The sequence below is a fragment of the Rhodococcus sp. 14-2496-1d genome, assembly GCF_002259365.1.
Taxonomy (GTDB): domain Bacteria; phylum Actinomycetota; class Actinomycetes; order Mycobacteriales; family Mycobacteriaceae; genus Rhodococcoides.
In genome coordinates, this window is record NZ_NPFV01000029.1 from 576,434 (window position 1) to 691,776 (window position 115,343).

Genomic DNA, 115,343 nt, shown 5'->3' on the forward strand with positions numbered 1-115,343 from the left:
ATCGGTCGACGCGACACACGGGCACGGCGCGTGCCGGCGCGGCGGTCTGGCACGATATCGGAGTGCCAACGCCGACCGTCCCCTTCGCGCTCAGTCGCCGCGGGTTGTTCCGACTCGCCGGTGCCGCCGTACTGTCGGCGACCACCGTTTCCACGATGGCGGCCTGCGGCAGAGAAGAGATCTCCGGCCCTGCCCTCGATACCCTGACCGCGCAGTTGCGCGCAGCCCGAGCCGATGCCGCCGATGCGGCCGCGGCCGCGGCCGTGATCGCCGACTACGCGGCCGCACTCGGAATCGTTGCGGCGCAGCGGACCGAACACGCCGATGCGCTCGACACCGAGATCGCCCGCGCCACCGGCACCTCGACCGACACGTCGTCGGTCACGGCTCCCACCACACCGGCTCCCACGACGCCGCCGCCCGACCTGGCCGCCGTACGGGAGATGTTGACTGCGTCCGCTCGCAGCGCAGCGGATGCGGCTCGCAACGAAAGTGGTTACCGGGCAGGGCTTCTCGGATCGATCAGCGCCTCGTGCACCGTCTCGGCCCTGGTGGTTCTGGCATGAGCGATCTCGGTCCGGAACAGCAAGGCCTGGTCGATGCCCTGCACGCGGAGTACGCGGCGGTGTTCGCCTACGGCGTCGTCGCGGCGTTCTCCAACCCGACGCGCGCCGAGCTGGTGGCGTCGAACACTGCCGCTCACCGCGCGCGCCGAGACGCGACCATCGATGCGCTCCAGGCGGCGAGCGTCACTGTGCCACTGCCCGATCCGGCGTACGCGTCCCCGTTCCCGGTGACCGACGCGATCTCGGCTGCGCAGTTGGCCGCGCAGGCGGAGATCGATACGAGCATCGCGTGGCGTTCGTCCATCGAACGCAGCCAGTCGGGAGCGACCCGCGACATGGCAGTGCAGGCACTGACCGACGCCGCGGTTCGCCTCGCGACGTGGCAGCAGATTCTGGGCGTCAGTCCGTCGTCGACGGCATTTCCCGGCCAACCGTGATCGCGCCTGCCGGTCCGGCGGAACGTCCCGGCATGAACAGCGCCGCCACGAGTCCGATCGCCACTGCCCCTGCACCGACCAGCAGTGCCGGTGCCAGGGCGTCGGTGTAACCGGTGGGCGTCAGTGATCCACCCGCTCCGATGAACACCGCAGTCAGCACCGCGATGCCGAGCGCGATACCCACCTCCCGCACGGTGGAGTTCGCGCTGCTCGCGGTGGCGTGATCGTCATCCTTCATATCGCGCAGCACCGCCGTGGCGGACGGAGCGAACGTCAGTCCCATGCCCACTCCGGCCATCAGCAACGCCGGGACCATCGCCGGGTACTCGGTATCGGGTCCCAGAATCAGCGCCATCCACACGAGCGAGACCGACTGCAGCGCCAGGCCGCCGACCAGTAGTCCGCGCAGGCCGACGCGCCCGGCGAGCAGACCGGCGATCGGTGCGACCACCATCGGTGCGGCAGTCCACGGCAGGGTGCGTAGTCCGGCCTGGAACGGCGTGTAGTTCATGACGATCTGCAGGTACTGCGCGAGGAGGAACACCGCGCCGAACATGCCGAGCGAGAACATGATTCCGATGATGTTGGCGATGGTGAAGCTGCGCGAACGGAACAGGGCAAGGGGCAGCACCGAGTATCGGGTGCGCGAGGCACGCAGGACGAAGGCCACGAGCAGTACCGCCGAGCCGATGAAGCCGGCGAGCACCGTCGCCGACGCCCACCCGTCGTCGTTGCCGTGCACCACCGCCCAGATCAGGAGGAAGACTCCGCCGCCCGAGAGGAGCACGCCGAGCAGATCCAGCGGTTGGCTACGCCCTGCGGTTTCCTTCAGCGCGATGTACGCCAGCGGTATTGCGACGAGTGCCACCGGTACGTTGATCCAGAAGATCGCCTGCCATGAGATCCCGTCGACGACGGCTCCGCCGACCACCGGCCCCAGTGCGACGCCGAGGCCGGAGACTCCTCCCCAGATCCCGATTGCCATCGCACGCTTGCCCACCGGCACGACCGCGGCGAGCAGGGCCAGGGACAAGGGCATGATCGCGGCAGCACCGATTCCTTGTACTGCGCGTGCCGCGATGAGCATCGCTGGAGTCGTGGCGAGCGCGCTGGCAACGGAGGCGGCGGTGAAGACGGCGATTCCGCCGAGGAACACCGCGCGTCTGCCCCATCGGTCACCGAGCGTCGCCGCTGTGAGCATGAACGTCGCGAAGCTGAGGGTGTACGCGTTGAGGAACCACTGCAGTTGTCCGACAGAGGCGTTCAGGTCCTGCTGGATGACCGGGAGTGCACTGGTCATCACGAGATTGTCGAGCGTTGCCATGAACATGGGCAGGGATGCTGCGACGATGCCGAGCCACACCGGAACGTTCCGAGTGGCCGGTTGCACTGCAGGCGGAGAGGTTGTGGCGGTCATGGTGGACGTCCCGTCTCGGAGCTTGTAAGCATCGAATGATTACTTAATCCAGACCGTAAGTTATCGACTGATAACCTGTCAACATGTCCGACGCCTCGATCGCCAAGCCCAGAGCCACCCGGATGGACGCGGCCGACCGCCGCGAACTCGTCCTCGACGCCGCGACACAGGCGTTCGCACGCGGGGGTTACGCCGGAACGAGTACCGACGCAGTGGCGAAACTGGCCGGCGTATCGCAGCCGTACGTGGTCCGTATGTTCGGAACCAAGGTCGAACTGTTCCGGCTCGTGTTCCAACGCTCCATCGACGGCATCATGACGGCGTTCGACCGAGTTCTGGCTTCGGGCCCCCTCGACCCGGCCGACGACCGGACCTGGGCCGACCTCGGGGGTGCCTACGCCGACCTGGTGGCCGATCGCGACCTGTTGATGGTCATGATGCACGGGTTCGGCGCAGGTGCGGTACCCGAGATCGGCCGGCAGGCCCGAGAAGGAATGGGCGCGATCTACAGCCAGATCCGCAACGGAACGGGCTGTTCGGAAGATCAGGCACGCGCGTTCATCGCGCACGGAATGCTGCTCAACGTCCTGATGTCGATGCAGGCACCGGAGCATCCCGAGGACAGCGCCGGACTGCACGAGATGACGATGTGCGCGTTCGGGACGAAGCTCGTTCCGACCGATCCCGGAGCGCTGTGACGATCAGGGACGCATCTCGTACCGACCGTCGTACGAGACGACCTCGTTCCAGACCGTCTCGAAACGGCCTTCGTCGACCACCGGCTTGCGAATCGCATCCAGAGCCCACTGCTGTTGCGCAGCAGTCGACGACGGCTTCCCGTACAGCGCGACGGCGTAACCGGAGAAGTCCCTGATCTGGAAATCGAAGATCTGGTCCATCATCTCGGTCGAGATCTCGTCGGCCTGCTCGAGCAGAAGGTGACCGTAGACGACGAGCGAGAACAGGTGGCCGACCACGAGCAGGAAGTCGAGGTCCTTCTGCTGCGCTTCGTCGGGCGCACACTCGGCGAGAAACGACCTGAACGCCTGCGCCTGCTCGTAGAACCGTCCGACATTGGGGATACCGGAGTGCTTCCGGTACATCGGATTCCAGTCGTGGAACCGCACCGAACTCGCACCCCTTGCCGGGCCCTGAGCGAAGAAGAAGCTGTCGTCCACCGGCTCGGTCCGAGTGCCGACATCGGGGTAGTCGGTGGGCGAGAACATGTAGGCAGGCATGAACTTGAGCATCAGGGCGACGTTGACGTGCACGGTGCCCTCGAGTTTGGGAAGTGTTCCGATCAACTGGGCTGCCTCACGGAAGTAGGTGTTCTTCTCGTACCCCTTGGCCGCGATGACGTCGTGCAACAAACGGACGACCGTTTCGCCCTCCGAGGTGACCTTGGCCTTGGTCATCGGATTGAACAGGAGGTAGCGCCGATCCTCGGCTCCCGCGCCGCGGAAGTAGTCCAGCGCCCGAGCACTGAACAGCTTCATGGCGATCAGACGCGAGTAGCCGTCGACGAATGCGCTGCGCACGTGCGGGAAGTCGGTGACGCGATTGCCGTACAGAATTCGGTTGTTCGCGTGCGTGATCGCCTCGTAGAACGCGTGCTCGCAGATGCCGATGGAGCCGGTGCAGAGGTTGAACTTGCCGACGTTGACCGTGTTCAGCGCGGCCGAGAACGCATCGGCACCGGTGTGCAGGATGTCCTGCTGCCGCACGGGGTAGTTCTCGAGCGCGAACGTGCTGACGTACATCTGCCCGTGGACGACGCTCTCGCGAAGCCGATAGGCCGGATGCGAGCTGTCGGCCACGAAGAACACGTACGAATCGGGTCCGTCCACGTCGGTGCGTCGGCCGAACACCGAGACCATGCCCGCAACGTTGCCGTTTCCGATGTAGTACTTCTCCCCCGACGCGGTGAACTCGAGCTCGGAGTCCTCGGACGCGGGCGTCAACAGCATGTCCGTGGAGTAGACATCGGCTCCGTGTGCGCGCTCGGACAGTCCGAACGCCATCACACCGCCGCGGTCCAGCTCGCGTGCGGCGCGGCGTTTGGCGTCGTCGTTGGCACTCATCCAGATGGGGCCCAGACCCAGCACGGTGACCTGCCAGGTGTACCAGTAGGCCAGTCCGTAGAACCCGAGAACCTCGCTCAGGGCAGCGTTGCGTGCAGCGTCCCACCGCGTATTCGGCGATCCCTCCGCGTACGCGGCGGGCGTGGAGAAGGTAGCGAACAGCTTCTTCTCGGCGACGAATTCGAGAAAGTCGGCCGGCCAGACGCTGTCCAGATCGTCGGCCAGGAGTCTGCCCTTGCCTCGACTTTCGAACCACTCGATCAGTGCGCGCAGTTGTCGGCGAGATTCCTCGTCCAGTTCGGCCGGATCGAACGTTGTCGGATCGAACAGCGCATACTGAGCCACGGTGTGACCTCTCCTAGTCGGTGACCCGAAGCTACCAGCGGGTAAACGACCGCGCAGAAAGATCGCGAGACTGTCCTACGGTGTGCGCCGCACGGCCTCGACGATCCCCTCGACCGCCGAGTCGATGTCGAGTTCGCGACTCTCACCGGTGAAGCGATCACGGATCTCGACCTTGCCGTCGGCCCAACCGCGGCCGAGAACGACCACCAGCGGAACACCGATCAGTTCCGAGTCCTTGAACTTCACTCCGGGCGAGGCCTTGCGATCGTCGAACAGCACCTCGATGCCCTGGGAATCGAGTTGTGTCGCAATGGATTCCGCACCCGCTCGCGCAGCGTCGTCCTTGTTCGCGATCACCAGGTGGACATCGGCAGGTGCAACCTCCAGCGGCCACCGCAGACCCTTGTCGTCGTGCATCTGCTCGGCGATCACGGCGACCAGACGCGAGACGCCGACGCCGTAGGAACCCTGAGTCAGGCGAACCGGCTTGCCGGTCTCACCGAGGACGTCGACAGAGAACGCATCGGTGTACTTGTAGCCGAGCTGGAAGATGTGTCCGATCTCGATTCCGCGAGCACTGACGAGCGGTCCACGACCGTCGGGAGACATGTCGCCGTCACGCACCTCGGCTGCTTCGATGGTGCCGTCGGGAACGAAATCGCGACCGGCGACAAGGTTCACCACGTGCTTGCCCTTGACGTCCGCGCCGGTGATCCACGACGTGCCGTCGACCACCCGGGGATCGACGAGGTACCGAACTCCGTTGGCCTGCAAGGCACGAGGCCCGATGTACCCCTTGACGAGGAACGGATTGGCCGCGAAGTCCGCGTCGGTGAGCAGAGCGAATTCGGCAGGCTCGAGTGACGCTTCGAGGCGCTTCTCGTCCACCTCGCGGTCACCGGGCAGGCCGATGGCGAGCAGTTCCCACTCCCCTTCGGCACCCCGCACCTTGAGCAGGATGTTCTTGAGTGTGTCCGCGCCGGTGACGGTGCGTCCGAGATCTGCGGAGTTGGCCCACTCCACCAGGGTCGCGATGGTGGGGGTGTCACCGGTCTCGTGATCGACGGCAGCGGGCTGCCCTTCGATCGGCAGCGGCGCAGGTGCCGGCGTGGTGACGGCCTCGACATTGGCCGCGTATCCCGACTCGATGCAGCGCACGTAGGTGTCCTCACCGATGTCGCTCTCGGCCAGGAATTCCTCGGAGGCGCTGCCTCCCATGGCACCGGACGTCGCGGCGACGATGACGTAGCTGACCCCGAGGCGGGCGAAGATGCGCTGGTACGCCTCACGGTGGGCGGCGTAGGACTTCTTCAGTCCGTCCTCGTCCATGTCGAAGGAGTACGAGTCCTTCATCACGAACTCGCGGCCACGCAGAATGCCGGCGCGGGGACGCTCTTCGTCGCGGTACTTGGTCTGAATCTGGTAGAGCGTGACCGGCAGGTCCTTGTACGAATTGTACTCGGCCTTGACCGTCAGCGCGAACAGTTCCTCGTGCGTGGGACCGAGCAGCATGTCGTTGCCCTTGCGATCCTGCAACCGGAACAGGGCGTCGCCGTATTCGGTCCACCGATTGGTGGTCTCGTACGGCTCGCGCGGCAGCAGTGCGGGCAGGGATATCTCCTGCGCACCGATGGCGTTCATCTCCTCGCGCACGACACGCTCGACCTGCCGAAGCACCCGCAGACCCAGCGGCAACCAGGAGTAGACGCCCGGCGCGATACGGCGGACGTAACCGGCGCGGACCAACAACTTGTGACTGTCGACCTCGGCGTCGGCCGGGTCGTCGCGAAGGGTACGAAGGAACAACTGCGAAAGACGGGTGATCACAGGTTGTCAGACTAGTCGCTCACGCAGTGCCTGTGAGCAGGCGGCCGTGCAGTGAGTAGCCTCGAGCCCGTGCTGATTCTGCTGCCTCCCTCCGAGACGAAGTCCGACGGCGGTTCCGGAGCACCCCTGGATCTGGACCGACTGTCGTTGCCCTCGCTGACGCCGCTTCGTCGAAAGCTCGCCGACGCGCTGGTGGAACTGTCCAGCGACGTCGACGCATCGATCACGGCGCTCGGCCTCGGCCCCACTCAGGTCGACGAGATCGAACGCAACGCCCGGTTGTGGACCTCACCCACCACACCTGCGCTGCAGCGGTACACCGGCGTGCTCTACGACGCCCTCGACGCGGCGTCGTTCACCCGTGCCGGTCGGGCCAGAGCGAACGCGAGGCTGTGGATCGGCTCGGCACTGTTCGGGGCCGTCCGTGCCTCCGATCCGATTCCGTCCTACCGTCTCTCCGGTGGCTCGACCGTTCCGAATTTCGGGACGCTGCGATCACATTGGAAGCCCGAACTCTCCGATGCCATCGACGCCGAGGACGAGGGGATCGTCGTCGACCTGCGATCGGGCACCTATCAGCAACTCGGTCCCGTCCCGGGCGCGATCACCGCAACGGTGCTCACCGAGAAGCCCGACGGCAGCCGATCGGTGGTGAGCCACTTCAACAAGCATCACAAGGGTCTGCTGGCACGCGCATTGACCCTGACCACCGCCGAGCCGAAGGACGTGAAAGCTGTTGCGCGCGTTGCGTCCAAGGCCGGCCTTCGGGTCGAAGTGGCGTCGAGCACCGAATTGATCGTGCTCACCGAATGAACGACATTCCGGGACTGCTCCGCCTCGGTGCCGACGCATCGGTCGGCAAGACCAGGAGCCAGCGCGTCGCCGACGACGTCGCGGATCGGCTGGTGTCGATGGACGCGACCGAACTCGGCTCTCGGGCGCTGACGAACATGATCGAGGCGATGTACGAAAACGGCTGGCAGCCCATGGATCTGGTGCATGTCGTGCGGCGTCAGCACACGGTGGCCGTGGCCGATCTCGCTGCCGCGGTGCTGCTGCATCAGGCCGACCTCACCGACGCCGATGCACGGGCCCCGCAGGACTGGGTGGATCAGATGTCCACGATCTGTGAGCAGTTCCCCAAGGTTGCGGCGCGGGTGGAGGCCACGCCCGATTTCCTGACCGCGTACCTGGCCTCCTCGGGTAAGTCCGATTACATCGCCGCCAGTGATCAGTGGCTCGACGTGCTCACCCTGCTCGGCCGATGGCAGACGCTGCCCCGGTGGCCTCAACTCGGCCCCAAGCCGTCCCAGTGGCCGCGCACTCGTCCCACGGTGACCGGTGTCGCCGGTACCGACTCACCGAACACCAAGATGCTGAGCAAGATTCGCGGACTGCTGGCCAAGGCCGACGCCACGGATTTCGAGGAGGAGGCCGAGACACTGACGGCCAAGGCACAGGAGTTGATGACGCGCTACTCCATCGACACCATGCTGCTCTCTCAGGGCCACATCGACATTCACGGCCGACGGGTACATGTCGACGGCCCCCATGCGCCCGCCAAGGCGCAACTGCTGCACGTCGTCGCAACCGCCAACCGCGTCAAGGCGATCTGGGATCCGGAGTTCGCCGTCGCAACCCTGGTCGGGGCTCCGGTGGACGTGGAACAGACCGAGTTGCTGTTCACCTCGCTGCTGGTTCAGGCAACGCGCGCCCTCGGGCATTCACCGCAGGCGAAGAAGCGCAAGAAAGCCGGATCGGCGGCGTTCGGCAAGGCGTTTCTGTACGCCTATGCCGTCCGCATCGGAGACCGCCTCACCGATGCCGACGCTCTCGCACTCGAAGAGGCCAGTCACGAATCAGGTGATCTGCTACCGATTCTCGCCGCGCAGACCGTCGCCGTCGAAGCCGAGTTCGATCGACTGTTCCCGACGGCGAAGCCGATGCGCGGCCCCCGCCTGGACGCCGAGGGCTGGGATTCGGGGCAGGCTGCGGCGGATCGAGCGGACCTCTCGCGCTGAGGTGTTCGAGTCCACCGCTCGTACGCAAGGCAAAATGGTTCCGTGCCCGAAACTCTCGACGACATCATGACCCGTACGTCCGATCTGCTGACCGACCGCGACATGGCCGCCCTGTCCACTCTGATGGCCGAGCTGTCGACCACCGATGCGGTGCGCATGCTCGAGCGGGTCGACTCGTCTCGACGAGCGGTGTTGTTTCGTCTGCTGCCGAAGGACGAAGCGGTCACGGTCTTCGAGCGGTTCGACGCCACCGTTCGCGGCGAGTTGTTCGAGAGTCTTCGCAGTGACGATGTGATCGCTCTGTTCGAGGATCTCGACCCCGACGACCGTGTCGAACTGCTCGACGAACTCCCCTCCAACGTGGCACATCGACTGTTGGTTGGCCTGTCCCCCGACGAGCGCGCGCTCACCGCGCCCATGCTCGGGTACGAGCGCGGGTCGGTCGGTCGCCGCATGAGCCCGGAGTTCGTTCGGCTGCGCAGTGCCGCGACCACTGCCGACGCACTCGATGCCGTGCGACGCACCGGCTCGGACGCCGAGTCGGTGTACCTGTTACCGATCACCGACGATCACCGAACTCTGCTGGGGGTGGTGACCCTCGCCGATCTGGCGACTGCGGCACCGACCACTCCCGTCGGCAAGCTGTATTCGGATCATCCGGTGGTCAAGGCCGATTCGTCGGCGGAGGAAGCTGCCCGGCTGTGCTTCGAGCACCGCAGTCCTGCGGTGGTCGTGGTCGATTCCGAGCAACGGCTGATCGGCATTCTCACCCTCGAGCAGTCGTCACGAATCCTGGAAGAAGCCGAGGACGAGGACGCTGCCCGCGCCGGCGGCTCGGAGCCGCTGCGCAGACCGTATCTGTCGACGCCTGTGCTGTCCATCGTTCGCTCCCGCGTCGTGTGGTTGCTGGTGCTGGCCCTGTCGGCGATCCTCACGGTGCAGGTGCTCGAGATCTTCGAGCACGCGCTCGCCGCCGTCGTCACTCTCGCGCTGTTCATTCCGCTGCTGACCGGAACCGGCGGCAACACCGGCTCGCAGGCCGCCACCACCGTCACGCGGGCACTCGCGCTCGGTGACGTGCGACCGCGAGACATAGCCGCGGTGTTGTTTCGCGAGATTCGGGTCGGAGCGACGATGGGTGCGATGCTCGGCACCCTCGGCTTCGTGATCGCAGGACTCGTCTACGACTGGCACCTCGGGCTCGTCATCGGTACGACGCTGTTGTCGATCTGCACACTCGCAGCCACTGTCGGCGGAGCGATGCCGCTGATCGCCAGGAAGATCGGTGTCGACCCGGCGGTCTTCTCGACACCCTTCATCTCCACCTTCTGCGACGCGACGGGATTGATCGTCTACTTCCTCATCGCCAAGGCCGTCCTCGGCGTGTGATCGGCGCTGCTCGTTACCCCTTCTGGGCGTTTTCCTGAGCGGCCTGGGCCTGTGCGACCTGCTGCGGGGTGAAACGAATGAACACCGCAGCGATTCCCGCGACCACGGCGCAGACGGCGCAGCAGAACAGCGCGAACATGTAGCCCGAGCTCAACGCATCGAGCTGGGTGTCGTTCATCAGCGTCGCCGGTCCGGAAATGCCGCCCAACGACAGGGTGCGGGAGGTCACCAGCGCGCCGATCACGGCCAGCGCCAAGGGCCCGCCGAGGGTCTGAGCAACCAGGGCGATGGCGGTCAAGGGGCCGATCTCGGTGGGGCTCACTCCGGCGATGGCGCACAGCGGGAGCGGCACGACCGTCAGGCCGACGCCGAATCCGATGCCGATGACGGGGAAGAACAGGCCGGGGAAGTACGACGAGTCCGCGTTCATGGTCGCAACCGACACCATCAGCCAACCGACCATGATGACGGCACCGCTCAGAATCAGCCACCGTGGGGCGATGCGCGTCACCAGCTGCGAGGCCAGGAATGCGGCGGCACCGAGCCCGAAGGCGAACGGCACGAACGCCAGGCCCGCGTGCAACGGGCTGTATCCCAGGATGTCCTGAACGAACAGTGCCACGTACGCGGCGAGGCAGAACATCACCCCACCGGCGAAGAAGATGGCCACGAACGTCGCCACGCGGTCTCGGCTGCCGAACAGCGAGAACGGAAGCAGTGGGTTGTCGGCGCGTCGCTCGACCATCAGGAACAACCCGAGGAACAGCAGGCCGGCGAGCAGCGAGACGATGACGATCGGGTTGGTCCAGCCCAGTTCGGTGCCCTCGCTCAGAGCCAACACGACGCCGGTGCAGCCGAGCGTCGCCAGAATCGCTCCCGGCACGTCGAGCGGTAGTCTCGCCCCCACCGTCTCCTGCAGCGACACGACTGCGAGCACCACGATGACGACACCGATGGGCACGTTGATCAGGAAGATCCACCGCCACGACACCTCGGTCAACGCACCGCCGATGATCAGCCCGGCGATGGAGCCGACACCGGTCATGGCCGCGTAGATCGCGATGGCCTGATTTCGAACCGGGCCCGGCGCGAACGTGGTCGCCACCAACGCGAACGCCGTGGGCGACGCCACCGCGGCTCCGACGCCTTGGAGCGCACGAGCCGCTACCAGCGTCGCCTCGTTGACCGCGAGCCCGCACAGCAGGGAGGCGACGGTGAACAGTACGACGCCGGCCAGGAACATCTTCTTGCGGCCGAAGGCGTCGCCGAGTCTGCCGCCCAGGAGCATCAGCCCGCCGAAGGCGAGGGCGTACGAAGTGAGCACCCAGTTGCGTCCGGCATCGGAGAGACCCAGATCGGCCTGCAACGGTGCCAGAGCGAGATTGGCGACGGTGCCGTCGAGCACCACCATCAACTGCAGGCCGCTCAGGACGATGATCGCCAACCCGAACGCGCGGGTCGTCACCGGGTACTTGACCTCGGCGCTGGAGGTATCGGGCATCGATGATTCAGGCACGGGCGTTCACGTTACCGGCGTGTACAGAGAAACCGGCAACGGTTCCGATGACCACGATGGCCGGAGGCCTGATCTCCGCGTCGCGAACAGCATCGGCGACGGTGCTCAGAGTGGCGCGCACTTCGCGCTGGGTGCGCATGGTGCCTTCCTGAACGACGATCACCGGCGTGTCGGACGGCCGACCACCGGCGATGAGAACGTCGGCGAACAGACCGATGCGTTCGACGGCCATCAGCAGCACGATGGTGCCCTTGAGCTTGGCCAGCGCATTCCAGTCCACGAGCGAATCGGGGTGGTCGGGTGCCACGTGGCCGCTGACGACGACGAACTCGTGGGTGACGGCGCGGTGCGTCACCGGTATCCCGGCGGACGAGGGCACCGAGATGGCGCTGGTGATTCCAGGCACCACCGTGACCGGGATTCCCTCGGCGGCGAGCGCTTCGAGTTCTTCGTATCCCCGACCGAACACGTAGGGGTCGCCGCCCTTGAGCCGGACGACGAACTTGCCTGCCTTCGCGCCGTCGATCAGCGCCTGGTTGATGGCCTCCTGCGCCATCGCGCGGCCGTACGGAATCTTCGAGGCATCGATGACCTCCACGTGCGGACCCAATTCAGCGAGCAGCTCGGGCGGTGCGAGCCGATCGGCCACCACGACGTCGGCGTAGGCGAGCAACCTGCGGCCGCGGACGGTGATGAGGTCCGGATCGCCCGGTCCCCCACCCACCAGTGCCACGCCGGTCAACGGCGCATGCGCCGAATCGGCGACCACACCGGACTGCAGAGCGTCGATCACGGCATTGCGCACCGCGGCCGATCGACGGTGCTCACCGCCGGCGAGGACACCGAGGGTCAGCCCGTCCCATTCGGCCGACGCCGGGGTGACGGCGGTGCCGTCCTTGGCGATATCGGCTCTCACGCAGAAGATCCTGGACGCGGTGGCCTCGGCGACGATCGCGATGTTGGTCTCGGCCTCGTCGGTGCAGGCGACGGCGTACCAGGCGTCGGCGAGGTCGCCCTCTCGATAGTCACGCAACTCCATCGTCACCTGTCCGAAGGTCGCCATCGCCTCGACTGCCGGTGTGGCCTCGCGCGTGATGACGTGCACCGCAGCGCCGCAGGAGATGAGCAGTGGCAATCGACGCTGCGCGACGGTGCCGCCACCGACCACGACGACGCGTCGACCTTCCAGATTGAGGCCGACCAGATAGGGAGAGTCAGTCGCGTTCACGAGAGGAAACGCTACCGCGCGCGCTGCACCCGCTTTTCGTCCCATACGGGCTCGTCGGATTCGTAGGCCTGACCGGTGCTGCCGAACACGAGAAATCGGTCGAAGCTGCGGGCGAACCACCGGTCGTGCGTCACGGCGATGACGGTGCCGTCGAACGCGGCGATCGCGTCTTCGAGTGCATCGGCGGACATGAGGTCGAGGTTGTCGGTCGGCTCGTCCAGCAGCAAAAGGGTGGCACCGGACAGTTCGAGCAGCAGAATCTGCACGCGCGCCTGTTGGCCGCCGGAGAGGTTGTCGTAGGACTGCTCGGCGGCTCGGGCCAGACCGTAGCGGTCCAATGCCCGTCCTGCGGCCTCGCGGCCCATACCGTCACGATGTTCGTTGCCCATGTGCAAGATGTCGAGCAGCGTGTTGCCCGCGAGATCCGGACGAGTGTGGGTCTGCGCGAACAGACCGGGCCGGACGCGAGCGCCGAGCACCGCGGTGCCGGTGTGCGGAACCGGATCGAGTGCCAGTTCTTGAACCGGCTCGTGCTCCTTCTCGGGATCGGTGCCACCGTTGGCCAGCAACCTGAGGAAATGCGATTTACCGGAACCGTTGGAGCCCAACACCGCAACGCGGTCGCCGTACCAGATCTCGGCGTCGAAGGGCTTCATCAGTCCGGTCAGTTCCAGCGCCGTACACACCAACGCGCGCTTGGCTGTTCGGCCGCCACGCAGCCGAACGGTGACGTGCTGCTTCAGCGGCACCGCCTCGGGCGGCCCGGCCTCCTCGAACTTGGCCAACCGAGTCTGCGACGCGTGGTAGCGAGCAGCGACACCGTCGTTGAACTTGGCCTTCTCCCGCAGGCGCAGCACCAGCGCCCGAAGTTTCACCAGTTCCTCGTCCCACCGCCGTCGTAGTTCGTCGAGCCGAGCATTCCGGTCCTCACGCGCGGCGTGATAGGTCGCGAACCCGCCGCCGTGCACCCACGAGGTGGCCCCGCTGACGCCCGGTTCCAGCGTCACGATCCGGTTCGCGGCGTTGGCGATGAGTTCCCGGTCGTGGCTGATGAACAGGACGGACTTGTCGGAGTCGCGGATGGTCGCTTCGAGCCAGCGCTTGCCCGGCACATCGAGGTAGTTGTCCGGCTCGTCGAGAAGGAGCAGATTGTCCGAGCCGGCGAACAGAGCCTCGAGCACGAGACGCTTCTGCTCGCCGCCACTGAGGGTCGACGCAGCGCGCCACTTCGCGCGGTCGAACGGCATTCCGAGTGCAGCAGTGGTGACCTTGTCCCAGAACGGTTCGAGGTCGTAACCGCCGACGTCACCCCAATCCGAGAGGGCCTGCGCGTATTTCATCTGGGTCTTCTCGTCGTCGACCTCGATCATCGTGTTCTCGGCGGCGTCGAGGGCCGCAGCGGCCGTCTGCACGGCCGGCGACGCAACCGACAGCAGCAGATCACGCACGGTCGAGTCGTCTCGCAGCTGACCGACGAATTGCCGCATCACCCCGAGCGAGCCCGAACTCGACACCGATCCTTCGTCGGGGGTCTCGTCCCCCGCGATGATCCGCGTCAGTGTCGTCTTGCCGGTTCCGTTGGGACCGATCAACGCCGTCTTGGCACCGTCGCCGACGCGAAACCCGACACCGTTGAGCAGCTGCCGTCCGTCGGGCAGGAAGTAGACGATGTCGTTCAGTTCGAGGTGGGCCACAACGAACCAGCCAACCTCATCGGCCCGGCGATGGCCAATCGTTTACTCGCCCGCTAGGCGAGGGCCAGGACCGACGTCTCGGTGAGCACCTGTTTGCCCGCATCGTCGACGTGCGCGTGGTGCACCCGCAACCGAGCCGAGTCGCCGTGCAGGGTCAGCAACATGACACCGTTGTCGAACCAGGGGCCCGCCTCGGCCTCCCACTCGACACCGGACGGGCCCACGTGTGCCGCCCGCGCCAGCTTCGACAGAATGCGTGCAGCGGGACGTTTGATGGCCAGCTTGTTGACGGCGCGAATCGGCAGATCGAGCGGATTGCGGAACGGCGACATGGTCAGCTGATACGTGGCCGGTACCTCGCGCCCGCCGACCCCGAAGTCCGCGTTCGCCACGTACGAGCAGTGCACGTCGCCCGAGAGCCACATGATCGAGGCGGGTGTGTTCTCGCCGCGAGAGAGCTCACGCGTCAACGCCGCCATGTCGTTGAAGGAATTGGTGAAGGCCGCCCAGTGTTCGAGGTCGAGGCCGATCCGCATCTTCTCGGCAACCTTCGCCGACACCGACCCCCAACTGCCCTGTGCCACGGCCTCGTTCCACTGTTCGAGGTAGTGCAGGGCGGGCAGCATGAGGTAGGGCAACGACGACCCGAACAGCAGATGTCGCGGGGTCTTCTCGAGTGCGCGCTCGCGTACCCACGCCCACTCCTTCTCGTCGACCATCTCTCTGTTGTTCGGATCCAGATTCCGCGAGCACCGCGAGTCGATCATGATCAGCCGCGTGTCGCCGAAATCTCGGTAGAAGCTCCATCGTCCGGTCTCGGGCCTGCGGTCGACACGTAACGCGAAGTCGGCCAACAGCTTCTCCCGCTCGGCGTCGGTGTCGGCAGCCCGAACTGCGGCGTACATCTCGTCCTGCGCCAGCTCCTTGGGCGAGAGGTTGCCCAGGTGCTGGTACACCCAGTACGACGAGTACGCGCCGACCACACGATCGTTCCACCACGGCCGTGTCACGATGTCCCGACGCCAGGAGGCCGACGAGTTCCAGTCGTCGCGCAGATCGTGGTCGTCGAGGATCATGCACGACGGGATGCTCGCCATCAGAGTCCGTACCGGCTCGAGTCCCCACGATTCCCGGTACAGCCAGGAGTACTCCTCGAAATCGCAGATCTCGTTCTCCGCGTCGGTACCGATGGCGCTCTGCGGTCCCTCGCCCGAGCTTCGGCGCGCCTGGAGTCGTTCGACGATCTCCGGGGACGGGTCGTCGGCGTAGACCTGGTCACCGAGGAGCAACAGCGCCTGCGGCCATCGACTCGGATCCTGCTCGATCAGCGCGTTGCCCAGCCCGGCCAAGGCGTCGGCCCCGATCTGCTTCAAGGATTCTTCGCTGTAGTTGTCACCGCGCCGACACGAGCCGAAGGCCAACGTGACGGGTCCCTCGGCGTCGACGGTGTGGATGGCCGCCGTCCGACCTTCCGGGGGCCACACGCGACGCTCGTCGACGAACACCTCGTAGTTCACCGTTGCGTTGGCCGGCAGTCCTTCGAGCGGTACCAGCGCGTAGTGGTGGCCGTGCACTCCCCACGTTCGTTCGGAACCCCGGACGCCGGCGTCGGTGACCACGGAAACCGTCGACGATTCGGCCATCTCGAACCACAGGGTCGCCGTCTCGGTGCCGACGTACCGGACGATCGGGCCGAGCAGGACGATGCTGTCGGAAGTCATTGGATCCACATTGCCTGCGTCGGCCCGCTTTCGCCAGTCGGTGGCGCGGATCGGTCCTCAGGAACGGGCTGCGACCACGACCTTTCCCCGTACGTGTCCGGTCTCGAGCAACCGGTGTGCTTCGCGTAGCTGCTCGGCGTCGATCGGAGAGAGGAGCGTCGTCGCGGTCGTCCGCACCGAACCCGCATCGACGAGTTCGGCCACCCTGGTCAGTAGCTCGTGCTGACGAATCAGATCCGTAGTCTCGTGCATCGGGCGAGCGAACATGAATTCCCAGTGCCAGGAGATCGCCTTCGTCTTCAGCGGGAGAACGTCGAGTGTCTCGGGATCGTCGATCGCCACTATCTGTCCGAACGGCGTCAACAGGTCTGCATAGATCTCGACCTGGCCGGCGGAATGGGCAGTGAACACGTAGTCGATGCCGTCCGGTGCCACTCGGCGTACTTCGTCGCGAAGATCGCGGTGGTGATCGACCACCTCGGCTGCTCCGAGAGAACGAACCCACTCCACCGCGTCCTCACCCGCTGCCGTCGCGATCGCGCGCACACCAGGAACCAGGGTCCGAAGTAGTTGCAGCACAACAGATCCCACACCTCCGGTGGCACCGACCATCAGCAAGGTTCCGGTGGTCTCGGCAGTGATGCGGAGCTTGTCGAACAGTCCTTCCCATGCGGTGATCACGGTCAGCGGTAACGCCGCGGCCTGTGCGAAATCGAGGGTCGTCGGCTTCTTCGCCACGATGCGTTCGTCCACCGCATGGAACTGCGAGTCGGTCCCGGGTCGGCCGATGTCTCCCGCGTAGTAGACCTCGTCCCCCGGCGCGAACATGTTGACGTCGGCGCCGACAGCGCGCACCACACCAGCGGCGTCGAACCCGAGCACCTTCGGCTCGCCCTGCGGATCGTTGCCGGCACGGACCTTGACATCGACCGGGTTCACCGACACGGCTCGCACCTCGACCAGCAGGTCTCGCGGCCGCATGGCGGGCACGTCGACGACCACATCGGTGAGGCTGGCGGGGTCGTCGATCGGAAGCGAGCGGGTGTAGGCAACGGCTGTCATCGTCTCGGTCATACCTACAGGATGGCCCGAACCCCCGGTCCACCGTCAAGGCAGAGCTCGACCACGGCAACGGTGACACCGGCCGAACCGAACCTGGGCACCGTCAACTGCGTCGAACCGCCGGCCAGCAATGCCGCCGCCTCGGCGACGCTGGCACTTCCGACGGCGCGGAGCACCCGAACCGATGTCGTCGGCGTGACGACGGTCGACAGTTCCCTCGCCGAGTAGGTCACTCCCCGAACCCCCATGCTCGACGCCACCGCCGCCACCAGTTCTGCTTTCCGGTCGATCGAGGCGATGGCCTCGACACGCCAGTCCGGTTGCAGCACCGTGGCGATCGCGGCCACGACGGCGGCGGAGCCGACGCCGGCTCGGGCACCGATTCCGACGACCACCCGCATCTCGCGACCTCTCTTACACGCGCGCGTAATCGACGGCGGCCGAGACGAATCGGGTGATCGACTCGGAATTGCCTGCGGCATGGGTGTGCAGATACGACGCGTGGACGCCGCCCTGCACGAAGCCCTCGCGCACTGCAGTTCTGCCGTCGGGGTTCTGCCTGTGCCAGCCCCAGGCGGCCGGCACCGCCTCGCGCACGTCCCTGGATCGGTTCGTTCCTGCAGGCTCCACTCCCACGACGAGCTTCGTGCGATGGAACTCGTGGCCGGTGACGCGGGTACCGGCGTCGAACAGTGTCGACGATTCGAGGGCAACCGCGTCGCGGTATCCCAGAGTGAGGGTGTTCCCGAATTCCGCGTCCACATCGACGACCCCGGCCATGGCATGACCGTCCAATCGCCTTGCCAGATAGAGCAATCCGGCGCATTCGGCGTGGATCGGCAATCCCTGGGCCGCCGCGGCTCGAATGTCGGCGAGCAACACCTCGTTCGCCGACAGTGCGGCTGCGTGTTCCTCCGGGAATCCGCCGGGTAGTACGACTCCTGCTGTGCCGGTGGGCAACCCGTCACGCAGCGGGTCGAAGACGGCCACATCGGCCCCGGCCGCGCGGAGCAGTTCGACGTGTTCGGTGTAGCCGAAGGTGAATGCCGGTCCACCCGCCACCGCTATCACGGGCGATCCCTCGCAGGTGCGTACCTCGTCCTCCGGGGACCACTGCGGCGCGGTCACCGACGATCGAGCCAGTGCGCTCACAGCCTCGATGTCGACGAATCGGGAGACCAGGGCGCTCATCGCGTCCACGGCATCGGTTGCGGCACCACCGTGTTCGACCGCGGTGATCAGCCCCAGGTGCCGTGACGGGACGACCAGTTCGCTCATGCGCGGCAGCGCGCCGAGTACCGGAACACCCACCCGTTCGCACGCTTGACGCAACACGTCCTCGTGCCGCTGACTGCCGACGCGATTGAGAATCACACCCCCGATGCGGACGCTGGCATCGAACGTCGAGAACCCGTGCAGCACCGCGGCGAGCGACTGACTGTGCCCGCGGGCGTCGACCACCAGGATCACCGGCGCACCGAGCATCGCGGCCACCCGTGCGGTCGATCCCTCGGCAGACGCCTCCCCCGGGCCGGTCATGTCGATCTTGCCGTCGAACAGTCCCATGACGCCCTCGACGACCGCGATGTCGCAGCCTCGACTGCCGTGTCGGAACAAGGGGCCGATGCGGTCGGCACCGACCATCACGGCGTCGAGGTTGCGGCCGGGGAGCCCGGCGGCGAGCGAGTGATAACCGGGGTCGATGTAGTCCGGCCCCACCTTGAACGGGGCGACGGTGCGGCCGGCACTGCGCAGCGCACCCATCAGCCCGGTTGCCACCGTCGTCTTCCCGCTGCCCGACGCGGGGGCCGCAATGACCACGGCGGGGCACGACGGAGTCACCATTCGATGCCTCGCTGTCCTTTGCGGCCGGCATCCATCGGGTGCTTGACCTTTGCCATCTCGGTCACGAGATCCGCGGCCTCGATCAGCTCATGGGGCGCATCCCGTCCGGTGATGACGACGTGTTGGTTGCCCGGTCGATGGGTCAGAACCTCGACCACCTCCGCGACGTCGACCCAACCCCATTTGAGCGGGTAGGTGAACTCGTCCAACACGTAGAAGCGGTGTGACTCCTGCTCGATCCGCCGGGCGATCTCCCGCCAACCCTCTGCTGCCGCCTCGGCGTGGTCGACGTCGCTGCCCTTCTTGCGGGTCCACGACCACCCCTCGCCCATCTTGTGCCATTCGACGGCTCCGCCGACCCCGGTGCTCTCGTGCAGGTCGCCGAGTGTGCGAAACGCCGCTTCCTCGCCGACCTTCCACTTGGCGCTCTTGACGAACTGGAACACTCCGACGTCGAATCCTTGATTCCAGGCCCGCAACGCCATCCCGAATGCGGCCGTCGATTTCCCCTTGCCCGGTCCGGTGTGCACCGCGAGCACGGGCAGATTGCGGCGCTGACGCGTCGTGAGGCCGTCCTGCGGAACGGTTCCGGGAGCCGGTACACCCTGAGGCATCGCGTACTCCTACGCCGCTGCGCGAACGACAGCGGCGACCTGCTCGGCCGACAGGTCCGCGAGGGCCACGTAGCCACCGCCGAGGCACGCCGCGAAATCGGAAGCGAGTCCGAGGCGGACCATTCCCGATTCGCAGTCCACCACGACGGAGGCGATCTTGTCCGACGCGATGCGCCGGGCGGCAATGCGGGCCCGGCCGACCGGATCGGTACCGCCGGTGGCCCGTCCGTCGGTGAGCGCGACCAGCAGAGCGCGGCGCAGCGGATCTCGAACACGCTCTCGCAGAACGAGTTCACGCGCCTGCAGAAATCCCTGCGCCAGTGGCGACCTACCGCCGGTCTTCATCTTCCGCAATCGAGTGACGGCCACGTCCACCGACGACGTCGGTGGCAGTACGGTCTCGGCTTGCGTGCCGCGCACCGTGATCACGGCAACCTTGTCGCGGCGCTGATACGCATCGCGCAGCAGCGACAGCACCGCACCGGTCACCGCGGAGAGCCGATCTCGCGCAGCCATCGATCCCGAGGCGTCGACGACGAAGACGATCAGGTTGCCTTCACGCCCCTCCTTGATCGCGCCCCGCAGGTCCGCGGGCTCTAGCTTCAACCGGCCGGCGGTGCGGCCGCGGACGACCTGCTGCTCGGCCGCGGCGAAGAGGGTGCCCACCAGGTGCAGACCTCTGCCTGGCTCGACAGTGGGCCGTACCGACCGTCCGTGCGAGGACCGCGACCGCGACCGTCGGCCGGGCGCGCCCTCGCCCACTCCTGGAACCTCGAGCAACCGCGCTCTGAACTGTGCTCCCGGCGTGCCTGCCTGCTTCTCGCTGCCGGCACCCGAGGACGGCGGTGGTTGCTTCGACTCGTCGCGTGAATCGGAGGACTCGGAGTCGGAGGACTGGGACTGGGACTGGGACCCATCGTCTGGGGCCTCGGGCTCGGGCGCTCCCCCGCCGTCGGGATCGGGCTCCGGGTCGGGATCGGGCTCCGGGTCGGGTTGTTGCTCGGCCTGTTCCGCAGCGTCGCGCATGGCGTCGTCCAACTGCTTGTCGTCGATTCCCGGCTCGTCGAAGGGGTCGCGCCGACGCCGGTGCGGCAGAGCCAGTTCGGCGGCGATTCGCACGTCTTCCTCGGCCACCTCGCTCGCCCCTCGCCAGGCGGCGTGCGCGGACGCGGTACGCGCCAGCACCAGATCGGCGCGCATGCCGTCGACGTCGAAGGAGGCACACAGCGCGGCGATACGACGAAGTTCCTTGTCGCTCAACACCACGTCGTCGAGAATCTTCCGGGCGGCCAGAATCTGCTCGGCCACGGCGATGTCGTCGTTGCGGAACTCTGCGGCGAACGCGTGCGGATCACGCTCGTAGTTCATCCGGCGGCGGACGACGTTCATGCGGACGTCCACGTCCCGCGATGCCGTCACCTCAACTGCCAGACCGAACCGGTCGAGCAGCTGCGGACGTAGCTCGCCCTCCTCGGGATTCATCGTGCCGACGAGCACGAATTGTGCAGGGTGAGAATGAGATACACCGTCCCGCTCGACGTGTACCCGGCCCATCGCGGCCGCGTCGAGCAGCACGTCGACCAGATGATCGTGCAGCAGGTTCACTTCGTCGACGTAGAGCACACCACGGTGCGCGGCCGCGAGGAGACCGGGTTGAAACGCACGTTCGCCGTCGCGCAGAACCTTCTCGAGGTCGATGGACCCCACCACTCGGTCCTCGGTTGCGCCCACCGGAAGTTCGACGAGTTTCGCCGGGCGCGACCCGTCCTCGTCGTCCACGGCGGGCAGTAGGGTCGCGAGCGCGCGCACCACCGTCGATTTCGCGGTGCCCTTTTCTCCTCGAACCAGTACGCCGCCGATACCGGGGTGTACGGCGCACAGAATCAGCGACAACCTCAGCTGATCCTGACCGACGATCGCACTGAACGGATATCCCGGTTCGGGAACACTCCCATTTCGCTGCACAGCCAATTCCCTTCGTGCCCGGAGTTCCGCGCCGGACGTTCGGTCGAGATACACGAAGCCGGGCGGCGATCTGGCTGACAGGGGAATCTTCCGATGAAGAGTCTCCTGAACACAGTGGCGGGACCGCGCCTGATTGACACAGGACTTCTCCGCGACCGACTTCGAACGGAACACTACCGCCGAACGAACGAATGCCACACACGGTGTGGACCGGGTGTGGCATTCGTTCCGGGAGTGGAGCCTGCGGAATGACCCCACTGGTAATCGAGTACTACAGGAGGTCAGGCCTCGCTCCAGGCGGTGCCGCCGCCCCGGCGCATCGGGGTGTGCGGGATGCCGTCCTCGAGAACTTCCTCGCCGTCGGGCAGGAACCCGTGCTTGGCGTACATGTCGACGAGGTAGCTCTGCGCGTTGATCCGGCACGGCGCAGAGCCGACCTCGGCAAGCGCCGCGCGCAGAATTCGCGTGGTGTGGCCCTGTCCCCTGGCGGAGCGTTGCGTGCAGAGCCGGCCGATACGGAACGCCTTCTCGCCGTCGTCGTGCTCCTCGAGCAGGCGAAGGGTGCACACCACTTCGCCGTCCCGTTCGAGCCAGAAGTGTCGTGTCTCGGTCAGTAGGTCACGCCCGTCCAACTCCGGGTAAGCGCATGCCTGCTCGACCACGAACACCTCGACACGCAGCTTCAACAGGTCGTACAACGTGCTGTTGGACAGGTCTAGTGCCCATGATCGTTTGAGAGCTGCTGCTTGCGTATTCATACCTTTTGCTATCACACACCCGAGGGCTGTGCGAGCTCACGAGCATTTTCCAGTTCCAGCGTCTTCGACGTCCAGGCCCAGACCTCGTCGAACAGGGAGCTGTTCTGCGCCAGCTTGACCCCGAGCGAGGGAACCATCTCCTTGAGCTTGGGCTGCCATGCGTCGTACTTGTCGCCGAAGCACCGCTGCAGCACGTCCAGCATGGCCGGAACGGCGGTGGATGCGCCGGGCGATGCACCGAGCAGTCCCGCGATCGTGCCGTCCGCAGCGTTGACCACGGCCGTGCCGAACTCGAGTACGCCGCCGCGGCCCTTCTTGCGGATCACCTGCACGCGCTGACCCGCGGTGACGAGCTCCCAGTTCTCGCCGAGTACCGAGGGTGCGAACTCGCGCAGCGTCTCGACACGATCCGCCTGCGACTGAGCCAGCTCACTGACCAGGTACTTGACGAGTCCGAGTTCGGTCACGCCGACTCCGAGCATCGACATCAGGTTGCCGGGCTTGACCGAGCCGGGCAGGTCGGTGATCTTGCCCTGCTTGAGGAATTTGGGCGACCAACCGGCGTACGGGCCGAACAGCAGACCCTGCTGGCCGTTGATCACGCGGGTGTCGAGGTGCGGCACCGACATCGGCGGAGCGCCGACCGACGCCTTGCCGTACACCTTGGCCGAGTGCTGCTCGATCAGTGCCGGATCGGTGCATCGCAACCACTCGCCGCTGACCGGGAAGCCGCCGAATCCCTTGATCTCCGCGATCCCGGACTTCTGCAGCAGGTGCAGTGCGCCGCCGCCTGCGCCGACGAACACGAACTTGGCGTTGACGGTCTTCTTCGCCCCGGTGCGCTGGTTGGCGACCTTGACGTCCCAGGTGCCGTCGGACTGCTTGGTGATGTTGCGCACATCGTGCCCGAAGTGCACGGTGCCGCCCGCGGACGACAGGTAGTTGAGCAGCTGCTTGGTGAGCGCACCGAAGTCGACGTCGGTGCCTTCCTGGCTCCAGTTCAGCGCCACCGGGTCGGAGAAGTCACGGCCCTTGGCCATCAACGGCAGTCGCGCGGAGAACTCGTCCTTGGAGTCGATGTACTCCATGCCTGCGAACAGTGGGTTGCCCACGAGCGCCTCGTACCGCGCTCGGAGGTACTTCACGTTCTCTTCCCCGTGCACGAAGCTCACGTGCGGAATGGGGTTGATGAAGTTCTTGGCGTCGGAGAGAACACCGGTTTCGATACCGTGTGCCCAGAACTGACGCGACACCTGGAACTGCTCGTTGACGTTGAGCGCCTTGGCGATATCGACGCTGCCGTCCTTGTTCTGCGGCGTGTAGTTCAGCTCGCACAGGGCCGAGTGGCCGGTGCCCGCGTTGTTCCACGCATCGCTGCTCTCGGCTGCGGCCGCGTCGAGCCGCTCGTAGACGTCGATCGACCAGTTCGGCTCGAGCTGACGGAGCAGCGCACCGAGGGTGGCGCTCATGATTCCGGCACCGACCAGAACGACGTCGGTCTTGATCCGCTTACCCTGCTCATCTTTGGACACTGGAGAATCGACTTCCTTGTCTGTCGAGATCTCGGCCGGTGGCGGCATCGACCGAAGAACTCTGTTGTAGAGGGGCTACTCACCCGGTGCGGTCAGGTTACTAGCTGGGCCTACCCCATCGGACACCACGTCAACCCGGTCTCGATTGTGCTCCTCGGACGCCGCTCGCGGCGCCCACTACAGTTGTGATCTGTGACTACCTGGGTGCCCGATGTCCTCGGCGACGGCTACGAACAGACGACCATTCCACTCGGTGACGATCCGGACGGCGAGGGGCAGGTCGAGGCCACTCTCGTGCGGTATCAACCGTCGGGTGCCACGAACGTCGAGCGCGCGGTGATCTACGTCCACGGATTCACCGACTACTTCTTCCAGCGACACATCGCCGAACACTTCGCCGCGATGGGCTACGCCTTCTACGCGCTGGACCTACGCAAGTGCGGACGGTCGCGCCGTGAGGGTCAGACCGCGCACTTCGTGACCGATCTGGCGATGTACGACGCCGAGCTCGACGAGGCTCTCGCCCTGGTCCGCGCCGAACGCGCCGATGCCCCGGTGCTGCTCATGGCGCACTCGACGGGCGGACTCGTACTGCCGCTCTGGCTCAACCGCCTCAACCGCCGAGAAGGCGGGTCGGCCGGCCTCGGCCTGTCGGGCGTCGTGCTCAACAGCCCCTGGTTCGATCTGCAGGGTCCACCGGCGATACGCAGCGTCGGCACCGCAGCGATCGACGTGATCGGACGGTTCCGAGCCAAGGCGCAGGTGCCGGGCAGCGGCCTGGACACCTACGGACTCTCGCTCGCCGCCTCCGAGAACGGCGAATGGGACTACGACCTCGACTGGAAACCGCTCGCGGGCTTCCCCATCACGTTCGGCTGGATCCGCGCTGTCCGCCACGGTCACGCCGAACTGCATCGCGGCCTCGATATCGGCATTCCGTCGCTCATCCTGCGCTCGAAGGTGACGCACTTCTCACGCCGGTACAGCTCCGCGGTCGACGCCGCAGACGCCGTCCTCGATGTCCGCCAGATCGCCCGCTGGGCCGGCTGCCTGGGCGACCGCACCACCATCGTCCCCATCGAGGGAGCCCGCCACGACGTGTTCCTGTCCACCGAGGAGCCGCGCGCGCGGGCCTTCGAGGAAATGGACGAGTGGATCGAGTGGTTGCATCGAAGCGAGGGCACCGACCACGCGTCGGGCAAGGACCACACCGAGAGCGGGCACATCTCATGACCGAGCATTTCGACGTCGCGATCATCGGCTCCGGATCGGGCAACTCCATCGCCGATTCGCGCTTCGAGGACAAGAAGATCGCACTTCTGGAAGAGAACTCGACATTCGGCGGCACCTGCCTCAACGTCGGCTGCATCCCGACGAAGATGTTCGTCTACGCCGCCGAAGTCGCCCGTACGGTGCGTGATTCGTCCAAATACGGTGTCGACGCGCGTGTCGACGCGGTGCGCTGGCCGGACATCGTCGACCGCGTCTTCGGCCGCATCGACCCCATCTCGGAGGGCGGCAAGCGCTACCGCGCCGAAGGCAGCCCCAACGTCACATTGTTCGAGGGCCACGCGAGGTTCGTGGGCCCCCGCACGATCGACACCGGCACCGGCACCGTCATCACGGCAGACCAGGTCGTCATCGCGGCCGGATCCCGGCCGGTGGTGCCGCAGTCCATCGCCGATTCGGGTGTCAGCTATCACACCAACAGCGATGTGATGCGGCTGCCGGAGCTTCCCGAGCATCTGGTGATTCTCGGATCCGGTTACATCGCAGCGGAATTCGCGCACGTGTTCTCCGCGCTCGGCTCGAAGGTGTCGATCGTCGCCCGCAAGGACACCTTGTTGCGCGCACTGGACGCCGACATCTCCAAGCGGTTCACCGAATTGGCCCGCGCCAAGTGGGACGTCCATCTCGACTCCGGCGAGACCCGCGCCGTCACCGAGGGCGCGCTGCACGGCGTCGAATTGGCCGACGGCACCAAGGTTCTCGGGGACGCGTTCCTGGTGGCCGTGGGCCGCGAGCCGAACGGCGATCGGCTGGATCTGGACACGGCGGGCATCGACATGGACGACGAGGGCCGCATCGTGGTGGACGAGTTCGGCCGCACCACCGCCGAGGGCGTGTTCGCGCTCGGCGACGTCTCCTCGCCCTACCAGCTCAAGCATGTGGCCAACCAGGAAGCACGAGTGGTCCAGCACAACCTGCTGCACGACGCATGGAACGGTGACACCGCCGCGCTGCGCACCAACGACCACCGTTTCGTTCCCGCGGCGGTGTTCACCGATCCGCAGATCGCCGAGGTGGGCATGACCGAGGAACAAGCCCGTGACGCCGGCCTGGACATCACCGTCAAGGTCCAGAACTACGGCGACGTCGCCTACGGCTGGGCGATGGAAGACAGCGAAGGTCTGTGCAAGATCATCGCCGAGAAGGGCACCGGGAAGATCCTCGGCGCGCACATCATCGGCGCTCAGGCCCCGACCCTGATTCAGCCCATCATTCAGGCGATGAGCTTCGGCCTGTCCGCCCAGGACATGGCCCGCGGTCAGTACTGGATTCACCCCGGCTTGCCCGAGGTGGTCGAAAACGCTCTGCTGGGACTCGACCTGTAGTTCCGGTCACCACGGGCTGGTGCGGAGCACGATTTCCGTTGCCAGCGCGGCCGGCTCGTCGGCGACGACGTTCACGCTGCCGTCGAGCTGGACCACGCGAAAATCCGAGTAGACGAACCGGCCGCTCGCGTCGGCGGATGCGCGGCCCAGCGAGGACCCGACGACCAGTGTGGTCGGCAACTCGACCGGGGGGCAGTCCGCGGCGCGCACGGTGCCTTGCTCGTCGGCGATCGCGGGGTGGCAACGGTTCACCACGATCAGACTGGCGAAGCGCCCGAAGGTCTTGGCAGCCAGCGTCCAGGCCGACTCCGCACCTGCCCCGCTGCCGACGAGATGCACCCACGACAGCTTCAGCTCGTCGAGAACAGTCAGGATCGCATCGTCGCTGATGCCGTCGATGCTTTCCAGCGCAACGGTTTTCAGATCCGAATTGTGCAGCCGTTCACTGACGGCGTCGTACACATCCACTGGATCGCCTGCATCGGGAAGCAAGAGAACGGCGTGCCTGCTGTCCGGGCCTGCGACCCGAACCGAACATTGCCCACCCGCAGCACTCACATGCGTGAACTCCATGGAGACGACGGTACTGCCTCTTGCGCCGACCACACATCGGTTCTATGGTTAGTTACATGAGTAATGAACCAGCGAGGCGACCAACCTCGACGCATCGGCGGTGGTTCTGATGGACGAGGGCAGGCCCATCTTTCTGCAGATCGCCGAGATCGTAGAGAACTCCATCATCGACGGCTCACTGGCAGAGGAAGAGCAGGTTCCCTCGACCAACGAACTGGCCGCATTCCATCGAATCAACCCGGCCACCGCAGGTAAGGGACTTGCCAAGCTCGTCGCCGACGGCGTCGTCTACAAGAAACGAGGAATCGGAATGTTCGTCACCACCGGGGCTCGCGACGCTCTTCGATTCCGTCGCCGCGACCTCTTCGCTCGCCAGTACATCGACCCGCTCGTCACCGAGGCGCGCAAGCTCGGCATGACCGTCGACGAACTCAAGACAATGCTCGACAACTGGGAGGCAGCGCGATGAGCATCCATGAATTCGATTCGATCGGCGACGATGGCCGCGTGATCGCGAAGGCCACCCACCTCACGAAGAAATTCGGATCGTTCACCGCTGTCGACGACGTGAGCTTCGAGATCGAACAGAACAAGATCTACGGCTTTCTCGGCCGCAACGGCGCAGGCAAGACCACCGTCATGCAGATGATGACCGCGCAGATGCGCCAGAGCGCGGGCGAGGTCTCGATATTCGGGCAACATCCGTGGGAGAACCCGATTGCACTGGGTCACGTGTGCTTCGTCAAGGAGAGCCAGAAGTACCCCGACGATCTGAAGGTCAAGCACGCCGTTGCGCATGCCTCGCAGATTCTTCCCTACTGGGACAATGACTTCGCCGCCGACTTGCTGCGCGATTTCGACCTGCCCCTCGGCCGCAAGATCAAGAAGCTCTCCCGCGGAATGACCTCGGCGCTCGGCATCGTCATCGGACTCGCGTCACGGGCACCACTTACCTTCTTCGACGAGCCCTACTTGGGACTGGACGCGGTATCGCGACACCTGTTCTACGACAGACTGCTTGCCGATTACGCCGAACGCCCCAGGACCGTCGTTCTGTCCACCCACCTCATCGACGAGGTCAGCGATCTGATCGAACACGTGATTCTCATCGACAAGGGCAAGATCCTGCTCGACGCGGACTCGGACGATCTACGCGAGAGCGCCTTCGAGATCACCGGACCGACGCGCGCCGTCGACTCCTTCGCCTCGGGCCATCGCACTCTGCGTCGCACGGCACTCGGCGCCAGCGCTCGGGCCACGATCGACGGCCGACTGACCGACCGGCAGAAATCGGACGGTGCTGCAGTAGGGCTCACCATCGAACCGGTCCCGTTGCAGCAGTTGATCATCGAACGCACCACCGCCGAACCCGAGGAGGCAGTGTCATGAAACGAATACTGAACGTCGCTCGAATCCACAACACGTCCTGGGCAACGACATTCGTGTGGCCGATGGCGGTTCTCGCGATCGCCTTCGTGATCACCTTCGGCATATTTCTGGTCATCCCGACCACAGACTCCGAATACAACTTCACCGGTAGCGTCTTCTCGATCTATGGATTCGCCATGGCGTTCTACATCACCGCGATCACTCAGTGCTTTCCCTATGCCCTGGGTCTGAGCGTCACCCGCCGCGAATTCCTCACCGCCACAGCGTTGGTAGGTGTGTGCCAGTCGATTGCATTCGGCACGATCATCTACGTGCTGTCCTTGATCGAAGCAGCCACGGATGGATTCGGCCTGAAACTGCGAATGTTCGGCATCGCTCGGTACGCGACCGACAATCCGTTGGTGCAGTGGGCCGCACTCGTTACCGTCATGCTGCTCCTCGGCGGCATCGGTGCATTCATCGGCGTCGTGTATCGACGGTTCCGCACGAACGGGTTGTTCACCCTCGGACTCGGAGCGCTCGTAGTCTTCGGCGGCGGATCTGTACTCGTGACCTGGCAACGGTGGTGGCCGAACATCGGCACCTTCTTCACCGACACCCCACGTATTCTTCTTCTGGTCGTGATCCCCTTGATCATCACCGCAGTGCTGTCGGTGGCCAGCTGGTTCGGTCTTCTCAAAGCAACTGCGTGACAATCTTTTTCGTCGCAGGATCGACGCCGTGCTCGATGAGGTCGAGCACGGCATCGACGTCGAGGTTGTCTTCCACCAGATCCGCCAGCAGGTCCAACTGCTGCTCACGCAACGCAGCGACCGATGTAGCGGGCGCCACCACGAAGCCGAAACGGCCCGATTTCCCTGCCACCCAGGTGAGGAACGAACGCCGGAAGTCGTCGGACTCGAGCAGGCCGTGCCAGTGGGTTCCCACGACAGTCCCGCGCACACTGCCCTCCGGGGTGCCCGACGCAGTAGCAAGAAGCGCATCGTCGCCGTTCCGCACAACCCGACCGTGGTGAATTTCGTAGCCCGACGCGCAATTCGAGCCGTACTGTTTCGATCGCCCCGTCACCTGCGCGAGCACTTTGTCGCTCGCGAACTCGACCGAGAGATCGAGCAGACCGAGCCCCTGGACAGAACCGGCTCCGGATTCGACGGTGTCGTCGATCGTCCGACCCAGCATCTGATACCCACCGCAGATCCCCAGAACCGGTAGTCCCGCGGCCCCGCGTGCCGCGATCGCATCGGCAAGACCGCTGCGCCGCAGCCACTCGAGATCCGACACGGTGGACTTGCTGCCCGGAACGACCACCAGATCCACGTCCTCGAGCCGGGACGGCTCGGTGACCCAGTGCACGGACACCCCGGGCTCGCAGGCCAACGCCTCGACATCGGTGGTGTTGGAGATTCTCGGCAGACGCACCGCCGCAACGCGCAACCACTGCGAGCCGTGCGGTGGACGCGGCCGCCCCACCGGAGCATCGGGGACGGTTCCGAGCGAATCCTCGGCGTCCATCCACAAGCCGTCGGCGAACGGGACGACACCGTACGTCGGCCGACCCGTCAACGCGCGCAACTGGTCGAGACCGGGTGCCAGCAGAGCTGGGTCGCCCCGGAACTTGTTGATCACGAACCCGGCGACGAGCGCCTGATCCTGCGGAGACAGTACGGCCACGGTGCCGAACAGATGGGCCAGCACTCCCCCACGATCGATATCCCCCACCACGATCACCGGAAGGGACGCAGCCGTCGCCAACCCCATGTTGGCCAAATCCGTGGCGCGCAGATTGATCTCGGCGGGCGAGCCAGCGCCCTCGCAGATCACCACATCGAAGTCCGAACGCAGAGAGGCCAATTCGTCCGCCACCACCGCGCGCAAAGACTGCCGATGCTCGATGTAGTTGCTTGCACTCACCTGCGCCACGGCCCGCCCCCGCACCACCAACTGCGATGTCCGGTCACTCCCCGGTTTCAGCAACACCGGATTGAAACGCACACTCGGCTCCAGGCCACAGGCCGCCGCCTGCATCGCCTGGGCTCGACCGATCTCGCCGCCGTCGAGCGTGACCACCGAATTGTTGGACATGTTCTGCGCCTTGAACGGAGCCACCCGCACACCCCGACGCGCCAACATTCGGCAGAGCCCGGCGACCAGCACACTCTTGCCCGCGTCGGACGTCGTCCCGGCGACCAACAGAGCGCCTTTCACGGCGCTACCAGATCTCGATTCGCTACGCAGGCTCCGCTCACGGCAGTGTCAGGATCTCGCTACCCGTCTCGGTCACCACGAGCGTGTGCTCGAACTGCGCGGTCCACTTCTTGTCGTGCGTGACCACCGTCCAGCCGTCGTCCCACATCTCGGCGTTGATCGTGCCCAGGTTGATCATCGGTTCGATCGTGAACGTCATTCCCGGTTCGATGACGGTGTCCACCGACGGCTGGTCGTAGTGCAGCACGACCAGACCGTTGTGGAAGGTGGTACCGATACCGTGGCCGGTGAAGTCCTCCACCACGCCGTAGCCGAACCGGTGCGCATACGACTCGATGACGCGGCCGATCACGTTCAGCGCGCGACCGGGCTTGACGGCCTTGATGGCCCGCATGGTGGCCTCGTGGGTGCGTTCGACCAGCAGTCGGGCCTCCTCGGAGACGTTGCCCGCCAGGAAGGTTGCGTTGGTGTCGCCGTGGACGCCGTCGATGTACGCGGTGACGTCGATGTTGACGATGTCGCCGTCCTGGATCACCGTCGAATCCGGGATGCCGTGGCAGATGACCTCGTTGAGTGAGGTGCAGCAGGACTTCGGAAAACCCTTATAGCCCAATGTGGACGGGTATGCGCCGTGATCGATCATGTACTGGTGGGCAATGCGGTCCAGCTCGTCGGTGGTGACGCCCGGTGCCACTGCCCGGCCCGCTTCCTGCAGCGCCCTGGCCGCGATCTTCGACGCCACCCGCATCTTCTCGATGACCTCGGGGGTCTGAACCCAGGGCTCGCTGCCCTCGGCCACGGTCGACTTCCACGCGTATTCGGGGCGCTCGATCGACTTGGGCACCGCGAGGACGGGCGAGACGACGCCTGGTACGAGTGGCTGACGGGGCTTGCTCTCGGCGGTCACAGACATGGACCCAAGAGTAGTCGGCTCGCGCTCGGCCGCGGACCGCAGCGCAGTGCCCGTACCAGTCGAAACAGCACATGCCGGTGCAGATATGATCTGGATCACGTTCGTCGCTCGTGCAGTCGACACGAGAAAGGAAGCCCCGTGGTCCATTCGAATTGGTTGCGGCCCCGCGACGGTGATGCCCTGCGCGCGGAGCTGCGCCAGGTGGCAGCGACGTCCGAGGTACCCGTCGTGTTCGGCGGCGAGGTCTCCTCGGAGACCCTGTACCTGAGTGAATTCCACGGAACCAGAACCCGAGGCCTGGACGGACTCGCCATCCCACCCAGATCCGGCCTCGGCGGTCGAGTCATGGAACAGCGCAGGCCCGCGGCCGTCAGCGATTACGGCGCATCGATGTCGATCACCCACCACTTCGATCGACCCGTGCTCGGCGAGGGCCTCAAATCGATACTGGCGGTACCGGTGGTCGTGGCCGGAGTCGCGCGAATAGTGATGTACGCGGCGCTGCGCGAACGCGGCCCCCTCGGAGATCGTGTCGGCGACATCATGACCACCGCCGCCAGGCGTCTCGGCCAGGAGATCTCCGTGCGGGACGAGGTCGACCGCAGGATCCGTCTGCTGGCGACCATCCGCTCGCCGCTCGACTCGGATGTCTCGCGGACCGCCGAGCTGCGCAGTGTCCACGAGGAACTGTCCGATCTCGCCCGGTCGGTCGGTGACGCAGCGATCCGGCGCAGACTCGACGCAGTGGCAGCTCGCGTGGCCGCGTCGTTCGGACAGAATACGCCCGACGACCCACGAGCCCAGGAGGTGTCGCAGTCGTTGACGCCACGCGAGATCGACGTCATCTCGCAGGTTGCCCTGGGCTGCACCAACGTCGAGGTCGCTGCGCGCCTGTCGATCGGTGCCGAGACGGTCAAGTCGTACCTGCGCAGTGTGATGCGCAAAACCGATTCGTACACCCGATACGAAGCCGTGGTGGCGTGCCGTCGACTCGGCGTTCTGCCTTCCTGATCCGAACGCCGCAGCGTCGTCAGTACCCGGGTGGAAGTTGCTCGAACATCTCTCGGGTCACCGCGACCGCGTTGTCCGAGCTGCCGCCGCGCACCACGAGGGTGGCGAAGGCGATATCGCCGCGGTAACCGACGAACCACGAGTGCGAACCGCCGTCGACCTCTGCTTCGCCGGTCTTTCCGTAGACCTCGCCCTGGTCTGCGATGCGTTCGGCCGTACCGCTGGTGACCACCGACCGCATCATCCCGCGCAATCCGTCGACCATCGCCGGTTCGATCGGCGGATGGTCTCCGGTGATCACGGTGTCGCGTCCGACCAGGAGGTTCGGCACCGGCGTCGAACCGTGAGCCACCGTCGCGGCGGCCAGGGCCATACCGAACGTCGACACGACCACCCTGCCCTGACCGAAGCCGTCCTCGGTGCGCTGAACCAGTTCTTCGGCCGGTGGCACCGAACCGGAGTCGGTCGGCAATCCGACGACGTCGTAATCCGGGCCGACACCGAATTGAGAGGCCGCGACGGTCAGCGCATCGGGTGTCATCTCGCTGGCCAGCTTGGCGAACGAGGTGTTGCACGATCGAGTGAAGGCGGTACTCATCGTCACGTCACCCAGTGAGAACTCGTTGTAGTTGGGCACACTGCGTTCACCGATCACGATGCGCCCCGGACACGGGACGGTGCTGCCCGGAGTCGCGAGTCCGCTCGCGATGGCGGCACCGGCGGTGATGATCTTGAACGTCGATCCGGGTGGATACAGGCCGGCCGACGCCACCGGCCCGTCACGATCGGCAGCCGGGTTCTGTGCCACCGCGAGGATGGCACCGGTGGACGGCTGAATGACCACCGTCATCGCCTGCTCGGTGCGCGCATTCACCGCTCGCTGTGCCGCGACCTGGATGTTGCGATCGAGACTGATCGAGAACGACGGCGAGGGCTCCGGCGGGGTGTCGGTGAGGACATCGATGTCGACGCCGTTGCGGTTCGTGGTCACCACGCTCCACCCCGCCTTGCCGTCGACCTCGTCGATGACGGCCTTCTTGACCTGGCCCACCAGGTCCGGCGCGAACGTGGGGTCGGTCGACACCAGATCCGATTCGTCGGACGCGGTGACTCCGGGGATCTCGGTCAGTGCGGCCGAAATCGGCTGGTAGTCACTGTCTCGAAGCAAAACCACCGGGTAGTCGCCGTCGACCGAGGTGGCGGATTCGACGATCGACTGCGCAGTGATGGACGCATCGAAAGGCGTCAGCAGCGTCGACAGCGCCGTTGCCGAGGCGACCACGTTGTTCGCTTCAGCGGCATCGAATTTGATTCGGTGCACCACCCCTGGCACCAGCACGTCGGTCCCGGAGCGTTCGTTGACCCGAGCCCGCGGAGCCGCCGTGGACCGCAAGGACATCGTCTGAGTGTCGCCGAGCTTGGGATGGATGTCCGACGCCGTCCAGCGCACCACCCACTCACCTTCGCTGCGGCCCATGTTCAGCTGACCGTCGTACGTCCACACGCGATCCCTCGGCAGCTGCCACGTGTAGGTGTAGCCGACCGTGGCCGTGTCGCCGTCGACCTGTACCGACGTCGTCTCGGCGTCGAGCGCCTCGGCCTGGAGGTTGGTCCACGCCTCGGTCAGTGCCGTCGCCGCTGCGTCGGGCTTGTCGGTATCGGCAGCCGCGGCGGCGATGTCGTTGGCCTCGAACGCGGCGAGAAATGCCTGGGCGGCCGGCTCCGGGCCGTCGGGCTTGGGGGTACATCCGGTGAGGGCGGCGGCAACGACGGCTGCAACCATCGACACCGCTCCGACTCGATACCGCACTTCGGTTGCACCACGTGATCTCATTGCGCCCCATCGTAATAGGGCGCTGCCTTCGGCCGCGGCAACGAATCGCGGTTCGCCACGACCCGATCGAGCGACGTCGGAGTCAGTCGAGGAGGACCGTCGTGAAGGTCGCCACCTGGGTCAGGCCGATCTTCGCGTATGCGCGCCGGGCGACGTAGTTGAAACTGTTGACGTACAGGCTCGCGGTGCGGCCCTGGCGGACCACCGAGTTCACCACCGCTGCGGTACCGGACGCGCCGAGGCCGTGCCCGCGCCGATCGGGATGAACCCACACCCCCTGGATCTGACCCACCGTCGCCGACTGCGATCCGATCTCGGCCTTGAACACCACCCGACCGTCCTCGAATCGAGCCCACGCACGCTGCGCGGCAATGAGACTCGAGATCCGTCGCCGGTATCCACGGCCGCCGTCGTTCTGTCTCGGGTCGACGCCCACTTCCTCGATGAACATCGCCACTGCCGCACTCAGATACACGTCCAGTTCCTCGGGACGAACGAGGCGTACGTGCGGATCGGGCGTGATGGACGATCGAACCGACGTGGCCAGCAACGGCTGCTCACCGCGAACCTCACGGGCCGGGCCCCAGTCGGTCTCGAGCATCTCCCACAACGGCAATGTCAGTTCGGCTCGACCGACCAGTGACGAACACAGCCGCGGGCCGCGGCACGCGCGATCGGCGAACGAGCGCAGATCGTCGCCGGATCCGAGCAGAGGAACCAGGTTGGCACCGTAGAAACACAACGACTCGTCCGGTCCACCTCGGCTCCACATCTCACCGTGGAACGACCTCGGATCCAGGCCGGATTCCTGCACCCGAGCGGCAACCATGCAGGTGGCGACCGGGTCGGCGTCGAGCACCCGCAGGACGTGCGCAACATCCCGATTACCGAGAGGCTTCGCACCGAGGAGCTTGAGCACCTACCGACCTCCTGACCACCTACCGCATACACACCGACCGAGCGTGTACCGAATCATTCCAGAGAACCCGTTCCGCCGGTGGCAGAGCGGCAAACCGGACACCGAACCGGTCGAACCCGCTCAGCTGACGGTCACGACCGGTGCGCCACCGTCTGCAGTCTCATCCTTGTCGAATTCCTCGGCGATGCGCATTGCTTCCTCGATCAAGGTCTCGACGATCTGCGCCTCGGGCACGGTCTTGATGACCTTGCCCTTGACGAAGATCTGGCCCTTGCCGTTGCCCGACGCCACGCCGAGGTCGGCATCGCGCGCCTCTCCCGGACCGTTGACGACGCAGCCCATCACGGCGACGCGCAGCGGAATCTCCATGCCCTCCAGGCCTGCGGTGACCTCGTCTGCAAGGGTGTACACGTCCACCTGTGCCCGCCCACACGACGGGCAGGAGACGATTTCGAGCTTGCGAGGACGCAGGTTGAGCGACTGCAGAATCTGGTTGCCCACCTTGATCTCCTCGGCGGGCGGTGCCGACAGGGAGACGCGGATGGTGTCGCCGATTCCCCTGGACAGCAGGGCACCGAACGCCACCGAGGATTTGATGGTGCCCTGGAACGCCGGCCCGGCCTCGGTCACGCCGAGATGCAGCGGGTAGTCACACTGTGCAGCGAGCTGCTCGTAGGCAGCGACCATGACGACAGGGTCGTTGTGCTTGACGGAGATCTTGATGTCCCCGAATCCGTGTTCCTCGAACAGGCCCGCCTCCCACAGCGCGGACTCCACGAGCGCCTCCGGCGTCGCCTTGCCGTACTTCTTCATCAGCCGAGGGTCCAGCGATCCGGCGTTGACGCCGATACGGATCGGAATGTTCGCGTCACCGGCCGCCTTCGCGACCTCCTTGACGCGGCCGTCGAATTCCTTGATGTTTCCCGGGTTGACGCGCACCGCGGCGCAACCGGCGTCGATCGCCGCGAAGATGTACTTGGGCTGGAAGTGGATGTCGGCGATCACCGGGATCTGACTCTTCCGGGCGATGATCGACAGCGCGTCCGCGTCCTCCTGTGTGGGGCATGCCACACGGACGATGTCGCAGCCGGACGCCGTCAGCTCTGCGATCTGCTGCAGCGTGGCGTTGATGTCGTGGGTCTTGGTGGTGCACATCGACTGCACCGAGATGGGGCTGTCGCTTCCCACTCCCACCGACCCGACCTGGAGCTGCCTGGTCTTTCGACGCGGCGCGAGTACTGGAACCGGCGGTGCCGGCATTCCCAATCCGACTGACACGGACACAGTGGCCTTCTTTCCTAGCTACGACTGTCGAGTCTACTTAGAACAATTGAATCGGGTTGACGATGTCCGCCGTGAGTGTCAACAAGGAGAACCCGATGAAAACGACGATCACCACGTAGGTGACCGGCATGAGCTTCATGTAGTCCACCGGCGCACCGTCGGGCAGGCCGCGACGGTTGCGGAAGATGTTGCGGATCCGCTCGTAGACGGTCACCGCGATATGGCCACCGTCGAGCGGAAGCAACGGCACGATGTTGAACGCTCCGAGGAAGAAGTTCAACGACGCGAGCAGTCCGACGAACGTCGCCCAGTTGTTCGTCTCGGCAGCCTGACCGCCGATGACGCTGGCACCGACGACGCTCATCGGAGTGTCCAGTCCACGCTCGCCGCCGAAGATCGACTCCCACAGGGCCTCCACCTTCGTCGGCAGCTGCACGAGAGCCTTACCGGTCTGGACGAAGATCTCTCCGGTGAAGGCGAACGTCTCGGGGACTGCCTCGATCGGGTTGTATCGAATGGGTGGAGGGGCGATCGTGGAGCCACTGACCCCGACCGCGCCGACCGTCGTCGACTCCTTGGCTCCGGTATCCGGGTCGGTGACGTAACGCTGCACCTCGGTCACGGGAATCGTCAGGTCGACCGACGCTCCGTTCCGCTCGACCGTCAGATCGACCGATCCCGACGACGCCTGCACGGCCTCGACGACCTCGGACCAGTACTGCGCCGGTACACCGTTCACCGCGGTGACCACGTCGCCCGTGCGGAGCCCCGCTTGCTGAGCCGGGCTGGCTCCCGAGCACGGCGCGAGTTCCCCGTCCTCGGACTGTGTCGGCGCGATACACACGACGTCACTGACCTGAACGGTCGGCGGCGTCACCCGATCCGGCGTGCCCCATCCGAGTACCAGGGCGTACACCAACACGATGCCGAGCACGAAGTTCATCGCGATACCGCCGACCATCACGACGATGCGCTTCCACGTCTTCTGGCGGTACATCGCCCGCTCGACCTCGTCCGGTGCGAGCTCGTCGATCGCCGTCATTCCGGCGATGTCACAGAATCCGCCGGCGGGGATCGCCTTGAGCCCGTACTCGGTCTCGCCGCGTCGGAAGGAGAAGATCTTGGGGCCGAAGCCGATGTAGTAGCGGCGGACCTTCATGCCGAGCGCTTTCGCGGTCCACATGTGTCCCGCCTCGTGCAGCGCGATCGACACACCGATGCCGACGGCGAACAGCACCACACCCAGAGCGAACAGCATGTGAGTCTAGAGGCCCTTCTGTTTCAGAAGCTCACGCGCGTGTGCGCGAGCCCAGGAATCCGCTGCGAGGACGTCGTCCACGGTAGTCGGCACCGCCGACCAGTCCCCGCCGCCGTCGTTCAGAACCGACCGCACCGTGTGCACGATCTCGGGGAATTCGATGCGACCGGACAGGAATGCGTCGGCGGCGATCTCGTTGGACGCGTTGTACACCGCAGTCATGCACCCGCCCATGATTCCGGCCTCGCGGGCCAGCTGTACGGCGGGGAAGACTCGATCGTCGAGTGGCTCGAAGTCCCAGGAGAACGCTGCAGTGAAATCGAGTGCGCGCGCGACGTCGGGCACTCGATCCGGCCATCCGAGCGCCAACCCGATCGGCAGCTTCATGTCCGGCGGGCTGGCCTGCGCGATGGTGGATCCGTCCACGAACGTGACCATCGAATGGACGATGGATTGCCGATGCACCGTGACGTCGATCTTCTCGTAGGGCACCCCGAACAGCAGATGCGCCTCGATCAGCTCGAGGCCCTTGTTGACGAGAGTTGCCGAGTTCAACGTGTTCATCGGGCCCATCGACCAGGTGGGATGAGCTGCGGCCTGAGCAGGGGTCACCGACTTCAGTTCCGCTTCGCTCCAGCCCCGGAACGGTCCACCCGATGCGGTGAGGATCAGGCGATCCACTTCGCTCCGGTGGCCACTGCGCAGGCACTGCGCCAGCGCCGAATGCTCCGAGTCCACCGGAACGATCTGACCCGGCGCGGCGGCAGCGAGTACGAGTTCGCCGCCTGCCACCAGCGATTCCTTGTTGGCCAACGCCAGCCGAGCGCCGGTCTTCAGCGCCGCCAACGTCGGTTCGAGACCGAGCGAGCCCACCAACGCGTTGAGCACCACGTCGGCCTGCGTCGACTCGACGAGCTCGGTCACCGCACCGGGCCCACTCAGCACCCCGGGGAAGTCGAGCTCGGCGGCAGCGGCGGGGTCGGCCACAGCGACACGTCGAACACCGGTCTCGGCGATCTGACGGCGAAGGAGGGCGATGTTTCCGCCGCCCGCCGCAAGACCGACGACGACGAAACGGTCGGGGTCGGCGGCGATGACGTCGAGCGCTTGGGTTCCGATCGAGCCGGTGCTCCCCAACAGCAACACACGAATCGGCTCGGCACGATCCGAGGAGGTCGTTCGCTCACGATGGTCTGGCACCGGTCCATTGTTGCCTACCGAGGCTGAGAAACCCCTATGCGTCGCCGTAGCTGGCACGCTGGAGGGCATGGACGTCTCGAAGTATCGCGCGGCACCGTTCAACTACGCCGATGTGGGGGCGACGAGCGGCAGGCTCCCGGCCGGCTACCACCACGTCGAGACGTCACGGGTCATCGGATCCGGAGTCGAGGACTTCGTGGCCGCGGCCGACGCGCTGATGCGCTGGGACATGCATCGCGGCACCGGACTGAAGGTTCACTCCAGCGTCGACCACGCCGTCCCCGACGCGGTGGTCGTCCTCGCGCTCGGACCCGTCCGCATCCCGTGCCGGGTCGTCTACGTCATCGACGAAGCCAACCGCCAGGGTTTCGCGTACGGCACACTCGACGGCCATCCCGAATCCGGTGAGGAGCTGTTCCACGTCGACTACTCCCCCGAGGACGGGACGGTCTCCGCGCACATCACCGCGTTCTCGAACCCGGGCCGCTGGTACACCAGGCTCGGCGGACCGGTGGGCAGGCGGGTCCAGGCCCTGTTCACCGACCGCTATCTGAGTGCGTTGGAAACGCAGTGTCGGTCGCCGCACTGACCCGAGACCTCGATCAGGACACGGGTGGGTGTACCGCGCGCCAGTGCTCGGCGATGTCTATTCGTTTTGCGACCCATACTTTCTCGTGGGACTGAACGTGGTCGAGGAAACGTTCGAGGGCGGCGATGCGCGCCGGCCTGCCGACCAGCCTGCAGTGCAGTCCGACCGAGAGCATCTTGGGACTGCCGTTCTCCCCCTCGGCGTAGAGCACGTCGAACGCGTCCCGCAGATGCGCGTAGAACTCGTCCCCGGTCGAGAAGCCGCCCGGCGAGGCGAACCTCATGTCGTTGGTGTCGAGGGTGTACGGCACCACCAGATGATCGACCACGTCCGAGCCGCGAGTCACCTTCTCCCAGTACGGAAGATCGTCGGCGTAGGAATCCGAGTCGTACACGAATCCGCCGTGCTCGACCACGAGCGACCGGGTGTTCGGAGAGTCACGACCGGTGTACCACCCGAGCGGGGCCGATCCGGTGAGGCCCCGGAGGATGGCCATGGCCTCGGCCATGTGCTCGCGCTCGACGTTCGCGTCGATCTGCTGGTAAGACAGCCACCGCAGTCCGTGACAGGCGATCTCGTGGCCCAGTTCGGCCAGGGCGGCAACCACTTCCGGGTTTCGTTCCATGGCCTTCGCAACGGCGAAGACCGTCAGGGGTAGGTCTCTTTTCTCGAACGCCCGCAGCACTCGCCACACGCCTGCCCTCGAGCCGTACTCGTACAGCGATTCCATGCTCATGTGGCGATTCGGAAAGGCTTGTGCCCCGATCATTTCCGACAGGAACGTCTCGGACTTGGTGTCACCGTCGAGGACGTTGTTCTCCGCACCTTCCTCGTAGTTGAGGACGAACTGGACGGCGATGTTGGCCTGACCCGGCCACTGCGCATGCGGCGGCGTGCGGCCGTACCCCACCATGTCTCGTGGGTAGCTCAGCGGAAACTGGGTCAACGGATGCGGAAGGCGCTCGGACGTCACCGCCGCAGTCTCTCACCGAACTCGGCAGTCTCGCCGAGTGAGCGCACAACCCTGATGGCTACGACGGACGGTCGTATGCCAATATTGTCCGAACGCGGCAGGCTCGACGCCTCGTGAAGAGCGACTTCGAGAATTCATGACCCGAGAGGACCGACCGGTGGCAAATACCGAACTGGAATCCGCTTCGTACGACCCGGTCGTCGATACCCGCAACGAGGTGCCGGACGTGCCGTCCGCCGAGTGGGGTTGGAGTGGTGAGTCGAACCGCGCGATGCGCGTGGCCGCCCTCGTCGTCGCCGCGTTCCTGCTGTTCATGATGATCGGAAACCACACCGGCAAGGTCGAGGACCTGTGGCTGATCGGCTTCGCTGCGACGCTGGTAGGGCTCGTCGTGCGAGATGTGATCGTCCGCCGCAAGCCCCGCTAGCAACCGATTCAGTTCTCGGCTGCCAGCTGACCGCACGCCGCGGCGATTTCCTGACCGCGGGTGTCGCGGACGGTGCACGAAACACCCTGGGCAATCACCCGTCGAACGAATTCTCGCTCCACCGGCTTCGGGCTGGCGTCCCACTCGCTGCCCGGAGTCGGATTCAGTGGGATCAGGTTCACGTGGACCCGGGATCCGAGTGCCTTGTGCAGCTTCTTTCCCAGCATGTCGGCCCGCCACGGCTGATCGTTGACGTCCCTGATCATCGCGTACTCGATGGACACCCGTCGTCCCGTCTGGTCGGCGTAATACCGCGCTGCGGACAGCACCTCGGCAACCGACCAACGGTTGTTGACGGGAACCAACGTGTCGCGGAGTTCGTCGTCGGGTGTGTGCAGCGATACCGCCAACGTCACCGACAGCCCTTCGTCGGCCAGCTTCCGAATCGCCGGTGCCAGGCCGACCGTCGACACCGTCACCGAGCGCTGCGAGAGGCCGAGCCCGTCGGGTGCAGGCGAGACGATCTTGCGCACCGCGGCGACGACCCTCTTGTAGTTGGCCAGGGGCTCGCCCATCCCCATGAAGACCACGTTCGACAGACGACCCTCCCCACCGGGGACAACACCGTCGCGCATGTCCGCGGCCGCCGACCGCACCTGGTCCACGATCTCGGCCGTCGACAGGTTCCGGGTCAGACCGGCCTGACCGGTGGCACAGAACGGGCAGGCCATTCCGCAACCGGCCTGGCTCGAGATGCACAGCGTCGCGCGGTCCGGGTAACGCATGAGGACGCTCTCGAGCAGAGTGCCGTCGTTGGCTTTCCACAGGGTCTTGCGGGTGTCACCGTCGTCACACGCCAGATGTTTGATCGCCGTGAGCAAGGTCGGAAAGAGGTCGGCTCCGACCTTCTCTCGCGCCTCGGCGGGAAGATCCGTCATCTTCGTCGTGTCGGCTTCGAGCCGGCCGTAGTAGTGCCGAGCCAATTGATCGGCACGGAACGCAGGCAGGCCGAGTGCCTTCACGGCCTCGCGCAATCCCTCTCTGTCCAGATCGGCGAGGTGGCGCGACGGCATACCGCGACGTGGGGCGGTGAAGACCAAGGGGAGATTCGGCCTCTTCTGCTCGGTCGATGTGTTCGTTGCGTCGGCGGCCTCACTCATACCTCCATTGTCCACCCGTTTGCCTCGCAGTCCTATTCGCGCCGGTTTCCGTCCGTTACCCGATGGGTATCGAGGTCGTGGCCGGATGCGCGTGCATTCGGCCTTCACGTGCGGAAGGATCATCGACATGGCCACCAGAGCTGACGACAGTCACGAGACATCGCTGGACAAATCAGGCGCGGTTCATCCCGGCGACCACAGCGCCTCGGGTGACCTCGCGCCCATCACGACGCCGGATTCGGACGGTCGTTCGGCACCGGATCCGGAGTTCGCCCCGGAGCCCCAGGCAAGCACTTCGACCGACGTCGCTCACACCCGCACCGCTGCGCTGTGGACCGGCCTGGTGGTCGGAGCCGTTGTCCTGGTCGTTCTGCTCGTCTTCATCGTGCAGAATCTCGACTCCGTCACCGTCCAGATCTTCGCCTGGCAGCTCGATCTGCCACTGGGCATCAGCATGCTGCTGGCAGCGATCGCAGGCGCACTGGTGATGGCGATGGTCGGCGGAGCGCGAATCCTTCAGGTCAGACGCGCAGCGAAGAAGAAGTAGCGGCACGGACCGTGAACACTATGCACAGAAGGTGGCGCTGATCGACTGAATCGATCAGGATTTCGGGTGCCCCACTTCACTCGAGGAGCATGACGTGACAACTTTCATGGAGACACCCGTGGCATCCGGCGTTGCCCCCGACCGCGCACGGTCCTGGCTGCTCGTACCGGCCACCAAGCCCGAAACCTTCGGCGACGCCGTCGCGTCGGGAGTCGATGCAGTCATCCTCGACATCGAAGACGCAGTCGCTCCGGCCAAGAAGCCGGCCGCGCGCGAGGCCGTCGTTCGATGGCTCCGTGAAGGTAACTCGGCGTGGGTCCGCATCAACGACGCCACGACCTCGTACTGGGCCGACGATCTCGCCGCATTGTCCGGCCTGCCCGGACTGGTCGGAGTCATGCTCGCGAAGACCGAGAGTGGTGGCCAGGTCGAGGCCACAGCTGCTCGCCTGGCACCCGGCACCCCGATCCTGGCACTGGTGGAGTCGGCGATGGGCCTCGAAGCCGCCACGGAGATCGCCCGCGCGGATTCGACGTTCCGACTCGCATTCGGTAGCGGGGACTTCCGCCGCGACACCGGCATGAGTGACGACCCCCTGGCGATGGCGTACCCGCGTTCGCGCCTGGTCGTCTCCTCACGCGCAGCGCGCATTCCGGGACCGATCGACGGACCGACGCTGACGGCCAACGACAGCATCCTCGGACGCGATGCCGCGCTGACCCTGTCCATGGGCATGACGGGCAAGTTGTGCATGCATTCGGAGCAGGCTGCCATCGTCAACCGCGAGCTCGCCCCGTCACCGACGGATGTGTCGTGGGCCCGTGACGTCATCGATGCCCTCGGTGCCGACGGAGCGCACGTCAAGGACGGAAGCGACCTTCCGCGTCTGGCGAAAGCACTCAAGATCAACGAGTTGGCCGAGATCTTCGGGATCTCCGCCGCTTCCTGACAACGCCCGCGGTCGAGGTGCTTCGGCCGAATCCGACCGGCTCGTTACCGAACCTCGATTCCGGTCGGCTTGTATCGGACGTGCACTCGATACCGCACGTCGAACGAGACACCGTCCACCGACTTCACCGCATCGCGCGCAACGCGTGGCCCGAACTCGATTCCCAGCACGTCGCGCAGTATGCGTCGGTTCGGAAACGTCCACCTCGTGTCGACGCGGGTGAGCGCGAAACCCTGTGCTTCGAAGAACGCCTCGACCGTCGACGGGTCGTAGTGCGGTAGGTCCGCCCGCATCCAGTCCCCGTACGGCGAAGCGGTCGCGTCCAGATCCACCACGACCAGCGCTCCGCCCGGTCGGAGTACTCGCATGGCGTCGACGATTCCCGGCCCACAGCCCGGTCCGAAGAAGTACGCGGTGCGCGCATGGACGACGTCCACGGAGCCGTCGCCGATCGGGAGTGAATCCGCCCGCGCAGTCTTCACCTCGACGTTCGGCAGGCCCGCGACTCGCCTTCTCGCCGCGTCGGCCAGTGGTTCGTTCGGCTCGATGCCCAGCACCCGTTCGGCGTCGGCCGCGAACACCGGAAGATGAAAGCCGCTTCCGCAGCCGACGTCGACGACCGTCCTCGCTGTCCAGTCCGCTACCGACCTGATCGCATCGAACACAGCACCGTCGACGTCCTGAGCGCGGTTCTCCGCCTCGTACAGGTGCGGCCAATTCCAGATGTTCGGGCTGGGAATCACCCCGGTGACATCACTGCGCACGCCGGACAGCAGTCCGCTCAGAGGAGCACGGTGAACACGAGCCATGCCACGAAAGCCGAGGGCAGCAGCGAATCGAGCCTGTCCATGATGCCGCCGTGGCCGGGCAGCAGCGTGCCCATGTCCTTGATGCGAAGATCACGCTTGACCTGCGACTCGATCAGATCGCCCAACGTGCCGGTCACCACGAGCACCACACCGAGAAGGATGCCGATCAGCGAGTTGGCCTCGAGAATGAGCGTGACGGTCAGCAGACATCCGATGATGCAGAAGATGAGAGACCCGACGAGCCCTTCCCAGGACTTCTTCGGGCTGATGGCCGGTGCCATCGGGTGCTTTCCGAACAACACACCGGCGATGTAACCGCCGACATCCGAACAGACGACTCCGATCACGAACACCAGGATGCGTCCTGCGCCGTTGTCCTGCAGCACCATCAGAACGGCGAACGAGGCCAGGAGTGGCAGCCAACAGGCCACCAGGACGGTCACGGAGAGTTCTTCGAGGTAGTTCTTCGGGGCTGTGCCGAATCCTTGGCGCAGCAGCAGCCACACCATGCAGACCACGATGGTGCCGACCGCGGCACTGAGTACGCCGACCGCCCCGAACGGCCAGCCCAGCCAGATCATGGCCTGCCCGCCGAGAATCAGTGGGACGCGCGGAACCAGCACACCGCCCTCACGCAGGCGCTTGGACACCTCGTACGTCGCGACGGCCAACGCAACCGCAACGACCCCGATCCACACCAGCGGGACGAACACGAGCACGAGAATCAACCCGATACCCAAACTGCCGCCGACGCCGATCGCGGCAGGCAGATTACGGCCGGCTTTCCCGGCGGACTTCGCTGCGGCGACACCGGACGAGGCTGCGGGCGTACCGCTGCCCTCCTGCCGATCCGGTCCCACCACTGTCGTCATCTCCTCGAAATTCATCGTCGTCCGTCTCGAAAAAGCAGCTGTCGAGGTCGAGTCAGACCTCCATCAGCTCGCCCTCTTTGCGCTTGACGAGTTCGTCCACGGAGGCGGTGTACTTCGCAGTGGTCTTGTCCAGATCGTTCTCGGCGCGGACGACCTCGTCCTCGCCTGCCTCGCCGTCCTTCTGGATCCGCTTGAGCTCTTCCATCGTCTTTCGGCGGACGTTGCGAATCGACACCTTTGCGTCCTCGCCCTTGCCCTTGGCCTGCTTGACGAATTCGCGGCGACGTTCTTCGGTGAGCTGCGGAACTCCGATCCGAATGAGGTTGCCGTCGTTGGTGGGATTGACGCCGAGGTCGGAGTTGCGAATAGCGGTCTCGATGGGTCCGAGCTGACTGGACTCGTACGGCTTGATGACCACCAGGCGCGCTTCGGGGACGCTGATACTGGCCAGCTGAGTGATCGGCGTCGGAGCACCGTAGTACTCGATGACGATGCGAGAGAACATTCCGGGGTTGGCACGTCCGGTGCGAATCGAGGACAGATCGTCACGCGCAACCGATACGGCCTTTTCCATCTTCTCTTCGGCATCGAAGAGAGCTTCGTCAATCACGATCTGTCCTCCATCGTCTTCGTCTTCGATTCGCTCGCGTCACCGTCGGCAACGATCACGACGTGACCAGCGTGCCGATCTTCTCACCGGACACAGCGCGAGCAATATTTCCCTGAATCAGCAAATTGAACACCAGCATCGGCATCTGATTGTCCATGCACAGACTGAAGGCCGTCGCGTCGGCAACCTTGAGTCCCTGTTCGATGGCCTCGCGATGCGTGATGGTGTCGAACATCGTCGCATCGGGATCGAGGCGCGGATCGGCCGAGTACACGCCGTCGACTGCCTTGGCCATCAACAACACCTCGGCACCGATTTCCAGGGCGCGCTGCGCAGCGGTGGTGTCGGTGGAGAAGTACGGCATGCCCATGCCGGCTCCGAAGATCACCACGCGCCCCTTCTCCAGGTGTCGTCGCGCGCGAAGCGGAAGGTACGGCTCGGCGACCTGACCCATCGTGATCGCCGTCTGTACCCTGGTGGCGACGCCCTGCTTCTCCAGAAAGTCTTGCAGCGCAAGACAATTCATGACGGTGCCGAGCATGCCCATGTAGTCCGAGCGAGACCGGTCCATGCCGCGCTGCTGCAGTTCCGCACCACGGAAGAAATTGCCACCACCGATCACCACGGCGACCTGAACCCCGGTGGCCACCACCTCGGCGATCTGTTCGGCAACGTTGTTCACGACATCCGGATCGAGACCGACCTGGCCGCCTCCGAACATCTCCCCACCCAGTTTGAGCATCACGCGGCGGAACCCGGGACGGTCAGGGGCCGGATCGGTCATAGCTCTCCTCGGTACTCGTCGAACACTACGGTTTCCTCTTGGATCATCCTGCCCTATCGAGGCCCGGGCGATGGACAGGGCTCCTGCATGCACACCCACCTGCCCCGCGCACGAGCGATGCCGCCCACTCGATGGAATCGAATGAACGGCATCGCCTCGACCGAACCGGTACGCAGACTAGCTGGCACCGACCTCGAACCGTGAGAAGCGCGTGATGGTCACGCCGGCCTCGTCGAGAATGGCCTTGACGGTCTTGTTGCCGTCCTGCACCGACTTCTGCTCGGTGAGAACGACGTCCTTGAAGAATCCGTTGACGCGACCTTCGACGATCTTCGGCAGCGCCTGCTCCGGCTTGCCTTCTTCGCGAGCGGTCTCCTCGGCGATGCGACGCTCGGCGGCAACGAGATCCTCGGGGACCTCGTCGCGCGTGACGTACTTGGCCTTGAGGGCCGCGATCTGCATCGCGGCAGCACGCGCAGCATCGCCCGCGGCATCGCCGTCACCGGTGTACTCGACCAGCACGCCGACGGCAGGCGGCAGGTCCGCGCTGCGCTTGTGCAGGTACGTCGCGGTGTTGCCGTCGTAGGACACGACGCGGCGCAGTTCGAGCTTCTCGCCGATCTTGGCCGACAGCTCGTTCAGAGCCGTCTCGACGGTCTTGCCGTTCAGGTCGAGCGCCTTGAGGGCGTCGACGTCGGCAGGCTTGCCTGCTGCAGCCGTCGACGCGACGGACGCGGCGAACGTCTGGAACTCGTCGTTCTTGGCCACGAAGTCGGTTTCGGAGTTGATCTCCACGAGCACTCCACCCTCGGCGACGACGAGGCCTTCGGCGGTGTTGCGCTCGGCGCGCTTGCCGACGTCCTTGGCACCCTTGATACGCAGGTACTCGACGGCCTTGTCGTAGTCGCCGTCGTTCTCGGCGAGCGCGTTCTTGCAGTCCATCATTCCGGAGCCGGTGAGCTCACGGAGCCGCTTGACGTCGGCGGCAGTGTAGTTCGCCATCGTGGGCGAGCCTCCTCAAAAGTCTGGGTACGGGCGTTGACGAAAAATGCTGTTCTCAGGGCGTGATCGACGAGCTCGCAACTGAGCCGGACCGATCACAACCCTGACATACCGAAGCGGCCCCGGCCCACCCCTGAGGGTGAACCGGGACCGAATTCGATCAAGCCTGAGCGGCCGGTGCTTCTTCTGCAGCCGGTGCTTCTTCTGCTGCCGGTGCGTCGGCGGCCGGAGCCTCTGCTGCCGGGGCGTCCGCTGCGGGAGCGTCGGCTGCCGGTGAAGCCTGTGCGAGCTGCTCGAGCTCCCACTCGGCGAGGGGCTCGCCTGCGCCGACCTCGGGCTTGGCGTCGGACGCGGTGTTCTGACCCGCGCGAGCCTGCACACCCTCGGCCACTGCGGATGCAACGACCTTGGTCAGCAGCGCTGCGGAACGAATGGCGTCGTCGTTGCCCGGGATCGGGTAGTCGACCACGTCGGGATCGCAGTTGGTGTCGAGGATCGCGATGACCGGGATCTTCAGCTTGCGCGCCTCGCCGACGGCGATGTGCTCCTTGTTGGTGTCGACGATCCAGATGGCCGAGGGAACCTTGGCCATGTCCCGGATACCACCGAGGGTGCGGTCCAGCTTGGTCATCTCACGCGTGAGCATGAGGATTTCCTTCTTGGTGCGACCCTCGAAGCCACCGGTCTGCTCCATGGCCTCGAGCTCCTTGAGGCGGAGCAGACGCTTGTGGACCGTCTGGAAGTTGGTGAGCATGCCACCGAGCCAGCGCTGGTTCACGTAGGGCATACCCACGCGAGTTGCTTCAGCGGCGATGGACTCCTGCGCCTGCTTCTTGGTACCGACGAACAGAACCGTGCCACCGTGGGCGACGGTCTCCTTGACGAACTCGTAGGCCTTGTCGATGAAGGTCAGAGTCTGCTGCAAGTCGATGATGTAGATGCCGTTGCGGTCGGTGAAGATGAATCGCTTCATCTTCGGGTTCCAGCGACGGGTCTGGTGTCCGAAGTGTGTGCCGCTGTCGAGCAGCTGCTTCATTGTTACTACAGCCATGGCTGAAGAACTCTCTTTCGATGGTGCGGTTGACGCAGAGTGTCGGTGACCTCTGCCCTGGCGGCCGCTGAAGTTGCCGGACCCGACATCACGAAGATCTCGGGACCGCCGACAACCGGTTCTCGTATCGTCGATTCTGCGCAAGGCAGACGATGCGATGGAAGCGGACGCGCGAAGTCGACCCGTGCACGCACAGGCCGCAGTACGAGTGTAGACCTGCCAACGCCCCCGTCATAACCAGGCCCGTCTGTCAAGAGTTTCCGAGACCTGTGGACAAAGAAATCCCTTGTCCACAAATCTCCTCCGCGGTCGTTCGGTCGGCCCGATCCAGGAGATGGTCGACGGGTGAACGTCTGCCTCCCGCGCCGCACTTTCGCGGTGTGCCTCGCGACCGCGGTTGCACTCTCGACGCCGGTCGCATCGGCACAGCAGGGCGCATTCGCCTGGCCGCTGCAGCCGAGGCCGCAGGTCGTCACCCCCTTCGACCGCCCGGAACAGAATTGGCTGCCCGGCCATCGCGGTGTCGACCTCGCCGCACCGGAAGGCCGATCGGTACTGGCCGTCGCCGACGGCACCGTGGTGTTCGCCGGGTCGGTCGCGGGAAAGCCCGTCGTATCGGTGGATCATCCGGGCGGACTGAGATCGACGTACGAACCGGTGGTGGCCTCGGTTGCCGCCGGCGCGCGTGTTCGGCGAGGGACCGTGCTGGGTTCGTTGGCGTCGGGGCACGAGAGCTGTCCGTCGACGTGCCTGCACTGGGGCGTCAGACGTGGCCGCGAGTATCTCGATCCCACGGCGTTGGTGCGCGTGAGTCCGATCAGGTTGAAACCGCTCGACGAGGACGGCAGATGATCGTCAGCGCTGTGGGCCGGAGTGTCTGCCGGACGCCGCGGGAAAGTCGTCGGCCACCATGGCAGCGAGTTCGACGAACGCGCTTCGAGTCTGGGGACGCAACTGGTCCAGATCGACCACGGCTCCCTCTGCGAGGTGTTCGTCGAACGGAACCACCAGCACGGCGCGACAGCGCTCGAGGAAGTGCTGCTGCAACAAGTTCATGTCCACCGCCGACGAACCCGGGCGAACCGAGCTGATCACCACCACGGTGCGCTCGACCAGATGGCCGTAGCCGTGCAGCTCCAGCCAGTCCAGCGTCGCGGCAGCACTGCGAGCACCGTCGACCGCAGGCGAGCTGACCAGAACCAGCGCGTTCGCCAGTTGCAGCACCCCGTTCATCGCCGAGTGCATGATCCCGGTACCGCAATCGGTCAGGATCAGGTTGTAGTACACCTGCAGCATGTCGATGACGGCGCGGTAGTCCTGCTCGCCGAACATCTCCGACGCGGCGGGGTCACGTTCGCCGGCCAACACCTCGAGTCGACTCGGTGCCTGCGAGGTGTGCTCGCGGATGTCGGAGTAGCGACGAATGTGCGGTGCCGCGGCCAGCAGATCTCGCACGGTCGACGACGTCTGACGCGGAACTCGCTCCCCCAGAGTGCCGAAGTCGGGATTTGCGTCGACGGCGATGACGCAATCTCCGCGCAGCGATGCGAAAGTCGAGCCGAGGCCCAGCGTGGTCGTCGTCTTGCCGACACCACCCTTGAGCGAGAGGAACGCGATCCGGTAGTCGCCGAGCACCGGCTGCCGAATGCGTTCGACCTGGTTTCGGTACCGCTCTTCGGCCGTCGATTCTCCGGGGCTGATGACCCCGCCCGTGAGCCGGTGCACCCCGCGCCGCCAGCCCGAGCTCGACGCTCGCTTGGGGCGCTTGAGCAACGAATCCGCGCCCAGCTCCTGACTGTTGGGGCGGTAGGCGTTGGGCGCTCCCGACCACGGTTGCGGCGACCATCGATCGGGCTGCGTTCGCGCATCCTCTGTGTACGGCGGCGCCGGCAGATACCGGTCCGGCTGCACGGCCGGTGGCCCGGGCTCGAGCGGCACGGGAGGGTTGTACCGCGGCGGCAGGGGCTGCCGGTCGCCGGAGTCGGGTGTCTGCCACGGTGGTGGCTGCCGAGGAGTCGAGCGAGGTGCGGACATCGAATCCGACGATACGGGCCTGTCGCCGGTGTCGCGTGCGTCGTCCGACCGACCGTCGGGACTCCGTCGGTCGGCGGAAGAGCCGTTACGGACATGCATGGACCACGTCTCCGAAGTACCTTGCGGTCGGTCGCGGTCCACGGTCCCCCGTATTCGGTGTCGTCAGTCGGACACGACGCTACCAAACGTTGTGCCGCCGACGCTCGGCTCAGGCTCGGGGATGCGCCTGATCGTGCACGGCCCGCAACCGTTCGACCGACACGTGAGTGTAGATCTGGGTGGTCGCCAACGACGCGTGACCGAGCAGCTCCTGCACCACTCTCAGATCGGCTCCTCCCTCGAGGAGGTGAGTTGCCGCGGTGTGACGTAGGCCGTGCGGACCGAGGCTGGGACCACCGGGGACGGTCTCGAGTACCGCGTGCACCGCCGTTCTGGCCTGCCGTTGATCGAGCCGTCCACCTCGACGTCCCAGCAGCAGGGCCGCACCGGATCGATCACAGACCAGTTCGGGTCTGCCGCTGACCAGCCAGTTCTCGATTGCATGTGCCGCCGGCGCACCGTACGGAGCCGAGCGTTCCTTGTTGCCCTTGCCAATGACGCGGATCAGGCGGCGATCGGTGTCCACGTCGTCGACGTCGAGGCCGCACAGCTCCCCCACCCGCACTCCGGTCGCGTACAGCAGTTCCACGATGGCCCTGTCCCGCAGCGCGATGGGATCGAGCTCCGCGGCACCCGATTCGGCAGCGGCCAAGGCCTGCGCCGCCTGGCTGTGGCGAAGAACACCGGGCAATGTGCGATGGCCGGCCGGGCCGGCCAGGCGTTCCGCCGGTGCTGCTGTCACCGCTCCCACCCGCTCGAGCCACTTCCCGAAGGTCCTCGCCGACGAGGTTCGCCTCGCCATCGACGTTCTGGCCGAGCCGGCTGCAGAGTGCGTGGCCAACCACGAACGCACCGCGCGGAGGTCGAGGTCGGCGATGCTCGCATCCGGAGAGGACTCCGCGAAGTGCGCGAGCAAGGAACGCGCATCGGAGACGTATGCCCGGATGGTGTGCTCCGATCGCTCTCGACCGAGTCGCAGGTGCTCGGCGAATTCCTCGACGTGAATCTCGAGGTGCGGCGGCAGCGAATCGGTCATCGACTCAGCTTGAGCGCCCGCAGGCCGGGCGACAACCGGACACGCCGTCGGAGGTGGTTCGTCGTGGGATCAGGCGTCGACTGCGGATTCGGCCTGTGCGAGTTCGCGCTTCCACACTCGGAACGTCTCCTCGGTTCGGCCGCGACGCCAGTAACCCGAGATCGAGGCCCATTCGGCACCGACCCCCCGCTCCTTGCGGATGTAGGGCCGGATGTTGTGCATGACGGCCTGCGCTTCTCCGTGCACGAAGACCTGCGCCTGCCCGGGCAGCCATTCCGTTTCCTTCACCGCTGCGATCAACGGCGCATTGTCTCCGGCCCGGTCGTCTCCGACCTCGTTCGAGGACGCACCTCGGTGGACCCAGGTCACATCCACGACGGCGAGCGTCTCCATGTAGATCTCGTCGTGCCGGTCGGCAACTTCGATGAAAACCTTGGCGACGGCGTCTTCCGGAAGCGCCTCGACGGCAGCCGAGATCGCCGGAATCGCCGATTCGTCGCCGGCGAACAGATGCCAGTCCGCGTCGGGGCGCGGGGCGTACCCACCGGACGGGCCGTAGAACGACATCTCGTCTCCCGGCTTCGCCCGAGTGGCCCACGGCCCGGCGACTCCTTCGTCGCCGTGCACCACGAAATCTATGGCGATCTCCCGCGCGCCGGTGTCGACCGACCGAACGGTGTACGTGCGCATGATCGGTTCGTCGTCGGTCCCGAAGAACAACTTGACGTAGGCGTCGGTCTCGTCGATCGCATCGAAATCGTCGAAGTTGGCCCCACCCAGGTAGACCCGGTGCATGTGCGGGGTGAGCGCTTCGGTGCGCAGGACGGACAGGGTGGTTTTCTTGCGTGGCACTTCGGACCCCTCTTCGAGCGAACGACGCCGATACCCGATGCATCGACTAAGCATTACCTAACACCCTACCGTTCGGGCTCGAGGTCGTGGTGCGCTCATCCACGCACCACGCGGAACCATCCGGTCTCGTCGCTGGCCACGAATCCGTCCATCTCCAGTACCGGCAGGGATGCACGCACCTTGCTCAGCGGCACACCGGAGTGCTCGGACAACTCTCGACTCGACAACGATCCGGTCGCCGGCAACGCGTCGTAGATCAACAGGGCGGTGTCCGAGAGCGCATCGGTCTCGCGAAAGAGCTCGGGCCGAGACTCCTCGGGCGACCCGAGTACGCCCGCCTCGGCGACCACGTCGTGAGAGCTCGACACGAGCACGGCCTCGCCCTCTCGGATCATGCGATGACAACCCGTCGAGGTGGGTGAGGTGACCGGACCGGGTACCGCGAGCACCGGACGGCCCAGTTTGGCTGCCCACGCCGCCGTGTTGCGTGCACCGCTGCGCCACCCGGCCTCGACGACCACCACAGCCGATCCGAGTGCCGCGACGAGCCTGTTGCGAGCGAGGAAGCGATGCTTCGCCGGGGTCGTGCCCGGCGCATACTCGCTGAGAACCAGTCCGTGAGCAGCGATCTGCCGCAACAGCCGCGAATGGCCCGCTGGATACGCACGATCGACGCCACAGGCGAGTACCGCCATCGTCGTTCCCTCGACTCCGAGGGCCGCTCGATGTGCCGCGGCATCGATGCCGAAAGCCGCTCCCGAGATGACGGTCCAGCCGTCGAGCGCCAGATCGGACGATATCTCCGCCGTCACATGATCACCGTAGGGACTCGATGCGCGTGTCCCCACGATGGACACCGATCGCTCGGTGATCGTCGCGACCGGACGAGTTCCCAGCGCCCACAATGCAATCGGTGGACAGGTGTCCACCCCTGCGGTCATACCCGGTCCGTCGAATCCGAGGAAGCGCCACGCCGGCCACTCGTCGTCGTCCGGGGTGATCAATCGGCCTCCGAGCGCAGCGATGTGATCGAGGTCTGCTGCCGCGGTGTCGAGGTGTGCGCGAACCGCGAGCCGCTCCCCCAGCCCACCGGCCCGCACCGCTGCTGCCGTCGATTCGGGACCGTGAGCTGCAGCATGATCGACCACCGGTCGATGCGGGCCCTGCGCCACGCGGGAGAGATACGCCCAGGCCAGTCGTCGCGAGTCGTGTGTCATGCCACTCCCCTGTCCCTGAAGTCCAACGCGGCTCCTACCTCGTCGGCACCGGGGACCGCGCCGCCGGCGAGATCGTTCAGCGTCCACGCCACCCGAATGGCTCGGTCTGCGCCGCGCGCGGTGAGCGATCCGTTGCGCAACGCCCGCTCGACCGGAGCGAGTGTCGAGCGCGCCAATCGAAATCGTTGGCGCAGAGCGGGTCCCGGCACCTCCGCATTGGTCCTCCACCCGAACTCCCGCCACCGCTCCGCAGCGGCGTCCCTGGCCCCGGTCACGCGTGCGCGTATCTCGCTCGTACCCTCCCCCACGTCGTCGACCAGTGCGCCCGTCGCCACACCCATCATCTGAATGCGCAGATCGACACGGTCGAGCAACGGCCCGGACAGCTTGCCGAGATACTTGCGCCGCGCTATTGGCGGGCAGACACAGTCCACTTGTCGCGCCGGCGCACACGGGCACGGATTGGCTGCGAGAACCAACTGAAATCTGGCCGGGTACCTGGCAACACCGTCACGGCGAGCAATGCGAATCTCACCGTCCTCCAACGGAGTACGCAATGCCTCTAGTACTCGAACGCTCATCTCGGCGCACTCGTCCAGGAACAGGACTCCCCGATGTGCTCGGCTGACCGCTCCCGGTTTGGCCATTCCGGTTCCGCCCCCGACCAAGGCACTCACCGAGGTCGAATGATGTGGCGCGATGAACGGCGGCGACGTGATCAGAGGCCGCGCCGTGGTCAACAGACCCGCCACCGAGTGAATGGCGGTCACTTCGAGCGCTTCCGATTCGGTCAGCGGCGGGAGAATTCCCGGAAGCCGTTGCGCGAGCATCGTTTTTCCTATTCCCGGCGGCCCGGTCAGCATGATGTGATGCGCGCCCGCAGCGGCGACTTCCAGGGCCCATCGCGCGTCGGCCTGTCCGGCGACATCACTGAGATCCGGGTAGGCCTGCTCGTGCCATTCGGTCGGTACGGGCGACTCGAGGGCCTGCTTACCACGAAGCCACGCCACCACGTCCCCGAGCGAACCCGCACCCAGCACCTCGATTCCGTCCACCAGACCCGCCTCGGGTAGGCACTGCAGCGGGACGACCACCCGCTGCCACCCCGCACTCTTGACCGCGAGCACCCCGGGGAGGACCCCGCGAACTGCGCGCAGCCTGCCATCGAGTGCCAACTCACCCAGAAATACGGTGTCGGACAGGCATCCGCGCGGAATCGCCTTCGCGGCATCGAGAACCGACAACGCGAGCGCAAGGTCGTACACCGATCCGCCCTTGGGCAACGTCGCGGGTGACAGCGCGAGAATCACCCGACTGTCCGGCCAGGTGCCACCCGAATTCTTCACGGCGGCTTTCACGCGATCACGCGATTCGTTGAGAGCAGTGTCGGGCAACCCGACCAGATGCGTACCGGGCAGGCCCTGCCCGACATCTGCTTCGATTTCCACCAGCACACCATCGACCCCGTTGACCGCCACCGAATGCGCTCTCCCGAGCGGCATCAGAATGCCGACCGAACGTGCGTGATGACCGGTTCGTCGTGCGGACCGACCACTATCGCGATCACGTCGAAGCGGATCTGCACCCACGGTCCCTGCTGCAGAGAAAGCCACCGCAGCGCGAGCCCTCTGATCCGCGTCCGTTTCGCGTACGTCACCGCTTCGGCGGGCGTTCCGTATCCGATTCCCGATCGGGTCTTCACTTCGACGAACACCACTGTCTCGCCCTCGCGCGCAATGATGTCGAGTTCACCGGTTCGATGCCGCCAGTTCCGCTCGACCACATCCAGGCCGATGTCTTCGAGATAGCGCACCGCGAGTTCCTCACCGCGCGCACCGAGTTCCTGGTTGGTTGCCATGTCCGCCATTCCTCCACTCTCCGACCGCGCAATGCGGTCGATTCGGTCGTCTCGACGGTGGCACGACCCGGAAGAGCAATAGCGAAGAAAGCGCAGGTGGACGATTGCCCTGTGGACAACTGTTCGGCTGGGGAACAACGGTCCGATCATCAGCGGCGATTCGCCCACTGTGTCGGACGGCCGTGCTAGGACTCGAGCACGGCCGAGAACAGACCCGACAAGCAAAAAGCTCCGTCCGGATTCGGACGGAGCTGATGCGGTGTATCGGTACGACGGCGAAAGTACCGATACGAAAACGGTGCCGAGACCTCGCGACTCGGTTCGAGAAGAACGGTCAGTGAGCAGCCTCGTAGGCCGCCTGCACATCCTGGCTGATGCGCCCACGGGCACTGACCTCGTGGCCGTTCTCGCGTGCCCACGCTCGAATGTCCTGCAGATCGACCTTGCCGCGAACCGGTGCTGCAGCGCCGCCCTTACGGGTGCGGCGGCCGGAAATCTTCTCGGCATGCTCGATCCAGAATGCCAACTGTTCGTGCAATTCGTTCGCATGCTTGAGATTCAAATCGATGCGGTACTGGTTTCCACCGATGCCGAATTCGATGGATTCACCTTGGCCTTCTTTGATGACCGAACCGTCTACATCGTCGATCATCTGCACAAGTGTCTTGCGTGCCATCTCGTACCTCTTACACGTCTGGGGGATGTGATATTCAAGTTCTACCACCCATTCTCGTTTTCACGCAAAGAACTGCAAGCGTTTCGCGACGTGTCGAATCGACGAATATCGGTGCAGAAATTCGACGGCTTTTCGAGTGAGTAATCGCTGATATCGAATAACCCTGTTGCGCAATCGTTTTCACCTGCACTACCCACCTGCACCGTTCGAAGCAGAACAAATCTTCGGGACATCGAACACAGAAACAGAACATGCGGACCGATTTGGCCGGGTGTCCAGCTTTTCGTCCGGCAATACGATCGGAACTTCGACGACCGATTCGAATCAGGCGGTTCGCAGCCCGTCCCTCCGAGCCGGATGTGCGGCACGTCCACTCGAGCCCGATGTTCGGGCGGCTCGGCCACGCCGCACCGTCGGACGAGGAGAACTATTCCGGCAGGCGAAGATCTGGCTTGTCCAACTCTTCGATGTTGACGTCCTTGAAGGTGATCACGCGGACATGCTTGACGAATCGGGCGGGGCGATACATGTCCCACACCCACGAGTCGGACATTCGCAATTCGAAGTAGATTTCACCGTCGGCGTTGTGCGGAATGAGTTCGACGGAGTTCGCCAGATAGAACCGACGCTCGGTTTCGACGACGTAGTTGAACTGACCCACGATGTCCCGGTACTCGCGATACAGCGAGAGCTCCATCTCGGTTTCGTACTTTTCGAGATCTTCGGCACTCATCGGTTTCTTTCATCCTCCAGTCGGGCGTGAACTGCAATCATCGCGTACCGGCGTCGCCGCAGTCCATTCGCCCCAGGGCGTCGACGGCGTCACGAGAGAGCCCTGCGGCCGCCGCTGCGACGTTCGCGTAGGACATTCGATGTTCGCAGCTCGGGCCGAGGGCGATCATCGCGGCGGAATGTGCGCGCGTGCTGTACCCCTTGTGCACGGCGAATCCGTAGCCGGGAATCGACTCGTCCATCTTCACCATCGATCGATCCCGAGAGACTTTCGCCAGCACGCTCGCCGCGGCGATGCACGCCGCGGTGGCGTCGCCGCCGATCACCGGTAACGACGGAACCGGAAGACCGGGTACTCGAAAGCCGTCGGTGAGTACGTAGCCCGGGGTCATGCCGAGCCCGGCAACCGCGCGTCGCATTCCCTCGATGTTCGCCACGTGGACTCCGATGCGGTCGATCTCGGCCGCATCGATCGACACCACGCTCCATGCCAGTGCCAGCCTCTGGATCTTGGGAAAGAGTTCCTCGCGTCGTCGCTCGGTCAGCTTCTTCGAGTCGTCCAGGTCCGCGAGAGCGGCATGAGCCCGCGCACCGAGAACACACGCCGCAACGGTCAGTGGACCGGCGCATGCTCCTCGTCCCGCCTCGTCCACTCCAGCGACCGGTCCGAGACCGTTGCGCTCGAGCGCGGATTCCATCGTCCGTAGGCCTGCCGCTCGGCGGATGACCGGACGCGGCGGCCACGACGACCGAGTCAGGGTTGCGCGCGCACGCGGCGCACGCCTGGGGGTTGAAGTCATCGACCTTGGATGTCAGGAGAATCCAGGATGCCGGTTCGTGACGGCGGCAGCGCGATGAACACGGCCTTACCGATCACGTTGTCGAGGGGAACGGTGCCGGTGAGCTCGTCGGTGACGTGATACCGGGAATCCCGCGAGTTGCTCCTGTTGTCACCCATGACCCAGATGTTGCCCTCCGGCACGGTGACGGGGTCGAAGCACCGTCCGGACTTCAACTCGGTGTCGCACGTCATCGTCCCCGGGGTGAACGGGAAATCCATCTGGATGTACGGCTCGTCCAACGGCTGTCCGTCGACGAGGACTCGACCCTGGTCGTCGCAGCATTCGACGGTCTGACCGCCGGTGGCGATGACGCGCTTGACCAGATCGTTCTCGTCGGGAGCGACTACGCCGATCAGCGAGCCGACTTCCTGTGCTCCCCGAATCACCGCGTTGTCGGACCGTTGTGACACGAATTCGTCGTTCCACGAATCCGGGCCGCGGAAGACGACGATGTCGCCGGGCTTCGGGTCGCCGAACCGGTATCCGATCTTCTCCACCACGATGCGGTCACCGGTGCAGCCGGTGCAGCCGTGCAGGGTCGGCTCCATCGATTCGGACGGGATCAGATAGACCCGGGCAACGAATGTCTGGAGCAGAAAACTCAGTACCAGCGCTACCAGAATGAGAATGGGAAGCTCACGCCAGAACGATCGGGGCTTGCGTTCCCGACGCTTCTTCCGTGAAGACTCGTCGTCGGGCTCGTCGGTTGGATCCTGTGGGGACTGCGTCACGTGATCAGGTTAGCCGGAACCGTCGCCCGCACGGCCGGACGGTGTGCGCATGGGCGGTTCGCGGCTGTCGATCCGCTCGCCGGCCGGGAGAAACGTGGGACGGCAGCGGGTGGAAAGCACCATGCCGCGTCGCCCTGACGGGCAACGCGGCATGGTGTGAACTGAAGTGTCCGGGCGGAACCGGTCAGCGCTTTTCCTTGATCTTGGCGGCCTTGCCACGCAGATCGCGGAGGTAGTAGAGCTTGGCGCGGCGGACGTCACCACGGGTGAGGACCTCGAACTGCGCGATGTTGGGGCTGTGCACCGGGAAGGTGCGCTCGACGCCGACGCCGAACGAGACCTTGCGGACCGTGAACGTTTCGCGAACGCCACCGCCCTGACGTCGGATGACGACGCCCTTGAAGATCTGAATGCGCTCCTTCGAGCCTTCGATGACCTTGACGTGCACGTTCAGCGTGTCGCCGGGGCGGAAATCGGGGATGTCGCTACGCAGCGACTGATTGTCGAGAAAGTCCAGAGTGTTCATCGGTTGTGCCATCCTTGCGTTCTGCGCATGAGTAGAGGAACCGAGCGGCTCGCTGATGCAACGGCTCGACTGGTTCGTACTCCGAGTGAGGTCCGTGCCTGCTAGAGGCAACCCGACCATTGTGCCAGACCATCAGGCGTTCGACGAAATCGGCGCTTCGCGGCCCGCAACCGTCCCGCTCGCCATCGGCGCAGGTAGAACCGTCCGCGCCAATTCATCCTCGGTGGCCTCACGTGCATGCACGATGCTCGGCTTCCCGGCGATCGCGTCCTGGAGATAGATCTTGGCCCGGATGATCGGTCGTCGCCACCGCTTCTCTCGGCGCAGAGCGCGTTCCATCTTCTTAGGCCTGGTGGTGTAGCGCCACCTCGCCCACGGTGCGCTCGGCCTGCTCAACCGCACTGCGGCCAGAACGAGGATCGGCAGGACGAACAGCCCGAGCAGTCCGGTCCAGATCTTGCCCTTGAGCAGAACGATGACACCGAGCGCGAGATTGGCCAGGGCCAACACCGCCAGGGTGCCACGCACCCACGGGTCGGGATCGGCCCGGAAGTCGGCCGGGCTGAGCAACTCCAGGGGGTGGTAGCCGAGCAGCAGCAGGCCGGTGAACGCCACTGCCGCGAACACGGCGTCGACCGACGTGCGGCCCTGTTCGGACCAGTAGACATCACGGAGATAGAAGATCAACGCGAACTCGTCGAGGACGAGAGCGGCGCCGATGCCGAAGATAGCCGCCAACGCCGCGCCGACCGGCTCGGAACCGTCGACGTACACCGCGATCAAGCCGATCCCCGCCAGCAGCATCAGCACGATTCCGAACACGACGTGGTGGATGTGCTGACCCCCGGGCGTGATGTTTCCCGGCCACCATTTCACGTCTGCGCGAATCATTCTGACGCTGAGGCGGATCAGGAGGAACCCCGCCAACAGCCCCAGCAGGAAACACAGCAGCGGCAGGCGGCCGTGATCGATGACCCCGTGTTGCAACCACCTCACGTGTGCCTCACGTCCTTCCTGCCGAACGACCGGTGATCGCGTTTCACCCTATTCGCGTCCGGGACCACCCAGGGCAGCATCGACCGAGGAACCGTTCGCTATTTTCCGAATCCCGCCTTCCGCAACGCGTCGGCCATGGAACCGGCAGCCGGTGTCGCCGCACCGGCGCCCCCGGCCGTACGACGATCCCGTTGCGGGCGTGCGTCTCGTCCGCGGCCGGCCTGATGCGCGCCCGCGCCCCGCCCCTGGCCTCGCGGACGGTCACCCTGCTGTCCGCGGTTGGCGTCCTTGCCGCCGGACGCGCCGGGTTCGTCGTCCAGCCGCAGACTCAGACCGATGCGCTGACGGGGGATGTCGACCTCCATCACCTTGACGCGAACGACGTCACCGGACTTGACGACCTCACGCGGGTCCTTGACGAAGTTGTGCGACATCGCCGAGACGTGCACGAGCCCGTCCTGATGCACACCGACGTCGACGAACGCCCCGAACGCCGCCACGTTGGTCACGACTCCCTCGAGCGTCATGCCGGGCACCAGGTCGGCGACCTTCTCGATACCGGCGGCGAAGGTCGCGGTCTTGAACTCCGGACGTGGATCGCGGCCCGGCTTCTCGAGTTCGGAGATGATGTCGGTGACGGTGGGCAGACCGAATCGGTCGTCGGCGAATTCGGCGGGGTCGAGCCCGCGCAGCAGTGCTGTGTTGCCGATGACCTCGCGCACCCCGACGCCGGCCTTGCCGACGATGCGCCGCACGACGGGATATGCCTCCGGGTGAACACTCGACCGGTCCAGTGGATCCTCTCCCCCGGAGATGCGGAGGAATCCGGCGCACTGCTCGAAAGCTTTGGGCCCCAAGCGCGGAACGTCTTTGAGTGTGCTGCGGCTGGAGAACGGACCGTTCTGGTCACGGTGTGCCACGATGCTCTCGGCAAGAGAGCCGGCGATACCGGAGACCCGCGAGAGCAACGGTACCGACGCGGTGTTGACGTCGACGCCGACGGCGTTCACCGCGTCCTCGACGACGGCGCCGAGAGATCGGGCCAGCAGAGTTTCGGAGATGTCGTGCTGGTACTGCCCGACGCCGATGGACTTCGGATCGATCTTGACCAGCTCGGCCAGCGGATCCTGCAACCTGCGGGCGATCGAGACGGCACCGCGGATCGACACGTCCAGTTCGGGCAGCTCGCTCGAGGCATACGCGGAGGCGGAGTACACCGACGCTCCGGCCTCGGACACCACCACCTTGGTCAGGTTGGCGGCAGGGAACTTGGCGATCAATTCTGCTGCCAGCGAGTCGGTTTCACGCGATGCGGTGCCGTTGCCGATGGCGATCAGTTCGACCTTGTGCTTGGCGGCGAGTCCGGCGAGGGTGGCCACCGCCTGATCCCACTTGCCCTGCGGTTTGTGCGGGTAGATGGTGTCGTGGTCGACGACCTTTCCGGTGGCGTCGACGATCGCGACCTTGGTGCCGGTACGGAAGCCCGGGTCCAGGCCCATCGTGGTGCGGTTGCCCGCGGGCGCGGCGAGCAGCAGGTCCTTGAGGTTGCTCGCGAACACGTCGACGGCGTCCTTCTCGGCCGATTGGCGCAGTCGCATGCGGGTATCGAGGGAGACGGTCACCAGCATCTTGGTACGCCACGCCCATCGGACGGTATCGAGCAGCCACTTGTCGGCGGGCCGTCCTCGATTCGCGATCCCGAACTTGGTAGCGATCCGACCCTCGTAGACGCTCGGGACGCCGGGGGTCGGTTCGTCTCGCTCGGGCTCGAAGCCGAGCGAGAGTACTTCTTCCTTCTCGCCTCTGAGCGTGGCGAGGATGCGGTGCGAGGGCAGGCTGGTGAACGGTTCCGAGAACTCGAAGTAATCGGAGAACTTGGCACCCTCTTCCTCCTTGCCCTTGCGAACGGACGCGACGAGCTTGCCGGACGTCCACATCAGTTCGCGCAGTTCACCCACCAGATCCGCGTCCTCGGCGAAACGCTCGACGAGAATCGCCCGCGCGCCGTCGAGTTGCTCCTGATCGAACTGGGCCGGGTCGGTGGTGGGGTCGGAGAACAGGGCGTCGGCGACGGGCTCGTGCCCGGCCTCCCGTGCGATCTGAGCCTTGGTTCGGCGCTTGGGCTTGAACGGCAGATAGATGTCCTCGACGCGAGCCTTGGTGTCGGCCAGCATCAACGACTGCTCGAGCGCTTCGTCGAGCTTGCCCTGCGAGCGGATGGACTCGATGACGGCGTCTCTGCGCTCGTCGAGCTCGCGCAGGTACCGCAGCCGCTCGTCGAGCTGACGCAGCTGCGTGTCGTCGAGGGTGCCGGTGACTTCCTTGCGGTAGCGCGCGATGAACGGGACCGTCGACCCGCCGTCGAGCAATTCCACGGCGGCACGAACCTGTTCTTCACGAACGTCGAGTTCTTCGGCTATGCGCTTGTTCACAGATTTCAGAGCAGTGGTCACGGCGATGGACCCTACCGCTACTGTGGGACGAGTCGGTCGGCGGTTCAACGTGTGGGAGAGTTTCGCGGATGGTCAGGTTGTCTCGATTCCTGGCTGCAGCCTGCGCCTCCCTGCTGCTGGTCGGCTGTTCGGTTCCTCCCGACGATCAGGTCGGTGACTCCGCGTCGAAGGAGACCGCCGAGACGTCGGCATCGCCCTTTCCCGATATGGACAAGGTCGACGGCGTCGCCCTCGAAGCTCGTATCCCGATGGCGATCGCGTCGGCCCGGGCCCGTGGCGCCGATGTGGATTTCGCGCTGTTGGATCGTCAGACGGGCTCCTACTACAGCAGCAATGCCGATGTTCAGGTCGAAACCGCGTCGGTGTCCAAGCTCTTCATCGCCGACGAGGTGTTGTTCCGAGCGCAGTCGGAGAACCGCCCGGTCTCCGCCGACGATCTGGCCACCATGACCAGCATGCTCGAGCTGTCCGACGACAACGCCGCGTACACGCTCTGGTACCGCTACGGCTCGTCCGACATCGTGCGCACGGTCGCAGCTCGCTACGGCCTGACGAGTACCACAGCTCCCGGCGACGACCAGTGGTACAACACCGAGACCACGCCCAGTGACCTGGTCGGTTACTACGCGGGGTTGCTGGGCGGCAGCGGCGGTTTGACGACTGCATCGACCGACGTGGTGATCGGAATGCTGCGGCGTTCGGCACCGATTGCCGCGGACGGCTACAAACAGCATTTCGGGATCGTCGACGGTCTTCCCGGAGAGAGCGTGCACGCTGTGAAACAGGGTTGGATGTGCTGCGTGTCCGATCGGTGGGTGCACCTGTCGACAGGCACGATCGGTGTCGACAACCGCTACGTTCTGGCTCTGTCCTCACGCGAGGACATCTTCTACGCGGACGACATGGAAAGCTATCCGGACACCGCCGTCGTCGACGTCAGCGACGACGCCAGCGCACTGCACGCAAGGGAAACTCTCACCGGATTCGTCTCGATGCTCTTTCCCGACGGCACCGTCAGCTGAATTCGTCAGTCCTGCAGCAGGTCCGGACGACGCTCGGCGGTCCTGTCCAATGATTGCTCTCGACGCCACGCTGCGATCTTCGCGTGATCACCCGAGAGCAGCACCGACGGAACGTCGAGATCGCGCCACCGAGCGGGACGCGTGTAGCTCGGCCCTTCGAGCAGACCGTCGGAGAACGAATCCTGCTGATGAGACTGTTGATTGCCCAGAACCCCCGGCATCAGTCGCACCACGGCCTCGGCCATGACGAGGACGGCCGCCTCGCCGCCGATGAGCACGTAATCGCCGATGCTGACTTCCTCGACACGCACGCGACGCGCGGCGTCGTCGAACACGCGTTGGTCGATGCCTTCGTATCGGCCGCAGGCGAATACGAGATGTTGCTCGGAGGACCATCGCTCGGCTGTCCGCTGGGTGAACGGCACGCCGGCCGGGGTCGGGACGACGAGGAGAGCATCGTCTGTGAGCACGTCGTCGAGTGCGTCGCCCCACACTGTCGGCTTCATGACCATTCCGGGCCCGCCGCCGTAGGGCGAATCGTCGACGGCCTTGTGCACATCGTGAGTCCACGACCGCAGATCGTGAACCTCGACCGAGACGAGGCCGCGGTCGATTGCTTTGCCCAGCAACGCAGTTCGGAGCGGCGTGAGGTATTCGGGAAAGATGGTGACGACGTCGAGGCGCACGATCTACTCCGGATCCAGCAGACCCTCGGGCGGATCGATCTCGATCGTCTTGTCGGCCAACGACACCGTCGTCACGATGGCCGCTACGAACGGCACGAGAATTTCGGCGCGGGTGGCTTCGCCGAAGCCCGGACTCGGCGTGATGGAGAGCAGCTCCCCCGCTGCGGAGTGGAGGACCTCGCGGACCGTTCCGACGACGGTGCCGTCGGTCAGGATCACCGTGAGGCCTTCGAGTTCGTGGTCGTAGTACTCGTCCGGATCGTCGGACGGCGGTAGGTCGGTGGATTCGACGACGAACAATATGCCGCGCAGTTGGTCAGCGGCAGTCTTGTCGTCGATACCGTTCAGACGCAGCAGAAGCCGTCCGGAGTGTTCCCGGACGGCTTCCACTGTGTACGAGGCCGGTTCCGCGTTCGATCGGGGCCTGCGGCCCGAGAGAACGGTTCCTTCGGCGAAGCGGTCGTCGGGGTTGTCGGTGCGAACCTCGACGACGACTTCGCCTTTGATGCCGTGCGACTTCGCGACACGGCCGATGACCAGCTCCATGATGGGTACGTGACCTACTGGTCCGTGTCGACCACGTCGACACGGATGCCGCGACCACCGATTCCCGAGACGAGCGTGCGCAGCGCCGTAGCGGTACGACCGCCACGGCCGATGACCTTGCCCAGATCGTCGGGGTGCACGTGGACTTCCACGGTGCGGCCACGACGGCCGGTGATCATCTCGACGCGAACGTCATCGGGATTGGCGACGATGCCGCGAACGAGATGTTCGACGGCATCGGCGACAACGGCACTCACTTCTCAGCAGCCTCGGCGGCCGGCGCGTCTGCCGTCTCGGTTGCTGCAGCGTCGGTGGTCTCCGCGGCGGCGTCGTCGGCCTTCGGAGCCTTCTTCTTCTTGGCGGTGGTGGCCTCGCCCTGCGGCTCGGAGTCGGCCTGCGCCAGCGCTGCGTTGAACAGGTCGAGCTTGGAGGGCTTGGGCTCGGCGACGCGGAGGGTTCCCTCGGCACCGGGGAGGCCCTTGAACTTCTGCCAGTCACCGGTGATCTTGAGCAGTGCCTCGACAGGCTCGGTCGGCTGTGCGCCGACGCCCAACCAGTACTGAGCCCGCTCGGAGTCGATCTCGATGACGCTGGGGTCCTGCTTGGGCTCGTACGTGCCGATGGTCTCGATCGCACGGCCGTTACGACGGGTGCGAGCATCGGAGATGACGACGCGGTAGTGCGGGGTGCGGATCTTGCCGATACGCATGAGCTTGATCTTGACAGCCATGTTCTGGTGGAGCCTTTCGAAAGTTGGTCACGGCGCAATTCAGCGGTTCGCACGGCATGCGAGCCCGGTTTTGCGTTGAGGGTTGTTGTGACCGCCGCGCGGTACGTAACCGGAAGACGGGCGAACAGCTGTTCATTGTGCCAGACGGGCGGCTCGATCGGTGAATCGGGCCTGTGGACTCCTCACCTCACGCGAACAGGACCACCAGGGCGGGGAGGGTGTTGTTCACCGAGTGCGCCGTGGTCGACGCGACGATCGAACCGGAACGCATCCGTGCGATGCCGATCGAGAATCCACCCCACAGCAGCACCACGAAGCGCCACCACTCGCGGTGCCAGATCGCGAACACCACCGCGGTGATCGCCAGGACGACCCATCGATTGCCCAACCAGGCCATGGGCATCGGGCGGGTGCGTTTCTCGAGTGCTCCCCACAGCATGCCGCGGAACATCGTTTCCTCGCAGATCGGTGCACCGAGCCAGATCCACACGGCCAGAGCGATTTTCCAGCCGACGGTCGTGTCGGTGACGTCGCCGAGCGGCATCGGATCGTCCAACTCGATACCGGACAACAGAATCAGCGCCAGCAGGAGGCCACCGACCACCGCGACGCCACCCCACGCCAACCCGGATCGGAGGTGACCGAGGAATTCGGGGGTCGACCTGGGGAGGCCGAAGTCGACGACGGGTCCATTTCCTCGGGTCGTCGAGACGGCCACCGCCACGCCCGCAGCGAGAAGGCTCGGAATCATGATGCCCACCACGAAGACGGCCGAGGCGTCCGACGTCACGACGAGCCCGAGTATCAGAAATCCCGCCAGGTTGAGCCCCAGCACGAGCGCCGCGGCCGGCAGTCCCCACCGTTGACCGCTTCTGCGTTCGAGCGCGGCCTGCTCGGCTCGCCAGTAGGTTTCGGACAACCCCGAACCCTGCTGCTCGATTCGATTCATCGGTGCCATTGCGGCCCAGCTGGGTCGGTTCGGATCGGGCTGTCCTGCATCGCTTCTCGGATCGGTCACCCTCGGCCCACCGGCCCGTTCGTCGTGCGGCCGCGCCGATCGGTCACGCGTCCGCGCAGGATCACCAGCTCCGGATCGGCCAGCACGTCCGGTCCCCCTCGCGGATCGTCGGAGTAGACGACCAGATCCGCGGGCGCGCCGTGCTCGAGTCCCTGCCGACCCAGCCACGACCGGGCGTCCCAGCAGGCAGCACCGAGCGCGTCGGTCGGAGAGAGACCCACGGCGGCCAGCGCGGCTACCTCGTCGGCGATGCGTCCGTGCGCGATCGATCCACCGGCATCGGTACCTGCGTAGATGGGAATGCCTGCGTCATGGGCTCGTCCGACGGTGGCGGCGACGCGTTGGTGGAGCGCCCGCATGTGCCGGGCGTAGACCGGATACCGGGTGGCGGAATCGGCGATGCCGGGGAACGTCTCGATGTTGATCAGCGTCGGTACCAGAGCGGTGCCGTGGTCGACCATCATCTCGACGGTCTCGTCGGTCAGACCGGTGCCGTGCTCGATGCAGTCGATTCCCGCCGCGATCAGACCGGGCAGAGCATCCTCGCCGAACACGTGGGCTGTCACCCGCGCTCCCTCGGCGTGGGCGGCAGCGATGGCGTCGACGAGGATCGAGTCGTTCCACAGTGGCCGGAGATCTCCCACCGAGCGGTCGATCCAGTCGCCGACGAGCTTGACCCAGCCGTCGCCGAACCGGGCCTGCTGAGCCACCGCCTCGGGCAGTTGCGATTCGTCCTCGATGTCGATCGCCAGACCCGGGATGTATCGCTTGGGTGATGCGATGTGGCGGCCCGCTCGGATGATGCGAGGTAGGTCCTCGTACTCGTCCAGGGCGCGTGTGTCGACCGGGGACCCGGCGTCGCGCAGCAGCAGCGCGCCGACGCCTCGCTCGGTCTCGGCCTGTCGGATCGACCCGATCAGGTCGGTGTGTCCCCCGCCGTATTCGATCCCGACATGGCAGTGGGCGTCGACCAGGCCGGGCAGGACCCACCCGCCGTCGTGGACGAAATCCGCATCCGCAATGGGCTCGGTGGACAGAACACCGCCCTCGATCCAGAGGTCGATCTCCGTCCCGTCCGGCAGTCCGCGGCCCCGCACCCGCATGGCCGACACGTGCGCGCGCTTACTTCTTGGGCAGTTTCAGTTGCGAGAGGTCGATGCCTTCCAGCCCTGGCGGCAACTGGTCGAGGCCCTTGGGCATGGACGACAGATCGGGCATTCCCGCCGGCATTCCACCCGGCATGCCGGGGAATCCACCGCGGATCTTCGGCTGCGTCGGACCGCGAGCGCCCTTCTTCCCTTTCTTACCCTTCTTGTTGTTCCGTACCTGCTTGCGCGCGCCCGGCATGCCCATCCGACCGGCCATGGCCGACATCATCTTGCGAGCCTCGAAGAACCGGTCGACCAGCTGGTTGACGTCGGAGACCTTGACGCCCGAACCGTTCGCGATACGCAACCGTCGTGACGCGTTGATGATCTTCGGGTCGGTACGTTCCTGCGGCGTCATGCCGCGGATGATGGCCTGAACCCGGTCGAGTTGCTTCTCGTCGACGTTGGCGAGTTCTTTCATCTGGCCGGCACCGGGCAGCATGCCCAGCAGGTTTCCGATCGGCCCCATCTTGCGGACGGCCATCATCTGCTCGAGGAAGTCGTCGAGCGTGAGTTGCCCCGAGCCGATCTTGTTGGCCGTCGCCTCGGCCTGCTCGGCATCGAAGTGCTGCTCGGCCTGCTCGATGAGGCTCAGCACGTCGCCCATGCCGAGGATGCGGCTCGCCATGCGATCGGGGTGGAAGACGTCGAAATCCTCGAGCTTCTCACCGGTCGACGCGAACATGATCGGCTGGCCGGTGACCTCGCGGACGCTCAGCGCAGCACCGCCCCGGGCATCGCCGTCGAGCTTGGTGAGTACGACACCGGTGAAGCCGACGCCGTCACGGAACGCCTCGGCGGTGCTGACGGCGTCCTGACCGACCATCGCATCGAGAACGAACAGTGTCTCGTCCGGCTCGACCGCGTCGCGAATTCCCGCGGCCTGATTCATCAGCTCGCTGTCGATGCCGAGGCGACCTGCGGTGTCGACGATGACCACGTCGTACTGCTTGCTGCGAGCCTCGGCGATGCCGGCCCTGGCAACCTCGACGGGATCCGCTGCCGAGACTCCGAGTGCATTGTCGCCGCCGCCGATGGACGTGCCGGGGTGCGGCGCGAAGACGGCGGCACCGGCGCGCTCGCCCACGATCTGCAGCTGGCTCACGGCACCGGGACGCTGAAGGTCGCACGCGACGAGCAGTGGGGTGTGGCCCTGGCCCTTGAGCCATTTCGCGAGCTTGCCCGCCAGCGTCGTCTTACCCGAACCCTGCAGACCGGCGAGCATGATCACCGTGGGCGGGTTCTTGGCGAAGACGAGCCTGCGAGTCTCGCCGCCGAGGATGCCGACCAGTTCCTCGTTGACGATCTTGACGACCTGCTGGGCCGGGTTGAGCGCGCCCGAGACCTCGGCACCCTTGGCCCGGACCTTGATGCGGTTGATGAATTCACGTACGACGGGCAGTGCCACGTCCGCTTCGAGCAGGGCCAGACGGATCTCACGGGCCGTGGCGTCGATATCCGCGCCGGACAGTCGACCTTTGCCACGCAGGTCCTTGAGAGTCCCGGTCAACCTGTCGGAAAGGGATTCGAACACCGATTGCACTCCTGAGCTAGCCGATCACCGAAAACGAGCCGAATCCGGCACGGTCACCAGACTAGCGGCAGCACGCCTCGTCGTCGCTGGGGCGTTCGACTGTCGTGTCGAACGTGTCGATGCCGACCGGTCAGGCGTTGCGCGCGGAATCGTTCCACGTCACTGCCACACCCCGGGTGGCGAGCCACTGCGCGGGGTCGACCTTGACGCCGGAGGGATCGTGCACCTCGAAGTGCAGGTGTGGGCCTGTCGACTGGCCACGGTTGCCGACGGTGGCGATCTGCTCACCGGCCGACACACGCTGGCCGGGATGAACGGAGAAGTCGTTGACGTGTCCGTAGACCGTCTCGGTGCCGTCGTCGTGCCGCACCTTGACCCAGAGACCGAAGCCGGATGCCGGTCCTGCGTCGGACACGGTGCCGTCGGCGGCGGCGTAGATGGGCGTTCCGATGGGTGCCGCGATATCGAGGCCACTGTGCTGGGTGCCCCATCGCGAGCCGAAGTTGGAGGTCAACACCCCTGCCACGGGCTGCACTGTGCCCTTCTTCAGCGAGCGTAGGCTCTCGAGGGGTGACTGAACACCGGCTCCCAGCTGCCCCAGGCCGACATCGTCGAGCCATTGCTGGGCGGCAGCGCCGGGATCGGCTCCGAATGCGGCCAGTGGGTCGGAGGTCGGTGCGGGTGCTGGTTCCGCAGCGGGCGCGGTTTCGGCAGGCGCGGCCTCGGGCGGTGCGGGCTGCGACGGCGGAAGCGGGGGCGCGAGCTGTGGGGGTACGAACTGCGGGATCTCGAGCTGGGGTAGCTCGAACTGGGGTAGCTCGAATCCAGCGGGCAGTAGTCCCTCCGGCACGGCGAACGGGAGTCCGGCTGCGGGTGGCTCCGGAATCGGCGCGGCCGCGGCGGTGCCTGCACCCATCGACGTCGCGCCGACGACGATCGCGCCGGTCGCGGCGACGATGGTGGCCGCCCGTCGACCGACGACGGGGCTGTCCGGTACGGCGCGGTGCCTGCCGCCCGTGGGACGCGCTGCGAAGTCGGTCGGTGTGTGGACGGTCGACCGTCGGTGGGATCCCACAGTTCGTGCCTCTCGAATGACCAGGAGTGGAGCCTGCAGGAACGACGTGGTTCCAGCAGTGCGGAGCCTGCAGGAACGACATGGTTCCAGCAGGAACGATGTGGTTCGAGCAGTGTGGAGTGTGCAGGAACGGCTGAGAGTGTCGTTTCTGCGTGGGGACGAATGTAACAAATCGGCATCGGCGGCAGTCCCGTCGGCCGGAAGTTCGTGAGAAGTCACCAGCGCGAGTCGGTCTGCTGTCGCATTCCGACCCGCGGTCAGGTGCCTTCCGGCTTTTCCGGAGGCTTGGGCGGTTCGGGGGCGGGTACGACCGCGAGGATCGCTCGCTCGAGGTCCTCGCGCACCGCCCTGCTGTCTGCTCCCGCCAGGTCGATGCAGAACGAGTCGACCACCGAGCTGCCCAGGGTCGACACGCGTGCCCACCGGATGTCGGATCCCTGCTGTTCGATCGCGCTGGCCAACCGGCAGAGCAGACCGAGCCGGTCCTCAGCTCGTAGCTCGAGTACCACCTGACCTGGTTCGTTGTCGTCGAACCAGAGCACCCGAGGCGGAGCTTGAGCGTAGAGAACCGGGACGGCCGAATCCTCTGCGTCGTCCTCGACGGTGTCGGCTCTTGCGTCGCGTTCCTTGGCGTCGAGCACGGCGACGAGGTCGAGTTCGCCGGCCTGAGCGCGGATGATCTCCTGCCGCAGCAGACCGGCCTGCGGCGGGGAGCCGAAGAGCGGCGCGACGTCGAACGAGTTGATCGCCGATCCCTCGTGACTTCCGAGAGAGGCCGAGAGCACGCGCAGCGAGTGCAGTGCGAGGACTCCCGCGGCATCGGACAGCAGCCCGGGCGTGTCGGGGGCGATGACGGTGACGACGAAGGTGTGCAGCCCGTCGGTCGGCGCGATGTCGACGTGGACGCCTCCCCGCGCGGCGAGTTCGATGTGCGCCGGGTCGAGTGGATCCGGTGAGGGCAGACTCTCCCCCGCCATCACCAATCTGCACCGACGCACGAGCTCACGGATGAGCGAGGCCTTCCAGTCACCCCACACCCCGGGGCCGGTGGCGAGCGAATCCGCTTCTGCCAGTGCGTGAAGCAGCTCGAGCAGAATCGTGTCGGCACCGAGCGCGTCGACGACGGTTTGCACGGTTGCGGGGTCGTCGAGGTCGCGTCTGGTGGCGGTCTCCGGCAGCAGTAGGTGGTATCGCACCATCGCCGTCAGCAATGCCACGTCGGAAGGCCACAGGCCGAGCCTGTTGCCGATCTGGACGGCCAGATCTGCGCCGACGACACTGTGATCGCCGCCGCGTCCCTTGCCGATGTCGTGGATCAGTGCGCCGAGCACCAACAGGTCAGGACGCGCAACGCGGGTGGTCAATGCGCTTGCGTAGGCTGCGGTTTCGACCAGATGTCGATCGACCGTCCACGTGTGCACCGCATCTCGCGGCGGTAGGTCGCGTACCGCGCCCCACTCCGGAATGAGCCTGCCCCAGAGTCCGGTTCGATCCAACGCCTCGATCGCCGCGATCGCCTTGCGACCCGATCCGAGCAACACGAGCAGATCGTTGAGTGCTTCCTTGGGCCAGGGTTCCCGAAGTTCGGGGGCGCTGTCGGACAGCCGGTTCAGGGTCGAGGCGGACATCGGCATTCCGGTCTGGGCCGACGCCGCTGCGACTCGCATGATCAGGCCGGGATCCTTGTTCGGTCGAGCGTCGCGGGCGAGAACGACCTCGCCGCCGTGTTCGACGACTCCCTCGTCCAGCGGGCGTCTGACCGGGACTCGACGCAGTCTCGAAAGACCCCGTCGCGGTAACGAATTGCCTGCGGTTCGCAACCCGACGTCCACCGAATAGCTGATGGTGCGAGCCGAATCGCTCAGCACTCGTGCGAGATCGAAGCGATCCCCGATGCGCAGCGCGGCACCTATCTCGTCGGCGTCCTGCGCGCGCAGTTGATCCCGTGCTCGACCGGCGACGCGGTGCAGTTCGGTGCGCACGTCCAACAGGCGTCCGTGCGCGAACGCCAAACCGCCACCCGGTGATTCGGGTCCGAGCCCGGGCATGCCGTCGGTCAACTGTGCGATGGAGAGGGCGTCGAGCAACTGGACGTCACGCAGTCCCCCGCGGCCGCTCTTGAGATCGGGTTCGGCGCGGTGTGCGATCTCACCGCTGCGCGACCACCGTCCGCGGGTCTGCTCGATCAGCTCGTCGAAACGCCCTCGAATACCGTTGCGCCACTGGCGACGTACGCCGCCGATGAGAAGATTGCTCAATTCGACGTCGCCGGCGATGTGACGCGCCTCGAGCATTCCGAGGGATGCCGTCATGTCGGCTGCAGCGACCTGCAGAGCCTGCGGCACCGTGCGCACACTGTGATCGAGCTTGATGTGCGCGTCCCACAGTGGGTACCACAGCTTGTCGGCGACATCGGAGACGATGCGTGGTTCGAGATCGTCGTGCAGCAGGATCAGGTCCAGATCCGAATAGGGCAGCAGTTCACGACGAGCAAGACCGCCGACAGCGACGATCGCGAAGCCGGAGTCCGGTTTGATCCCGAGCTCGGCACCTTTGGTGGTCAGCCAGAACTCGTGGAGATCGACCAGAGCCTGCCGGAGCGAGGGTGCATCGAGTCGACGATTGCGTGTTCCGCCGTCGAGTAGTTGTTTTCTGGCCCGAGCGAGATCTGCTGCAGCATCGCTCGTGCCCTTCGATGCGGAGCCCGTGGAGACCGAAGGCCCCGATCCTGACGCTTTCGCGCCAGAACCGGGGCCCACGGCCCGAGACCCTTTGGGGTCAGAGTGCATCTGCGCCACGTTCTCCGGTGCGAACTCGGATGACCGAGTCGACCGGGGAAACCCAGACCTTGCCGTCACCGATCTTGCCGGTGCGTGCAGCCTCGACGATGACCTCGACGACCTTCTCCACAGCGGCGTCGTCGACGACTACCTCGACGCGGACCTTCGGGACGAAGTCCACCGAGTACTCGGCACCTCGGTACACCTCGGTGTGGCCCTTCTGGCGGCCGTAACCCTGAACTTCACTGACTGTCATTCCGAGTACGCCGGCCTGCTCCAGCCCCGTCTTGACGTCCTCCAGGGTGAACGGTTTGACGATTGCCGTGATCAGCTTCATTTTTGCTTCCCTTCACAAGACCTCGAGTGCCCGTTGTCGTACGGTGCAGCGTTCACGTCTATCTCTACCTTGTCAGGCGAAATCATATGCAGTCTCGGCGTGCTCGGCCTCGTCGATGCCGTTCGCCTCCTCCTCGTCCGTCACGCGCCAGCCGAGAGGCTTGAGCGCGAACGCGATGACTGCGGTGACGATGGCGGTGAAGATCAGCGCGAACAGTGCGATGACGATCTGCACGACGAGCTGCTTGTAGTCGCCGCCGTAGAACAGGCCGGTCTCGGATCCGAGGAAGCCGATTCCGATGGTTCCCCACAGGCCTGCGACGAGGTGAACGCCCACGACGTCGAGCGAGTCGTCGTAACCGAACTTGAACTTCAGGCCGACGGCCAGTGCGGAGAGCACACCGGCGATGACACCGAGGATCATGGCTCCGACCGGCGTGAGTGCGCCTGCGGCCGGGGTGATCGCGACCAGACCTGCAACGATGCCCGAGGCGGCGCCGAGGCTGGTGGCGTGTCCGTCGCGGATGCGCTCGGTGATGAGCCAGCCCACGATGGCGGCTGCCGTGGCTGCGGTGGTGTTGACCCAGGCCACACCGGCGATTCCGTCGGCCGCGAAGGCGGAACCGGCGTTGAATCCGAACCAGCCGAACCACAGCAGAGCTGCGCCGAGCATCACGAACGGAAGGTTGTGCGGGCGGTAGGCGACCTTGCCGAAGCCGGCGCGCTTGCCGATGATGATCGCCAGAATCAGACCGGCGATACCGGCGTTGATGTGCACGACGGTGCCACCGGCGAAGTCGATCGGAGCGACGTTGGCGACGAGTCCGCCTTCACCGTCGTCGGTGGTGCCGAAGATCATTGCCGCAAGACCGTTCTCGGATCCGGAGAGCAGTCCGCCACCCCAGACCATGTGTGCGAGCGGGAAGTACGCGAGGGTGACCCAGATACCGGCGAAGGCGAGCCAGGTGCCGTACTTGACGCGGCCTGCGATCGAGCCGCTGATCAGTGCGACCGTGATGATGGCGAAGGTGACCTGGAATGCCACGTCGATGACGTTGGCGTAGCCCCATGCTCCGACGATGTAGTTGCCGTCCGCGTCGGTGATCGAATCCTTGAGTCCGAAGAACTCGAACGGGTTGGCGAAGACTCCGCCGATGTCCTGGGTGCCGTAGGACATCGACCAGCCCCACAGGAAGTAGATGATCGAGACGACGGCCATTGCTCCGAACGACATCATCATCATGTTCAACACGGACTTCTGCTGCGACATACCGCCGTAGAAGAACGCCAAGCCCGGCGTCATCAGCAGTACCAGCGATGCTGCCATCAGCATCCACGCGGCGTTGCCGGAGTTGGCCAACATATCCTCGGGACTCACGTACACCCTCCATTCTCCTGCACACCGGTTGGCGCGCCGTTAAGCAAGAAGAGTGGTTTCACGAGGTTTCATCCGTGACACTCGGGTGTTTCGGGCATGTGAACGCATGACCGGATTCTGTTGCAAAAAGGTTTCGTGCTGGCGTTTGTGCTTTTTCCCCGTTTCGCAGGCCACCCTGCGGGGTCGATCAGCCGAGCAGCGCGTCCACGAACGCACCGGGCTCGAACGGTGCCAGATCGTCGGCACCTTCCCCGAGACCGACGAGCTTGACGGGCACTCCGAGCTCACGCTGCACCTGAAAAACGATGCCACCCTTCGCGGTTCCGTCGAGCTTGGTCAGCACGACACCTGTGATGTTCACGATCTCGGCGAAGACACGGGCCTGCGTCAGTCCGTTCTGGCCCACGGTTGCGTCGAGAACGAGCAGAACGTCGTCGACGTGGGCCCTCTTCTCGATGACACGCTTGACCTTGCTCAGTTCGTCCATCAGACCCGATTTGGTGTGCAACCGTCCCGCGGTGTCGATGAGAACCACATCGACGCCGTTCTCGATTCCTTTGCTCACCGCGTCGAAGGCGACCGCAGCCGGATCCGCTGCCTCCTTGCCGCGAACCACCTCGGCACCCACTCGCTCGGCCCAGGTCTGCAGCTGATCGGCCGCAGCAGCGCGGAACGTATCGGCGGCACCGAGTAGCACCCGCCGCCCGTCCGCGACCAGCACCCGAGCCAGTTTGCCCGTGGTGGTGGTCTTGCCGGTGCCGTTGACTCCGACCACCAGCAACACCGCGGGGGCACCGTCGTGTGGCAGAGCACGAATGGACCGGTCGAACTCGGGGTGCAACTGCGCCACGAGAATTTCGCGCAGCAGGGCCCTGGCATCGGCTTCGGTGCGAATACTGCGGGCCGCCATCTGCTCACGCAGCGTCCGCATGATCTCCGCGGTGGTCGCCGAACCGATATCGGCGATCAGCAGGGTGTCCTCGACCTCTTCCCACGAATCCTCGTCCAGGTCGCCGCCGCCGAGCAGTCCCAGCAGGCTCTTGCCCACCGCGGACTGAGATCGTGCGAGCCGTCCACGGAGACGATCGAGCCGGCCCTCGGTCGGGTCGATGGTGTCCAACCGGCGAGGCGCAGGAGCAACGGTGTCTTCCACCGGAGGCTCGGGCGCAACGGGCTCGGCGACGGTGACATCGGTCGCCGGGGCCTCGGGTTCGAGCACTTCCGGCTCGATCCAGACGGTCTCCGATTCGACCGGTTCGGCGGTGGGAACCACCGGCGGCGGCTCCACCGGCTTCGGCTCGGCCGGCTTGGGGGCCTTCGGGATCACGGGTTCGGCTGTCGCCGTTCCCTGACTGAACGAGAAACCGCTGCCCGCGGTGTAGCCACCGGATCTGTCCTTGGTGGCCGCGTCCTCGATTCGCGCCGCCTCGTCCGACTTGAGGGACACTCTCCGACGACGGGAGAGCGCCAGCCCGACGACGAGGACGACGAGCAGGACGGCAGCGATCGCCGCGACGATGATCCACGCTTGGTTACTCACGTGGAACATCCTCTCAGGCCATCGTGGCCGCTCGTCACCGGTGGTGCACCGACCGCGAAAAAGCGCTTCCCGCCCGGGAGTTCGAGTCGATAGCATTCACGGTCATGGAGTGGACCACGGTGCGTGACGCCGCCGAGCTGACCGAGATGTGCGGAACGCCGAGCTTCCGAGCCGCGAACAAGGACCGACGCACGCTGCACCCCCTCGACGTGCAGTGGCTCGCTGCCTCACCGTTCTGCCTCCTCGGAACCTCCGACGCGAGCGGGAGATGCGACGTCTCACCCAAGGGCGATCCGGCCGGCAGTCTGGTGCACGTCCTCGACGACACCACGATCGCCCTCGCCGAGCGGCCGGGCAACCGCCGGATGGACGGCTATCGCAACATTCTCGAGAACCCGTTCGTCGGCCTGAACTTCTTCGTCCCCGGCCGCGGCGACACCCTTCGCATCAACGGTCGCGCGTCCCTGGTCACCGACGCGCCGTTCTTCGACGAGCTTCGGGTCGAGGGTCATCGCCCGATCTTGTGCCTGGTCGTCGACATCGAGGAAGTGTTCCACCACTGTGCGAAGGCGTTCATGCGGTCCAAGTTGTGGCAGCCCGAGACGTGGGACGCCGACGCCATCCCCGATGTCGCCACTCTGACGAAGGCGTTGATTCCGCAGGCTCCCGAGACGGTGGAGGAACTACGCGAGTACTACGGACCGTCCTACGCGGAGCAGCTGTATCCGAAGCAGTAGCTGCGGCGGACGAACCTCAGGAGACGGTGTCGGGTTCGGCGACGACGGATGCCGCCTCCGGCTCGTGGGCGTCCGGTTCCACCGCGTCCGGCTCGTGGGCGTCGGGCTCCACTGCGTCCGGCTCCACTGCGTCCGACTCCACTGCGTCCGACTCGGCCGCGGGCACCGCGACGCGTTCTCGGTTCAACCGCTGCGAGATGACCGTGGTGATGCCGTCGCCGCGCATGCTGACGCCGTACAGCGCGTCGGCCACCTCCATCGTCGGTTTCTGGTGCGTGATCACGATCAGCTGCGATTTCTCGCGAAGCTGCTCGAACAGTCCGATCAGACGACGCAGGTTGGTGTCGTCCAGTGCAGCCTCGACCTCGTCCATGACGTAGAACGGTGACGGTCGGGCGCGGAAGATGGCTACCAGCATGGCCACCGCGGTCAGCGATTTCTCGCCACCGGAGAGCAACGAGAGTCGCTTGACCTTCTTGCCGGGCGGCCGGGCCTCGACCTCGATGCCGGTGGTGAGCATGTCCGACGGGTCGGTCAGGATCAGTCGTCCTTCACCGCCGGGGAAGAGCTTGGCGAACACCCCGGTGAATTCTCGTTCGACGTCGAGCCAGGCCTCGGTGAAGACCTGCAGGATCCGTTCGTCGACGTCGGCGACGACGCCGAGAAGGTCCTTGCGGGCGGACTTGACGTCCTCGAGCTGGGTGGACAGGAAGTTGTAGCGCTCCTCGAGGGCCGCGAACTCCTCGAGGGCGAGCGGGTTCACCTTGCCGAGTGTGGCGAGGTCGCGCTCGGCGCGTTTGGCGCGCTGCTCCTGGGTGGCTCGGTCGAACGGCATCGGGGCAGGTGCCACCACCTGCTCACCCCGCTCCTTGGCCGCCTCGTACTCGGCCATCTCCAGTTCGGTGGGAGGCAGGGCCACATCGGGCCCGTACTCGGCCACCAGATCGTCGAGGCCGATGCCGTGCTGCTCGAGAATCGTCGTCTCGAGTTGTTCGATCCGTAGCGCTGCCTGCGCACGGGCGACCTCGTCCCGGTGCACGGCGTCGGTGATCGACGCCAGCTGACCCTGCAGGGCTCGGACCTGCTCTTTGACCTTGTCGAGCTCGATTGTGCGCGTCGCACGTTCGGCGGACAGCTCGTCGCGCCTACGGGCAGCGGCCGCAACGACCGTGGCCAACCGCGCGGCGACTTCTTCACCCGCTTCCCCGACCGCCGCCGCCACTGCGGCCGCATGCCGACGCGCTGCGCTCTCGCGCTCGGCTCGCGCCCTGGCTTCACGCTCGGCTCGCGCCGCCCGCCGAAGCGAATCCGCCCGGCCTCGTACGGACTGTGCGCGCTCTTCGGCGGTCCGCACGTTCAACCGAGCTTCGACCTCGACGGCACGCACTTCGGTCAATGCCGCTGCCGCCATCTCCCGTTCCATGGTGGTCGCAGCGTCACCGCTCTCGCCGTCTCCCGCGAAACCGGATTGCTCGTCCTCGGCAGTCCGCAGGTTCTCTTCCAGCTCGGCCAGCCGCGCGATCGCTTCTTCTCGACTGGCCTCGGCAGAGCTACGCTGCGTCGTCAATCGCGCCGACTCCGCGTGAGCCGAACGCGCCAGTTGACCCAATCGACCCAACTGTTCGTACACCGCGGCCATCGCGGCGTCGGATTCGTTGAGTGCTGCGAGCGCTTGCTCGGCCGATTCGCGCCGATCCCGTTGTTCTTCCAACGCGCCTGCCAACGCCGCGTCGAGCTCCTCCGCGCGGCGGACCGCCGCGGCCAACTCCACCGTCGACGTGTCGATGGCCGACTGAACCTCGAGGGTGCTCGGACGACGGTCCGAGCCACCGGTGACCCAACCGGCTTCGACGACGTCGCCGTCCTTGGTCACCGCACGCAGCTCACCGGAATCGGAGACCAGACGGTGGGCCGCGTCGAGCGAGTCGACGGCGACCACACCGTCGAGCAGGGCCGCCATGGCCCCGGCCAGCCGGTCCGGATACTCGATCAGGTCCAGCACCCATCGAGCGCCGTTCGGGAGGTCCGGACGTGGAACCGATTGCGCTGCAACGACATTGCCGTGCACGATGGACGCGCGACCACCGTCGGCCGCACGCAGCGCCAGCACGGCATCACGCGCGGCATCGAACGATTCGGCGTGTGCGGCATCGGCGGCCGGACCCATGGCCACTGCCACCGCGATCTCGTATCCCGGCTCGACCGTGAGATGGCCCGCGAGCAGACCCGACAGACCGTCCTGCTGATTCTCCACCAGCCACCCGGCACCGTCCTTGCGTTCGAGGCCCATCGTGAGCGCCTCGATCCTGGCCTCGAACGACGCCACCTTCTTGCCCGCGATGCGTTCTTCTGCCTGCAGCTCCGTCACTCGGGCGTCGGCATGTCGCAGTGCGGCGACGGCTCGCTCGTAGTGCGTGTCGAGGCTCAGTTCGCTCGCGTCGAGGGTGCCGATCTGATCCTGCACACTCTCGAATTCGCGCTGAGCCGATTCGCCGCGCTCGCGGGCCTCGTCGATGGCCACCGACAAACGCGCCACCTCCGCGTCGATCGACTCGACCTTGGTTCGGAAGGTATCGACTCGGCCGGACAGACGCGCGAATCCCTCGCGGCGGTCGGCCACCGCGCGCACGGCAGCGAGGTGGGCACGCTCGGCGGCCGCAGCGGCGGCTTCACGCTCGGCCAGCTGCTCACGTGCCGCCTCGAGGGTTTCGCGTGCCATCTCGACGGCCTCGACGAGTTCCATCTCTTCTTCGGCGACTCGATCGGCCTGCGCTTCGAGCTCGTCCGGGTCCTGTCCCCGACCGGTGGATTGCACGGCGTCGAGATGCCGAGCACGTTCGTGGGCGATTCGAACCGTCGCGTTGACGCGTTCGGCGAGGGCCGACAGACGGAACCACGTCTGCCCGGCGGCCTCGGCGCTGGGGGTCAGCCGGGCGACGGCCTGTTCGTGTTCGCCGAGTGCCACCGAGCCGGCTTCGAGGGCGTCCTGCACCATCGCGTACTGCTCACGCGCCGCTTCCTCGTCCTGGGTCTGGTTCGCGAATTCCTCGCGCCTGGCCACCAGGTCGTCGGCCACCAGTCGCAGCCGGGCGTCGCGCAGGTCGGCCTGGACGGTCTGCGCGCGACGCGCGACCTCGGCCTGCCTCCCGAGAGGCTTGAGTTGGCGGCGCAATTCCGTCGTGAGGTCGGTCAACCGCGCCAGGTTGGCCTGCATCGCGTCGAGCTTGCGAACGGCCTTTTCCTTGCGCTTGCGGTGCTTGAGCACCCCGGCTGCTTCCTCGATGAAGGCTCGACGGTCCTCGGGCCGCGATTCCAGGATCGCGGCGAGCCGGCCCTGCCCGACGATCACGTGCATCTCGCGACCGATACCGGAGTCGCTCAGCAGTTCCTGAACGTCCATCAATCGGCACGAACTGCCGTTGATCTCGTACTCACCCGCGCCGTCACGGAACATACGGCGGGTGATCGAGACCTCGGAGTAGTCGATCGGGAGTGCGCCGTCGGAATTGTCGATCGTCAGAGTGACCTCTGCGCGGCCGAGCGGGGCTCGACCCGACGTGCCCGCGAAGATGACGTCTTCCATCTTCCCGCCGCGCAACGCCTTGGCGCCCTGTTCACCCATCACCCAGGTCAGGGCATCGACGACATTGGATTTGCCGGAGCCGTTGGGGCCGACGACACAGGTGATTCCGGGCTCGAAACGAAGAGTCGTCGCCGAAGCAAAGGACTTGAAGCCCTTCAGCGTCAGACTCTTGAGATACATAGCGTCCGTACTTTACCGGCACGCTGCCCGAAAGTGCGCCGAGCCTCCCGCAACGGACGATCAGCGTTCGACGAATCCCGTCAGATCTCCGCGGGCGGCGTCCCAACTCTCCACAACGAGCGTGACCCTGCCCGGAGTCCGATCACCTCGGAGCAGGGCCAGGAGCGCCTCGAGATGCTCACGTGGGCCCTCCGCTATCACCAGGACTCGTCCGTCCGCGTGATTGGTCGCGTGACCGACGAGTCCGAGTTCGAGTGCGCGCGAGCGAGTCCACCACCGAAACCCGACGCCCTGAACGAGCCCGTGCACCCACGCCGTCAACCGTTCGTCGTTCATGCCTGCCACCCGGGCTCGAGCTTCCTGACAGTTCCATTGAAACTGGTGGCGTACAACGCTTTCTCGTCGAACCCGACCCCGCCGAAGGCGACCGACGAGGTCAGCGGAACGCCGGTCGCTATCACACAGGAGGCGTCGGATTCCGGATCGATACGGACCACCCTGCCGGCGAGATTCTGTGCGAGATAGACCGTTCCGTCGTCGCCGACGGTCAGGTCGTCCGACATCGCCAGTGGTCCGACACCGTCGATGCGAATGCGCGCGGACGGTCCGGACGGATTCTGCTCATCGAGCACGGTGAGCGTGGTCTCGAGATCGAACGTGTTGGCCACGTACATCTTTCCGTTACCGATTCCGATGCCGTTTGCCGATCCCAGATCGGTACGCACCGTCGACACCGAACCGTCGACCGCAACGCTCGTCAGGCCGGAGTGGCCACCCAGGTTGCGGGTGGTGAACAGATCACCGGTCGCCGATCGCGCCAGCCCGTTGGGCATCGTCAGGCCCGACGCGTACGTCGACCGAACCCCCGTGCCGAGATCGATCGTGTCGACGGTGCCGGTTCGGGTATCGAGAAGACCTGCGGCAGCGCTGTTTCCGGTCGTGAAGTACAGCGCGTCGGCGTCGCGGACCAGTCCGCCAGGCGACTGGACGTCGGCGACGAGTGTGCCCCGTGCGCCGTTGGGGGCCACGGTACGCAGCGCGCCGGGTCCGATGAGAGAGGTCTCGGACACGATCATCGAGCCGCGGCCGTCGAACTCGAGGTTCTCGAGCACCCCGAATCCCGCCGCCACCGTGCTCACCGACCACGGAGTGCAACTGCTCGACGCCTCGGCGGTGGGAGCCAGGGCGGTCGCCGTGCCGAGAATCAGACCCGCGACGATTACGGCCGCCCCGGCTCTCATCAGGCGTCCACGTCGATGTCCAAGGTGATCTTCGTACCCGCCTTCAGGGTGCGCCCGACGGTGCACACCTTGTCGATGGCGCGCTCGACGACGGTGAGCAGACGCTCCTGCGCCTCGGGGTCCATCGCGCCGAGGTCGACTCGGAGAATCTCGTTCAGTTCCGGGTACAGCTCGTTTTCGCGATCGGCGGCCCCGGAGACCTCGACGGTGGCGGCGTAGTCGTCGCCCAGTCGCCGCGAGAGCGGTAGGTCCGAGCTCATGCCGGTGCATGCGGCGAGTGCGATCTTGAGCAGCTCGCCGGGGGTGAAGACGCCCTCCACCGATTCCGACCCGATGAGCACTTCGGCTCCTCGGGAGCTGCGGCCGGTGTAGCGACGGGTGCCTGTGCGCTCGACCCAGAGGTTGGTCGGCGTGCTCTGTTCTGCCATGACGGAAATACTAGGCGGGCTGTTCAGGAGTCGAACCCGCGGAATGACCTGGGCGCTGTCAGCTGCGCAGGTGTCGGGGTCGCGGCTGGCAGGTGGGGCAGCTGAACGAGCTGCGGTTCATGAACTTCTCGCGTCTGATCGGGGTTCCGCACCGCGAGCACGGCAGACCCTCCTGACCGTAGGCGTCGAGGGAACGATCGAAGTAGCCGGACTGTCCGTTGACGTTGACGTACAACGCGTCGAACGAGGTTCCACCCTGCGCGAGGGCCTCGCCCATGACGGCGTGCACTGCGGTCAGAAGGCGCCGCAGCGCCGGCCGCGTCAGCGCCTCCGCGATTCGATTGCCGTGGATCTTCGCGCGCCACAGCGCCTCGTCGGCATAGATGTTGCCCACGCCCGAGAGCACCGTCTGATCGAGCAGTGCCCGCTTGATCTCGGTGTGCTTGCCGCGCAACACGTCGACCACCGATTCGGCGTCGAACAGTGGATCGATCGGATCACGGGCGATGTGTGCGACCGGTTCGGGTAACTCCGTGCCGTCCACGGTGACGATCGGGGCGAGCGCCCAGCCGCCGAAGGTGCGTTGATCGACGAAGCGCAGATCGGCGCCGTCGTCGAGTCGTGCCCGGATCCGGAGGTGTTTCTCGTCCGGGGCGGATGGCGGCTGCACCAGCATCTGTCCGCTCATGCCCAGGTGCACGACGGTGGCGAAGTCGCCGGGTTCCATCACCAGCCACAGGTACTTACCGCGCCGCCGAGCCGAGGAGACGCGCTGACCGCGCAGCTGGCCGACCAGATCGAGGCCACCGAGATCGTGACGCCGCACGGCGCGAGGGTGCAGCACTTCCACCGATTGCATCGTCCTGCCGACGACGTGAGATTCCAGACCGAGCCGGACGACCTCGACCTCGGGGAGTTCCGGCATCAGGATTCGTCGGTTGCCGGCTCGCCGGGAATCGCGGTGTCGTTGTTCGACAACGTGTTCCACGCCAGACTGGCGGCCTTCTGTTCGGCTTCCTTCTTCGACCGACCGATACCGACGCCGCGCGGGAATCCGCCGACCAACACGGTCGCGGTGAATTCCTTGTCGTGGTCGGGTCCGGTCGACGAGATCTCGTACGCCGGGACGCCGAGTGCACGTTCGGCGGTCAGTTCCTGCAGGCTCGTCTTCCAGTCCAGCCCGGCACCGAGCTTGGGAGCTCGATCGAGGAGGCCTGCGAACAGCGTCAGGACAACGGTGCGAGCGACGTCGATGCCGTGCTGAAGGTGGATTGCACCCAGCAACGACTCCATGCCGTCGGCAAGGATGCTCGGCTTGTCGCGCCCACCGGTCTGTTCCTCGCCCTTACCCAGCAGCAGATGGCGACCCAGTCCGCCGTCACCGAGACCGCGCGCGACTTCCGCCAAGGCGTGCATGTTGACCACGCTCGCCCTGATCTTGGCCAGCTGACCTTCGGATTTGGTGGGATGCACCGCGTAGAGGTGCTCGGTCACCGCAAGACCGAGGACGGAATCTCCCAGGAACTCGAGCCGCTCGTTGGTGGGCAGACCACCGTGTTCGTACGCGAACGATCGGTGCGTCAGCGCCAACGTCAGCAGAGGTTCCGACAGGGAAACACCGATAGCGGCGAGGAGCGACTCTCGGTCGTCCCCGCCGCCGGCGGCAGTGGAGCTATTCTTCTGTGAACCGCTGTTGTGCCGGTCCACTACTTCGTTTGTCACGTAAGCGGAAATCAGACCGCTGCGACGACCTGGCGGCCCTTGTAGGTGCCGCACGAGGGGCACGCGATGTGGGGCAGAGTCTTCTCGCCGCAACCGCGGTTGGGGCACGTCACGAGGGTGGGCGCAGTGGTTTTCCACTGTGCACGACGCGACCTCGTGTTGGAACGCGACATTTTGCGCTTCGGGACAGCCACTTACTTCTCCTCGGCTTCGTTGTTCACAAGTTCTGTGCTCGGTTCTGGATCCACGCCAAATTTGGCTGCAAGACCAGCCCAGCGAGGATCAATTGTATCGTGACTGTGGCCGGATTCAGCAATCGCCAGGCGAACGCCGCATTCTGGGCACAATCCCTCGCACTCGTCGCTGCACACGGGGTGGAGTGGAAGCTCCAGACCGACCGCGTCGACAATGACGGGTTCGAGATCTATCAGGTCGTCGACGATGCGGTGAATCTCGTCCGCATCGGTTGTCTCCTCGGTGATGCTGTTCGGGTACGCGAACAACTCCGTCAAGTAGACGTCGACGTTGCCACCGACCGGGTCGAGGCAACGAGTGCACTCTCCGGCCGTGGCCGCTCGTACGGAGCCGGTGACGAGAACGCCCTCCGAGACCGCCTGCAACTGCAGATCGAGCGAGACCGGAACACCGGCTTCGATGGCTATGGCATCGAGGCCGATTCGGGAAGGAGCCGGAACCGTCCGCTCGATGGCCTTCGTCGACCCGGGTCGACGACCGAGGTTGAGAATGTCCAGAACGAATCCGTCGTCCAATTCCGGACGGGTCGTTCTCTTGGGCGGGGGCACGTCTGTTCTTCCTTACTGTCGGTATGCCTACTGTCGGTAAGCAACCCCACAACGATACGCATACGTGCATACGAGGGCAAATCGCTGCCGATCAGTGGCGGCTGCGACGCCCCTGCTCCTGGCTCCCGTACGCGGATTCTCCGTACGGCTCACTGCCGTACTCGGGCACGCCCGAGCCGGTTCGCAGCTGCTGACGCCCACGTCCGACCGAACGAATGGTGCCGCTGAGGAACTCCTCGAACTCTGCAAGCTTGGTGTCGACGTAGACGTCGCACTCGCTGCGCATCCGGTCCGATTCGGCGTGAGCGCTGTCGATCACCCGAGCCGACTCGGCGTGGGCCGCCTGAACGACCTCGGTCTCCGACACGAGGCGGTTCTGTTCGGCAGTACCGTCTGCGACGGACCGCTCGTACGACGCCGTCCCGGACTCGATCATCCGATCGGCCTCGGTGCGGGCGCGAACGGTCAGAGCCTCGTACTCGCGCTGGCCTTCGAGCACCGTTCGCTCGGCCTCCGCCTCGGCATCGGCCACGAGCTGGTCGGCATGCGCCGACGCCTCGGACACCATGCGATCTGCCTGCGCCTTGGCGTCGGCGAGAATGCGATCGGCCGAATCCCGAGCGTTCTCGACCGTGTTCTGGGCCTCGGCGTTGGCGGTGCCGACCGTCTTCTCCGCGGTGGCCCTGGCATCGCCGACGAGCTTGTCGCGATGGTCCAGTACGTCCTGGGCGTCGTCCAGCTCGCCGGGGATCGCGTCCCGAACGTCGTCGAGCAGTTCCAGGACATCGCCGCGAGGGACGACGCACCCGGCAGTCATCGGAACGCCGCGCGCCTCCTCGACAATGGCGACGAGCTCGTCGAGCGCCTCGAATACGCGGTACACCGGTTACCCCAATCGTCGAATCTGCCACTGCGCGGTCTTCACTCGCAGTGCTGCGCTGTTCAGTCTGCCCGCCGAGGCGGACGTCTGCGCTATACGGGCTCGGTGTGTCGCTCTTCGAACTACTCTGCGGCCCGCTCGGCGATACGGGCGGTCAGGCGGTCCTGAACGAAGGGCGGCAGCATCCCGGTGACGTCTCCCCCGAAGGTCGCGACTTCCTTGATCAGCGAACTGGACAGAAAGCTGTGCGCTGGATTCGCCGGGAGGAACAGCGTGTCCACTCCGGTGAGGGTTCGATTCATCTGCGCCATCTGCAACTCGTAGTCGAAATCGACCGAACTGCGCAGACCTTTGACGATCGCCGAAAAGCCTTCTTGCCGAGCGTAATCGACCAGCAGTCCGTACCACGAGCCGATCCTGACGTTCGGCAGATGCTCCGTGGCGACCTCGAGCATCTCGATCCGCTCGTCGATGCTGAACATTCCCTTCTTGCTCTTGTTCACCATCACCGTGACCACCACCTCGTCGAAGGCTGCGGCCGCCCGCTCGAAGATGTCGAGGTGACCGTTGGTGACCGGGTCGAAGGATCCAGGGCAGAGTGCGCCAGTCATGCCCGCGAACCTATCAGCCGATCCCGTGCACGCTCGCTACGCACGTGCAGCGATCTCGATTCGACTCTCGCCGTACTTCTTCGACTTCTCCGGGACCAGTCCGGTCGGCCATCGGGTCTCCGGCGAACGCGACGACCGCTCCAGGACGACGACCGCATCGGGTGTGAGCCATCCCCCGACGACGAGCCTGTCCAACAGCCCGGCGACGGCAGTGTCGGTGACGGCGTACGGCGGGTCGGCCAACACCAGGTCGTACTCTGCATCCGCTGCCCCGGCCAGCACGGAGGCCACCGGGGCGCAGCGGACCGAAGCGCCGGGCAATCCCACCGACTCGATGTTCTTTCGCACCACCGCTGCCGCTCGGGCATCGGACTCGACCAACACCGCCGACGACGCTCCACGCGAGAGTGCCTCCAGCCCCAGTGCTCCCGATCCCGCGAACAGATCCAGCACCGCGGCACCGTCGAGTTCCATCCGACTCTCCAGCGAGCTGAACAGCGCTTCGCGAACTCGCTCGGAGGTGGGGCGGGTGCCCTGGCCGGGAACCGACAATCGTCGACCACCCGCGACACCCGCCACGATCCGCGTCATTCGCTGCCGGCCTCTTCGCCCGTCGACCCCCCACCGATGACGACGAGCAGATCGCCGCCTTCCACCTGCTGCACACCGGAGATCGCCAACCGGGTCACGGTGCCGCCGCGGGGAGCGGTGATCGCGGCCTCCATCTTCATCGCCTCGATCGTGGCGACGGTGTCTCCGGCCGAGATCTTCTGTCCCTCCTCGACCGACAGCGTCACCACACCGGCGAACGGTGCCGGAATATGACCGGAGTTGGATCGATCCGCCTTCTCGACCGTGGGGGCCTCGCTCGAGATGGACCGGTCGCGCACCGAGACCGGACGCAACTGTCCGTTCAGAATGCACATGACGGTGCGCATTCCGCGCTCGTCGGGGTCGGAGATCGCCTCGAGCCCGATCAGCAGTTCGACGCCCTTCTCCAGGGCCACCCGATGCTCCTCGCCCTGCCGCAGGCCGTAGAAGAACTGATTGGCCGACAGCCGCGTCGTATCGCCGTACTTCTCGCGGTGAGCGGCGAGTTCGGCTGTGGGACCGGGGAACAACAGACGGTTGAGAGTCTCGCGGCGCTGAGCCGAGGTGCCGTCGAGGTTCTTCTCGTCCTCATCGGTGAGCGGTGTCACCGGCTTGCCCTCGCCACGACCCTCCAGCGCCTTCGTCCGCAACGGTTCCGGCCATCCGCCCGCAGGCGTACCCAGATCGCCGCGCAGGAATCCGATCACCGAATCGGGGATGTCGTAGCGACCGGGATTCTCGGCGAATTCCTCGGCGGACGCGCCTGCACCGACCAGAGCAAGTGCCAGGTCGCCGACGACCTTCGAGCTCGGTGTCACCTTGGTCAGACGGCCCAACATGCGGTCGGCTGCAGCGTAATTGGCCTCGACGGTCTCGAACCGATCACCGAGCCCGAGCGAGATGGCCTGCTGCCGTAGGTTCGAGAGCTGTCCGCCGGGGATCTCGTGGGTGTACACGCGACCCGTCGGTGCCGGCAGACCGGACTCGAACGGCGCGTACACCTTTCGCACGGCTTCCCAGTACGGCTCGAGGTCACAGACAGCCTGCAGATTCAGGCCGGTGTCGCGCTCGGTGTGCGCGGCAGCCGCCACGATCGCCGACAACGCAGGCTGGCTGGTGGTGCCTGCCATCGCGGCGCTGGCACCGTCGACGGCGTCGGCCCCGGCCTCCCATGCGGCGAGGTAGGTCGCGAGCTGACCACCGGGTGTGTCGTGGGTGTGTACGTGAACGGGCAGATCGAAGTTCGAGCGCAGTGCCGTCACCAGAGTCTTGGCTGCGGGTGCGCGCAGCAGTCCTGCCATGTCCTTGATGGCGAGCACGTGCGCGCCTGCGTCGACGATCTGCTCGGCCAACTTCAGGTAGTAGTCGAGGGTGTAGAGGTTCTCGTTCGGGTTCGACAGATCACCCGTGTAGCTCAGTGCCACCTCGGCGAGCGCCGTGCCGGTCTCGCGCACGGCATCGATGGCCGGACGCATCTGATCGACATTGTTGAGCGCGTCGAAGATGCGGAAGATGTCGATGCCGGTGTCGGTGGCCTCGGCGACGAAGCTGCGGGTCACCTTCTCCGGGTACGGGGTGTAGCCGACGGTGTTCCTGCCGCGCAGCAACATCTGAATTGCGATGTTCGGCACGGCCTCTCGCAGGCTCGCCAATCTCTCCCACGGATCCTCGTGCAGGAATCGCAGTGCCACGTCGTAGGTGGCACCGCCCCACCCCTCGATGGAGAGCAGCTGCGGCGTGGTGCGCGCGACGTACGGAGCGACTCCGAGCAGTCCGCTCGTCCTCACGCGCGTGGCCAGCAACGACTGATGCGCGTCGCGGAACGTGGTGTCGGTGACGCCGAGGGCTTTTCGATTGCGCAGATCGCGAGCGAACCCCTCGGGTCCGAGCGCAAGCAGCCGCTGCCTCGAACCGTCCGGGATCGGGGCTGCGAAGTCCACCGGCGGCAGCTTGTCGTGCGGGTACACCGACGACGGACGCTCGCCGTGCGGCTTGTTCACCGTCACGTCGGCCAGGTACGCGAGAATCTTGGTGCCGCGGTCGCCCGAGGAGCGCGAGGTGAGCAGTTCGGGGCGCTCCTCGATGAACGAGGTGGTGACCCGGCCCGCGGTGAAGTCGGGATCGACCAGAACCGCTTGCAGGAACGGGATATTCGTGGCGACACCGCGAATCCTGAACTCCGCCAGGGCTCGTCGGGCACGCGCCACGGCGGTGTCGAAGTCACGGCCTCGGCAGGTGAGCTTGACGAGCATGGAGTCGAAGTAGGCACCGACCTCGGCACCCAGAGTGGTACCACCGTCGAGGCGCACTCCGGCACCGCCCGGCGTCCGGTACGCGGTGATGCGTCCGACATCCGGGCGGAATCCGTTCGCCGGATCCTCGGTGGTGATGCGGCACTGCAGAGCCGCACCACGCAGCACGATGTTCTCCTGCTGCAGACCGAGATCGGCAAGTGTCTCTCCCGAGGCGATCCGCAGCTGGGACTGCACCAGATCCACATCGGTCACCTCTTCGGTGACGGTGTGCTCCACCTGGATTCGAGGGTTCATTTCGATGAAGACGTGATTACCGCGGGTGTCGAGCAGGAACTCGACGGTACCGGCACACGAATAGCCGATCTGCTTCGCGAACGCGACGGCGTCGGCGCAGATCTTCTCCCGCAATCCCTCGGGCAGATTCGGAGCCGGAGCGAGCTCGATGACCTTCTGATGCCGACGCTGTACGCTGCAGTCGCGCTCGAACAGGTGCACCACGTTGCCCTGGCCGTCGGCCAGGATCTGAACCTCGATGTGCCGGGGATCGATCACGGCTTGCTCGAGGAACACGGTCGGATCACCGAAGGCCGATTCCGCCTCGCGCGCAGCAGCTTCGATGGATTCGCGCAGCTGCTCGGGCTCGGCCACTCGGCGCATACCGCGGCCGCCACCGCCCGCGACGGCCTTGACGAACAGCGGGAACGTCATCGACTCGGACTCGGCGACGAGCGCGTCCACATCGGACGACGGTTCCGACGACGCCAGCACCGGAAGTCCAGCCGCCTTGGCTGCCGCGATCGCGCGGGCCTTGTTGCCGGTCAGTTCGAGAACATCGGCGGACGGGCCGACGAAGGTGATGCCTGCTTCGGCGCACGCTGCGGCCAGATCCGGGTTCTCGGAAAGGAATCCGTATCCGGGGTACACCGCGTCCGCACCGCTGCGTTTGGCAGCGGCGACGATCTCGTCGACCGAGAGGTACGCGCGAACGGGATGGCCCTTCTCCCCGATCTGGTACGCCTCGTCGGCCTTCGTCCGATGTACCGAGTTCCTGTCCTCGAACGGGAACACCGCAACGGTCGAGGCCCCGAGTTCGTAGGAGGCGCGGAAGGCACGGATTGCAATTTCACCGCGGTTGGCAACCAAAACTTTGGAGAACATTGGCTCAACTTACCCGGCAGCGTCGGCCACCGAGGCGTACTGATCTCATCATGCGGGACGATGTGCTCGATTTTCTCCACTGAAACGGTGCAGTAGGTAACGACCGACCCCTCGACCGCTCCTGCCCACCCGTCAGGACTTCTGCAGGTAATCGACTCGATCCGATCGCCAAGCCGATCGCATCATCGACGCGATGCCGGGATCGTTCGCCAGCGACGGGTCCTGCGCGAACAGGGACCGGGCGCAGTCCTGCGCGTCCGCGATGATGTCCTCGTCGTCGATGAACGAGAGCAGCCGCAACCCGCTGACCGTGCCCGACTGTGCAGCTCCGAGAACGTCGCCCTCGCGACGAGTGGCCAGATCCAGCTTGGCCAGCTCGAAACCGTCGTTGGTCGCTGCCACCGCCTCGAGCCGGGCGAACGAGCCGCCCGCGGGGCTGAGATAGCTGATCATGATGCACAGGCCCTGATGCCCACCTCGGCCGATTCGGCCTCGCAACTGGTGCAGTTGGCTCACGCCGAATCGGTCCGCATCCATGATGACCATGACCGTCGCGTTGGGAACGTCCACTCCCACTTCGACCACCGTGGTGCAGACCAGGACGTCGATCTCGCCGGAGTTGAACTCGGACATGGTGATGTCCTTGTCGTCTCCCGACAGTCGTCCGTGCAACAGACCCACGCGCAGATCGTGCATCGGTCCGGTGGAGAGGGTCTCGTACAGATCCACCGCAGCCGTGGTCTCGGGGCCGTCCTCCGCGCTCGCACTCTTCTTCTTCGCAGCGCTCTTCTTCCCCGTCTCCGCGTCCTCGTCGTCGCCGATGCGGGAGCACACCACATAGGCCTGGCGACCGGCTGCCACTTCCTCGTGAATACGCTGCCACGCTCGATCCACCCAGCCCGGTTTGCTCCTGGCAGGCACCACGTTGCTGACGATGGGCGATCGGCCGCGGGGCAGTTCGGTGAGCACCGACGTCTCGAGGTCACCCAACGTCGACATCGCGATGGTCCGCGGGATGGGGGTTGCGGTCATCACGAGCAAGTGCGGACTGGTGTTGTCGCGAGCTTTCGCGCGCAACGCATCTCGTTGCTCGACGCCGAACCTGTGCTGTTCGTCGACGACGACCATCGCGAGATCGAGGAATTCGACGCGGTCCTTGATCAGGGCGTGGGTGCCGATCACGATGCCGGCATCACCGGTGACGGCGTCGAGCAGCGCGGATCGCTTGGCCGCAGTGGACATCGAACCGGTCAACAAGGCAACCTTGGTCGCCAGCTCGTGCGATCCGAGTTCGCCGCCGGCCGCGAGGCTCCCGAGCATCGACCGAATCGAGCGCGCGTGTTGGGAGGCGAGAACCTCCGTCGGTGCCAGCAACGCACACTGATGCCCGGCATCGATCACCTGCAGCATCGCCCGCAGTGCAACGATCGTCTTGCCCGAGCCGACCTCACCCTGCAACAGTCGCGACATCGGATGCGGTGCCGACAGATCGTGGGCGATCTCGGCTGCCACCTGGTGCTGGCCGGCCGTCAACTCGAACGGCAGACGCCGATCGAACTCCGCGGCGAGACCGTCGGTGATCGGTGGGCATCGCGGAGCCACGCGGGTGGATGCGTCGCGTCGGCGGTCGGCGAGGACGAGCTGAACGGCGAGCGCCTCGTCGAACTTCAGCCGCTCGCGCGCAGAGTCCTTGTCCTGTGCGGTATCCGGGAAATGGACCGACCGCAGCGCGGTGTCGATGTCGACGAGACCGCGCTGCGCACGAACCGACTCGGGCAACGGATCGACCACGTCGTCGAGTTGGTCGAGCACCTGTCGGACACAGCGCATGAAGGTCCAGCTCTCGACGTCCTTCGCGGCCGGGTAGATGGGCACGAACGCGCGATCGAACACCGACATGTCCACGGCACCGGAGGAATCGACCGAGCCGCGAGCGAGTCCGGCCAGGGTGCCACCGCCGACGATTCGACCTGCAGGCACGACGGCACCGTCGTTACCGTCTCCGCCGAGAATCACGTAGCTGGGGTGCGTGAGATTCCACCGCTTCCCGAAGTACTTGACCTTGCCCGAGAACATTCCTCGACGACCGGGCAGCAGAACGTGCTTGAGCTTGTGCGGACTGAAGAAGGTGGCGTCGATCCGCTGCCCGTCGGCGGCGAGTGTCACGGCGAGGAACTGACCGTTGCGGTTCTTCATCGAACGCAGCGTCGCGGACTCGACCGTTGCGACGATGGTGATGTGCTCGCCCTCGGGCGGCTCCTTCTCCCCCAGCTCCGAACCGTGCGTCATGTAGCGGTGCGGATAGTGCCGCAGCAGGTCCTCGACGGTGTGAATTCCGAAGACGTCGGCCAGCGGCGTCGCCGCCGCGGCTCCCAGGATGTGATCGAGCCGATCCACCAGCGTTGCCATTGTCCGAGATTCCCTATTCCACTCCGAATTGCACGAGATCCCCCGGCTGTCCACCTGTATAGACCACCACGTCGACTCCGGGGTGTGCGCCCGCCACGTACTCGGCCAACCGATCACCGAAGTGATCCGACGCCTGGGCCCCGACGAGCACCGTCACCAGCTCCCCTCCCGTGGCCAGGAGCTGGTCGAGCAACCGACACCCCGCATCGAGCGGACGAGCGGCGACGATCACCACCTCCTGCCCCGCCAGCCCGATGCAGTCGCCCGGCTCGCAGGTGCCGACCCACGTCAGAGATCGCTCCTGTGCGATACGCAGAGAACCCCACCTCGTGCCCGCCGCCGCCTCGGACATCGTGAACGCGTCGTCGACTGCGGCGCGGGCGGCATCGTGCACCGCGAGCGCGGCCAGTCCCTGCACCATCGCCGAACACGGCAACATCACCACGTCCTTGCCGTCCGCTCGGGCAGCGGCGCCGACCGCTACGAGTTCCTGCGCGGACAACGCGCCGTTCGGCAACACCAACACCTCACGATGCTTCATCCCGACGATCGCGCGATGCAGCACCGAGGAGTCGATCGCCTCGTCGCACCGCACCACCGTCGCACCTTCCTGAACGTAGAGGTCTGCGGCACCGTCACCGGCCACCAGCGCCAAAATATCGCGACCGACCGACAGCACCGCTGCGTCGCGGCTTTCGGGGATCGCGACTGCGGCGAACTCGGCCGGACCGAAACACGAGATACGCACTCCGCGAACATCTCCGGCGGCGATGCCGCGGTCGACGGCACCACCGGGGTCGGTGGTGTGTACGTGCGCGGACCAGGCCCCGGAACCGTCACCGGCGACGACGACCGAATCTCCGATGTCGGCCAGTGCTCGGCGAAGTTCCGCCGCCCCCGCGTCGTCCGGCCCGTGCACGACGTAGACCACCTCGTACCCGAGGGAGCGAGACGATCCGTACTCCGACACCGTGACGGGTGCACGGCCGCAGTCCGACGAGAGGTTCGGCGCATCGTCGCCCGTCCGGCGTTCGTGCTCGTGTGGGCGACGGTATCGCCTGCGCGGCGGGGTGCGGCCGATCACCACCTCCACGAACGCGTCGACGATCACCGAGAGACCGAGAGCTCCTGCGTCCACGACACCGGCCTCGCGGAGTTCGGCGAGTTGGTCCGTCGTGCTGTCGACGGCTCTAGCAGTGGCCTCGGCGATGTCGACCACCAGCGTGGAGAGGCTGACATTGGCATCGTGCGCCGAGGCTTCGCGATCGGCTGCGGCCAGAACGGTGAGCATCGTGCCCTCGACGGGAACGCTGACCGCGCCCGCGACCAGGACTCTGGCGCGACGCAGCATCGCCTGCATCGACACCGTGTCCAGCGGGCCGTCCGCTGCGGCCTCGGCGACGGCGCGCAACAGCTGGGACACGATCACTCCCGAGTTCCCCCGCGCCCCCGCGACCGCCCCCACTGCCAGCGCTCGCCCGATGGAGCGGGCGTCCGCGGCGGGCCCGGCTGCGCGCATCGATTCCACCGCGGCGCGGAAGGTGAACATGAGATTGGTGCCGGTGTCCGAGTCGGGGATGGGGAACACGTTGAGTGCATTGATCTCGTCGCACCGTGCGGTGAGGGAATCGACGCAGTGGTAGGCCCACCGGCGCAGGGCCGCGGCATCGATCGATTCGAGAACGTCGACCACCTCGGCCAGCCTCCCCCCGCGTCACGTCCCTCACCTCGTCCGAACTCCCTCGCGGACAGTGCCCGAAGCTTAGTCGGGCATGATCGGTGGCGCGCCGTACGTGAGCCCCGCGGAGCGTCTGCCGTGGCGGTTTGGTTATTGCGTGCGACGCCGCTATTCTTGCAGGGTTGCCTCGAGGCGATCTTCACGCATTGCAATCCTTGCATCTGCTCGTAGTTCGTTTCGATGTCTTCGACCACATGTATCGATCAACATCTATCAAGGAGTTCGCGACTATGGCTGCCGTCTGCGACGTATGCGCCAAGGGGCCCGGCTTCGGTAAGTCGGTCTCGCACTCGCACCGACGGACCAACCGTCGTTGGAACCCGAATATCCAGACCGTTCACGCTCAGGTTGCGCCTGGTAACTCCAAGCGCATGAACGTGTGCACCTCCTGCTTGAAGGCAGGCAAGGTGGTCCGGGGCTGATTTCGGCCTCGCTCTTCGTTTTCCTCCACGGCGTTCCTCGCGTGCGAGAACTGTGCCCCGCCCCCGTATTCGGAGGCGGGGCACAGTCGTCGGTGCACTCGAACACTTGGACGTCCATTAGAATTCCGATCGTGAGTGATTCGGATGACTACGGTCCCAGCAAGGTCAGCATCGAGGACGGCGTGCTGCGCATCGTCGTCGCCACCGAGGCGGGCGGTGCCTCCCTCGACCTCGAAGGCATCGACGCAGGCACGGCGGCACTGCGATCCGTCAACGCCGGTACCACCGCGATCGGAAGTGTGCTCCTCATCGGCCGCGGGCCCAACTTCTGCGCAGGCGGAAACGTACGCGATTTCGCCGGAGCCGACGACCGCGGCGCATTCGTCGGTTCGGTTGCCGACACGTTCCATGCATTCGTCCGCGAACTGGCCGCCGTCACCGTCCCGGTCGTCGCCGGGGTCCACGGCTGGGCGGCCGGGGCAGGCATGAGTCTGGTCTGTCTCACCGATATCGCCATCGGCGGACCTTCGACCAAACTGCGCCCTGCGTACCCTTCCATCGGATTCACCCCGGACGGAGGAATGTCCTGGACACTCCCCCGAATCGTCGGTTCGGGCCGCGCGATGGACATACTTCTGGGTGACTCGATCATCAACGGAGAGGATGCCGTTCGGCTCGGAATCCTCAGCCGGCTGGTGGGCGACGACATCGTCGACAGTGAGGCCGAGCGCCTCGCTCGAACCCTCGCCAACGGCCCGACATCGGCGTACCAGGGCATCAAGAGACTACTCGGAAGCTCCGAATCAGCAACTCTGACAGAACAATTGGACGCCGAAGCCGCCTCGATATCGGTCGCTGCGGCGTCACCGGCCGGACGTGAAGGCGTCGACGCGTTCGTCGAGAAGCGTCGTCCAGACTTCTCCTGAACCGGTCACGGCAACGTCCAGTCGATCGGTTCGTCTCCGCCTTCGACCAACAGTTCGTTGACGCGGCTGAAGGGCTTGGATCCGAAGAAACCGCGTGAGGCGGACAGCGGTGACGGATGAGCGGATTCGATGAAGGGCACCGATCCGAGCATCGGCTTCAGGGTTGCCGCGTCACGTCCCCAGAGAACTGCCACCAGTCCGGGCGCGTCGGGGTTCTCCGCTCGGGCGACCAATGCCCGAATCGCCTGCTCGGTCACCGCTTCCCAGCCCTTCTTGCGGTGTGACGCCGCCTGCGACGGTTCGACGGTGAGCACCCTGTTGAGCAACATCACTCCCTGCTCCGACCAGGGTGTGAGATCGCCGGTGCTCGGCGTGGGCAGACCGAGATCGTCGGAATACTCCTTGAAGATGTTGCTCAGACTCCGCGGTACGGGTCGCACGTCGGGCGCGACAGAAAAGCTCAGGCCCACTGCGTGTCCCGGCGTGGGATACGGATCCTGACCGACGATGAGCACGCGAACCCGATCGAAGGGGTAGCGAAAAGCGCGCAGCACGTTCTCACCCGCGGGCAGGTAGTGCCGTCCGGCGGCGAGTTCGGCTCGCAGGAAGTCGCCCATCGCAGCGACATTCGTCTCGACCGGAGCGAGGGCAGCAGCCCAGCCCGACTCGACGCTCTCGGACAGCGGCCGGGGCGTCACCGGTCGATCCGGCGAAGCGCGTCGCGGTAGTACGCGGCATTGGCGGAGTACATCTGCACGTTGATGTCGACATGCCCGTCGGGAACCTGGTAGCCCTCGCGGATCTTGGCGGGCACGCCGAGCGCCATGGAACGTTCGGGAACGACGAACTCGAACGGCACCACCGCGCCTGCACCGACGATCGAGCCCGCCCCGATCTTCGATCCGTTCAGTACCACCGAGCCCGACGCGATGAGGCAGTTGTCCCCGATGGTCGCACCCTCGACGTGCGCATTGTGGCCCAGTACGCACCCGGAACCGATGACCGTTGCGTCGATCGGAGTGCAGTGAACCACGGTCCCGTCCTGCACGTTGGTGCCCTCGCCGATCGAGATGGTGCCGTAGTCGGCCCGCAGAACCGCAGTGGGCCACACCGACGATCCGGCAGCCAAGGTCACCGCTCCGATGACGACGGCGTCGGGATGAACGTAGGCGTCGGGGTGGATGTCGGGTTCGCGATCACCGAGCGCATAGATAGCCATCTCTGCAACTTAGCCGACTCGACCGACCCGACCCGCGTTCACTCGCCCTCGAAACTCGACCATCCCGAGCTACCCGCGTGGACGCGTCCGCCGACCGTCACTCGACCCGCAGGCGCACCGTCTCCGTGCTCGACGCGGCCGATCACCGTCCATCCCCCGGGAACGGCGGCGGCATCGGGGAAGGTGCCGACGAGCGCGTGATCCTCGCCTCCGGTCAGTACCCACTCCAGCGGATCGTGCCCCATCAGCGTTGCTGCCGAACGCAGTTCGACGGGGATCTCCAGCAGGTCGGGATCGAGGTCGACGAGAACGCCCGATGCGTCGGCGATGTGGCCGAGATCGGCCAGCAGCCCGTCGGAGACGTCGGTGAGCGAGGTCGCACCCGCCTCTGCGGCGTCGATCCCGGCGCGGTACGGCGGGACGGGCACTCGGTGTGCGTCCAACACGGCGTCGTGGCCCGTTCCGTCCCGGTCGCCGAGCAGTAGGGCCAGGCCGGCCGCGGACCAGCCGAGCCGCCCCGCATAGGCGATCACATCACCGGCACACGCCCCCGATCGAAGAACCGGGGCCCGGCCCTGGAGATCGCCGAGCGCGGTGATCGAGATCACCAGCTCCGGCGATTGCACCACATCGCCACCGACGACGGCCGATCCCGCAGCAACCGCCTCGATCCACATGCCCTCGTTGAGACCGTCGGTCACGCTCACCGGAGTGTCGGCCGGGCATCCGAGAGAGACGAGAAAACCCGAGCACTGCGCGCCCATCGCGGCGATGTCCGCGCCGTTCTGCGCGATCGCCTTGCGGCCGATCTGTATCGGACTCGACCAGTCGAGCCGAAAGTGCCTGCCGTGCACCAACATATCGGTCGATGCCGCGATCCGACCGTCGGGCGCGGCGACCACGGCTGCGTCGTCGCCGGGCCCGACGATGGTCGACGACGGCTGCTCGCGGCCTGTGATGGCCCGAGCGATCACGTCGAATTCGCCGACCTGGGCGACGGTGCGCTCGCTGCCGGTGGCCGAGTCGATGACGGTGTCGTCGATGATGTTCCTCCCTGAGAACGCGGTGCGTGCGCGACGGTCTCGCGCGGAGCGAGTGCCGCGCCTGCGGTACCTTTTAGCGGCGGTCGGGACAGTACCGATGCAGCAGGTTACGTGCGAAGAGAACGTAGTCGAACCAACCTACAGTCGAGAAGTCCGGCAGGGGAAAGGGACCACCGATGGTGCAAGCATTCGTTCTCGTTCAGACCGAGGTCGGTCGTGCGACGGCCGTCGCACAGCAGATCGAGGCCGTCGACGGTGTCGTGTCGGCCGAGGCTGTGGTCGGGCCCTACGACGTGATCGCGCGCGCCGACGGTGCCTCCGACGCCCAGATCGCCGAGATCGTCTCTCGCATCCAGAAGGTCGATGCCATCACTCGCACCCTCACCTGCCCCGTGGCCCCTCGGTCGACGACGTCCGTCGGATAGCTCGTGAATTCACCCGACACCGGCAACGACGCCGGCACCGAAGACGGCCCCGCCGAGACCGAGGGCACTCGCGAGCAGCGCCACCCCGCAGTCATCGCCACCGCGATCGCGCTACCGGTCGCGCTCGTCGTCGGAGTTCTGGTTGCCGCCATCGCGGTGAATCGCTCACCCGTCCTCGATCCGGTCGCGCTCGGCCCGGTCGACTCCCCCGATGCCGCGAGTGCGCAGTGCACGTCGCTGCTCGACGCCCTGCCCGAAGACCTCGGCGACTACACGAGAGCCGAACTGGCCGACCCGGCCCCGGTCGGAGTCCGCGCGTGGGTCTCGGCCGAGGAGAACGCCGAGCCGGTCGTGTTGCGCTGCGGTCTGCCCCGGCCGATCGGGTTCGATGTGGCCGCGCCGCTTCAGGTGATCAACGGCGTTCAGTGGTTCGAGGTGTCCGGCGCAGACGACGGGATCGACGCCAGCACGTGGTTCGTCGTCGATCGCGGTGTGTACGTCGCCCTGACGATTCCGGGCGACTCGGGCCCCACCCCGTTGCAGGACGCGTCCTCCGCCGTGTCGGGCGCGCTGCCCCAGCAACCTCTCGACCCGGCTCCGTTGCAGTAGCGCCGGGCCGCAACAGCTCTAACGCAAACCGGTACCGCGGGCGAGAGCGGTGTCGATCAGGGTGGCGATCAGCGTCGGGTAGTCGACGCCCGATTCGGCCCACATCTTGGGGTACATCGAGATCGAGGTGAATCCGGGCATGGTGTTGATCTCGTTGATGACCGGGCCGTTCTCGGTGACGAAGAAATCCACCCGCGCCAGACCCTGGCAGTCCAACGCGCGGAAGGCGGCGACGGCGAGTTCACGAATGCGGTCGCTCGTGGCGTCGTCGAGGGCAGCCGGGATGTCGAACTCACTGACATCGTCGAGATACTTTGTGTCGAAATCGTAGAAGGCATGATCGTCGATGTCCGCGTCGGGAATTCGGATCTCGGCGATGGCGCTCGCGCGCACGGTGCCGTCGGGAAATTCGAGCACTCCGCACTCGACCTCGCGGCCGTGGATCATGCCTTCGACGATGACCTTGGGGTCGTGTTCGCGTGCGACGGCGATCGCGGTGGGGAGTTGGTCCCACGCGGTGATGCGCGAGATTCCGATGGACGATCCGCCTCGGGCCGGCTTGACGAATGCGGGCAGGCCGATTCGGTCACGCTCGCCTGCCGTCAGGTCGTCGACACCGCGTCGGAGTACCACCTGGCGACCGATCGGCAATCCCTCGGCACCGAGCAGCTTCTTGGTGAATTCCTTGTCCATCCCCGCAGCGCTGGCCAGCACGCCCGGCCCGACATACGGAACGCCTGCCAACTCGAGCAGACCCTGCAGGGTGCCGTCCTCGCCGTACGGTCCGTGCAGAACCGGGAACACGACGTCGACGGATGCGAGCACCGTCCCGCCTTCCCCCTCGCCGAGGGCGAGTAGAGCTCCGGCGTGACCCGGGTCCGTACTGAGAGCCAGCGCTGCCCCGGTCTTGTCCACGGTGGGCAGGACGCGGTCGTGAATCGTCAGCGCGTCGATGTCGGAGGAGCCGAGTACCCACGCACCGTCCGGGGTGATTCCCACGGGAACCACCTCGTACCTGGCCGGATCGAGGTTCTGCAGCACGCTACCTGCCGATACACAGGACACAGCGTGCTCGCTGCTGCGGCCCCCGAAGACGACGGCAACTTTGATGCGGGGAGTACTCACGATGAGAAACCGTACCGCCGCGGCTCGTCGAACGCGGATTCGCCCTGTTCGTCGCGAGACCGCGATCACTGCCTCACTCGGGCTTGATGCGACGTCCCAGCAGGTGCCCGACCGCATCCGGTACGGACATGCCGCCGTGACAGACGCGATGCACGGCGTCGGTCAGCGGCATCTCGACGTCGTAACTCTCGGCGAGCGCCCGGACCGAGGTGCACGACTTGACGCCTTCGGCAACCTGCCCGTGCGCTGCTTCCTGCGCACTCTCGAGGGAGCCACCCGAACCCAGTCGTTCTCCGAACGTGCGATTACGCGAGAGGGGGGACGAGCAGGTGGCGACCAGGTCGCCCACGCCGGCCAGGCCCGACAGCGTCGACGGCTTGGCACCGAGTGCTACTCCGAGGCGGATGATCTCGGCCAGGCCCCTGGTCATGATCGACGCGAGGGTGTTCTCGCCGTATCCGACGCCTGCGGCCATCCCGCACGCGAGGGCGATGACGTTCTTGCAGGCACCCCCGATCTCGGCACCGATGACATCGCTGTTGGTGTAGGGCCTGAAATATCCTGTGGCACAAGATTTCTGAATCTCGAGGGCACGCTGGGAGTCGGAGCACGCGATGACCGTCGCGGCGGGCTGGCCCTCGGCGATCGGGCGCGCGAGGTTGGGACCGGACAGGCACGCGACCCGGCTGGGATCCGCACCGGTGACCTGAGAGATCACCTGGCTCATCCGCATGAGCGTTCCGGTCTCGATCCCCTTCGCCAGGGAGAGCAGCGTCGCGTGCGGCGGAATCGAGTCGGTCCACGCCCCCAGATTGGCCCGCAGACTCTGTGAGGGCACGGCCAGCACCACGATGTCGGCTCCGTCGAGTGCACGGACGGGATCACTCGTCGCGCGAATCGAGGACGGCAGCTCGATTCCCGCAAGGTAGTCCTTGTTCTCGTGGTCGTCGGTGATGGATGCGGCGAGTTCCTCACGGCGGGCCCACATGGTGACGTCCGTTCCGGCATCGGCCAACACCTTGGCGAATGCGGTGCCCCACGAACCCGACCCCAATACCGCTGCTCTGCTCATTCCGCCAACCCCTCGCCTACTTCGCCGATGCCCTGTCCACGCGCGCATCACCCTAACTCGCAGACCTGCTCGGGCGGTCGGAGTCGGCACAGATCCATGACGCTGGCAGGATCGAGCACCATGGGTGCATCACGAGACGACGACGGCGACCGCGTCGTCAGGGTTCTCATCGCGGTGAAGGATCTGGCCACGGCGAAGTCGCGCCTGGCGGCGGAGTTCTCGGCACCCGACCGGACACGATTGGTGCTCGCGATGCTCAGCGACACCGTGGCGGCCGCAGACTCGGTGTCGGCGGTCGATTCGGTCACTGTGGTCACCCCGGATCCTCTCGTCGCGGACACCGCCCGCAGAATCGGTGCACGGGTGTTCGACGAACCGGTCCGCGATCCGGCACTGCAACCGGACGAACGCCTCAATCACGCGTTCGCGGCCGCGGCGCACGTACTGCGTCACGGTCACGTCGGCGCGGACGTCGATGGGGACGAAACCGTCAGCGCAGGCCACGTCGACATCATCGCGTTGCAGGCAGACCTTCCGGCGATGCGTTCGACAGAACTCGCCCAGGCCTACGACCGCGCCCGGCGGGGAGGCAGATCACTCGTGGTCGATCATCACGGCACGGGAACCGCTGCTCTGATCCTCAAGGATTCCCCCGACGAGTTGGCACCACTGTTCGGACCGGACTCCGCACGCCGCCATACCGCCTCGGGCGCACGGGAACTCGACGGCGAGTGGCCTGGCCTTCGACTGGACGTGGACACCGCCGACGACGTCCGCAGAGCGCATCGTCTGGGAGTCGGACCGGCGACGGCGGCCGTTCTCCACTCGCTCGGGTGGAATGACGAGGCATCCGCGACGACTGCGTGACGGTAGGGACCGCCACGGCAGCCGGGTGAACACCGACCCGAGTTCGGCCATCGGAGTTTCACCGACGCCGGGTATGGGGGATGATCGTGCGGTGAGCAAAGACGACGTGCAGCCAGCGAACCAGGATCCGCCGATCGAGACAGGAAAGGCCGCAGGCTCGGAGCCGGCGTGGAGCGCGCCGATCGCGTCGACGATGCCGAGCATCCCGTCCGCTCTACCGGCCGCCACACCGGAATCGGTGGACGCTGCGACCGTTCTTCCCGAAAATCGCTATCTCAACCGAGAATTGAGCTGGCTCGATTTCAACTCGCGTGTCCTCGCTCTCGCCGAGGACTCCTCGCTGCCCTTGCTGGAGCGGGCGAAGTTTCTCGCCATCTACGCGTCCAATCTCGACGAGTTCTACATGGTCCGGGTCGCCGGTCTCAAACGTCGCGACGAAACCGGTCTGTCGGTTCGATCGGCCGACGGAATGACTCCTCGCGAACAGCTGGCGGTGATCGGGCAGCGCACCCAGGAACTTGCGCTCAAACACGCGCGAGTGCTGCTGGATTCGATTCTGCCCGAGCTCACCGCCGAGGGCATCGCGATCATCCGGTGGTCCGATCTGGACAGCGACGAGCGTGCGCGACTGTCGGACTACTTCACCGAACAGGTGTTCCCGGTTCTCACACCGCTGGCCGTCGACCCGGCGCACCCGTTCCCCTACATCAGCGGCCTGAGCCTCAATCTCGCTGTGACAGTGAAGGACTACTCCACGACCGGGGAGCACTTCGCCCGCGTCAAGGTCCCCGACAACGTCGATCGCTTCGTGCGCGTCAAGCGCGGCGAGGGCACTCACCGCATCGACGCCTTCCTGTCGATGGAGGAGTTGATCTCCGCTCACCTCCATGTGCTCTTCCCCGGCATGGAGGTCGTCGAGTCCCACGCGTTCCGGATCACGCGCAACGCCGATTTCGAGGTCGAGGAAGACCGCGACGAGGACCTGCTGCAGGCTCTGGAGCGAGAACTCGCTCGGCGGCGCTTCGGCTCGCCGGTCCGTCTCGAGATCGCCGACGACATGACCGAGCACATGCTCGAACTGCTGCTGCGTGAGCTCGACGTCGATCCCGGCGATGTCATCCAGGTTCCCGGACTGCTGGATCTGTCCTGCCTGTGGCAGGTCTACAGCGTCGACCGCCCCAACCTCAAGGACGCACCCTTCGTTCCTGCCACCCACCCCGCGTTCGGTGAACGCGAGACCCCCAAGAGCGTGTTCTCGACTCTGCGCGACGGCGACGTCCTGGTGCACCATCCGTACGATTCCTTCTCCACCAGCGTCCAACGCTTCATCGAGCAAGCAGCGGCCGATCCTCAGGTGCTCGCCATCAAGCAGACGCTCTATCGCACCTCGGGAGATTCGCCGATCGTCAATGCACTCGTCGACGCGGCCGGAGCGGGCAAGCAGGTCGTTGCACTGGTCGAGATCAAGGCGCGTTTCGACGAACAAGCCAACATCGAGTGGGCACGCAAGCTCGAAAAGGCGGGCGTGCACGTGGTCTACGGCCTCGTCGGCCTCAAGACGCACTGCAAGACCTGCCTGGTGGTGCGCCGAGAGGGGTCGGTCATTCGCCGGTACTGCCACATCGGTACCGGCAACTACAACCCCAAGACAGCGCGTATCTACGAGGACGTGGGCCTGCTGACGTCGTCGCCCGAAATCGGGGCCGACCTCACCGATCTGTTCAACTCGCTGACCGGATACTCGCGAAAGTCCAAGTACCGCAACCTTCTGGTCGCTCCGTACGGGGTGCGGCGCGGCATCGTCGAGCGCATCGAAGCGGAGGTCGAACACCTCAAGAGTGGCCGTGCGGCCGGAATTCGCCTCAAGGCCAACGCCTTGGTCGACGAGCAGGTCATCGACGCGCTCTACCGAGCATCGATTGCCGGAGTGCCGGTGAAGGTGGTGGTGCGCGGAATTTGTGCGCTCAAGCCAGGAGTTCCCGGGCTGTCGGAGAACATCGAAGTTCGTTCCATCCTCGGTCGATTCCTCGAACACTCACGGGTTCTGCATTTCCAGGGTGCGGACGAGTTCTGGATCGGCAGCGCAGACATGATGCACCGCAACCTCGATCGCCGAGTGGAGGTGATGGCTCAGGTCAAGGATCCCCGGCTGGCGAACCAGCTCAGCGACATCTTCGATTCCGCCCTCGACCCCACCACTCGATGCTGGGAGTTGGGACCGGACGGCGGCTGGGTCGCGTCACCTGCTCGGGGCGAGAAGGTTCGTGAACATCAGGTCGACCTGATGCGCAGTCGGAGGAATCAGGCGTCCTGATGGGCACTTCCGACGGTTCTCCCCGCGCCAACATCTTTGCGGCCGGCTCGATCCTGTGGCGTCGTTCACCGAGCGGCGACTCCGGCGTCGAGGTCGCCTTGGTGCACAGGCCCAAGTACGACGACTGGTCGTTCCCCAAGGGCAAGCTCGATCCCGGCGAGACAGCTGTCGACGCAGCGGTCCGAGAGGTGAAGGAGGAGACCGGATTCGACTCGCGACTGGGACGGTCGCTGTCCTACGTCACCTACCCGATTCCGGGGCACCGTCGGGTCAAGAAGGTGCTGTACTGGGCGGCCGAGGTCACCGGGGGCGAGTTCGTCCCCAATGTCGAGGTGGACGAACTGCGCTGGGTAGCACCCGAGGACGTCGGCCGCGAACTCTCGTACCCCATGGACCACAAGATCCTTCGCCGGTTCGTGGCCAAGCCTGCCGACACCTCGACGGTTCTGCTGGTTCGTCACGGCAGTGCCGGGTCGCGCTCGCGGTTCAAGGGCAACGATGTCGACCGTCCGCTCGACAGGACCGGACGGCGGCAGGCCCAATCCTTGGTCTCTCTGCTTCGTGCCTTCGGCGGTGATTCCGTGTACGCAGCCGACCGCGCTCGATGCGTCCAGACAGTCGCTCCGTTCGCCGAATCGTTGGGGGTGGACATCACTCCCGAGCATCTGCTGTCCGAGGAAGGCTACGCCGACGACCCTCGCAAGGGGCGACATCGCGCTCGCGACATAGCCGAACTGCCCGGCACCCCTGTTGTCTGCAGCCAGGGAAAGGTGATTCCCGACCTGATGCGATGGTGGGCGGAGAAAGACGGAATCACGTTGCCTGCCAACCGAAATCGTAAGGGTAGTGTTTGGGTGCTCTCGCGCCGTGACGGTCGGCTCATCGCTGCCGACCACATCGCCAGTCCGTTGCCCACCCTCACCGCCGACGGCTGAGCGGCGCAACACCAACGACGGAAGGCCCCCGACTCGATGTTCGAGTCGGGGGCCTTCCGCGGTGTTCACACTGTCATACGTGAAGCAGGCAGGCTCTACTTCTTCGCTGCGCGCTTCGCGGGTGCCTTCTTGGCCGGAGCCTTCTTGGCCGGAGCCTTCTTGGCAACGGTCTTCTTGGCCGCTGTCTTGGCCGGAGCCTTCTTGGCGGGAGCAGCAGTCGTTGCGGCCTTGCGCGCAGTCGTCTTGGCCGGAGCCTTCTTCGCAACGGTCTTGCGTGCGGTGGTCTTCGCGGGAGCTGCCTTCTTGGCGGCGGTCTTCGCGGGAGCCGCTGCCTTACGAGCAGTGGTCTTGGCCGGCGCTGCCTTCTTGGCGGCAGCGGTGGTTGCCTTGCGGGCGGTCGTCTTCACGGCAGCCTTCTTCGCAGCCGTCTTCTTCGCAGCCGCAGTCTTCTTGGCCGGAGCCGCAGCGGCACCGCGCTTGACGGCAGGACCGGTGGCGGGCAGCTTCTGCCCACCGGCGATGACGGCCTTGAACTGCGCACCCGGACGGAATGCCGGAACGTTGGTCGGCTTCACGCGAACGGTCTCGCCGGTGCGGGGGTTACGGGCGACGCGGGCTGCGCGACGACGCTGCTCGAACACGCCGAAGCCCGTGATCGTGACACTCTCGCCGCGGTGCACTGCGCGCACGATGGTGTCGACGATGTTCTCGACAGCCTCTGTGGCGCTCCGCCTATCAGACCCCAACTTCTCGGTCAGGGCGTCAATCAGCTCTGCCTTGTTCATGGATTTCCTCCGCTATATGGTGGCCCATCGTCGGACCGACTACTACAACGGTAAACCCCAAGTCGTCAAGAGTCTATGCGCCACGCCAATTTTCATTCTGGTGTCGCGGAATGATTCACGGCCGCAAAGCGTGTCGGACCGCCGCCGATCAGCTTTCGGCGGGTGTCTCGATCCGCGCCGGAAGGGTCAGGGGTTTGTATGAAGGCCTTGACTTTTCGTACTCCGTAATGGCCTCTACCTGGCGTAATGTCAATCCGATGTCGTCCAGGCCCTCCAGCAGACGCCACCGCGTGTAGTCGTCAATCGCAAAGGGCACCACCAACGTTCCAGCCGTTACGGTCTTGTCGACGAGGTCGACAATTATTTCCAGACCGGGCTGTTCTTCTAAGGCTTTCCACAGCAATTCGACGTCGGATTGATCCACTTCGGCAGCCAGCAGCCCGGCCTTACCCGAGTTTCCGCGGAAGATATCGGCGAAACGGGAGGCGATCACGACCCGAAATCCGAAGTCCGAGAGTGCCCAGACGGCATGCTCGCGTGACGATCCCGTACCGAAGTCGGGCCCGGCAACGAGCACCGAGCCTCGGTCGTAGGGCTCGAGGTTCAACACGAAGTTCGGGTCCGAGCGCCAGGCGGCGAACAACCCGTCCTCGAATCCGGTGCGCGTGACGCGCTTGAGGTAGACCGCGGGGATTATCTGGTCGGTGTCGACGTTGGACCGCCGGAGCGGAACTCCGATACCGGTGTGTCGAGTGAAAGCTTCCATCGAATGTGCTCCTCTGAGTTCGATCGATCCGAGCGAAGACGCGTTTACGCGAGATCCGCCGGAGACGACAGGGTTCCACGGATTGCCGTTGCCGCTGCTACCAACGGTGACACGAGATGGGTGCGCCCACCCTTGCCCTGCCTACCCTCGAAATTGCGGTTGGACGTCGACGCCGATCTCTCGCCCGACGCCAATTGGTCCGGGTTCATTCCCAGGCACATCGAGCAACCGGCCTGACGCCACTCCGCTCCTGCGGCCGTGAAGATCTCACCCAGACCTTCCTCCTCGGCCTGCGCTCGCACCCGCATGGAACCCGGTACCACCAGCATTCGCACTCCGTCGGCAACCCGGTGTCCTTCGAGAACGGACGCGACGGCCCGCAGATCCTCGATTCGGCCGTTGGTGCACGAGCCGACGAACACGGTGTCGACGGCGATATCGCGGATGGGCGTGCCCGCTTCCAGACCCATGTACTGCAAGGCCTTCTGGGCTGCCACCCGCTCGCTCTCGTCGACCATCGCCTCCGGATCGGGCACCGTATCGCCAAGTGGCGCACCCTGACCCGGATTCGTTCCCCACGTGACGAACGGCGTCAACGTGTCGGCGTCGATGTGGACCTCGTTGTCGAACACCGCATCCGGATCGGTCGCCAATTCGTTCCACGCGGCCACCGCCGCATCCCAGTCGGCTCCGCGAGGAGCGTGCGGGCGTCCCTTCAGGTACTCGTAGGTGACCTCGTCGGGTGCGATCATGCCTGCCCGCGCTCCGGCTTCGATCGACATGTTGCAGATGGTCATTCGCGCTTCCATCGACAGCTTGCGAATGGCCTCACCGCGGTATTCGAGGACGTAGCCCTGACCGCCGCCGGTGCCGATCTGTGCGATGACGGCGAGGATGAGATCCTTGCTCGTCACACCGGGGGCGAGTTCTCCGTCGACGGTGATGGCCATCGTCTTGAAAGGACGCAGCGACAAGGTCTGCGTGGCCATGACGTGCTCGACCTCACTGGTGCCGATGCCCATTGCGATCGAGCCGAAGGCACCGTGCGTCGAGGTGTGACTGTCTCCGCACACCACGGTCATGCCGGGCTGGGTGAGACCCAGCTGTGGGCCGATGATGTGCACGATGCCCTGATCGAGATCGCCCATCGGGTAGAGCCGAACACCGAATTCCTCGCAGTTGCGTCGAAGGGTGTCGACCTGCGTGCGCGAGACCAGATCGGCGATGGGCGCGAAGATGTCGGCCGTCGGGACGTTGTGGTCCTCGGTCGCGATCGTCAGATCGGGACGACGGAGCCCGCGGCCGGCCAACCGAAGTCCGTCGAACGCCTGCGGGCTCGTCACCTCGTGCACCAAATGGAGGTCGATGTAGATCAGATCCGGCTCACGCGCCCCGCCTTCGCCGCCGCCTCGGACCACCACATGCTGGTCCCATACCTTCTCCGCCAAAGTCTTCGGTGTTTCGGACATCGCTGTCGCGGACCTCGTCTTTCCCTGTCGTCGTCGCGCCGGTGAACGGGCTGGTTCACCTCGCGTGATCGTCTCGACATCATGCCCCCGGCGCGCACCGAAGATGTCGTAGTTGTGCAATCTCAGCATGCGGGAGGCTAATATCGTTCTATGAGACAGCATAGCCCCAATGGCCTCGTCGACAAATCGAGCGGTATCGGTGTCCTCGACAAGGCGATGGCGGTGCTGCACGCGGTGGCCGAGAAGCCCTGCAATCTGGGCGATCTGTGTGCTCGAACGAGCCTGCCCAGGGCCACGGCCCACCGGCTCGCGGTCGGCCTGGAGACCCACCGGCTTCTGGTACGAGATGCCGACGGCCTGTGGCGGACCGGGCCGGGACTGGGCGAGCTCGCGGCGAGCGCATCGGATGCCCTCCTCGATGCTGCTGCCTCGGTACTCCCCCGCCTACGCGAGATCACCGGCGAGAGTGTGCAGATCTATCGGCGCGAAGGAACGGTGCGGGTGTGCGTGGCGTCCATGGAGCCGCCGACCGGACTTCGAGACACCGTGCTCGTCGGAGCACGCCTGCCGATGACGGCCGGGTCGGGTGCCAAAGTGCTTCTCGCATGGGCAGATTCACAGACTCAACGAACAGTTCTGCCCGATGCGGAATTCGGTGAGCGCACCCTCCTCGAGGTTCGACGGCGCGGTTGGGCGCAGAGTGCGGGCGAGCGCGAACCGGGCGTCGCGAGCGTTGCCGCGCCGGTGCGCGACAGCAACGACGCTGTGGTGGCGGCGATCTCGGTGTCGGGACCGATCGATCGAATCGGGCGCAAGCCCGGAGCGCGCTGGGCAGCCGATCTCCTGGCGGCCGCGGACGCACTGCACAAGCGACTCTGAGGCAGGGCGCAGACCTCACGGCCCGAGGAAAACCAGCTGATCGCGCTGCGAGAGTGGGGTACCTTCGTCTCGAGCGGCCTACCCGGCCGGTCGTCGACTGCGAGGAGTCACCCATGCCCGAATCCGGCAGTGAAGAACTGAAGAAGAAATTCCGCGAAGTCCTGGAACAGAAGAACAGCAAGTCCCACAATTCCGTCGAACACAAGGACGGTGGGCCGAAGGTCAACAACGCTCACGGTCCGGCCGACCATCAGAAGATGTTCCGCCGCAAGAGCGTCTGAGACGCCCACACCGAAACGACAACACCCTCCCGATCCACGGATCGAGAGGGTGTTGTCTGTTGTAGCCCCGACGGGATTCGAACCCGCGCTACCGCCTTGAGAGGGCGGCGTCCTAGGCCGCTAGACGACGGGGCCAGGAACTTCACCTGCATTGTTGTTCGAGCTTGTAACGCTGAGCCAGCTTAACTGCCTCGGCCTCGGCGACAAAATCGCCTTCACCTGCTCGCTGGGGTACCAGGACTCGAACCTAGAATGGCGGTACCAGAAACCGCTGTGTTGCCAATTACACCATACCCCAATGGACTTGAATCGAACTGCGCATCACGATCGATGTGCACTGCGTTTCGAGCCGGGATAGAGACTATCAAAGGTGACTACCCATTCTGCAAATCGGCTGCTCAGAGCCACCGAAACCGCGCGGCGCAGACTTCGGGGCCGGCCCAAGTCGCTGCTTCGTCGGGCCCCAGGAGCCCCCTCGACGCCTCGTCCGACCAGTGGAGCAGACTTGTTCTCCGTGACCGATCGCAGACCCAGCCGAGTCCGATGAGGGTTCTGCTCGTTCCTCAGGGCGAGCAGGCGGTACTGACGTACCTCGCCGACGACGGCTCGATGCAGAGTGAACCCACGGTGGCCGAGGATCCGGTCGCGGCCGTTGCCGGGCTGGAGCGAGACGAACGGCCGAGGTGGGTGTGGGAGGACACCAGCCGGATCTACCCTCGGTTGCTCGAACGAGGAGTACGCGTACGCCGCTGTCACGATCTGGCCCTGGTCGGTGCGATTCTGGCGATGCGCGCCGGCTCGGCGACTGCCCCTTCGGCTCCCGCCGACCTGCGGCCGGGGCTGTTCGACGCGAACCCCAACTCCGATCCCGCGGCCGTGCTCACCGAGTATCGGCGTCAGCTTCGCGACATCGGTGACGATCGCGCACTGCACCTGCTGGCGGCGGCCGAGTCGGCCGGGGGCCTGGCCGCCGCGGAGATGACCTTCGACGGGTTGCCGTTCTCCGCGTCGGCACATCGCCGTCATCTGGACACGATGCTCGGTGCGCGGCCGCTGGACGGTTCTCCACCCCCGGCTCTCGTCGAGCTCGAGAACCAGATCTCGTCGGCGTTCGGGCGGCGCGTCAACCCTGCCTCTCCCGTGGAGCTGGTGGCCGCGTTCGCGCGCGTCGGTATCGAACTGACATCGACTCGCGCGCACGTCATCCGCGACATCGACCACCCGGCAGTTCCGCTGCTGCTGCGCCACCGCGATCTGTCGAAGCTGCACGCTGCGAACGGGTGGGCATGGCTCGACGCGTGGGTTCGCGACGATCGTTTCCGTCCGGTCTATGTTCCCGGCGCTGTGGTCTCGGGCCGGTGGGCCAGTCGCGGCGGAGGCGGCCTGCAGATTCCGAAACCCCTGCGCGCCAGTGTGATCGCCGATCCCGGTTACACCTTCGTGGCCGCCGACGCCGGTCAGCTCGAACCGCGCATTCTCGCTGCGATGTCCGGCGATCCCGGTATGGTCGCCGCGGCAGGCACCGCAGATCTGTATGCACCGGTGGCGGCAGCATCGTTCGGCGGCGATCGCAGCCACGCCAAGGTTGCCGTTCTCGGGGTCCTGTACGGGGCGACCTCCGGCGAGGCGCGTTCGCTGCTGACGCGACTACGGGCCTCGTTCCCCGGTGCCGTCGCACTGGTGGAGGAGGCCGCCCGCGCGGGAGAACGGGGCGAGGTCGTTCGTTCGTGGCTCGGACGGGCCTGCCCACCGCCCTCGCCGCAGTGGTGGTCGGAAGGTGACGCGCACGCGCGGGGCCGGTTCACGCGCAATTTCGTCGTGCAGGCCACCGCCGCCGAGTGGGCGCTGTGCTTGTTGGCCGATCTGCGTGGCCGGTTGGCCGGGAGTGGAGCCCGCAGGAGTGACCCGAATGCCGGGAGCGGAGCCCGCAGGAGTGACCCGAATGCCGGGAGCGGAGCCCGCAGGAGTGACCAGAATGCCGGGAGCGGAGCCCGCAGAAGCGACCCGAATGCCGGGACCAGCAGCGAGTTGGTGTTCTTTCAACACGACGAGGTGGTGGTGCATTGTCCCGTCGCCGATTCGGAGCGTGCCGCCGAAGCGATTGCAGCATCGGCGTTGTCGGCAACTCGGCTGATGTTCGGCGACACGGCCGTCCGGTTTCCGATGGAGACGAGAATCGACCGCTTCTACGGCGCTTCGGCTGCCGGCTCGGAGCCGGATTCGGACTGAGCTCCCGGTGGGTCGGCGAACGTCACGTCGATGTCCTCGAACGGCTTGCTGCGTTGTGCTTCTGCCTGTCCGGTGTAGGTGAGTTTGTCACCTTCGGTCAGTTCGACATCGTCGGTGAACGGGGCCAGAAGGGACCGCGGGAACAGCCTGTCGACACGAACCACGTTGATCTCGATGCAGATCACGATCGATACCGAGGTCACGTACAGAAAGGCCAACAGCCCGAGCACGACTGCAAAGACACCGTTCGTCACCGTCGAACTCGCGGCGACGTATTTCACGTACACACCGCCGAACGTCTGCAGTAGCTGCCACGTCAGACCGGCCACTAGGGCTCCCGGGAGTACCTGTCCGATCGACACCGCTCGCACTGTGGCGAGCCGAAACGCAACGACGAACACCCCGACGTACAGCAGCGTTCCGATCACGAAGACGACGAGACCTGATTCCGGGCCGAAATATCCTGCGGCACTGAGCACATTCAGTGCGGTGATAGCCAGTACCGCCAAACCGACGGTGCTCAGCAAACCCAGTCCCCGCACTCGGGCTCGAATCGGATCGGGCCGGAGATTCTTCGGTACGGCCCATGCGGTGTTCATCGCGTTCTGCAGCGCAACGGACACACCGAGCCCGCCGTACAGCGACCCGAGGATACCCACCGTCAGACCGACCGTGCCGCCACCTATCCGTTCGGGACGCCCCAATTCTTCACCGACCGCCGGGATCTGACCGAGTGCCGAGTTCAGGATCTGTTGTTGCAGCTCCGGGTTGCCCATCAACACGATGCCCAGAATCACGGAGAAGAGCAGCAGCGCAGGAAAGAGCGAGACGAAGGCGTAGTACGTGATCAGGGCGGCGAGGTAGCCGCCCTGATCGTCGACGAACTTGTACACCACCGCAATGGGATAGCCGAGGACCGGCCGCCTGCGCTGGAGTCGATCCAGTCGATCGGAGACACTCATTCGAGGCTGCCCCCGCGGCCCGCGGTGCGCCTGGGGCCGTGCGCCGTCACGCCACCCGGGCGCGTGCTGCAGCCAGGCGTGCCAGGGTCTTCTCGCGCCCGAGCAATTCCATGGACTCGTACAGCGGCGGACTGATGTGCGACCCGGTCACTCCCACCCGAATCGGGGCGAAAGCCTTGCGCGGCTTGAGCTCGAGCTTCTCGATCAGCGCGTCCTTGAGAGTCGCCTCCAGATCGGCCGTGGTCCAGGTCTGCAACGCCGTCAGCGCCTCGACCGAGGCGTCGAGAACGGGTGCGGCATCGGCACCGAGGTTCTTCGCCGCGGCTGCAGGGTCGATCTCGAAGTCCGCCTCGTCGACGAACAGGAACTTCAGCAGTCCCCAGGCATCCGAGAGGACGACGATGCGGGTCTGCACCAGATCGGCCGCGACGGCGAACACCTTCTCGTCGACCGGCTCGGTGAGATTGCCCTGCGCGACGAGGTATTCGCGCAACCGCGCCGCGAAATCGTCAGCTGCCAGCATCCTGATGTGCTCGGCGTTGATCGCGTCGGCCTTCTTCTGATCGAAGCGTGCCGGGTTGGAATTGACCGACGAGATCTCGAACGCCGCCACCATCTCGTCGAGAGAGAAGACGTCGTGATCGTCCGAGATGCCCCAGCCGAGAAGAGCGAGGTAGTTCAGCAGACCTTCCGGAACGAACCCACGATCGCGGTGGATGAACAGATTCGATTCGGGGTCACGCTTGGACAGCTTCTTGTTGCCCTGGCCCATGACGAACGGCAGGTGCCCGAACTCGGGGGTGCGTTCTGCGACGCCGATCCGGATCAGTGCCTCGTAGAGAGCGAGCTGACGAGGCGTCGACGACAGCAGGTCCTCACCGCGCAGGACGTGGGTGATCTTCATCAGTGCGTCGTCCACCGGATTGACCAACGTGTACAGCGGAACTCCGTTGCCTCGGGTCAGAGCGAAATCCGGTACGGTCCCGGCCTTGAACGTGGTCTCCCCGCGCACGAGGTCGTTCCACGTCAGATCGTGATCGGGCATCCGCAGTCGCACGACGGCCCCGCGCCCCTCGCTTCGATAGGCCTCGCGCTGCTCCGGAGTCAGGTCGCGGTCGAAGTTGTCGTAACCGAGTTTGGGGTCGCGTCCGGCTGCCTTGTGACGGGATTCCACTTCCTCCGGCGTGGAGAACGACTCGTAGGCCTCGCCGGCGTCGAGCAACTGCTGCACGACGGCAACGTGTTGCTCGCGACGCAGCGACTGCCGGTAGGGCTCGTACGGGCCACCCACCTCGGGGCCTTCGTCCCACTCGAGGCCGAGCCAGCGCAACGCGTCGAGCAGGGCGGCGTAGGACTCTTCGGAGTCGCGTGCTGCGTCGGTGTCCTCGATGCGAAAGACGAAGGTGCCGCCGTGATGCCGGGCGAACGCCCAGTTGAACAGTGCGGTTCGGACCAGACCGACGTGCGGGGTCCCGGTGGGCGACGGGCAGAACCGAACGCGGACATCTGTTGCTGTGGTCATGCTCGCCCTACTTCTTCGTTGCGACGGGGTTGGTCAGGGTACCGATTCCCTCGACGGTGATCGACACGCTGTCTCCGTCGGTGATGGGCCCGACTCCCTCGGGGGTTCCGGTGAGAATGACGTCTCCGGGGAGCAGTGTCATCACCGCGGACACCCACTCGATGATCTTCGGAATGTCGTGCAGCAGAAGCGAAGTACGACTCTGCTGCTTGACCACGCCGTCGACCTCGGTCTTGATCTCGAGATCGGTCGGGTCGAGCGAGGTCTCGATCCAGGGCCCGAGTGGGCAGAAGGTGTCGTGCCCCTTGGCGCGAGTCCAC

At 65.7% G+C, this 115,343-nt stretch carries 109 protein-coding genes, 2 tRNA genes and 1 riboswitch (1 of these 112 cut by a window edge); of the genes, 29 read left to right on the forward strand and 82 right to left on the reverse strand.

Translation table 11 applies throughout. The features are described 5' to 3' along the window. Positions 1-62 precede the first annotated feature (62 nt). Both CH296_RS24060 and CH296_RS24065 read left to right on the forward strand, forming a co-directional pair. Positions 63-566, forward strand: coding sequence for a hypothetical protein (locus tag CH296_RS24060; protein WP_094657030.1), 504 nt, complete (start codon positions 63-65; stop codon positions 564-566). After that, on the forward strand, positions 563-1,003 hold the full coding sequence (locus CH296_RS24065; RefSeq protein WP_094657029.1) for a ferritin-like domain-containing protein: 441 nt from the start codon (positions 563-565) through the stop codon (positions 1,001-1,003). The genes CH296_RS24060 and CH296_RS24065 overlap by 4 nt, the downstream gene beginning before the upstream one ends. On the opposite strand, the gene CH296_RS24070 is transcribed toward CH296_RS24065, so the two are convergent. Then, on the reverse strand, positions 966-2,420 hold the full coding sequence (locus CH296_RS24070) for an MFS transporter (RefSeq protein ID WP_094685855.1): 1,455 nt from the start codon (positions 2,418-2,420) through the stop codon (positions 966-968). The genes CH296_RS24065 and CH296_RS24070 overlap by 38 nt on opposite strands. Before the next feature lie 83 nt (positions 2,421-2,503). On the opposite strand from CH296_RS24070, the gene CH296_RS24075 reads away from it, so the two are divergent. Beyond that, positions 2,504-3,118 (forward strand): TetR/AcrR family transcriptional regulator, encoded by a 615-nt coding sequence (locus CH296_RS24075; protein WP_045195533.1) that lies wholly within the window; start codon positions 2,504-2,506, stop codon positions 3,116-3,118. A gap of 3 nt (positions 3,119-3,121) precedes the next feature. On the opposite strand, the gene CH296_RS24080 is transcribed toward CH296_RS24075, so the two are convergent. After that, positions 3,122-4,846, reverse strand: a complete 1,725-nt coding sequence (locus CH296_RS24080) for an acyl-CoA dehydrogenase family protein (RefSeq protein WP_094685856.1) — start codon at positions 4,844-4,846, stop codon at positions 3,122-3,124. A gap of 75 nt (positions 4,847-4,921) precedes the next feature. After that, on the reverse strand, positions 4,922-6,673 hold the full coding sequence (locus tag CH296_RS24085; RefSeq protein ID WP_094685857.1) for a proline--tRNA ligase: 1,752 nt from the start codon (positions 6,671-6,673) through the stop codon (positions 4,922-4,924). 69 nt (positions 6,674-6,742) lie between these two features. On the opposite strand from CH296_RS24085, the gene yaaA reads away from it, so the two are divergent. Genes yaaA through mgtE form a run of 3 tightly spaced genes read left to right on the forward strand, consistent with a single transcriptional unit; the run spans position 6,743 to position 10,083 of the window. Further along, complete coding sequence (gene yaaA / locus CH296_RS24090; protein ID WP_094631764.1) at positions 6,743-7,486, forward strand: peroxide stress protein YaaA; 744 nt, start codon at positions 6,743-6,745, stop codon at positions 7,484-7,486. Next, a complete protein-coding gene (locus CH296_RS24095; protein WP_094657026.1) occupies positions 7,483-8,694 on the forward strand; it encodes a DUF2786 domain-containing protein in 1,212 nt (403 codons plus the stop codon). The genes yaaA and CH296_RS24095 overlap by 4 nt, the downstream gene beginning before the upstream one ends. Before the next feature lie 42 nt (positions 8,695-8,736). Next, a complete protein-coding gene (gene mgtE, locus CH296_RS24100) occupies positions 8,737-10,083 on the forward strand; it encodes a magnesium transporter (RefSeq protein WP_094638050.1) in 1,347 nt (448 codons plus the stop codon). A 13-nt stretch (positions 10,084-10,096) separates the two neighbouring features. Here the strand turns inward: mgtE and CH296_RS24105 are convergent, their stop codons facing one another. The 11 genes from CH296_RS24105 to mqo form a co-directional block, all read right to left on the reverse strand. Then, positions 10,097-11,584, reverse strand: coding sequence for an MFS transporter (locus CH296_RS24105; RefSeq protein WP_179277818.1), 1,488 nt, complete (start codon positions 11,582-11,584; stop codon positions 10,097-10,099). A 7-nt stretch (positions 11,585-11,591) separates the two neighbouring features. Further along, positions 11,592-12,827 carry a uroporphyrinogen-III C-methyltransferase gene (cobA, locus tag CH296_RS24110; protein ID WP_373453529.1) on the reverse strand — a complete coding sequence of 412 codons (1,236 nt, stop codon included), beginning with the start codon at positions 12,825-12,827 and terminating at the stop codon, positions 11,592-11,594. 11 nt (positions 12,828-12,838) lie between these two features. Then, positions 12,839-14,521 (reverse strand): ATP-binding cassette domain-containing protein, encoded by a 1,683-nt coding sequence (locus CH296_RS24115; protein WP_094685859.1) that lies wholly within the window; start codon positions 14,519-14,521, stop codon positions 12,839-12,841. 53 nt (positions 14,522-14,574) lie between these two features. Next, positions 14,575-16,242, reverse strand: a complete 1,668-nt coding sequence (locus CH296_RS24120; protein WP_179277805.1) for an alkaline phosphatase D family protein — start codon at positions 16,240-16,242, stop codon at positions 14,575-14,577. A gap of 57 nt (positions 16,243-16,299) precedes the next feature. After that, positions 16,300-17,316 carry a zinc-binding alcohol dehydrogenase family protein gene (locus CH296_RS24125; RefSeq protein WP_094685861.1) on the reverse strand — a complete coding sequence of 339 codons (1,017 nt, stop codon included), beginning with the start codon at positions 17,314-17,316 and terminating at the stop codon, positions 16,300-16,302. 2 nt (positions 17,317-17,318) lie between these two features. Continuing rightward, positions 17,319-17,705 (reverse strand): cobalamin biosynthesis protein, encoded by a 387-nt coding sequence (locus CH296_RS24130; protein WP_045195548.1) that lies wholly within the window; start codon positions 17,703-17,705, stop codon positions 17,319-17,321. Positions 17,706-17,718: 13 nt separating this feature from the next. Continuing rightward, positions 17,719-19,149, reverse strand: coding sequence for a cobyrinate a,c-diamide synthase (locus CH296_RS24135; protein ID WP_094682853.1), 1,431 nt, complete (start codon positions 19,147-19,149; stop codon positions 17,719-17,721). After that, positions 19,143-19,763 (reverse strand): cob(I)yrinic acid a,c-diamide adenosyltransferase, encoded by a 621-nt coding sequence (gene cobO / locus CH296_RS24140; RefSeq protein ID WP_032397822.1) that lies wholly within the window; start codon positions 19,761-19,763, stop codon positions 19,143-19,145. The genes CH296_RS24135 and cobO overlap by 7 nt, the downstream gene beginning before the upstream one ends. 9 nt (positions 19,764-19,772) lie before the next feature. Then, on the reverse strand, positions 19,773-21,734 hold the full coding sequence (locus tag CH296_RS24145; RefSeq protein WP_094685964.1) for a magnesium chelatase subunit D family protein: 1,962 nt from the start codon (positions 21,732-21,734) through the stop codon (positions 19,773-19,775). Positions 21,735-21,774: 40 nt separating this feature from the next. Next, positions 21,775-21,924: riboswitch (cobalamin riboswitch) on the reverse strand. 85 nt (positions 21,925-22,009) lie between these two features. Beyond that, positions 22,010-22,486 carry a GNAT family N-acetyltransferase gene (locus CH296_RS24150; RefSeq protein ID WP_027496727.1) on the reverse strand — a complete coding sequence of 159 codons (477 nt, stop codon included), beginning with the start codon at positions 22,484-22,486 and terminating at the stop codon, positions 22,010-22,012. A gap of 11 nt (positions 22,487-22,497) precedes the next feature. Further along, entirely contained in the window at positions 22,498-24,066 is a 1,569-nt protein-coding gene (gene mqo / locus CH296_RS24155) for a malate dehydrogenase (quinone) (protein ID WP_230597003.1), read from the reverse strand. 144 nt (positions 24,067-24,210) lie between these two features. Between mqo and CH296_RS24160 the strand changes: the two genes are divergently transcribed. Then, on the forward strand, positions 24,211-25,251 hold the full coding sequence (locus tag CH296_RS24160; protein ID WP_176459302.1) for an alpha/beta hydrolase: 1,041 nt from the start codon (positions 24,211-24,213) through the stop codon (positions 25,249-25,251). Continuing rightward, positions 25,248-26,633, forward strand: a complete 1,386-nt coding sequence (gene mtr / locus CH296_RS24165; RefSeq protein ID WP_094631772.1) for a mycothione reductase — start codon at positions 25,248-25,250, stop codon at positions 26,631-26,633. The genes CH296_RS24160 and mtr overlap by 4 nt, the downstream gene beginning before the upstream one ends. Positions 26,634-26,639: 6 nt before the next feature. Here mtr and CH296_RS24170 read toward each other — a convergent pair whose 3' ends face one another. Continuing rightward, the gene (locus CH296_RS24170) at positions 26,640-27,206 is read right to left on the reverse strand and encodes an alpha/beta fold hydrolase (protein ID WP_094685965.1); all 567 of its coding nucleotides are present in this window, start codon (positions 27,204-27,206) and stop codon (positions 26,640-26,642) included. 106 nt (positions 27,207-27,312) lie between these two features. Here CH296_RS24170 and CH296_RS24175 point away from each other — a divergent pair, with 106 nt between their 5' ends. From CH296_RS24175 to CH296_RS24185, 3 genes are read left to right on the forward strand one after another with little or no spacing between them, the layout of a single operon-like run. Further along, complete coding sequence (locus CH296_RS24175; RefSeq protein WP_045199880.1) at positions 27,313-27,675, forward strand: GntR family transcriptional regulator; 363 nt, start codon at positions 27,313-27,315, stop codon at positions 27,673-27,675. Then, on the forward strand, positions 27,672-28,595 hold the full coding sequence (locus tag CH296_RS24180) for an ABC transporter ATP-binding protein (RefSeq protein WP_094631773.1): 924 nt from the start codon (positions 27,672-27,674) through the stop codon (positions 28,593-28,595). Before CH296_RS24175 ends, CH296_RS24180 begins: the two co-directional genes overlap by 4 nt. Continuing rightward, a complete protein-coding gene (locus CH296_RS24185; protein WP_094631774.1) occupies positions 28,592-29,287 on the forward strand; it encodes an ABC transporter permease in 696 nt (231 codons plus the stop codon). Before CH296_RS24180 ends, CH296_RS24185 begins: the two co-directional genes overlap by 4 nt. Here the strand turns inward: CH296_RS24185 and CH296_RS24190 are convergent. After that, entirely contained in the window at positions 29,271-30,800 is a 1,530-nt protein-coding gene (locus CH296_RS24190; RefSeq protein ID WP_094685863.1) for a cobyric acid synthase, read from the reverse strand. The two genes, CH296_RS24185 and CH296_RS24190, sit on opposite strands and share 17 nt — an antisense overlap. 37 nt (positions 30,801-30,837) lie before the next feature. After that, positions 30,838-31,713 carry a type I methionyl aminopeptidase gene (gene map, locus CH296_RS24195; RefSeq protein WP_045195561.1) on the reverse strand — a complete coding sequence of 292 codons (876 nt, stop codon included), beginning with the start codon at positions 31,711-31,713 and terminating at the stop codon, positions 30,838-30,840. Positions 31,714-31,851: 138 nt separating this feature from the next. On the opposite strand from map, the gene CH296_RS24200 reads away from it, so the two are divergent. Next, the gene (locus CH296_RS24200; RefSeq protein WP_094685864.1) at positions 31,852-32,724 is read left to right on the forward strand and encodes a LuxR C-terminal-related transcriptional regulator; all 873 of its coding nucleotides are present in this window, start codon (positions 31,852-31,854) and stop codon (positions 32,722-32,724) included. Positions 32,725-32,743: 19 nt separating this feature from the next. Here the strand turns inward: CH296_RS24200 and CH296_RS24205 are convergent, their stop codons facing one another. From CH296_RS24205 to dxr, 5 genes are all read right to left on the reverse strand, one after another. After that, a complete protein-coding gene (locus CH296_RS24205) occupies positions 32,744-34,507 on the reverse strand; it encodes a penicillin-binding transpeptidase domain-containing protein (RefSeq protein WP_094685865.1) in 1,764 nt (587 codons plus the stop codon). Positions 34,508-34,640: 133 nt separating this feature from the next. Continuing rightward, complete coding sequence (locus tag CH296_RS24210; protein ID WP_094631777.1) at positions 34,641-35,477, reverse strand: GNAT family N-acetyltransferase; 837 nt, start codon at positions 35,475-35,477, stop codon at positions 34,641-34,643. A 120-nt stretch (positions 35,478-35,597) separates the two neighbouring features. Continuing rightward, the gene (ispG, locus tag CH296_RS24215) at positions 35,598-36,761 is read right to left on the reverse strand and encodes a flavodoxin-dependent (E)-4-hydroxy-3-methylbut-2-enyl-diphosphate synthase (protein ID WP_176459303.1); all 1,164 of its coding nucleotides are present in this window, start codon (positions 36,759-36,761) and stop codon (positions 35,598-35,600) included. Between the two features lie 37 nt (positions 36,762-36,798). Next, positions 36,799-38,019 carry an RIP metalloprotease gene (locus CH296_RS24220; protein WP_094685866.1) on the reverse strand — a complete coding sequence of 407 codons (1,221 nt, stop codon included), beginning with the start codon at positions 38,017-38,019 and terminating at the stop codon, positions 36,799-36,801. 6 nt (positions 38,020-38,025) lie between these two features. Further along, complete coding sequence (dxr, locus tag CH296_RS24225) at positions 38,026-39,165, reverse strand: 1-deoxy-D-xylulose-5-phosphate reductoisomerase (protein WP_045195570.1); 1,140 nt, start codon at positions 39,163-39,165, stop codon at positions 38,026-38,028. Between the two features lie 121 nt (positions 39,166-39,286). Between dxr and CH296_RS24230 the strand changes: the two genes are divergently transcribed. Beyond that, positions 39,287-39,808 (forward strand): DUF1990 family protein, encoded by a 522-nt coding sequence (locus CH296_RS24230; RefSeq protein ID WP_094631779.1) that lies wholly within the window; start codon positions 39,287-39,289, stop codon positions 39,806-39,808. Positions 39,809-39,821: 13 nt separating this feature from the next. Here CH296_RS24230 and puuE read toward each other — a convergent pair whose 3' ends face one another. Continuing rightward, complete coding sequence (gene puuE, locus CH296_RS24235; RefSeq protein ID WP_179277819.1) at positions 39,822-40,721, reverse strand: allantoinase PuuE; 900 nt, start codon at positions 40,719-40,721, stop codon at positions 39,822-39,824. Between the two features lie 217 nt (positions 40,722-40,938). On the opposite strand from puuE, the gene CH296_RS24240 reads away from it, so the two are divergent. After that, positions 40,939-41,208, forward strand: a complete 270-nt coding sequence (locus CH296_RS24240) for a DUF2631 domain-containing protein (RefSeq protein WP_032397812.1) — start codon at positions 40,939-40,941, stop codon at positions 41,206-41,208. A gap of 8 nt (positions 41,209-41,216) precedes the next feature. Here the strand turns inward: CH296_RS24240 and rlmN are convergent, their stop codons facing one another. Beyond that, on the reverse strand, positions 41,217-42,368 hold the full coding sequence (gene rlmN / locus CH296_RS24245; protein WP_045195572.1) for a 23S rRNA (adenine(2503)-C(2))-methyltransferase RlmN: 1,152 nt from the start codon (positions 42,366-42,368) through the stop codon (positions 41,217-41,219). 127 nt (positions 42,369-42,495) lie between these two features. Here rlmN and CH296_RS24250 point away from each other — a divergent pair, with 127 nt between their 5' ends. Both CH296_RS24250 and CH296_RS24255 read left to right on the forward strand, forming a co-directional pair. Further along, the gene (locus CH296_RS24250) at positions 42,496-42,915 is read left to right on the forward strand and encodes a lipopolysaccharide assembly LapA domain-containing protein (RefSeq protein ID WP_032398357.1); all 420 of its coding nucleotides are present in this window, start codon (positions 42,496-42,498) and stop codon (positions 42,913-42,915) included. A gap of 106 nt (positions 42,916-43,021) precedes the next feature. After that, positions 43,022-43,864 carry a CoA ester lyase gene (locus CH296_RS24255; RefSeq protein ID WP_094648093.1) on the forward strand — a complete coding sequence of 281 codons (843 nt, stop codon included), beginning with the start codon at positions 43,022-43,024 and terminating at the stop codon, positions 43,862-43,864. A gap of 44 nt (positions 43,865-43,908) precedes the next feature. On the opposite strand, the gene CH296_RS24260 is transcribed toward CH296_RS24255, so the two are convergent. The 6 genes from CH296_RS24260 to rpsB all read right to left on the reverse strand — a co-directional run bounded on the left by CH296_RS24260 (position 43,909) and on the right by rpsB (position 48,992). After that, positions 43,909-44,607: a class I SAM-dependent methyltransferase gene (locus tag CH296_RS24260; protein WP_256980575.1), complete on the reverse strand. Its 699-nt coding sequence runs from the start codon at positions 44,605-44,607 to the stop codon at positions 43,909-43,911. Positions 44,608-44,645: 38 nt separating this feature from the next. Then, the gene (locus CH296_RS24265; protein ID WP_094685868.1) at positions 44,646-45,560 is read right to left on the reverse strand and encodes a phosphatidate cytidylyltransferase; all 915 of its coding nucleotides are present in this window, start codon (positions 45,558-45,560) and stop codon (positions 44,646-44,648) included. A gap of 37 nt (positions 45,561-45,597) precedes the next feature. After that, positions 45,598-46,155 carry a ribosome recycling factor gene (gene frr / locus CH296_RS24270; protein WP_032397809.1) on the reverse strand — a complete coding sequence of 186 codons (558 nt, stop codon included), beginning with the start codon at positions 46,153-46,155 and terminating at the stop codon, positions 45,598-45,600. A gap of 55 nt (positions 46,156-46,210) precedes the next feature. After that, on the reverse strand, positions 46,211-46,939 hold the full coding sequence (gene pyrH / locus CH296_RS24275; RefSeq protein WP_032397808.1) for a UMP kinase: 729 nt from the start codon (positions 46,937-46,939) through the stop codon (positions 46,211-46,213). A 177-nt stretch (positions 46,940-47,116) separates the two neighbouring features. Further along, the gene (tsf, locus tag CH296_RS24280; protein WP_032397807.1) at positions 47,117-47,941 is read right to left on the reverse strand and encodes a translation elongation factor Ts; all 825 of its coding nucleotides are present in this window, start codon (positions 47,939-47,941) and stop codon (positions 47,117-47,119) included. Between the two features lie 160 nt (positions 47,942-48,101). After that, entirely contained in the window at positions 48,102-48,992 is an 891-nt protein-coding gene (rpsB, locus tag CH296_RS24285; RefSeq protein WP_032397806.1) for a 30S ribosomal protein S2, read from the reverse strand. 345 nt (positions 48,993-49,337) lie between these two features. Here rpsB and CH296_RS24290 point away from each other — a divergent pair, with 345 nt between their 5' ends. Continuing rightward, a complete protein-coding gene (locus CH296_RS24290) occupies positions 49,338-49,844 on the forward strand; it encodes a M23 family metallopeptidase (protein ID WP_094631784.1) in 507 nt (168 codons plus the stop codon). Positions 49,845-49,847: 3 nt separating this feature from the next. Here the strand turns inward: CH296_RS24290 and CH296_RS24295 are convergent, their stop codons facing one another. The 13 genes from CH296_RS24295 to CH296_RS24355 form a co-directional block, all read right to left on the reverse strand. Further along, positions 49,848-51,026 carry a MinD/ParA family protein gene (locus tag CH296_RS24295; protein ID WP_373557301.1) on the reverse strand — a complete coding sequence of 393 codons (1,179 nt, stop codon included), beginning with the start codon at positions 51,024-51,026 and terminating at the stop codon, positions 49,848-49,850. Between the two features lie 208 nt (positions 51,027-51,234). Continuing rightward, positions 51,235-52,161 (reverse strand): tyrosine recombinase XerC, encoded by a 927-nt coding sequence (locus CH296_RS24300; RefSeq protein WP_032397804.1) that lies wholly within the window; start codon positions 52,159-52,161, stop codon positions 51,235-51,237. Positions 52,162-52,230: 69 nt separating this feature from the next. Beyond that, the gene (locus CH296_RS24305) at positions 52,231-53,013 is read right to left on the reverse strand and encodes a siderophore-interacting protein (protein WP_032397803.1); all 783 of its coding nucleotides are present in this window, start codon (positions 53,011-53,013) and stop codon (positions 52,231-52,233) included. 95 nt (positions 53,014-53,108) lie between these two features. After that, positions 53,109-54,230, reverse strand: coding sequence for a DNA-processing protein DprA (dprA, locus tag CH296_RS24310; RefSeq protein ID WP_094631786.1), 1,122 nt, complete (start codon positions 54,228-54,230; stop codon positions 53,109-53,111). After that, the gene (locus CH296_RS24315) at positions 54,227-55,732 is read right to left on the reverse strand and encodes a YifB family Mg chelatase-like AAA ATPase (RefSeq protein WP_094685869.1); all 1,506 of its coding nucleotides are present in this window, start codon (positions 55,730-55,732) and stop codon (positions 54,227-54,229) included. The genes dprA and CH296_RS24315 overlap by 4 nt, the downstream gene beginning before the upstream one ends. Then, positions 55,732-56,088, reverse strand: a complete 357-nt coding sequence (locus CH296_RS24320; RefSeq protein WP_094657250.1) for a YraN family protein — start codon at positions 56,086-56,088, stop codon at positions 55,732-55,734. The genes CH296_RS24315 and CH296_RS24320 overlap by 1 nt, the downstream gene beginning before the upstream one ends. Positions 56,089-56,422: 334 nt before the next feature. Next, positions 56,423-56,764 carry an Lsr2 family protein gene (locus CH296_RS24325; RefSeq protein WP_094657011.1) on the reverse strand — a complete coding sequence of 114 codons (342 nt, stop codon included), beginning with the start codon at positions 56,762-56,764 and terminating at the stop codon, positions 56,423-56,425. Positions 56,765-57,191: 427 nt separating this feature from the next. Continuing rightward, positions 57,192-57,497, reverse strand: coding sequence for a DUF2469 domain-containing protein (locus tag CH296_RS24330; protein WP_008717288.1), 306 nt, complete (start codon positions 57,495-57,497; stop codon positions 57,192-57,194). A gap of 37 nt (positions 57,498-57,534) precedes the next feature. Continuing rightward, positions 57,535-58,296, reverse strand: coding sequence for a ribonuclease HII (locus CH296_RS24335; RefSeq protein ID WP_082073708.1), 762 nt, complete (start codon positions 58,294-58,296; stop codon positions 57,535-57,537). After that, positions 58,293-59,069 (reverse strand): signal peptidase I, encoded by a 777-nt coding sequence (lepB, locus tag CH296_RS24340; protein ID WP_032397798.1) that lies wholly within the window; start codon positions 59,067-59,069, stop codon positions 58,293-58,295. Before lepB ends, CH296_RS24335 begins: the two co-directional genes overlap by 4 nt. A 184-nt stretch (positions 59,070-59,253) precedes the next feature. After that, complete coding sequence (gene rplS / locus CH296_RS24345; protein ID WP_027496692.1) at positions 59,254-59,595, reverse strand: 50S ribosomal protein L19; 342 nt, start codon at positions 59,593-59,595, stop codon at positions 59,254-59,256. Between the two features lie 132 nt (positions 59,596-59,727). Next, complete coding sequence (locus tag CH296_RS24350) at positions 59,728-60,582, reverse strand: hypothetical protein (RefSeq protein WP_094685968.1); 855 nt, start codon at positions 60,580-60,582, stop codon at positions 59,728-59,730. Positions 60,583-60,689: 107 nt separating this feature from the next. Beyond that, positions 60,690-63,044, reverse strand: a complete 2,355-nt coding sequence (locus CH296_RS24355; protein ID WP_179275654.1) for a Tex family protein — start codon at positions 63,042-63,044, stop codon at positions 60,690-60,692. A gap of 68 nt (positions 63,045-63,112) precedes the next feature. Between CH296_RS24355 and CH296_RS24360 the strand changes: the two genes are divergently transcribed. Further along, positions 63,113-64,066 carry a serine hydrolase gene (locus CH296_RS24360; RefSeq protein WP_094631787.1) on the forward strand — a complete coding sequence of 318 codons (954 nt, stop codon included), beginning with the start codon at positions 63,113-63,115 and terminating at the stop codon, positions 64,064-64,066. Positions 64,067-64,071: 5 nt separating this feature from the next. Here the strand turns inward: CH296_RS24360 and trmD are convergent, their stop codons facing one another. The 12 genes from trmD to ftsY form a co-directional block, all read right to left on the reverse strand. After that, positions 64,072-64,752: a tRNA (guanosine(37)-N1)-methyltransferase TrmD gene (gene trmD / locus CH296_RS24365; protein ID WP_032397795.1), complete on the reverse strand. Its 681-nt coding sequence runs from the start codon at positions 64,750-64,752 to the stop codon at positions 64,072-64,074. Positions 64,753-64,755: 3 nt separating this feature from the next. Then, entirely contained in the window at positions 64,756-65,298 is a 543-nt protein-coding gene (gene rimM, locus CH296_RS24370) for a ribosome maturation factor RimM (RefSeq protein WP_045195597.1), read from the reverse strand. A gap of 14 nt (positions 65,299-65,312) precedes the next feature. Beyond that, positions 65,313-65,555, reverse strand: a complete 243-nt coding sequence (locus CH296_RS24375) for an RNA-binding protein (protein ID WP_027496687.1) — start codon at positions 65,553-65,555, stop codon at positions 65,313-65,315. Beyond that, positions 65,552-66,028, reverse strand: coding sequence for a 30S ribosomal protein S16 (rpsP, locus tag CH296_RS24380; protein ID WP_032397793.1), 477 nt, complete (start codon positions 66,026-66,028; stop codon positions 65,552-65,554). Before rpsP ends, CH296_RS24375 begins: the two co-directional genes overlap by 4 nt. Before the next feature lie 187 nt (positions 66,029-66,215). Further along, a complete protein-coding gene (locus CH296_RS24385) occupies positions 66,216-67,046 on the reverse strand; it encodes a type II CAAX endopeptidase family protein (protein WP_179277806.1) in 831 nt (276 codons plus the stop codon). After that, positions 67,043-68,149, reverse strand: a complete 1,107-nt coding sequence (locus tag CH296_RS24390) for an amidohydrolase family protein (protein ID WP_094638054.1) — start codon at positions 68,147-68,149, stop codon at positions 67,043-67,045. Before CH296_RS24390 ends, CH296_RS24385 begins: the two co-directional genes overlap by 4 nt. A 19-nt stretch (positions 68,150-68,168) precedes the next feature. After that, positions 68,169-69,728: a signal recognition particle protein gene (ffh, locus tag CH296_RS24395; RefSeq protein WP_032398352.1), complete on the reverse strand. Its 1,560-nt coding sequence runs from the start codon at positions 69,726-69,728 to the stop codon at positions 68,169-68,171. A 130-nt stretch (positions 69,729-69,858) separates the two neighbouring features. Further along, positions 69,859-70,803: a M23 family metallopeptidase gene (locus CH296_RS24400; RefSeq protein ID WP_045199891.1), complete on the reverse strand. Its 945-nt coding sequence runs from the start codon at positions 70,801-70,803 to the stop codon at positions 69,859-69,861. Positions 70,804-71,060: 257 nt separating this feature from the next. Beyond that, positions 71,061-73,592, reverse strand: a complete 2,532-nt coding sequence (locus tag CH296_RS24405) for a [protein-PII] uridylyltransferase (RefSeq protein WP_094685970.1) — start codon at positions 73,590-73,592, stop codon at positions 71,061-71,063. Beyond that, on the reverse strand, positions 73,582-73,920 hold the full coding sequence (locus CH296_RS24410) for a P-II family nitrogen regulator (protein WP_019664269.1): 339 nt from the start codon (positions 73,918-73,920) through the stop codon (positions 73,582-73,584). Before CH296_RS24410 ends, CH296_RS24405 begins: the two co-directional genes overlap by 11 nt. Positions 73,921-73,992: 72 nt before the next feature. Continuing rightward, positions 73,993-75,282 (reverse strand): ammonium transporter, encoded by a 1,290-nt coding sequence (locus CH296_RS24415; RefSeq protein ID WP_176459326.1) that lies wholly within the window; start codon positions 75,280-75,282, stop codon positions 73,993-73,995. A gap of 202 nt (positions 75,283-75,484) precedes the next feature. Continuing rightward, positions 75,485-76,837, reverse strand: a complete 1,353-nt coding sequence (ftsY, locus tag CH296_RS24420; protein ID WP_045199895.1) for a signal recognition particle-docking protein FtsY — start codon at positions 76,835-76,837, stop codon at positions 75,485-75,487. Positions 76,838-76,941: 104 nt separating this feature from the next. Here ftsY and CH296_RS24425 point away from each other — a divergent pair, with 104 nt between their 5' ends. Then, a complete protein-coding gene (locus CH296_RS24425) occupies positions 76,942-77,574 on the forward strand; it encodes an MSMEG_1061 family FMN-dependent PPOX-type flavoprotein (protein WP_094685870.1) in 633 nt (210 codons plus the stop codon). A gap of 16 nt (positions 77,575-77,590) precedes the next feature. On the opposite strand, the gene smc is transcribed toward CH296_RS24425, so the two are convergent. From smc to CH296_RS24495, 14 genes are all read right to left on the reverse strand, one after another. Next, the gene (gene smc, locus CH296_RS24430) at positions 77,591-81,337 is read right to left on the reverse strand and encodes a chromosome segregation protein SMC (protein WP_256980559.1); all 3,747 of its coding nucleotides are present in this window, start codon (positions 81,335-81,337) and stop codon (positions 77,591-77,593) included. Positions 81,338-81,397: 60 nt separating this feature from the next. Further along, complete coding sequence (locus tag CH296_RS24435; RefSeq protein WP_094648177.1) at positions 81,398-81,673, reverse strand: acylphosphatase; 276 nt, start codon at positions 81,671-81,673, stop codon at positions 81,398-81,400. Beyond that, complete coding sequence (locus tag CH296_RS24440; protein WP_256980560.1) at positions 81,670-82,578, reverse strand: SMP-30/gluconolactonase/LRE family protein; 909 nt, start codon at positions 82,576-82,578, stop codon at positions 81,670-81,672. The genes CH296_RS24435 and CH296_RS24440 overlap by 4 nt, the downstream gene beginning before the upstream one ends. Next, positions 82,578-83,006 carry an OsmC family protein gene (locus CH296_RS24445; protein WP_032397787.1) on the reverse strand — a complete coding sequence of 143 codons (429 nt, stop codon included), beginning with the start codon at positions 83,004-83,006 and terminating at the stop codon, positions 82,578-82,580. Before CH296_RS24445 ends, CH296_RS24440 begins: the two co-directional genes overlap by 1 nt. 58 nt (positions 83,007-83,064) lie before the next feature. Next, complete coding sequence (mutM, locus tag CH296_RS24450) at positions 83,065-83,931, reverse strand: bifunctional DNA-formamidopyrimidine glycosylase/DNA-(apurinic or apyrimidinic site) lyase (protein ID WP_094685871.1); 867 nt, start codon at positions 83,929-83,931, stop codon at positions 83,065-83,067. Then, complete coding sequence (gene rnc, locus CH296_RS24455; RefSeq protein ID WP_032397785.1) at positions 83,931-84,713, reverse strand: ribonuclease III; 783 nt, start codon at positions 84,711-84,713, stop codon at positions 83,931-83,933. Before rnc ends, mutM begins: the two co-directional genes overlap by 1 nt. A 26-nt stretch (positions 84,714-84,739) precedes the next feature. Continuing rightward, a complete protein-coding gene (rpmF, locus tag CH296_RS24460) occupies positions 84,740-84,922 on the reverse strand; it encodes a 50S ribosomal protein L32 (protein WP_032397784.1) in 183 nt (60 codons plus the stop codon). Further along, positions 84,923-85,531 carry a DUF177 domain-containing protein gene (locus CH296_RS24465; RefSeq protein ID WP_032397783.1) on the reverse strand — a complete coding sequence of 203 codons (609 nt, stop codon included), beginning with the start codon at positions 85,529-85,531 and terminating at the stop codon, positions 84,923-84,925. 91 nt (positions 85,532-85,622) lie between these two features. Continuing rightward, positions 85,623-86,414 carry a DivIVA domain-containing protein gene (locus CH296_RS24470; RefSeq protein ID WP_032397782.1) on the reverse strand — a complete coding sequence of 264 codons (792 nt, stop codon included), beginning with the start codon at positions 86,412-86,414 and terminating at the stop codon, positions 85,623-85,625. A gap of 119 nt (positions 86,415-86,533) precedes the next feature. Then, positions 86,534-87,022 (reverse strand): pantetheine-phosphate adenylyltransferase, encoded by a 489-nt coding sequence (gene coaD, locus CH296_RS24475; protein ID WP_032397781.1) that lies wholly within the window; start codon positions 87,020-87,022, stop codon positions 86,534-86,536. A gap of 36 nt (positions 87,023-87,058) precedes the next feature. Beyond that, complete coding sequence (rsmD, locus tag CH296_RS24480) at positions 87,059-87,613, reverse strand: 16S rRNA (guanine(966)-N(2))-methyltransferase RsmD (protein WP_032397780.1); 555 nt, start codon at positions 87,611-87,613, stop codon at positions 87,059-87,061. Further along, on the reverse strand, positions 87,610-91,026 hold the full coding sequence (locus CH296_RS24485; RefSeq protein WP_094685872.1) for a pyruvate carboxylase: 3,417 nt from the start codon (positions 91,024-91,026) through the stop codon (positions 87,610-87,612). Before CH296_RS24485 ends, rsmD begins: the two co-directional genes overlap by 4 nt. A 132-nt stretch (positions 91,027-91,158) precedes the next feature. Beyond that, positions 91,159-93,435 (reverse strand): ATP-dependent DNA helicase RecG, encoded by a 2,277-nt coding sequence (gene recG, locus CH296_RS24490; protein WP_094685873.1) that lies wholly within the window; start codon positions 93,433-93,435, stop codon positions 91,159-91,161. A gap of 13 nt (positions 93,436-93,448) precedes the next feature. Further along, positions 93,449-95,128, reverse strand: a complete 1,680-nt coding sequence (locus CH296_RS24495) for a DAK2 domain-containing protein (RefSeq protein WP_094685874.1) — start codon at positions 95,126-95,128, stop codon at positions 93,449-93,451. Between the two features lie 275 nt (positions 95,129-95,403). Between CH296_RS24495 and rpmB the strand changes: the two genes are divergently transcribed. Both rpmB and CH296_RS24505 read left to right on the forward strand, forming a co-directional pair. Next, positions 95,404-95,595, forward strand: a complete 192-nt coding sequence (gene rpmB, locus CH296_RS24500; protein WP_008717389.1) for a 50S ribosomal protein L28 — start codon at positions 95,404-95,406, stop codon at positions 95,593-95,595. A 131-nt stretch (positions 95,596-95,726) separates the two neighbouring features. Beyond that, complete coding sequence (locus CH296_RS24505; protein WP_032397776.1) at positions 95,727-96,521, forward strand: enoyl-CoA hydratase/isomerase family protein; 795 nt, start codon at positions 95,727-95,729, stop codon at positions 96,519-96,521. A gap of 5 nt (positions 96,522-96,526) precedes the next feature. Here CH296_RS24505 and CH296_RS24510 read toward each other — a convergent pair whose 3' ends face one another. The 3 genes from CH296_RS24510 to CH296_RS24520 are packed head-to-tail and all read right to left on the reverse strand — an operon-like array spanning position 96,527 to position 98,768. After that, positions 96,527-97,219: a uracil-DNA glycosylase gene (locus tag CH296_RS24510; protein WP_032397775.1), complete on the reverse strand. Its 693-nt coding sequence runs from the start codon at positions 97,217-97,219 to the stop codon at positions 96,527-96,529. After that, on the reverse strand, positions 97,216-97,740 hold the full coding sequence (locus tag CH296_RS24515) for a gamma carbonic anhydrase family protein (RefSeq protein WP_094648101.1): 525 nt from the start codon (positions 97,738-97,740) through the stop codon (positions 97,216-97,218). The genes CH296_RS24510 and CH296_RS24515 overlap by 4 nt, the downstream gene beginning before the upstream one ends. Before the next feature lie 38 nt (positions 97,741-97,778). Beyond that, a complete protein-coding gene (locus CH296_RS24520) occupies positions 97,779-98,768 on the reverse strand; it encodes a thiamine-phosphate kinase (RefSeq protein ID WP_373557306.1) in 990 nt (329 codons plus the stop codon). A gap of 191 nt (positions 98,769-98,959) precedes the next feature. Here CH296_RS24520 and CH296_RS24525 point away from each other — a divergent pair, with 191 nt between their 5' ends. Together CH296_RS24525 and CH296_RS24530 are read left to right on the forward strand one after the other, a co-directional pair. Next, positions 98,960-99,208 carry an Lrp/AsnC ligand binding domain-containing protein gene (locus tag CH296_RS24525; protein WP_045195625.1) on the forward strand — a complete coding sequence of 83 codons (249 nt, stop codon included), beginning with the start codon at positions 98,960-98,962 and terminating at the stop codon, positions 99,206-99,208. A gap of 3 nt (positions 99,209-99,211) precedes the next feature. Continuing rightward, positions 99,212-99,817, forward strand: a complete 606-nt coding sequence (locus CH296_RS24530) for a DUF3515 domain-containing protein (RefSeq protein WP_032397771.1) — start codon at positions 99,212-99,214, stop codon at positions 99,815-99,817. A gap of 18 nt (positions 99,818-99,835) precedes the next feature. On the opposite strand, the gene CH296_RS24535 is transcribed toward CH296_RS24530, so the two are convergent. Next, complete coding sequence (locus tag CH296_RS24535) at positions 99,836-100,942, reverse strand: D-alanine--D-alanine ligase family protein (protein WP_045199902.1); 1,107 nt, start codon at positions 100,940-100,942, stop codon at positions 99,836-99,838. 73 nt (positions 100,943-101,015) lie between these two features. After that, on the reverse strand, positions 101,016-102,014 hold the full coding sequence (locus CH296_RS24540; RefSeq protein ID WP_032397770.1) for an NAD(P)H-dependent glycerol-3-phosphate dehydrogenase: 999 nt from the start codon (positions 102,012-102,014) through the stop codon (positions 101,016-101,018). Positions 102,015-102,116: 102 nt separating this feature from the next. Here CH296_RS24540 and cofC point away from each other — a divergent pair, with 102 nt between their 5' ends. From cofC to CH296_RS24555, 3 genes are all read left to right on the forward strand, one after another. Next, on the forward strand, positions 102,117-102,881 hold the full coding sequence (cofC, locus tag CH296_RS24545; protein WP_373557307.1) for a 2-phospho-L-lactate guanylyltransferase: 765 nt from the start codon (positions 102,117-102,119) through the stop codon (positions 102,879-102,881). Positions 102,882-103,074: 193 nt separating this feature from the next. Next, on the forward strand, positions 103,075-105,195 hold the full coding sequence (locus CH296_RS24550; RefSeq protein WP_230597037.1) for an RNA degradosome polyphosphate kinase: 2,121 nt from the start codon (positions 103,075-103,077) through the stop codon (positions 105,193-105,195). Beyond that, positions 105,195-106,130 carry an NUDIX hydrolase gene (locus CH296_RS24555; RefSeq protein WP_032397769.1) on the forward strand — a complete coding sequence of 312 codons (936 nt, stop codon included), beginning with the start codon at positions 105,195-105,197 and terminating at the stop codon, positions 106,128-106,130. The genes CH296_RS24550 and CH296_RS24555 overlap by 1 nt, the downstream gene beginning before the upstream one ends. A gap of 95 nt (positions 106,131-106,225) precedes the next feature. Here CH296_RS24555 and CH296_RS24560 read toward each other — a convergent pair whose 3' ends face one another. The 3 genes from CH296_RS24560 to leuC form a co-directional block, all read right to left on the reverse strand. Continuing rightward, on the reverse strand, positions 106,226-106,915 hold the full coding sequence (locus CH296_RS24560) for an HU family DNA-binding protein (protein ID WP_032397768.1): 690 nt from the start codon (positions 106,913-106,915) through the stop codon (positions 106,226-106,228). Positions 106,916-107,063: 148 nt separating this feature from the next. After that, on the reverse strand, positions 107,064-107,681 hold the full coding sequence (leuD, locus tag CH296_RS24565) for a 3-isopropylmalate dehydratase small subunit (RefSeq protein ID WP_032397767.1): 618 nt from the start codon (positions 107,679-107,681) through the stop codon (positions 107,064-107,066). A gap of 44 nt (positions 107,682-107,725) precedes the next feature. Then, positions 107,726-109,150, reverse strand: a complete 1,425-nt coding sequence (leuC, locus tag CH296_RS24570; RefSeq protein WP_032398343.1) for a 3-isopropylmalate dehydratase large subunit — start codon at positions 109,148-109,150, stop codon at positions 107,726-107,728. Between the two features lie 150 nt (positions 109,151-109,300). Here leuC and CH296_RS24575 point away from each other — a divergent pair, with 150 nt between their 5' ends. Continuing rightward, positions 109,301-110,029, forward strand: a complete 729-nt coding sequence (locus tag CH296_RS24575; RefSeq protein ID WP_094631797.1) for an IclR family transcriptional regulator — start codon at positions 109,301-109,303, stop codon at positions 110,027-110,029. A 113-nt stretch (positions 110,030-110,142) separates the two neighbouring features. Beyond that, a complete protein-coding gene (locus CH296_RS29085; RefSeq protein WP_170946045.1) occupies positions 110,143-110,310 on the forward strand; it encodes a DUF5302 domain-containing protein in 168 nt (55 codons plus the stop codon). Between the two features lie 62 nt (positions 110,311-110,372). Here CH296_RS29085 and CH296_RS24580 read toward each other — a convergent pair. Then, positions 110,373-110,445, reverse strand: a tRNA-Glu gene (locus CH296_RS24580). A gap of 91 nt (positions 110,446-110,536) precedes the next feature. Next, positions 110,537-110,608, reverse strand: a tRNA-Gln gene (locus CH296_RS24585). Between the two features lie 245 nt (positions 110,609-110,853). On the opposite strand from CH296_RS24585, the gene CH296_RS24590 reads away from it, so the two are divergent. Beyond that, entirely contained in the window at positions 110,854-112,539 is a 1,686-nt protein-coding gene (locus CH296_RS24590) for a bifunctional 3'-5' exonuclease/DNA polymerase (RefSeq protein ID WP_094685876.1), read from the forward strand. Here CH296_RS24590 and CH296_RS24595 read toward each other — a convergent pair. The 3 genes in view from CH296_RS24595 to CH296_RS24605 are tightly spaced (at most 46 nt apart) and all read right to left on the reverse strand, a layout consistent with a single transcriptional unit that may run on beyond the window. After that, positions 112,497-113,501 (reverse strand): YihY/virulence factor BrkB family protein, encoded by a 1,005-nt coding sequence (locus CH296_RS24595; protein ID WP_179277808.1) that lies wholly within the window; start codon positions 113,499-113,501, stop codon positions 112,497-112,499. The genes CH296_RS24590 and CH296_RS24595 overlap by 43 nt on opposite strands. Positions 113,502-113,547: 46 nt before the next feature. Beyond that, the gene (gltX, locus tag CH296_RS24600; RefSeq protein WP_094648106.1) at positions 113,548-115,023 is read right to left on the reverse strand and encodes a glutamate--tRNA ligase; all 1,476 of its coding nucleotides are present in this window, start codon (positions 115,021-115,023) and stop codon (positions 113,548-113,550) included. Positions 115,024-115,030: 7 nt separating this feature from the next. Next, positions 115,031-115,343, reverse strand: partial view of a fumarylacetoacetate hydrolase family protein gene (locus tag CH296_RS24605; RefSeq protein WP_094685877.1) — the final stretch only. Its footprint extends 461 nt past the window's final position; 313 of the gene's 774 nt are visible here — the last part of the coding sequence; its start codon lies off the right edge, out of view; it ends in the stop codon at positions 115,031-115,033.

Coding starts and splice junctions, on each gene's coding strand:
- CH296_RS24065 (WP_094657029.1), top strand. CDS start 563: ATGAGCGATCTCGGTCCGGAACAGCAAGGCCTGGTCGATGCCCTGCAC.
- CH296_RS24070 (WP_094685855.1), bottom strand. CDS start 2,420: ATGACCGCCACAACCTCTCCGCCTGCAGTGCAACCGGCCACTCGGAAC.
- CH296_RS24075 (WP_045195533.1), top strand. CDS start 2,504: ATGTCCGACGCCTCGATCGCCAAGCCCAGAGCCACCCGGATGGACGCG.
- CH296_RS24095 (WP_094657026.1), top strand. CDS start 7,483: ATGAACGACATTCCGGGACTGCTCCGCCTCGGTGCCGACGCATCGGTC.
- CH296_RS24105 (WP_179277818.1), bottom strand. CDS start 11,584: ATGCCCGATACCTCCAGCGCCGAGGTCAAGTACCCGGTGACGACCCGC.
- CH296_RS24120 (WP_179277805.1), bottom strand. CDS start 16,242: ATGACTTCCGACAGCATCGTCCTGCTCGGCCCGATCGTCCGGTACGTC.
- CH296_RS24125 (WP_094685861.1), bottom strand. CDS start 17,316: ATGACCGAGACGATGACAGCCGTTGCCTACACCCGCTCGCTTCCGATC.
- CH296_RS24130 (WP_045195548.1), bottom strand. CDS start 17,705: ATGCGGGTGGTCGTCGGAATCGGTGCCCGAGCCGGCGTCGGCTCCGCC.
- CH296_RS24135 (WP_094682853.1), bottom strand. CDS start 19,149: ATGGTGACTCCGTCGTGCCCCGCCGTGGTCATTGCGGCCCCCGCGTCG.
- cobO (WP_032397822.1), bottom strand. CDS start 19,763: ATGCCTCAGGGTGTACCGGCTCCCGGAACCGTTCCGCAGGACGGCCTC.
- CH296_RS24150 (WP_027496727.1), bottom strand. CDS start 22,486: ATGAATACGCAAGCAGCAGCTCTCAAACGATCATGGGCACTAGACCTG.
- mqo (WP_230597003.1), bottom strand. CDS start 24,066: ATGCCGCCACCGGCCGAGATCTCGACAGACAAGGAAGTCGATTCTCCA.
- mtr (WP_094631772.1), top strand. CDS start 25,248: ATGACCGAGCATTTCGACGTCGCGATCATCGGCTCCGGATCGGGCAAC.
- CH296_RS24170 (WP_094685965.1), bottom strand. CDS start 27,206: ATGGAGTTCACGCATGTGAGTGCTGCGGGTGGGCAATGTTCGGTTCGG.
- CH296_RS24180 (WP_094631773.1), top strand. CDS start 27,672: ATGAGCATCCATGAATTCGATTCGATCGGCGACGATGGCCGCGTGATC.
- CH296_RS24185 (WP_094631774.1), top strand. CDS start 28,592: ATGAAACGAATACTGAACGTCGCTCGAATCCACAACACGTCCTGGGCA.
- map (WP_045195561.1), bottom strand. CDS start 31,713: ATGTCTGTGACCGCCGAGAGCAAGCCCCGTCAGCCACTCGTACCAGGC.
- CH296_RS24205 (WP_094685865.1), bottom strand. CDS start 34,507: ATGGTTGCAGCCGTCGTTGCCGCCGCCCTCACCGGATGTACCCCCAAG.
- CH296_RS24220 (WP_094685866.1), bottom strand. CDS start 38,019: ATGCTGTTCGCTCTGGGTGTGGTGCTGTTCGCCGTCGGCATCGGTGTG.
- CH296_RS24230 (WP_094631779.1), top strand. CDS start 39,287: ATGGACGTCTCGAAGTATCGCGCGGCACCGTTCAACTACGCCGATGTG.
- puuE (WP_179277819.1), bottom strand. CDS start 40,721: ATGGTGGGGTACGGCCGCACGCCGCCGCATGCGCAGTGGCCGGGTCAG.
- rlmN (WP_045195572.1), bottom strand. CDS start 42,368: ATGAGTGAGGCCGCCGACGCAACGAACACATCGACCGAGCAGAAGAGG.
- CH296_RS24250 (WP_032398357.1), top strand. CDS start 42,496: ATGGCCACCAGAGCTGACGACAGTCACGAGACATCGCTGGACAAATCA.
- CH296_RS24255 (WP_094648093.1), top strand. CDS start 43,022: ATGGAGACACCCGTGGCATCCGGCGTTGCCCCCGACCGCGCACGGTCC.
- CH296_RS24265 (WP_094685868.1), bottom strand. CDS start 45,560: ATGAATTTCGAGGAGATGACGACAGTGGTGGGACCGGATCGGCAGGAG.
- pyrH (WP_032397808.1), bottom strand. CDS start 46,939: ATGACCGATCCGGCCCCTGACCGTCCCGGGTTCCGCCGCGTGATGCTC.
- tsf (WP_032397807.1), bottom strand. CDS start 47,941: ATGGCGAACTACACTGCCGCCGACGTCAAGCGGCTCCGTGAGCTCACC.
- rpsB (WP_032397806.1), bottom strand. CDS start 48,992: ATGGCTGTAGTAACAATGAAGCAGCTGCTCGACAGCGGCACACACTTC.
- CH296_RS24295 (WP_373557301.1), bottom strand. CDS start 51,026: ATGTCCGCACCTCGCTCGACTCCTCGGCAGCCACCACCGTGGCAGACA.
- CH296_RS24300 (WP_032397804.1), bottom strand. CDS start 52,161: ATGACCGATTCGCTGCCGCCGCACCTCGAGATTCACGTCGAGGAATTC.
- dprA (WP_094631786.1), bottom strand. CDS start 54,230: ATGACACACGACTCGCGACGACTGGCCTGGGCGTATCTCTCCCGCGTG.
- CH296_RS24315 (WP_094685869.1), bottom strand. CDS start 55,732: ATGCCGCTCGGGAGAGCGCATTCGGTGGCGGTCAACGGGGTCGATGGT.
- CH296_RS24320 (WP_094657250.1), bottom strand. CDS start 56,088: ATGGCAACCAACCAGGAACTCGGTGCGCGCGGTGAGGAACTCGCGGTG.
- CH296_RS24325 (WP_094657011.1), bottom strand. CDS start 56,764: ATGGCACGCAAGACACTTGTGCAGATGATCGACGATGTAGACGGTTCG.
- CH296_RS24330 (WP_008717288.1), bottom strand. CDS start 57,497: ATGAGTGCCGAAGATCTCGAAAAGTACGAAACCGAGATGGAGCTCTCG.
- CH296_RS24335 (WP_082073708.1), bottom strand. CDS start 58,296: ATGACTTCAACCCCCAGGCGTGCGCCGCGTGCGCGCGCAACCCTGACT.
- rplS (WP_027496692.1), bottom strand. CDS start 59,595: ATGAACACTCTGGACTTTCTCGACAATCAGTCGCTGCGTAGCGACATC.
- CH296_RS24360 (WP_094631787.1), top strand. CDS start 63,113: ATGGTCAGGTTGTCTCGATTCCTGGCTGCAGCCTGCGCCTCCCTGCTG.
- rimM (WP_045195597.1), bottom strand. CDS start 65,298: ATGGAGCTGGTCATCGGCCGTGTCGCGAAGTCGCACGGCATCAAAGGC.
- rpsP (WP_032397793.1), bottom strand. CDS start 66,028: ATGGCTGTCAAGATCAAGCTCATGCGTATCGGCAAGATCCGCACCCCG.
- CH296_RS24390 (WP_094638054.1), bottom strand. CDS start 68,149: ATGCGGGTGCGGGGCCGCGGACTGCCGGACGGGACGGAGATCGACCTC.
- CH296_RS24405 (WP_094685970.1), bottom strand. CDS start 73,592: ATGCACTCTGACCCCAAAGGGTCTCGGGCCGTGGGCCCCGGTTCTGGC.
- CH296_RS24410 (WP_019664269.1), bottom strand. CDS start 73,920: ATGAAGCTGATCACGGCAATCGTCAAACCGTTCACCCTGGAGGACGTC.
- CH296_RS24415 (WP_176459326.1), bottom strand. CDS start 75,282: ATGTTGGCCAACTCCGGCAACGCCGCGTGGATGCTGATGGCAGCATCG.
- CH296_RS24425 (WP_094685870.1), top strand. CDS start 76,942: ATGGAGTGGACCACGGTGCGTGACGCCGCCGAGCTGACCGAGATGTGC.
- smc (WP_256980559.1), bottom strand. CDS start 81,337: ATGTATCTCAAGAGTCTGACGCTGAAGGGCTTCAAGTCCTTTGCTTCG.
- CH296_RS24435 (WP_094648177.1), bottom strand. CDS start 81,673: ATGAACGACGAACGGTTGACGGCGTGGGTGCACGGGCTCGTTCAGGGC.
- CH296_RS24440 (WP_256980560.1), bottom strand. CDS start 82,578: ATGAGAGCCGGGGCGGCCGTAATCGTCGCGGGTCTGATTCTCGGCACG.
- CH296_RS24445 (WP_032397787.1), bottom strand. CDS start 83,006: ATGGCAGAACAGAGCACGCCGACCAACCTCTGGGTCGAGCGCACAGGC.
- mutM (WP_094685871.1), bottom strand. CDS start 83,931: ATGCCGGAACTCCCCGAGGTCGAGGTCGTCCGGCTCGGTCTGGAATCT.
- coaD (WP_032397781.1), bottom strand. CDS start 87,022: ATGACTGGCGCACTCTGCCCTGGATCCTTCGACCCGGTCACCAACGGT.
- rsmD (WP_032397780.1), bottom strand. CDS start 87,613: ATGACGCGGATCGTGGCGGGTGTCGCGGGTGGTCGACGATTGTCGGTT.
- CH296_RS24485 (WP_094685872.1), bottom strand. CDS start 91,026: ATGTTCTCCAAAGTTTTGGTTGCCAACCGCGGTGAAATTGCAATCCGT.
- recG (WP_094685873.1), bottom strand. CDS start 93,435: ATGGCAACGCTGGTGGATCGGCTCGATCACATCCTGGGAGCCGCGGCG.
- rpmB (WP_008717389.1), top strand. CDS start 95,404: ATGGCTGCCGTCTGCGACGTATGCGCCAAGGGGCCCGGCTTCGGTAAG.
- CH296_RS24515 (WP_094648101.1), bottom strand. CDS start 97,740: ATGGCTATCTATGCGCTCGGTGATCGCGAACCCGACATCCACCCCGAC.
- CH296_RS24525 (WP_045195625.1), top strand. CDS start 98,960: ATGGTGCAAGCATTCGTTCTCGTTCAGACCGAGGTCGGTCGTGCGACG.
- CH296_RS24540 (WP_032397770.1), bottom strand. CDS start 102,014: ATGAGCAGAGCAGCGGTATTGGGGTCGGGTTCGTGGGGCACCGCATTC.
- CH296_RS24550 (WP_230597037.1), top strand. CDS start 103,075: ATGCCGAGCATCCCGTCCGCTCTACCGGCCGCCACACCGGAATCGGTG.
- CH296_RS24555 (WP_032397769.1), top strand. CDS start 105,195: ATGGGCACTTCCGACGGTTCTCCCCGCGCCAACATCTTTGCGGCCGGC.
- CH296_RS24560 (WP_032397768.1), bottom strand. CDS start 106,915: ATGAACAAGGCAGAGCTGATTGACGCCCTGACCGAGAAGTTGGGGTCT.
- leuD (WP_032397767.1), bottom strand. CDS start 107,681: ATGGAAGCTTTCACTCGACACACCGGTATCGGAGTTCCGCTCCGGCGG.
- leuC (WP_032398343.1), bottom strand. CDS start 109,150: ATGTCCGAAACACCGAAGACTTTGGCGGAGAAGGTATGGGACCAGCAT.
- CH296_RS24575 (WP_094631797.1), top strand. CDS start 109,301: ATGAGACAGCATAGCCCCAATGGCCTCGTCGACAAATCGAGCGGTATC.
- CH296_RS29085 (WP_170946045.1), top strand. CDS start 110,143: ATGCCCGAATCCGGCAGTGAAGAACTGAAGAAGAAATTCCGCGAAGTC.
- CH296_RS24590 (WP_094685876.1), top strand. CDS start 110,854: ATGAGGGTTCTGCTCGTTCCTCAGGGCGAGCAGGCGGTACTGACGTAC.
- CH296_RS24595 (WP_179277808.1), bottom strand. CDS start 113,501: ATGAGTGTCTCCGATCGACTGGATCGACTCCAGCGCAGGCGGCCGGTC.
- gltX (WP_094648106.1), bottom strand. CDS start 115,023: ATGACCACAGCAACAGATGTCCGCGTTCGGTTCTGCCCGTCGCCCACC.